The sequence below is a fragment of the Bradyrhizobium sp. Arg816 genome, from assembly GCF_029989365.1.
Lineage (GTDB): Bacteria > Pseudomonadota > Alphaproteobacteria > Rhizobiales > Xanthobacteraceae > Bradyrhizobium.
The window spans coordinates 223,857-334,610 of sequence record NZ_JAPRAQ010000002.1 but is presented as its reverse complement, the minus strand read 5'-3'; the positions used below and the strand labels follow the sequence as shown (position 1 = coordinate 334,610).

115 protein-coding genes, 1 tRNA gene and 1 pseudogene (2 of these 117 running past the window's edge) are annotated in these 110,754 nt (G+C 62.7%); 62 read left to right on the top strand and 55 right to left on the bottom strand.

All coding sequences use genetic code 11. The annotated features are described in order from the left end of the window. From OWC48_RS06675 to OWC48_RS06645, 7 genes are all read left to right on the top strand, one after another. Positions 1-1,768, top strand: the 3' portion of a protein-coding gene (locus OWC48_RS06675) for an adenylate/guanylate cyclase domain-containing protein (RefSeq protein ID WP_282519250.1). 338 nt of this gene lie to the left of the window's left edge; 1,768 of the gene's 2,106 nt are visible here — the last part of the coding sequence; the start codon falls outside the window, past its left edge; the stop codon is at positions 1,766-1,768. Then, positions 1,765-2,769 (top strand): ABC transporter substrate-binding protein, encoded by a 1,005-nt coding sequence (locus OWC48_RS06670; RefSeq protein WP_282519249.1) that lies wholly within the window; start codon positions 1,765-1,767, stop codon positions 2,767-2,769. Before OWC48_RS06675 ends, OWC48_RS06670 begins: the two co-directional genes overlap by 4 nt. A gap of 293 nt (positions 2,770-3,062) precedes the next feature. Next, on the top strand, positions 3,063-3,242 hold the full coding sequence (locus OWC48_RS06665) for a hypothetical protein (RefSeq protein WP_282519248.1): 180 nt from the start codon (positions 3,063-3,065) through the stop codon (positions 3,240-3,242). A gap of 138 nt (positions 3,243-3,380) precedes the next feature. Further along, entirely contained in the window at positions 3,381-4,037 is a 657-nt protein-coding gene (locus tag OWC48_RS06660; RefSeq protein ID WP_282519247.1) for a protein-L-isoaspartate O-methyltransferase, read from the top strand. A gap of 217 nt (positions 4,038-4,254) precedes the next feature. Beyond that, on the top strand, positions 4,255-5,646 hold the full coding sequence (locus OWC48_RS06655; RefSeq protein WP_282519246.1) for a TolC family outer membrane protein: 1,392 nt from the start codon (positions 4,255-4,257) through the stop codon (positions 5,644-5,646). A 306-nt stretch (positions 5,647-5,952) separates the two neighbouring features. After that, positions 5,953-6,720: a PopZ family protein gene (locus tag OWC48_RS06650; protein ID WP_282519245.1), complete on the top strand. Its 768-nt coding sequence runs from the start codon at positions 5,953-5,955 to the stop codon at positions 6,718-6,720. A 150-nt stretch (positions 6,721-6,870) separates the two neighbouring features. Next, positions 6,871-9,747: a valine--tRNA ligase gene (locus OWC48_RS06645; RefSeq protein ID WP_282519244.1), complete on the top strand. Its 2,877-nt coding sequence runs from the start codon at positions 6,871-6,873 to the stop codon at positions 9,745-9,747. 2 nt (positions 9,748-9,749) lie between these two features. Here the strand turns inward: OWC48_RS06645 and OWC48_RS06640 are convergent, their stop codons facing one another. After that, entirely contained in the window at positions 9,750-10,352 is a 603-nt protein-coding gene (locus OWC48_RS06640) for a DNA-3-methyladenine glycosylase (RefSeq protein ID WP_282519243.1), read from the bottom strand. A 130-nt stretch (positions 10,353-10,482) separates the two neighbouring features. On the opposite strand from OWC48_RS06640, the gene lipA reads away from it, so the two are divergent. Together lipA and OWC48_RS06630 are read left to right on the top strand one after the other, a co-directional pair. Then, on the top strand, positions 10,483-11,439 hold the full coding sequence (lipA, locus tag OWC48_RS06635; protein ID WP_282519242.1) for a lipoyl synthase: 957 nt from the start codon (positions 10,483-10,485) through the stop codon (positions 11,437-11,439). A gap of 6 nt (positions 11,440-11,445) precedes the next feature. Next, positions 11,446-11,916, top strand: coding sequence for a type II toxin-antitoxin system RatA family toxin (locus tag OWC48_RS06630; protein ID WP_282519241.1), 471 nt, complete (start codon positions 11,446-11,448; stop codon positions 11,914-11,916). A 123-nt stretch (positions 11,917-12,039) separates the two neighbouring features. Here OWC48_RS06630 and OWC48_RS06625 read toward each other — a convergent pair whose 3' ends face one another. From OWC48_RS06625 to OWC48_RS06600, 6 genes are read right to left on the bottom strand one after another with little or no spacing between them, the layout of a single operon-like run. Next, on the bottom strand, positions 12,040-12,855 hold the full coding sequence (locus OWC48_RS06625) for a cytochrome c (RefSeq protein WP_282519240.1): 816 nt from the start codon (positions 12,853-12,855) through the stop codon (positions 12,040-12,042). After that, complete coding sequence (locus OWC48_RS06620; RefSeq protein WP_282519239.1) at positions 12,855-14,477, bottom strand: b(o/a)3-type cytochrome-c oxidase subunit 1; 1,623 nt, start codon at positions 14,475-14,477, stop codon at positions 12,855-12,857. Before OWC48_RS06620 ends, OWC48_RS06625 begins: the two co-directional genes overlap by 1 nt. After that, positions 14,464-15,027 (bottom strand): cytochrome C oxidase subunit II, encoded by a 564-nt coding sequence (locus tag OWC48_RS06615; protein ID WP_282519238.1) that lies wholly within the window; start codon positions 15,025-15,027, stop codon positions 14,464-14,466. Before OWC48_RS06615 ends, OWC48_RS06620 begins: the two co-directional genes overlap by 14 nt. Beyond that, the gene (locus tag OWC48_RS06610) at positions 15,024-15,200 is read right to left on the bottom strand and encodes a hypothetical protein (RefSeq protein WP_282519237.1); all 177 of its coding nucleotides are present in this window, start codon (positions 15,198-15,200) and stop codon (positions 15,024-15,026) included. Before OWC48_RS06610 ends, OWC48_RS06615 begins: the two co-directional genes overlap by 4 nt. A gap of 19 nt (positions 15,201-15,219) precedes the next feature. Beyond that, complete coding sequence (locus tag OWC48_RS06605; RefSeq protein WP_282519236.1) at positions 15,220-16,476, bottom strand: cytochrome c; 1,257 nt, start codon at positions 16,474-16,476, stop codon at positions 15,220-15,222. A gap of 11 nt (positions 16,477-16,487) precedes the next feature. Next, a complete protein-coding gene (locus OWC48_RS06600) occupies positions 16,488-17,195 on the bottom strand; it encodes a c-type cytochrome (protein WP_282519235.1) in 708 nt (235 codons plus the stop codon). 466 nt (positions 17,196-17,661) lie between these two features. On the opposite strand from OWC48_RS06600, the gene OWC48_RS06595 reads away from it, so the two are divergent. Next, positions 17,662-17,841, top strand: coding sequence for a hypothetical protein (locus tag OWC48_RS06595; protein ID WP_282519234.1), 180 nt, complete (start codon positions 17,662-17,664; stop codon positions 17,839-17,841). A gap of 101 nt (positions 17,842-17,942) precedes the next feature. Here OWC48_RS06595 and OWC48_RS06590 read toward each other — a convergent pair whose 3' ends face one another. Both OWC48_RS06590 and OWC48_RS06585 read right to left on the bottom strand, forming a co-directional pair. After that, a complete protein-coding gene (locus tag OWC48_RS06590; protein WP_282519233.1) occupies positions 17,943-18,554 on the bottom strand; it encodes a CinA family protein in 612 nt (203 codons plus the stop codon). 3 nt (positions 18,555-18,557) lie between these two features. Then, on the bottom strand, positions 18,558-19,739 hold the full coding sequence (locus OWC48_RS06585; RefSeq protein WP_282519232.1) for a bifunctional 2-C-methyl-D-erythritol 4-phosphate cytidylyltransferase/2-C-methyl-D-erythritol 2,4-cyclodiphosphate synthase: 1,182 nt from the start codon (positions 19,737-19,739) through the stop codon (positions 18,558-18,560). Between the two features lie 282 nt (positions 19,740-20,021). On the opposite strand from OWC48_RS06585, the gene dusB reads away from it, so the two are divergent. From dusB to ntrC, 3 genes are read left to right on the top strand one after another with little or no spacing between them, the layout of a single operon-like run. Then, positions 20,022-21,023, top strand: coding sequence for a tRNA dihydrouridine synthase DusB (gene dusB / locus OWC48_RS06580; RefSeq protein WP_282519584.1), 1,002 nt, complete (start codon positions 20,022-20,024; stop codon positions 21,021-21,023). Continuing rightward, the gene (locus tag OWC48_RS06575) at positions 21,020-22,195 is read left to right on the top strand and encodes a nitrogen regulation protein NR(II) (protein WP_282519231.1); all 1,176 of its coding nucleotides are present in this window, start codon (positions 21,020-21,022) and stop codon (positions 22,193-22,195) included. Before dusB ends, OWC48_RS06575 begins: the two co-directional genes overlap by 4 nt. 9 nt (positions 22,196-22,204) lie before the next feature. Beyond that, positions 22,205-23,647: a nitrogen regulation protein NR(I) gene (gene ntrC / locus OWC48_RS06570; RefSeq protein ID WP_028147560.1), complete on the top strand. Its 1,443-nt coding sequence runs from the start codon at positions 22,205-22,207 to the stop codon at positions 23,645-23,647. Positions 23,648-23,814: 167 nt separating this feature from the next. Here the strand turns inward: ntrC and OWC48_RS06565 are convergent, their stop codons facing one another. Then, positions 23,815-24,099: a histidine kinase gene (locus OWC48_RS06565; RefSeq protein WP_282519230.1), complete on the bottom strand. Its 285-nt coding sequence runs from the start codon at positions 24,097-24,099 to the stop codon at positions 23,815-23,817. A 45-nt stretch (positions 24,100-24,144) separates the two neighbouring features. Here OWC48_RS06565 and OWC48_RS06560 point away from each other — a divergent pair, with 45 nt between their 5' ends. The 4 genes from OWC48_RS06560 (at position 24,145) to hflX (ending at position 29,808) form a co-directional block, all read left to right on the top strand. Continuing rightward, the gene (locus OWC48_RS06560; RefSeq protein ID WP_282519229.1) at positions 24,145-26,532 is read left to right on the top strand and encodes a PAS domain-containing sensor histidine kinase; all 2,388 of its coding nucleotides are present in this window, start codon (positions 24,145-24,147) and stop codon (positions 26,530-26,532) included. A 17-nt stretch (positions 26,533-26,549) separates the two neighbouring features. Next, complete coding sequence (locus OWC48_RS06555; RefSeq protein WP_282519228.1) at positions 26,550-27,920, top strand: sigma-54 dependent transcriptional regulator; 1,371 nt, start codon at positions 26,550-26,552, stop codon at positions 27,918-27,920. A gap of 248 nt (positions 27,921-28,168) precedes the next feature. Then, positions 28,169-28,417, top strand: a complete 249-nt coding sequence (hfq, locus tag OWC48_RS06550) for an RNA chaperone Hfq (protein WP_007591126.1) — start codon at positions 28,169-28,171, stop codon at positions 28,415-28,417. Between the two features lie 11 nt (positions 28,418-28,428). After that, positions 28,429-29,808, top strand: coding sequence for a GTPase HflX (gene hflX, locus OWC48_RS06545; RefSeq protein ID WP_282519227.1), 1,380 nt, complete (start codon positions 28,429-28,431; stop codon positions 29,806-29,808). Positions 29,809-29,886: 78 nt separating this feature from the next. Here hflX and OWC48_RS06540 read toward each other — a convergent pair whose 3' ends face one another. Beyond that, a complete protein-coding gene (locus tag OWC48_RS06540) occupies positions 29,887-30,909 on the bottom strand; it encodes a DUF2278 family protein (protein ID WP_282519226.1) in 1,023 nt (340 codons plus the stop codon). Between the two features lie 193 nt (positions 30,910-31,102). Continuing rightward, entirely contained in the window at positions 31,103-31,957 is an 855-nt protein-coding gene (gene mazG, locus OWC48_RS06535; RefSeq protein WP_282519225.1) for a nucleoside triphosphate pyrophosphohydrolase, read from the bottom strand. A 126-nt stretch (positions 31,958-32,083) separates the two neighbouring features. Here mazG and queC point away from each other — a divergent pair, with 126 nt between their 5' ends. Continuing rightward, a complete protein-coding gene (gene queC / locus OWC48_RS06530) occupies positions 32,084-32,797 on the top strand; it encodes a 7-cyano-7-deazaguanine synthase QueC (protein ID WP_282519224.1) in 714 nt (237 codons plus the stop codon). Between the two features lie 149 nt (positions 32,798-32,946). Here queC and OWC48_RS06525 read toward each other — a convergent pair whose 3' ends face one another. Genes OWC48_RS06525 through nthA form a run of 3 tightly spaced genes read right to left on the bottom strand, consistent with a single transcriptional unit; the run spans position 32,947 to position 34,603 of the window. Further along, positions 32,947-33,324: a nitrile hydratase accessory protein gene (locus tag OWC48_RS06525; protein ID WP_282519223.1), complete on the bottom strand. Its 378-nt coding sequence runs from the start codon at positions 33,322-33,324 to the stop codon at positions 32,947-32,949. Continuing rightward, the gene (gene nthB, locus OWC48_RS06520) at positions 33,324-33,983 is read right to left on the bottom strand and encodes a nitrile hydratase subunit beta (protein ID WP_282519222.1); all 660 of its coding nucleotides are present in this window, start codon (positions 33,981-33,983) and stop codon (positions 33,324-33,326) included. Before nthB ends, OWC48_RS06525 begins: the two co-directional genes overlap by 1 nt. Continuing rightward, positions 33,980-34,603, bottom strand: a complete 624-nt coding sequence (nthA, locus tag OWC48_RS06515; RefSeq protein ID WP_282519221.1) for a nitrile hydratase subunit alpha — start codon at positions 34,601-34,603, stop codon at positions 33,980-33,982. Before nthA ends, nthB begins: the two co-directional genes overlap by 4 nt. 120 nt (positions 34,604-34,723) lie before the next feature. Between nthA and OWC48_RS06510 the strand changes: the two genes are divergently transcribed. From OWC48_RS06510 to OWC48_RS06495, 4 genes are all read left to right on the top strand, one after another. Beyond that, entirely contained in the window at positions 34,724-35,530 is an 807-nt protein-coding gene (locus OWC48_RS06510; RefSeq protein ID WP_282519220.1) for an enoyl-CoA hydratase/isomerase family protein, read from the top strand. Positions 35,531-35,645: 115 nt separating this feature from the next. Beyond that, positions 35,646-37,118, top strand: a complete 1,473-nt coding sequence (locus OWC48_RS06505) for a DASS family sodium-coupled anion symporter (RefSeq protein WP_282519219.1) — start codon at positions 35,646-35,648, stop codon at positions 37,116-37,118. Between the two features lie 232 nt (positions 37,119-37,350). Further along, the gene (locus OWC48_RS06500) at positions 37,351-38,490 is read left to right on the top strand and encodes a methionine ABC transporter ATP-binding protein (protein WP_282519218.1); all 1,140 of its coding nucleotides are present in this window, start codon (positions 37,351-37,353) and stop codon (positions 38,488-38,490) included. Then, positions 38,480-39,145 (top strand): methionine ABC transporter permease, encoded by a 666-nt coding sequence (locus tag OWC48_RS06495; protein WP_282519217.1) that lies wholly within the window; start codon positions 38,480-38,482, stop codon positions 39,143-39,145. Before OWC48_RS06500 ends, OWC48_RS06495 begins: the two co-directional genes overlap by 11 nt. A 6-nt stretch (positions 39,146-39,151) precedes the next feature. On the opposite strand, the gene OWC48_RS06490 is transcribed toward OWC48_RS06495, so the two are convergent. Further along, positions 39,152-40,141 (bottom strand): helix-turn-helix domain-containing protein, encoded by a 990-nt coding sequence (locus OWC48_RS06490; RefSeq protein WP_282519216.1) that lies wholly within the window; start codon positions 40,139-40,141, stop codon positions 39,152-39,154. A 177-nt stretch (positions 40,142-40,318) separates the two neighbouring features. Here OWC48_RS06490 and OWC48_RS06485 point away from each other — a divergent pair, with 177 nt between their 5' ends. The 9 genes from OWC48_RS06485 (at position 40,319) to OWC48_RS06445 (ending at position 52,516) form a co-directional block, all read left to right on the top strand. After that, positions 40,319-41,515 (top strand): serine hydrolase, encoded by a 1,197-nt coding sequence (locus OWC48_RS06485; RefSeq protein ID WP_282519215.1) that lies wholly within the window; start codon positions 40,319-40,321, stop codon positions 41,513-41,515. A 15-nt stretch (positions 41,516-41,530) separates the two neighbouring features. Next, a complete protein-coding gene (locus tag OWC48_RS06480; RefSeq protein WP_282519214.1) occupies positions 41,531-43,531 on the top strand; it encodes a primary-amine oxidase in 2,001 nt (666 codons plus the stop codon). A 205-nt stretch (positions 43,532-43,736) separates the two neighbouring features. Further along, positions 43,737-44,195: a hypothetical protein gene (locus OWC48_RS06475; protein ID WP_282519213.1), complete on the top strand. Its 459-nt coding sequence runs from the start codon at positions 43,737-43,739 to the stop codon at positions 44,193-44,195. Between the two features lie 80 nt (positions 44,196-44,275). Then, positions 44,276-45,682: a hypothetical protein gene (locus tag OWC48_RS06470; protein ID WP_282519212.1), complete on the top strand. Its 1,407-nt coding sequence runs from the start codon at positions 44,276-44,278 to the stop codon at positions 45,680-45,682. A gap of 533 nt (positions 45,683-46,215) precedes the next feature. Continuing rightward, a complete protein-coding gene (locus OWC48_RS06465; RefSeq protein ID WP_282519583.1) occupies positions 46,216-48,210 on the top strand; it encodes a TonB-dependent siderophore receptor in 1,995 nt (664 codons plus the stop codon). Between the two features lie 59 nt (positions 48,211-48,269). Next, on the top strand, positions 48,270-49,562 hold the full coding sequence (gene fsrB, locus OWC48_RS06460; RefSeq protein ID WP_282519211.1) for a siderophore utilization protein FsrB: 1,293 nt from the start codon (positions 48,270-48,272) through the stop codon (positions 49,560-49,562). Between the two features lie 131 nt (positions 49,563-49,693). Further along, a complete protein-coding gene (locus tag OWC48_RS06455) occupies positions 49,694-50,779 on the top strand; it encodes a hypothetical protein (protein WP_282519210.1) in 1,086 nt (361 codons plus the stop codon). A 37-nt stretch (positions 50,780-50,816) separates the two neighbouring features. Beyond that, complete coding sequence (locus OWC48_RS06450; protein ID WP_282519209.1) at positions 50,817-51,557, top strand: N-acetylmuramoyl-L-alanine amidase; 741 nt, start codon at positions 50,817-50,819, stop codon at positions 51,555-51,557. 143 nt (positions 51,558-51,700) lie between these two features. After that, complete coding sequence (locus tag OWC48_RS06445; protein WP_282519208.1) at positions 51,701-52,516, top strand: hypothetical protein; 816 nt, start codon at positions 51,701-51,703, stop codon at positions 52,514-52,516. A gap of 173 nt (positions 52,517-52,689) precedes the next feature. Here OWC48_RS06445 and OWC48_RS06440 read toward each other — a convergent pair whose 3' ends face one another. Together OWC48_RS06440 and OWC48_RS06435 are read right to left on the bottom strand one after the other, a co-directional pair. After that, positions 52,690-53,886 (bottom strand): Xaa-Pro peptidase family protein, encoded by a 1,197-nt coding sequence (locus tag OWC48_RS06440; RefSeq protein ID WP_282519207.1) that lies wholly within the window; start codon positions 53,884-53,886, stop codon positions 52,690-52,692. A 146-nt stretch (positions 53,887-54,032) separates the two neighbouring features. Further along, positions 54,033-55,010, bottom strand: a complete 978-nt coding sequence (locus tag OWC48_RS06435; protein WP_282519206.1) for a LysR family transcriptional regulator — start codon at positions 55,008-55,010, stop codon at positions 54,033-54,035. A 228-nt stretch (positions 55,011-55,238) separates the two neighbouring features. On the opposite strand from OWC48_RS06435, the gene OWC48_RS06430 reads away from it, so the two are divergent. The 6 genes from OWC48_RS06430 (at position 55,239) to OWC48_RS06405 (ending at position 62,830) form a co-directional block, all read left to right on the top strand. Further along, positions 55,239-56,447 carry an ABC transporter substrate-binding protein gene (locus tag OWC48_RS06430; protein WP_282519205.1) on the top strand — a complete coding sequence of 403 codons (1,209 nt, stop codon included), beginning with the start codon at positions 55,239-55,241 and terminating at the stop codon, positions 56,445-56,447. After that, positions 56,423-57,193 carry a nitroreductase gene (locus OWC48_RS06425; RefSeq protein WP_282519204.1) on the top strand — a complete coding sequence of 257 codons (771 nt, stop codon included), beginning with the start codon at positions 56,423-56,425 and terminating at the stop codon, positions 57,191-57,193. Before OWC48_RS06430 ends, OWC48_RS06425 begins: the two co-directional genes overlap by 25 nt. Then, entirely contained in the window at positions 57,172-57,711 is a 540-nt protein-coding gene (locus OWC48_RS06420) for a DUF4863 family protein (protein ID WP_282519203.1), read from the top strand. Before OWC48_RS06425 ends, OWC48_RS06420 begins: the two co-directional genes overlap by 22 nt. A gap of 506 nt (positions 57,712-58,217) precedes the next feature. Continuing rightward, a complete protein-coding gene (locus OWC48_RS06415; RefSeq protein WP_282519202.1) occupies positions 58,218-59,237 on the top strand; it encodes a TRAP transporter substrate-binding protein in 1,020 nt (339 codons plus the stop codon). 30 nt (positions 59,238-59,267) lie between these two features. Further along, positions 59,268-61,157 carry a TRAP transporter large permease subunit gene (locus OWC48_RS06410; protein WP_282519201.1) on the top strand — a complete coding sequence of 630 codons (1,890 nt, stop codon included), beginning with the start codon at positions 59,268-59,270 and terminating at the stop codon, positions 61,155-61,157. Positions 61,158-61,180: 23 nt separating this feature from the next. Further along, positions 61,181-62,830, top strand: coding sequence for an acyl-CoA synthetase (locus OWC48_RS06405; RefSeq protein WP_282519200.1), 1,650 nt, complete (start codon positions 61,181-61,183; stop codon positions 62,828-62,830). A 15-nt stretch (positions 62,831-62,845) separates the two neighbouring features. On the opposite strand, the gene OWC48_RS06400 is transcribed toward OWC48_RS06405, so the two are convergent. The 6 genes from OWC48_RS06400 to OWC48_RS06375 all read right to left on the bottom strand — a co-directional run bounded on the left by OWC48_RS06400 (position 62,846) and on the right by OWC48_RS06375 (position 69,578). Continuing rightward, complete coding sequence (locus OWC48_RS06400) at positions 62,846-63,643, bottom strand: MBL fold metallo-hydrolase (RefSeq protein ID WP_282519199.1); 798 nt, start codon at positions 63,641-63,643, stop codon at positions 62,846-62,848. A gap of 13 nt (positions 63,644-63,656) precedes the next feature. After that, positions 63,657-64,433: a TatD family hydrolase gene (locus OWC48_RS06395; protein WP_282519198.1), complete on the bottom strand. Its 777-nt coding sequence runs from the start codon at positions 64,431-64,433 to the stop codon at positions 63,657-63,659. Positions 64,434-64,445: 12 nt separating this feature from the next. Beyond that, positions 64,446-66,473, bottom strand: a complete 2,028-nt coding sequence (gene metG / locus OWC48_RS06390) for a methionine--tRNA ligase (protein WP_282519197.1) — start codon at positions 66,471-66,473, stop codon at positions 64,446-64,448. Positions 66,474-66,583: 110 nt separating this feature from the next. Continuing rightward, positions 66,584-67,630: a DNA polymerase III subunit delta' gene (locus OWC48_RS06385; RefSeq protein ID WP_282519196.1), complete on the bottom strand. Its 1,047-nt coding sequence runs from the start codon at positions 67,628-67,630 to the stop codon at positions 66,584-66,586. After that, positions 67,627-68,313 carry a dTMP kinase gene (gene tmk / locus OWC48_RS06380; RefSeq protein WP_282519195.1) on the bottom strand — a complete coding sequence of 229 codons (687 nt, stop codon included), beginning with the start codon at positions 68,311-68,313 and terminating at the stop codon, positions 67,627-67,629. The genes OWC48_RS06385 and tmk overlap by 4 nt, the downstream gene beginning before the upstream one ends. 2 nt (positions 68,314-68,315) lie before the next feature. Next, a complete protein-coding gene (locus OWC48_RS06375) occupies positions 68,316-69,578 on the bottom strand; it encodes a D-alanyl-D-alanine carboxypeptidase family protein (RefSeq protein ID WP_282519194.1) in 1,263 nt (420 codons plus the stop codon). A gap of 152 nt (positions 69,579-69,730) precedes the next feature. On the opposite strand from OWC48_RS06375, the gene OWC48_RS06370 reads away from it, so the two are divergent. Then, on the top strand, positions 69,731-70,687 hold the full coding sequence (locus OWC48_RS06370) for an alpha/beta fold hydrolase (RefSeq protein ID WP_282519193.1): 957 nt from the start codon (positions 69,731-69,733) through the stop codon (positions 70,685-70,687). A 180-nt stretch (positions 70,688-70,867) separates the two neighbouring features. On the opposite strand, the gene OWC48_RS06365 is transcribed toward OWC48_RS06370, so the two are convergent. Beyond that, positions 70,868-71,800 (bottom strand): septal ring lytic transglycosylase RlpA family protein, encoded by a 933-nt coding sequence (locus OWC48_RS06365; protein ID WP_282519192.1) that lies wholly within the window; start codon positions 71,798-71,800, stop codon positions 70,868-70,870. Positions 71,801-72,605: 805 nt separating this feature from the next. Between OWC48_RS06365 and OWC48_RS06360 the strand changes: the two genes are divergently transcribed. After that, positions 72,606-72,734, top strand: coding sequence for a hypothetical protein (locus tag OWC48_RS06360; protein WP_282519191.1), 129 nt, complete (start codon positions 72,606-72,608; stop codon positions 72,732-72,734). 30 nt (positions 72,735-72,764) lie between these two features. Here the strand turns inward: OWC48_RS06360 and OWC48_RS06355 are convergent, their stop codons facing one another. Beyond that, positions 72,765-73,055, bottom strand: coding sequence for a hypothetical protein (locus tag OWC48_RS06355; protein WP_282519190.1), 291 nt, complete (start codon positions 73,053-73,055; stop codon positions 72,765-72,767). Between the two features lie 162 nt (positions 73,056-73,217). On the opposite strand from OWC48_RS06355, the gene OWC48_RS06350 reads away from it, so the two are divergent. Continuing rightward, positions 73,218-73,808: a TIGR00645 family protein gene (locus OWC48_RS06350; protein ID WP_282519189.1), complete on the top strand. Its 591-nt coding sequence runs from the start codon at positions 73,218-73,220 to the stop codon at positions 73,806-73,808. 18 nt (positions 73,809-73,826) lie between these two features. On the opposite strand, the gene OWC48_RS06345 is transcribed toward OWC48_RS06350, so the two are convergent. Next, the gene (locus OWC48_RS06345; RefSeq protein WP_282519188.1) at positions 73,827-74,141 is read right to left on the bottom strand and encodes a DUF1476 domain-containing protein; all 315 of its coding nucleotides are present in this window, start codon (positions 74,139-74,141) and stop codon (positions 73,827-73,829) included. Between the two features lie 261 nt (positions 74,142-74,402). On the opposite strand from OWC48_RS06345, the gene OWC48_RS06340 reads away from it, so the two are divergent. Continuing rightward, a complete protein-coding gene (locus tag OWC48_RS06340) occupies positions 74,403-74,627 on the top strand; it encodes a hypothetical protein (protein ID WP_028153369.1) in 225 nt (74 codons plus the stop codon). A gap of 55 nt (positions 74,628-74,682) precedes the next feature. Here OWC48_RS06340 and OWC48_RS06335 read toward each other — a convergent pair whose 3' ends face one another. Then, positions 74,683-74,874 (bottom strand): hypothetical protein, encoded by a 192-nt coding sequence (locus OWC48_RS06335; protein ID WP_028153368.1) that lies wholly within the window; start codon positions 74,872-74,874, stop codon positions 74,683-74,685. A gap of 203 nt (positions 74,875-75,077) precedes the next feature. Then, positions 75,078-75,500 (bottom strand): hypothetical protein, encoded by a 423-nt coding sequence (locus tag OWC48_RS06330; protein ID WP_282519187.1) that lies wholly within the window; start codon positions 75,498-75,500, stop codon positions 75,078-75,080. 388 nt (positions 75,501-75,888) lie between these two features. On the opposite strand from OWC48_RS06330, the gene OWC48_RS06325 reads away from it, so the two are divergent. Continuing rightward, positions 75,889-75,978, top strand: a tRNA-Ser gene (locus OWC48_RS06325). A gap of 161 nt (positions 75,979-76,139) precedes the next feature. Continuing rightward, positions 76,140-77,390, top strand: a complete 1,251-nt coding sequence (locus OWC48_RS06320) for a phage integrase central domain-containing protein (protein ID WP_282519186.1) — start codon at positions 76,140-76,142, stop codon at positions 77,388-77,390. A 78-nt stretch (positions 77,391-77,468) separates the two neighbouring features. Here the strand turns inward: OWC48_RS06320 and OWC48_RS06315 are convergent, their stop codons facing one another. Next, the gene (locus OWC48_RS06315; protein WP_282519185.1) at positions 77,469-77,600 is read right to left on the bottom strand and encodes a hypothetical protein; all 132 of its coding nucleotides are present in this window, start codon (positions 77,598-77,600) and stop codon (positions 77,469-77,471) included. A 255-nt stretch (positions 77,601-77,855) separates the two neighbouring features. Here OWC48_RS06315 and OWC48_RS06310 point away from each other — a divergent pair, with 255 nt between their 5' ends. Further along, the gene (locus OWC48_RS06310; protein WP_282519184.1) at positions 77,856-78,161 is read left to right on the top strand and encodes a hypothetical protein; all 306 of its coding nucleotides are present in this window, start codon (positions 77,856-77,858) and stop codon (positions 78,159-78,161) included. 30 nt (positions 78,162-78,191) lie between these two features. Here the strand turns inward: OWC48_RS06310 and OWC48_RS06305 are convergent, their stop codons facing one another. Continuing rightward, the gene (locus tag OWC48_RS06305) at positions 78,192-78,398 is read right to left on the bottom strand and encodes a cold-shock protein (protein ID WP_282519183.1); all 207 of its coding nucleotides are present in this window, start codon (positions 78,396-78,398) and stop codon (positions 78,192-78,194) included. Between the two features lie 310 nt (positions 78,399-78,708). Here OWC48_RS06305 and OWC48_RS06300 point away from each other — a divergent pair, with 310 nt between their 5' ends. Beyond that, on the top strand, positions 78,709-78,915 hold the full coding sequence (locus tag OWC48_RS06300; RefSeq protein WP_282519182.1) for a hypothetical protein: 207 nt from the start codon (positions 78,709-78,711) through the stop codon (positions 78,913-78,915). A 233-nt stretch (positions 78,916-79,148) separates the two neighbouring features. On the opposite strand, the gene OWC48_RS06295 is transcribed toward OWC48_RS06300, so the two are convergent. Further along, the gene (locus OWC48_RS06295) at positions 79,149-79,358 is read right to left on the bottom strand and encodes a hypothetical protein (RefSeq protein WP_282519181.1); all 210 of its coding nucleotides are present in this window, start codon (positions 79,356-79,358) and stop codon (positions 79,149-79,151) included. Positions 79,359-79,604: 246 nt separating this feature from the next. Here OWC48_RS06295 and OWC48_RS06290 point away from each other — a divergent pair, with 246 nt between their 5' ends. From OWC48_RS06290 to OWC48_RS06275, 3 genes are all read left to right on the top strand, one after another. Next, positions 79,605-79,859, top strand: a complete 255-nt coding sequence (locus tag OWC48_RS06290) for a hypothetical protein (RefSeq protein WP_282519180.1) — start codon at positions 79,605-79,607, stop codon at positions 79,857-79,859. 601 nt (positions 79,860-80,460) lie between these two features. Further along, positions 80,461-80,721, top strand: coding sequence for a DUF3551 domain-containing protein (locus OWC48_RS06280; protein WP_282519179.1), 261 nt, complete (start codon positions 80,461-80,463; stop codon positions 80,719-80,721). Between the two features lie 170 nt (positions 80,722-80,891). Beyond that, positions 80,892-81,053, top strand: coding sequence for a hypothetical protein (locus OWC48_RS06275; RefSeq protein WP_282519178.1), 162 nt, complete (start codon positions 80,892-80,894; stop codon positions 81,051-81,053). Between the two features lie 777 nt (positions 81,054-81,830). Here the strand turns inward: OWC48_RS06275 and OWC48_RS06270 are convergent. Next, on the bottom strand, positions 81,831-82,067 hold the full coding sequence (locus OWC48_RS06270) for a hypothetical protein (protein ID WP_282519177.1): 237 nt from the start codon (positions 82,065-82,067) through the stop codon (positions 81,831-81,833). Positions 82,068-82,287: 220 nt separating this feature from the next. Here OWC48_RS06270 and OWC48_RS06265 point away from each other — a divergent pair, with 220 nt between their 5' ends. From OWC48_RS06265 to OWC48_RS06245, 5 genes and pseudogenes are all read left to right on the top strand, one after another. Beyond that, a complete protein-coding gene (locus tag OWC48_RS06265; RefSeq protein ID WP_282519176.1) occupies positions 82,288-82,650 on the top strand; it encodes a hypothetical protein in 363 nt (120 codons plus the stop codon). Between the two features lie 1,021 nt (positions 82,651-83,671). Then, a pseudogene (locus OWC48_RS06260) lies at positions 83,672-83,864 on the top strand (DNA ligase); the annotation flags it as partial. Positions 83,865-85,203: 1,339 nt separating this feature from the next. Then, entirely contained in the window at positions 85,204-85,635 is a 432-nt protein-coding gene (locus OWC48_RS06255; protein WP_282519581.1) for a hypothetical protein, read from the top strand. 246 nt (positions 85,636-85,881) lie between these two features. Continuing rightward, positions 85,882-86,076, top strand: coding sequence for a hypothetical protein (locus OWC48_RS06250; protein ID WP_282519175.1), 195 nt, complete (start codon positions 85,882-85,884; stop codon positions 86,074-86,076). A 270-nt stretch (positions 86,077-86,346) separates the two neighbouring features. Next, a complete protein-coding gene (locus OWC48_RS06245; RefSeq protein ID WP_282519174.1) occupies positions 86,347-87,108 on the top strand; it encodes a substrate-binding domain-containing protein in 762 nt (253 codons plus the stop codon). A gap of 161 nt (positions 87,109-87,269) precedes the next feature. Here OWC48_RS06245 and OWC48_RS06240 read toward each other — a convergent pair whose 3' ends face one another. From OWC48_RS06240 to OWC48_RS06230, 3 genes are all read right to left on the bottom strand, one after another. Further along, entirely contained in the window at positions 87,270-87,644 is a 375-nt protein-coding gene (locus OWC48_RS06240) for a hypothetical protein (RefSeq protein ID WP_282519173.1), read from the bottom strand. A 428-nt stretch (positions 87,645-88,072) separates the two neighbouring features. Continuing rightward, positions 88,073-88,366, bottom strand: a complete 294-nt coding sequence (locus OWC48_RS06235; RefSeq protein WP_085402474.1) for an HdeA/HdeB family chaperone — start codon at positions 88,364-88,366, stop codon at positions 88,073-88,075. Between the two features lie 25 nt (positions 88,367-88,391). Beyond that, on the bottom strand, positions 88,392-88,676 hold the full coding sequence (locus OWC48_RS06230; RefSeq protein WP_224580654.1) for an HdeA/HdeB family chaperone: 285 nt from the start codon (positions 88,674-88,676) through the stop codon (positions 88,392-88,394). A gap of 323 nt (positions 88,677-88,999) precedes the next feature. On the opposite strand from OWC48_RS06230, the gene OWC48_RS06225 reads away from it, so the two are divergent. Together OWC48_RS06225 and OWC48_RS06220 are read left to right on the top strand one after the other, a co-directional pair. Next, positions 89,000-89,746 carry a C13 family peptidase gene (locus tag OWC48_RS06225; RefSeq protein ID WP_282519172.1) on the top strand — a complete coding sequence of 249 codons (747 nt, stop codon included), beginning with the start codon at positions 89,000-89,002 and terminating at the stop codon, positions 89,744-89,746. Positions 89,747-90,105: 359 nt separating this feature from the next. Then, entirely contained in the window at positions 90,106-90,366 is a 261-nt protein-coding gene (locus OWC48_RS06220) for a hypothetical protein (protein ID WP_282519171.1), read from the top strand. Between the two features lie 7 nt (positions 90,367-90,373). Here the strand turns inward: OWC48_RS06220 and OWC48_RS06215 are convergent, their stop codons facing one another. The 4 genes from OWC48_RS06215 to OWC48_RS06200 all read right to left on the bottom strand — a co-directional run bounded on the left by OWC48_RS06215 (position 90,374) and on the right by OWC48_RS06200 (position 92,911). After that, positions 90,374-90,943: a DUF4145 domain-containing protein gene (locus OWC48_RS06215; protein WP_282519170.1), complete on the bottom strand. Its 570-nt coding sequence runs from the start codon at positions 90,941-90,943 to the stop codon at positions 90,374-90,376. A 23-nt stretch (positions 90,944-90,966) separates the two neighbouring features. Next, positions 90,967-91,419, bottom strand: coding sequence for a hypothetical protein (locus tag OWC48_RS06210; protein WP_282519169.1), 453 nt, complete (start codon positions 91,417-91,419; stop codon positions 90,967-90,969). 175 nt (positions 91,420-91,594) lie between these two features. Next, the gene (locus OWC48_RS06205; protein ID WP_282519168.1) at positions 91,595-92,254 is read right to left on the bottom strand and encodes a DNA ligase; all 660 of its coding nucleotides are present in this window, start codon (positions 92,252-92,254) and stop codon (positions 91,595-91,597) included. A gap of 96 nt (positions 92,255-92,350) precedes the next feature. Next, on the bottom strand, positions 92,351-92,911 hold the full coding sequence (locus OWC48_RS06200; protein ID WP_282519167.1) for a hypothetical protein: 561 nt from the start codon (positions 92,909-92,911) through the stop codon (positions 92,351-92,353). Between the two features lie 202 nt (positions 92,912-93,113). On the opposite strand from OWC48_RS06200, the gene OWC48_RS06195 reads away from it, so the two are divergent. From OWC48_RS06195 to OWC48_RS06185, 3 genes are all read left to right on the top strand, one after another. Next, a complete protein-coding gene (locus OWC48_RS06195) occupies positions 93,114-94,979 on the top strand; it encodes a hypothetical protein (RefSeq protein ID WP_282519166.1) in 1,866 nt (621 codons plus the stop codon). Between the two features lie 30 nt (positions 94,980-95,009). After that, positions 95,010-96,398, top strand: a complete 1,389-nt coding sequence (mauJ, locus tag OWC48_RS06190) for a methylamine utilization protein MauJ (RefSeq protein ID WP_282519165.1) — start codon at positions 95,010-95,012, stop codon at positions 96,396-96,398. Between the two features lie 392 nt (positions 96,399-96,790). Beyond that, the gene (locus OWC48_RS06185) at positions 96,791-96,973 is read left to right on the top strand and encodes a hypothetical protein (protein ID WP_028154091.1); all 183 of its coding nucleotides are present in this window, start codon (positions 96,791-96,793) and stop codon (positions 96,971-96,973) included. Between the two features lie 362 nt (positions 96,974-97,335). Here OWC48_RS06185 and OWC48_RS06180 read toward each other — a convergent pair whose 3' ends face one another. Continuing rightward, positions 97,336-97,539, bottom strand: coding sequence for a cold-shock protein (locus tag OWC48_RS06180; RefSeq protein ID WP_028141284.1), 204 nt, complete (start codon positions 97,537-97,539; stop codon positions 97,336-97,338). Positions 97,540-97,742: 203 nt separating this feature from the next. Between OWC48_RS06180 and OWC48_RS06175 the strand changes: the two genes are divergently transcribed. After that, positions 97,743-98,168, top strand: coding sequence for a hypothetical protein (locus OWC48_RS06175; protein WP_028154089.1), 426 nt, complete (start codon positions 97,743-97,745; stop codon positions 98,166-98,168). A gap of 160 nt (positions 98,169-98,328) precedes the next feature. On the opposite strand, the gene OWC48_RS06170 is transcribed toward OWC48_RS06175, so the two are convergent. The 3 genes from OWC48_RS06170 to OWC48_RS06160 form a co-directional block, all read right to left on the bottom strand. Further along, the gene (locus tag OWC48_RS06170) at positions 98,329-98,604 is read right to left on the bottom strand and encodes a hypothetical protein (RefSeq protein WP_282519164.1); all 276 of its coding nucleotides are present in this window, start codon (positions 98,602-98,604) and stop codon (positions 98,329-98,331) included. Between the two features lie 138 nt (positions 98,605-98,742). Beyond that, positions 98,743-99,306 (bottom strand): hemerythrin domain-containing protein, encoded by a 564-nt coding sequence (locus tag OWC48_RS06165; protein ID WP_282519163.1) that lies wholly within the window; start codon positions 99,304-99,306, stop codon positions 98,743-98,745. A gap of 405 nt (positions 99,307-99,711) precedes the next feature. Next, positions 99,712-100,038 (bottom strand): hypothetical protein, encoded by a 327-nt coding sequence (locus tag OWC48_RS06160; protein WP_282519162.1) that lies wholly within the window; start codon positions 100,036-100,038, stop codon positions 99,712-99,714. Between the two features lie 469 nt (positions 100,039-100,507). On the opposite strand from OWC48_RS06160, the gene OWC48_RS06155 reads away from it, so the two are divergent. After that, the gene (locus OWC48_RS06155; RefSeq protein WP_282519161.1) at positions 100,508-100,744 is read left to right on the top strand and encodes a helix-turn-helix domain-containing protein; all 237 of its coding nucleotides are present in this window, start codon (positions 100,508-100,510) and stop codon (positions 100,742-100,744) included. A 527-nt stretch (positions 100,745-101,271) separates the two neighbouring features. Here OWC48_RS06155 and OWC48_RS06150 read toward each other — a convergent pair. Together OWC48_RS06150 and OWC48_RS06145 are read right to left on the bottom strand one after the other, a co-directional pair. Continuing rightward, positions 101,272-101,583 carry a hypothetical protein gene (locus OWC48_RS06150; protein WP_282519160.1) on the bottom strand — a complete coding sequence of 104 codons (312 nt, stop codon included), beginning with the start codon at positions 101,581-101,583 and terminating at the stop codon, positions 101,272-101,274. Between the two features lie 679 nt (positions 101,584-102,262). Next, positions 102,263-103,522 (bottom strand): AAA family ATPase, encoded by a 1,260-nt coding sequence (locus OWC48_RS06145; RefSeq protein WP_282519159.1) that lies wholly within the window; start codon positions 103,520-103,522, stop codon positions 102,263-102,265. A gap of 36 nt (positions 103,523-103,558) precedes the next feature. On the opposite strand from OWC48_RS06145, the gene OWC48_RS06140 reads away from it, so the two are divergent. Together OWC48_RS06140 and OWC48_RS06135 are read left to right on the top strand one after the other, a co-directional pair. Next, positions 103,559-103,768: a hypothetical protein gene (locus OWC48_RS06140; protein WP_282519158.1), complete on the top strand. Its 210-nt coding sequence runs from the start codon at positions 103,559-103,561 to the stop codon at positions 103,766-103,768. A gap of 650 nt (positions 103,769-104,418) precedes the next feature. After that, positions 104,419-105,153, top strand: coding sequence for a hypothetical protein (locus OWC48_RS06135; protein ID WP_282519157.1), 735 nt, complete (start codon positions 104,419-104,421; stop codon positions 105,151-105,153). 474 nt (positions 105,154-105,627) lie between these two features. Here the strand turns inward: OWC48_RS06135 and OWC48_RS06130 are convergent, their stop codons facing one another. The 9 genes from OWC48_RS06130 to OWC48_RS06090 all read right to left on the bottom strand — a co-directional run. Continuing rightward, the gene (locus tag OWC48_RS06130) at positions 105,628-106,152 is read right to left on the bottom strand and encodes a class I SAM-dependent methyltransferase (protein WP_368860655.1); all 525 of its coding nucleotides are present in this window, start codon (positions 106,150-106,152) and stop codon (positions 105,628-105,630) included. A gap of 90 nt (positions 106,153-106,242) precedes the next feature. After that, positions 106,243-106,911: a hypothetical protein gene (locus OWC48_RS06125; RefSeq protein WP_212102533.1), complete on the bottom strand. Its 669-nt coding sequence runs from the start codon at positions 106,909-106,911 to the stop codon at positions 106,243-106,245. A gap of 8 nt (positions 106,912-106,919) precedes the next feature. Next, positions 106,920-107,423 carry a hypothetical protein gene (locus OWC48_RS06120; protein ID WP_282519155.1) on the bottom strand — a complete coding sequence of 168 codons (504 nt, stop codon included), beginning with the start codon at positions 107,421-107,423 and terminating at the stop codon, positions 106,920-106,922. Between the two features lie 872 nt (positions 107,424-108,295). After that, complete coding sequence (locus OWC48_RS06115) at positions 108,296-108,985, bottom strand: MarC family protein (RefSeq protein ID WP_282519154.1); 690 nt, start codon at positions 108,983-108,985, stop codon at positions 108,296-108,298. Between the two features lie 21 nt (positions 108,986-109,006). Then, positions 109,007-109,141, bottom strand: coding sequence for a hypothetical protein (locus tag OWC48_RS06110; RefSeq protein WP_282519153.1), 135 nt, complete (start codon positions 109,139-109,141; stop codon positions 109,007-109,009). 16 nt (positions 109,142-109,157) lie between these two features. Beyond that, complete coding sequence (locus OWC48_RS06105) at positions 109,158-109,334, bottom strand: hypothetical protein (RefSeq protein ID WP_282519152.1); 177 nt, start codon at positions 109,332-109,334, stop codon at positions 109,158-109,160. 49 nt (positions 109,335-109,383) lie between these two features. Continuing rightward, positions 109,384-109,734 carry a phasin gene (locus tag OWC48_RS06100; RefSeq protein ID WP_282519151.1) on the bottom strand — a complete coding sequence of 117 codons (351 nt, stop codon included), beginning with the start codon at positions 109,732-109,734 and terminating at the stop codon, positions 109,384-109,386. 27 nt (positions 109,735-109,761) lie between these two features. Beyond that, positions 109,762-110,625, bottom strand: coding sequence for an alpha/beta fold hydrolase (locus OWC48_RS06095; protein WP_282519150.1), 864 nt, complete (start codon positions 110,623-110,625; stop codon positions 109,762-109,764). A 9-nt stretch (positions 110,626-110,634) separates the two neighbouring features. After that, positions 110,635-110,754, bottom strand: the end of a protein-coding gene (locus tag OWC48_RS06090; protein ID WP_282519149.1) for an alpha/beta hydrolase. 2,388 nt of this gene lie beyond the right edge of the window; only the last 120 of its 2,508 coding nucleotides appear in the window; its start codon lies beyond the right edge, outside the window; it ends in the stop codon at positions 110,635-110,637.

Below are 110,754 nucleotides of genomic sequence, written 5' to 3'. Positions count from 1 at the left end.
CTATATCGGCTACGAGGACGGCTCGTTCATCGAGATGGACGTGATCGATCGGGCCAAGCCGTCGTTCCGGAAGGGTTTGAACGTCGATGAGGACGTTGCCTTCCGTCTGGTCGTGATCTCGCGCACGGCGGGGGCCGCGCCTGTCACGCAATATCTCTCCGAAAACCTCATTCAGGTTGCCGAGGTCGCCGGACCCGCGAGCTACGACCCGCGGCAGCGGCCCTGGTATGTCGAGGCGTTCAAGAACGACAAGACGCTGTTGACCGGTCCTTACGTCTTCTACGCCACGGGCGAGCCGGGCTACACGCTGCGGACACCGTTGAGGGAAGGGCGCCGCGGCGTCGTTGCGGGTGATTTGCTGCTGAACCGGTTCGAGGACATGCTGGCGGAGCAGAAGCTCGGCCAATCAGGGCTGGCGTTCCTGTTCAACGATGCCGAGCGCATCGTCGGCCATCCCGAGATGAACCGCCTGATGGCGGAGATCCCGGAGCGGCAGGACGACCTGCCACAGATCGGCGCGCTCAGGCTGCCTGCGCTCGTGCCGGTCATCCGCTCCTGGCGGGGCGGCGGGGCGGCCCAGCAGTTCTTTGCCGACGCGTCGGGCCGAACCTATGTCGCGGCGGTTCACAGGCTCGAGACAGCCGGGTCGGCCAATATCCGGATGGCGATGGTCGCGCCGCTCGACGAGTTCTATGCGCAGATCATCAGCGAGCGCCGCACGCTCTTTGCGCTGGCGCTGGCCTTCGTCGGTGCCACGCTTCCGTTCGCGTTCTGGCTGGGATCGCTGATGGCGCGGCCGATGCGCAACCTCGTGGACGAGACCGACGCGATCCAGCGGTTCGAGATCGCGGAGCGGCCGCGCATCCATTCGGCGATTGCCGAGATCGAGGAGCTCGGCCGCTCGGTGTTCACGATGCGCAGCGTGGTCCGCAGCTTTGCGAGCTTCATCCCGCGCCAGATCGTGCGGCAGCTGATCGAGACCGGCTCTTCGCTCAGCCTCGGCGGCTCCAGGCGCGAGGTCACCGTGCTGTTCACCGACGTCGCCGACTTCACCGCCAAGACAGAGCGCGCCGACCCGTCGCAAGTGATGATCCACACCTCGCGCTATTTCGCGGCGCTGTCGGACGAGATCATGCGGCACCAGGGCACGGTCGACAAATATATCGGCGACGCCGTGATGGCTTTCTGGAACGCGCCGGCCGACGATCCCGACCACACCGGCAATGCCTGCCATGCCATCCTGGCGTGCCTTGCGGCCAACGAAGCGCTCAACAAGGAGTTTCGGCGCGAGGGCTGGCCGCCCTACGACACCCGCTTTGGCTTGCATGTCGGCGATGCCGTGGTCGGCAACATCGGCTCGAGCGACCGGATGAACTACACGGCGCTCGGCGCCACCATCAACCTGGCGTCGCGGTTGGAGGGACTGAACAAGAATTACGGCACGCGAGTGCTGGTCAGCGCGGCGGTCCGCGCCAGCGTCGGCGATCGGTTCCTGTTCCGCAGCGTCGACAGTATCACGCCGAAGGGATTTGCCGACGCGATCGAAGTCAGTGAGCTCCGCGGCGAGCTGGCGCTCGCCGATGAAGCCGACATTGCGATGTGCCGGCGCTGGGACGAAGTCTTTGCGGCGATCGTGCAGGACGGCGCGGTCGAGACGACGCTGGTCCGGCTGTCGGTCTTCCTGCACGACTATCCCAAGGATGGCATCGCGCTATTTCATTCCCAGCGATTTCGGTCCGCGGCCCGGAATGCGGGAGCGGCGGCATGAACATCCGCGCTGTCAATCGCCGGCAGTTGCTGCGGCACGGCGCGGCGCTGGCGGCTGCGTCAATGCACGCGGCACCAGCCATCGCGCAGGCGCGCAGCAGAGTTCGGCTCGGTTATCTCCACGTGGTCGCCGTGGACGGACACATCTGGACCGGGCTCGATCGCGGCTCGTTCGACCGCGAGGGGATCGATTTCGAATTGCACGAGTTCAACACCGGACCTGAAGTCTTCGAGGCGATGGCGCGGGGTGAGCTCGACGTCCTCTCGGCCGGCGGCGTCATCTCCAACTATCTGGCGCTCGGCCGCGGCCGGGGCTTTCTCATCAACGACATTGAGGTCGCCACCACACAGCTCTGGGTCCGGCCGACGCTCGGCGTCAAGGGGATGGCGGATCTCAAGGGCAAGCGGATCGCGACGACGATGAAGACCACGGCGCACATTTTTCTCGATCGCGCGCTGCGGGCCAACAACGTCAATCCGTCCGAGGTCGAGATCGTCAATGGCAGCATGGCCGCCGCCGTCAAGGCCTTCATTGCCGGCGAGGTGCCGGCCGTTGCGCTCTGGGTGCCGTTCAACATTGCCGTTCGCGAGGCGTTGCCGGATGCAGTCAAGCTGGTGGATGCCTCCGCCTTCTATCCGCAATCCGCCGTGCTCGGCGGCTGGGCCGCGCGGATCGATTTTTCGGCGGGGAACAGGGACGTGCTGGCCCGGATCATCCGCGCCTGGGCGGATGCGAACGACCACATGGTACGCAACCCGGCAGCCGCGGCGGAGGCGCTCCAGAAACACTACGGGCAGTCGCGTTCCGCCGACATCGCGGAAGCCTTCAAGGCCCAGAAGCTGTATTCCTCGCGCGAATGGAAGCGGCTGTATTCCGACGGGACCGTCGTGAAATGGCTCCAGCAGGTCAGTGACTTCTTCATGACGGATGCCGGCGTCGCCGCACCCGTGCGGGCCGCAGACTATTTCGACACGCAGCTCTACCTTGCAACCGTCGTCTGAATTTGCGGGGGGGGGGGGAACACGCGCTCGCACGAACACTCTCTTCCGGTCTTCCATCGGCTTGCAGAGGTTCAGAGTATATTTCAGTGTATTTTCAATGCGCTGCGTTCACATTCTAATGTCGCTGCCGCACCACTTCAGGCGACATTTCAACAATGACCCACCCAAATCCAGCGCAGAATCGCACTCAAGCAGTTGTGTGTGTCGGGCGCGGTCGCGTCATGCGGGCGACGCCAATTCGACCCAATTTAAATCGAGCTTGCGAGTGTCGGATTTCTACGGAGCTGATTCCCATGCAAGACGTCCAGGTCGACCGTTCCGAAATGGCCCCCTCGATTCTGCCGGCGGACGTTCCCGAGCTCAGCGATGATGAATGCCTGGCCTGCCTTGCGCGCGCCGTCGAGGCGCACGATTCGGCGCGGCTCGACGAAGTCGCCGCGTTGATCGGCCGCCTCGCGGTCACGATCGAATAGCTCACCGACCACCTTGACGCCGTGGGTTGCGTAGCGTGGTCCGCCGGGGCCAACGGACGTGTTGCGTTTTCGCGGAGCCTGTTCCAAAGATGCCGCCAAATTTCGTCCGCGGCATCGTCCGCATTGCAGGGTCCGCAAATGTCCGGTTTCTCGACCGCGCGCCTAAAAATGGTCGATGGCCAGGTGCGCACCAATGACGTCACCGATCGCCGTATTCTCGACGCGATGCTCACAGTTCCGCGCGAGGCGTTCGTGCCGGTTGCCAGGCAGGCTTTGGCCTATCTCGACCTCGATCTCGACGTGAGCGAAGGCGGAGCCAAGCGGTTCCTGATCAAGCCGCAGCTCACCGGCAAGCTGCTCCAGGCCGCCGAAATCGGCGAGGGTGACAACGTGCTGGTGGTTGGCTGCGCCACGGGCTACCTCGCCGCACTGACGGCCGGGCTCGCCCGTCAGGTCACCGCGACGGAATGTGATTCGGCCCTGGCCGCGAAGGCCAAGGAGGCTTGCGCCAGCCTCGCCAACGTCACGTGCAAGGCCGCAGCCTGCCCCGAAGGGGATCCTTCTGCCGCTCCCTATGACGTCATTATCCTCAACGGCGCCTTCGAGGTGACGCCTGAGGTGCTGCTCGGGCAGCTGAAGGAGGGCGGGCGCCTCGTGGGGGTGTCGGCCCAATCCACGCCCCCCCGGGCCGTGATCGTGACCCATACCCACGGTGAATTCGGCCATCGGGCGCTGTTCGATGCCGCAGCCCCGGTCCTTCCCGGGTTGGAACGGGCCGCCGCTTTCGTCTTCTGAAGGCCCGATTGGGGGCTTTGGCCCGTTAAAATCCCGTTCTGAATCAGAAGTGTGGCCCGGATGCTGCACGTGAAGAGTTTCCACCGGGAACTAGCTTCAGGTGGTTCCGTTGCGCCAATTGGCGGCCTATGTTGCTGAGGGGCAACGACTCCACTCGGTAGACGGTATCCTAGCTCGCGGGCACGAGCGGGGCGTTAGAATGAACGGAATTTAAGGGATGCATGGGGTGAAGCTCTTCACCGGAGCTGCGGTTTCGGTCCTGCTGCTGGCGCTTGCCGGGCCGACGCCTGCCTTGGCGGACACGATCGAGGCCGCCTTGGTGCGGGCCTATCAGAACAATCCGCAGCTCAACGCGCAGCGCGCCCAGGTGCGCTCGACCGACGAGAACGTGCCTCAGGCGTTGTCGGGCTATCGCCCCAGGGTCGCACTGTCGGCGAACGGCGGCTATCAATATCAGGATACGCTGAGTTCGCCGGGGCCGGGCAACACACCAATCAACGGGCCCTCCGTGCCGCGCAGCGTGGGCGTGACCGTCACGCAGACGGTCTATAACGGCAACATCACCGGCAACAGGACGCGCGCCGCCGAGAGCCAGGTTTCCGGCTCCCGCGAAGCGCTGCGCAGCCTGGATCAGAGCGTGCTGCTTCAGGGCGCCACGATCTACATGGACTATCTGCGCGATGCGGCTACGCTCGAAGTCCAGCGCAGCAACGTGCGCGTGCTCGAGCAGACCCTGAAGCAGACGCGTGATCGCTTCAACGTCGGCGAAGTGACGCGCACCGACGTTGCGCAGTCGGAAGCGCAACTGGCGGCCGGCAAGACGCAGGCCCTCACGGCCGAAGCGAATCTCACCACGACGCGCGCGAACTTCCGCCGCATCATCGGCAACGAGCCGACGAACCTCGCGCCCGGCTCGCCGGTCGATCGTTTCCTGCCCGCAAGCCTCGCTGGGGCAGTCGAGCTCGGCCTGATCGAGCATCCCAACGTCACGGCCGCCATGTTCGGCATCGACGTCAATTATCTGCAGGTCAAGGTCGCCGAAGGCGCGCTGCTGCCGACGATCGCGTTGCAGGTTGCGGCCACGCAGGGGAACGAACAATTCTTGATTCAATACAGGTCGTTCAATGCGTCCGCCATCGCGCAGGCCAATTGGCAGCTCTACGACGGCGGCAATTCATATTCGCTGATCCGTCAGTCCAAGGAAAATCTGGCGCAGCAGCGTCTCAACCTCGAGACGACCCGCGACCAGACTCGTGCGAACGTGGTGCAGTTCTGGGGGACGTTGCAGGCCGGCAAGGCGCAGGTGCAGTCTGCGCAGGCGCAGGTGACGGCGTCCGAGATCGCACTCAACGGTGTGCGCGAGGAAGCCAAGGCGGGTCAGCGCACCACGCTCGACGTGCTCAACGCGCAGCAGGCGCTGGTCAATGCGCGCGTCGCGCTGGTGACCGCACAGCACGACCGCGTCGTGGCATCGTACAACGTCCTTGCCGCGATCGGCCGTCTGTCGCCGCAGGTTCTCGGCCTCGCGACCACGGTTTACGATCCGAGCGTTCACTACCATCAGGTCCGCGACAGCTGGGCCGGCGTGCGCACGCCTGACGGACGCTAAAGTCCCGTAGTCATCCGGTCGGCCTCGCAAACAGACGGGGCCGACTGGTGCTTTGCTTGCAATCGTCAAAATCCCTGACATAGCCTTGCCAAGAAGATGCGGGTCGATTCGCCCCGCGCCTGATGTTGTGTGCGTACAGCTTGAGTGCCGAGGGCAGGGGCGCACCGCCGCACGTTGAGCCGTGAACTGGGGACAAGTCGGGCTGCCGCGACGAAAATGTCGGGGCGTCCGTTACGGAACCGGCCAATCCTGTCGTGCTTGGTGTAAAACAACGCATGCGAGGGCGTTGATGATGTGGAGTCGGAGATGACGCAGCCTGCAAAGGTCACAGAACCCTCGATGGAGGAGATTCTGGCCTCGATCCGGCGCATCATTGCCGACGATGAGGCCAAGCCGCCGCCGGCAGAAGCTGCCAAGCCCGCTCCCGCGGCGCCCGCACCAAAGCCTCAGGCGATGAACGACATTCCGCCGTCCAAGGTCGCACCCACAAAACCTGTTGCCGAGAAGCCCGCGCCGCCGCCGGCTGCGAAGCCGGCTCCTGCGCCGCCGCCACCCGCACCTGCGGCGGATGCATCCAACAACCAGGACGATATTGATGCTCTGCTGGCGGGGCTGGATGCGGCTACGCCTGCGCCCGAGGTCCGTGCGCCTGAGCCAGAGCCCGAACCTGAACCCGACGTACTCGAATTGACCGACGAGATGGCGATGGATCCGGAGCCGACGCCGCCTCCGCCGCCGCCGAGCTTCCGCAAGGTCGAGCCGCGCGACGATCTGGAATTCGCCGAATCGCCGCTGCGCCCGATGCCGTCATCGTCCTATGCGTCGGTGGACTACGATGCGCCGCCGCTGCCGCCCCAACAGCCGATCCTGGCGCAATCGACGGTCTCAGCTGTCGAATCCGCCTTCAACTCCCTGGCCCACACGGTACTCAGCAGCAATGCGCGGACGCTGGAAGATCTGGTCAAGGAGATGCTGCGTCCGATGCTGAAATCCTGGCTCGACGACAACCTGCCGGGCCTCGTTGAACGCATCGTGAAGGCCGAAATCGAGCGGGTCTCACGCGGCGGCAGGTGAGGGCGGCTCCCGAGCCCTCATAAAGCCCCTCTTATGCGCCTGTTTGGTCTGCCGACCGGCCGGAAAGCCGTTTTGCCGCGGGGCTTTCCGTTGATCCTCTCCCGGACCTTTTCGTTGACTTGCCCCCCGCGCGCGGCTTTCTAGCAGCCCATGATCGAGAAAAATTACCAGCCCGCCGATATCGAAGCCCGCATGTCCGTCGTGTGGGAGGACAGCCTTGCCTTCAGGGCAGGCCGCCCCGACCGCCGCGACGCAGTGCCCTTTACCATCGTGATCCCGCCGCCGAACGTGACGGGCTCGCTGCATATGGGCCACGCCCTCAACAACACCCTCCAGGACATCCTGTGCCGGTTCGAGCGCATGCGCGGCCGCGACGTGCTGTGGCAGCCCGGCACCGACCATGCCGGTATCGCCACCCAGATGGTGGTCGAGCGGCAGCTGATGGAGCGCCAGCAGCCGGGCCGCCGCGAGATGGGCCGCGAGAAGTTTCTGGAGCGGGTCTGGCAGTGGAAAGCCGAGAGTGGCGACACCATCATCAACCAGCTCAAGCGCCTCGGCGCCTCCTGCGACTGGTCGCGCGAACGCTTCACTATGGACGAGGGTCTGTCGAAGGCCGTCATCAAGGTGTTCGTCGAGCTGCATCGCGACGGCCTGATCTACAAGGACAAGCGGCTGGTGAACTGGGACACCAAGCTGCTGACCGCGATCTCCGACCTCGAAGTGCAGCAGACCGAGGTCAAGGGCAGCCTGTGGTATCTGCGCTATCCGATCGAGGGCAAGACGTTCAGCCCCGAGGATCCCTCGAGCTTCATCGTCGTCGCCACCACGCGGCCCGAGACCATGCTCGGCGATACCGGGGTGGCCGTGCATCCCGACGACGAGCGTTATCAGAAGCTGGTCGGCAGGAACGTGATCCTGCCGCTGGTCGGTCGCAAGATTAAGATCGTCGCCGACGAATATTCCGATCCGGAGAAGGGCTCGGGCGCGGTGAAGGTGACGCCGGCGCACGACTTCAACGATTTCGAGGTCGGCAATCGCCACGGCCTGGGCCGGATCAGCGTCATCGACAAGGAAGGTTGCCTCGACCTCGTCGACAACGAGGATTACCTGCGTAACCTGCCCGAAGGCGCCGCGCAATTCGCCGAGGAGTTCCACAGGGTCGACCGCTTCGCGGCGCGCAAGCGCATCGTCGAGCGGCTGGAATCCTTCGGCTTCGTCGAGCGGATCGAGCCGCACACCCACATGGTGCCGCACGGCGACCGCTCGAACAGCGTGATCGAGCCCTATCTGACGGACCAGTGGTACGTCGACGCCAAGACGCTGGCAAAGCCCGCGATCGCGGCGGTGCGTTCGGGCGAAACGACGTTCGTGCCGAAGAACTGGGAAAAGACCTATTTCGAGTGGATGGAGAACATCCAACCCTGGTGCATCTCGCGCCAGCTGTGGTGGGGTCATCAGATCCCGGCCTGGTACGGCCCCGATGGCAAGGTGTTCGTCGCCGAGACCGAGGAGGAGGCCGTCAGCCACGCGCTCGGCTATTACGTCGAGCAGGAGGTTATCACGGCCGAGCAGGGCCGCGAGATGGCGCTCGACCGCAACAAGCGCGAAGGCTTCATCACGCGTGACGAGGACGTGCTCGACACCTGGTTCTCCTCGGCGCTCTGGCCGTTCTCGACGCTCGGCTGGCCCGAGGATGCGCCGGAAGTGCAGCGCTATTACCCGACCAACGCGCTGGTGACCGGCTTCGACATCATCTTCTTCTGGGTCGCCCGGATGATGATGATGGGCCTGCACTTCATGAAGGAAGTGCCGTTCTCGACGATCTACATCCACGCCCTCGTCCGCGACGAGAAGGGCGCCAAGATGTCGAAGTCGAAGGGCAACGTCATCGACCCCCTCAACCTGATCGACGAATACGGCGCCGACGCGTTGCGCTTCACGCTGGCCGCCATGGCGGCGCAGGGACGCGACATCAAGCTCGCCACCAGCCGCGTCGAGGGCTACCGGAATTTCGCGACGAAGCTCTGGAATGCGTCGCGCTTCGCGGAGATGAACCACTGCGCCGTGCCCGAAGGTTTCGAGCCGGCGAAGGCCAAGGAGACGCTGAACCGCTGGATCGCGCACGAGAGCGCGCACACCGCGCGCGAGGTGACCGAGTCAATCGAAGCCTATCGTTTCAACGACGCGGCCGGTGCGATCTACCGCTTCGTCTGGAACGTCTATTGCGACTGGTACGTCGAGCTTGCAAAGCCCGTGCTGCTCGGTCCTGACAGCCCGGCCAAGGACGAAACCCGCGCCATGGTCGCCTGGGCGCGCGACGAGATCCTGAAGCTGCTGCACCCCTTCATGCCCTTCATCACCGAAGAGCTGTGGGAGGTGACGGCCGAGCGCGACGGCCTGCTGGCGCTGGCGCAATGGCCGCTGAAGCCGTCCGAGCCGACGCCGGAGCAACTCGCGATGCTCGCCGCGGCTGCCGGGCCGACCGATCCGCTGATCTCGCCGGTCCTGATCATGCCGATCTTCGACCATGCCGACTTCACCGATCCCAAGGCGGAAGCCGAGATCGGCTGGGTGATCGATCTGGTCACGCAGATCCGCTCGGTGCGCGCCGAGATGAACATCCCGCCGGCAACGCTCACGGCGCTGGTGCTCGCGGGCGCCTCGACCGAGACGAAGGAACGCGCGCCGCGCTGGACCGAAATCATCAAGCGCATGGCACGGCTGTCCGACATCTCCTTCGCCGACCGCGCACCTGATGGTGCGGTCCAGCTCCTCGTGCGCGGCGAGGTGGCCGCGCTGCCGCTGAAGGGCGTGATCGACGTCGCCGCCGAGCGCACGCGCCTCGACAAGGAGATCGGCAAGGCCGACGCCGACATCAAGCGCGCCGAGTCCAAGCTGGCGAACGAGAAGTTCGTCGCCAACGCGGCCGAAGAGGTCGTCGAAGAGGAGCGCGAAAAGCGCGAGGCCGCGCTGGCCCGCAGGGCCAAGCTGCTGGAGGCGCTGGAGCGGCTGAAGCAGGCGACGTAGGTCTACTTCGGAAACGGCTTGCTGAGGAATTTCGAGCCCTTGACGCCATAGCGCCAGGGCAGCTCGACGGCCTTGGTGATGCCGATCCGGATGCCGGCCACCACCTCGACCTCCTCTGTTCGCGCATGCAGCGCGATCGGCGGCCGGTCCAACGGCAGGGCGTTGTGCGCGATGGTGATGCCGAGCGCCTCGGTCAGCTTGCCGGGGCCCGAGCACAGCGTGTGCACCTCTTGGAGATGGCGGCGGCGGCGCATCGCCGCCAAGCCATGCGTCGGCTCCAGCGCGCGGATCAGCACGGCGCTGGCGGAGCCTTCCTCCTCGCAGACGAAGTTCACGCACCAGTGGATGCCGTAGGAACGGTAGACATAGGCAAAGCCGGGCGGGCCAAACATGATTTGGTTCCGCGGCGTCGGGCCATTGTAGGAGTGCGCCGCCGGCTCGGTATGATGATAGGCCTCGACCTCGACAATGAGGCCGCCGACGCCGTCGACGAGCATGGTGGCCCCGATCAAATCGGGCGCGACCTCGTGGACGCTGCGGCCGAAAAAGGCACGCTTCAGGGCTTTGCCAAGCCGCGGTGGTGAGGCTTTCGAGGTTGGAGCCATTCGAGGTGAGAATCGCCTGAGAACAGAGCAGGATATTGCCCATATCTGCCATGTTCCCTGAAGCGGCGCGAGCCGGGTTGCGGCAGGCAGCCAGACCGACTAGGTAGGACCTGAACAGACCGGACAGCCCATGGTCGTTATTGTCGACACCATCTCGAACCCGTTGCGCCCGCGTCACCCTGAAAAGGTGAATCGCCCCGATTCCGCTTCGCCGCCGAAGCCGGACTGGATCCGCGTGCGCGCCCCCAATACCCGCGGCTATGCCGACACCCGCAACATCGTGCGCGCCAACGGCCTGCACACGGTGTGCGAGGAGGCGGGCTGCCCGAACATCGGCGAGTGCTGGGACAAGAAGCACGCGACCTTCATGATCATGGGGGACACCTGCACCCGGGCCTGCGCGTTCTGCAACGTCAAGACCGGCATGCCCAATGCGCTGGATGCAGCCGAGCCGCAGAACGTCGCCGAGGCCGTGGCCAAGCTGGGGCTGGCCCACGTCGTCATCACTTCCGTCGACCGCGACGATCTGACCGATGGCGGCGCGGAGCATTTTGCAGAGACCATCCGTGCGATCCGGGCCGCGTGCCCCTCGACCACGATCGAGATCCTGACGCCCGACTTCCTGCGCAAGGAGGGGGCGCTCGAAATCGTCGTCGCGGCGAGGCCCGACGTGTTCAACCACAATCTCGAGACCGTGCCGTCGCGCTACCTCACGGTGCGGCCCGGCGCGCGCTACTTCCACTCGATCCGGCTGCTGCAGCGGGTCAAGGAGCTCGATCCCACCATCTTCACCAAGTCCGGCATCATGGTCGGTCTCGGCGAGGAGCGCCACGAGGTGCAGCAGGTGATGGACGATCTGCGCTCCGCCGACGTCGACTTCCTGACCATCGGGCAATATCTCCAGCCGACCCGGAAGCACCACGCCGTGATGCGCTATGTGCCGCCCGACGAGTTTTCGTCCTACGAGAAGGTCGCCTACACCAAGGGTTTCCTGATGGTGTCGGCGAGCCCGCTCACCCGTTCGTCGCATCATGCCGGCGAGGACTTTGCGAGACTGAAGGCCGCACGGGCCGCGACTGCCCGCTGAACCGCCATGCCCAAATTTTCAAGCAAGCGCCGTGTCCATCACAGCGCGTCCGAGATGTTTGATCTGGTCGCCGACGTCGAGCGCTACCCGGAATTCGTGCCGCTGTGCAGCGCGCTCAAGGTCCGCCAGCGGATGGCCAAACCCGACGGCACCGAGGTGCTGGTCGCCGACATGACGGTGTCATTCAAGCTGGTCAAGGAGTCCTTCACCAGCCGCGTGACGCTCGACCGCGCCAATCTGCAGATCCTGGTCGAATATCTGCAAGGTCCGTTCAGTAACCTCGAAAACCGCTGGACGTTCGAACCGAAAGGTGAGGGCGTCTGCGACGTCGGATTCTTCCTCACCTACGAGTTCAAGAGCCGCATGCTGGCGATGCTGATGGGCTCGATGTTCGACGCCGCGTTCGCGCGCTTCTCCATCGCATTCGAGAAGCGGGCTGATGCGATCTACGGTCGGCCGAAGCTGGCGTCGTCGTAAGGGAGCGCAGCGGGGAACGCTCTCTCCGCCGTCATTGCGAGGAGCCCTTGCGACGAAGCAATCCAGGATCTTTCCGCGGAGGGATTCTGGATTGCTTCGCTGCGCTCGCAATGACAGTGAGGCTCAATCCACCGCCTTCACCACATCCGGCGGCTGCGAGGCGTAGTACGCCGCGGCCGCCTCGATCTCCTGCGGCGTCATCGCGCGCGCGATGTTGCGCATCTGCTGGCTGATGTCGTTGCGCCGCTCGCCGGACGCGAAGGCATGGAGCTGCACCTTCATGTAAGCTTCGGACTGGCCTTCGAGCCACGGACTGCCGGTCTTGTTGTCGAGGCTGCCATGGCACGAGCCGCAGGGCGCGATCCCGCGCATCGGCGCGCCGTAGATGACGATGCTCGGTTTCGGCAGCTGCGGCGTCGGGTGATAGGCTGCCGGCCGCGGCAGATAGGCGTAGTAGTTCGAGAGATCGGCGATCTCCTGGTCCGTCAGATTGACGGCGAACGGCGACATCACGGCATTGGTGCGCGCTCCGGAACGGAAATCGTGCAGCTCCTTGTAGATGACGGCCGCGTACTGGCCGGCGAGATTGGGCGAATCCGCGCGGCTGATGCCGGTCGGGCCGTGGCAGATCGCGCAGCGCTGCGCCAGCGTGGCGCCGCGGCCGATCGCTTCCTGGCTCGGACGCGATAGCGTATGCGAAGTCAGCACGACCTCCGACAGGCGTTTTGTCTGTTCCGGAGCAGTAACGTTCGCCGCACGCTGCGGGACGCCGGCGGCGCTGCAGATCGCATCCCAGACATTGGCGAACTGAACCCAGTGCTGCGCGAAAGGCAGCACGATGAAGCCGGTGATCGCCGTCACGATCAGGATCGCGGCAGTGATGCCGACGCCAATCCTGAAATGGCTGTTGCGGAAGGTGAAGAGGTCGCGCGCGCTCATCACTGCGCTCCCACATAGACGGCCGGCACCGACGTGCCCTCGGTCAGCGCCAGCGTCACGATCGGGTAGCCGTAATTGGTGAGGGTGAGCACGATCATCAGCGCCACCCACAGCGCATGCGTGTTGAGCGCGACCGGCACGGTCGCGGGCTGATGCACGGCCAGCGCAAAGCGGTAGGGGCCGGCGTCAACCTGAGGCGCCCGCATGCCACGTGCCAGGATGACGATGAACATGATGCCCGAGGCCAGCAGAATGAAGCCGCCGATCGCCGAGAAGGTGACGGAGAGCGCCTGAGGCGCGATCGCGGGATCGCCGAAGTCGAAATAGGCCATGCGGCGCGGCATGCCCAAAATGCCGACCCAATGCCACGGGAAGGTCGTGATGATCATGCCGACGAACCACAGCCAGAGCTGGGTACGGATCAGGCGGAGGTCGATCAGTTCGCGCCCGGTCAGATGCGGCCACAGATCATAGGCGATCGCAAAATACATGATCACGATGGCGCCGCCGAAGATCAGGTGGAAATGGCCGGTGATCCACTGCGTGTTGTGGATCGACGCATCGAGCTGGTAGCTCATGTTGATGAGGCCGCCGGCGCCGCCGAAGCCGAGCATGACGAACGAGAACGCCAGCGCCAGCATCATCGGATTGTCCCAGGGCAGCGCCCTGATCCAGCCGAACATGCCGCGGCCGCCGCGCAGGCGCGCGGCGATCTCGACGGACGCGCAGATCGTGAACACGGTCAGCAGCGTCGGCAGCGCGACCAGCGCGGTGAAGGCCGAATGGATGAACTTGAAGCCGGCGCCGACCTGCGGATCGGCGAAGGTGTGGTGCATGCCGATCGGCATCGCCACCACCAGGAACAGGATGAAGGAGATCCGCGCCATGCTGTCGGAATAGACCCGGCCACCGATCGCGCGCGGCACGATGGTGTAGTAGGCGATGTAGGTCGGCATCAGCCAGAAATAGACGATGGCGTGCAGCGTCCAGGAGAAGAACACGCGGGCAAGACCCGCGTCGATGGTCGCCTTCAGGCCGGCCGCGACGGGAATGATCTGGAGCAGCAGTTCGAGGGCGGCGCCAACCGCGGTCCAGGCCCACAGATAGGAGCCCGCGACATTGGCGAACATCGCCAGCGGCACCGGTGCGCCGGGATGGGCCCTCCGCCAGACGCGCAGATTGATCGCCATCAGCGCGACCCAGATCCAGGAGCCGACCACGACCAGCACGACGCCGAGGTAGTAGAACACGTTGCCGATCAGCGGCGGATAGAACGTATAGAGCACCGAGGCGCGGCCAAGCACGACCGGGACCATCGCCATGATCGCGCCCGCCACGATCAGCCAGAAGCCGGTCCAGGCCCAGCGCACGCCGACGAGGCGCTGCTCCAGCGCGGACTCGCTGATGGCATAGCCAAAGCCCATCGCGACCAGCGTGGGAAAGACGTAGCCCATCACGGTGCCGTGCGCGGTCAGCGAGCGGTAATAGAGCTCGGGATTGGACAGCCAGGTGCCGATCGGGCTGCGGATGAACATCTGCCAGGCGCCGAGCGTGAGCGCAATGCCGAACACGCCGAAGGCCAGCCAGAAATGGGCGAGGATGAGCTTCCTATTGGCCAACACAGTTCAGCCTCCCGCCACCCTTCGCGCGATCGGCGAATTCGGTCTTGTCGATCACCTTGACCTTGCCCCACATGCCCTCGTGGCCGAAGGAGCAAAACTCCTGGCAGGGCATCAGATAGTCGCCGGTCCTCGTAAAGCGCATGAGCTGTTCGGAGACGTAGCCGGGCACCAGCATGGTGTTGACGTTGGTGCCCTGGATCAGGATGCCGTGGACGACGTCTGCGCTGGTGGCGCGCATCGTGATCGGCGTATCCACGGGCACCACGATGCAGGCCGGCGTGAAGGAATATTGCTGGCCGATCGCGCGCACGGTCACATTGCCATTCGCCTCCAGCACGCTGCCGAGATTGCTCTCGACGAACTCGCCGGAGAGATGAATCCGCGATGGATCGGTGGTTTCGACGCGCGGCTGCGGCATGGTCGCGCGATGGATGCCGGCGAACGCCGCCAGCAGCGCCATCATCACGATGATGATCACGGCGACGGTGGCCCAGCGTCGCTCGACACGGGCGGCGACCTCGGCGCTGCCATGGGTGTCCTCTGCGCTCATTGCAGTGACCCGCGCGGCAGGAAGACGAACAGATAGAACGCGAGCCACATCGCGACCACGCAGGCCGTGGCGATGCCGGCAAGCATGATCGCGCCCGACGGTCCCGCGGCGACGACTTCCTCGACGGCCTGGTCGGCGGCGGCTGGGCTGGTCGGCGGATCGGAGTTGATCATGATGGTTCTCTGGCGTCTCTCAGTTCAGTGGTGCCGAGCGCAGCTCGTTGGCCTCGCGCGCCGACACCGGCGTGCCGCGATTGCCCCAGGCGGTGCGGATGTAGGAGACGACGGCCGCGATCTCGTTGTCGGAGAGCAGGCCTGCGAAAGGCGGCATGCCGTAGGGCATCGGATTGCCCTTGGTGCCCGGCGGATAGCCTCCATTGAGCACCATGCGGATCGGATTGACCGCCGACTGCATCTCGATCGACTGGTTGTTAGCGAGCGGCGGCCAGTGCGGCGGCTTGCCTTCGCCCTGCGTGCCATGACAGCTGGCGCAATTCTTGTCGTAGACGGTCTTGCCGAGGCTGATCAGCAGGCTGCTCTCGGTGGTCGGCAGCGCCGAGCTTGCAGGCGGCGGAGGCGAGGGCTCCGAGATACCCTTGAGGTACACCGCCATCGCCTTGGTGTCCTCGTCGCTCAGATATTGCAGGCTGTTGTGCACGACCTCGGCCATCGGGCCGTAGACGACGCCGCGCGCCGAAACGCCGGTCTGGAGCAGATCGGTAATGTCCTTGATGCTCCAGTCGCCGAGGCCCGCCTCACGGTTGGAGGTGAGGGACGGCGCGTACCAGTTCTGCATCGGGATCAGGCCGCCCTTGAAGGCGTCCGATTGCGAGGTGCCGCCGAGCGCGTTGATCGGCGAATGGCACATGCCGCAATGACCGAGCCCCTCGACCAGATAGGCGCCGCGATTCCATTCCGCCGACTTGGTGGGGTCGGGCTTGAATTCACCCTCGCGGAAGAACAGCGTGCGCCAGCCGAGGATGAGCTGGCGGTTGTCATAGGGAAAGCGCAGCTCGTGCGGCTTGTTCTTCTGGTTCACCGGCTGAATCGAGCGCAGATAGGCGAAGATCGCGTCGCTGTCGGCACGCGTGACCTTGGTATAGGACGCGAACGGCATCGCTGGATAGATCAGCCCGCCATCCGGGAAACGGCCGTTGTGCATGGTTCTGTAGAAATCGTCCGCGCTCCACTTGCCGATGCCGGTCTCCGGATCGGGCGTGATGTTGGAGGTGTAGATCGTTCCGAACGGGGTCGGCATCGGGCGCCCGCCGGCAAACAGCCGGCCCTCAGCTGCAGTATGGCAGGCCGTGCAATCGCCGGCGCGGGCGAGATATTCGCCGCGCGCGATGACATCGCCGGTCTTGTCCTGCGCCTGCGCGGCCGTGGTGAGCGCGGCGGCGAGGGCCAGGAGCTTGATCGAAAGCAGCGTGATCGACAGTCTTGAGCCCATCATCCGCCTCGTCAGTTGGGCTGGCTGCCGCAGCCGAACGGCAGCGCATAGGTGCCCTTCGGTACGGGGGCCGGGTTGGTGGGCGCGGCGCGCGTCGCGAGCCAGGCCGCAACGGCGGTAACATCTGCTTCCGTCAGATGGCCGGCGACGAGCTGCATGCAGTCCGGCGATTTTGCCGTCCGCGTGCCGTAGCGCCAGGCGCCTAGCTGCGCGCTGACGTAAGCGGCGCGCAAGCCCAGCAGACCGGGGATGCCGGGCTGCATGCCGGTGAGGCCCGGGCCGTGACAGCTCACGCACGCCGGTATGTTACGACCGGCATCGCCGCTGGTCGCGAGCAGCTCGCCCTGCGCCAGGACCTCCTTGCTGACTTCGCTCGGCGCGGGCTGCGGCAGCGGCGGATGCTCGCTGGCGAAATATTCTGCCATCGCTTCCAGATATGGATCAGGCAGAAACTCCAGCAGATAGTTCATCGGCGGGTATTTGCGCCGGCCGCTGCGGAAGGCGAGGAGCTGGTTGTAGAGATAGCCGGCCGGCTTGCCGGCAAGCCGCGGGAAATAGACGTCGCTGGTGCCTTCGCCCTTGTTGCCGTGACAGGGCGTGCACGCCTCCACCCGCGCCGCCATCGTATCCGGCGGCTGGTTGGCCGTTTGTGCGGCAGTACCATCAATGGTGGCCAAGGTAGCAATGGCTACTGCCAGTGCAGCGTCGCGAGCGAACACGCCGTCGCCCTCCAGAAAGCAGGACCGGGTTGATTCCTGGCCACAGCGTAGAGCCGCATTATTGCGCCAATACAGTCGCGCGCAAGATCGGACATGAGCGATGACGTTTGGTCGCGGTTGCACGTTTGCGATCCTGATCGGATTCGACAAGAATTGCGTGCTTTTTGAAAACTGGACATAACGCTGCGATCTCGCGGCGTAGTCCGCCCGAGCTTTGCTTCACAAGCGGAAAGCGCGGCAATGTGGAATCCGTTCGCGCGCGCGGATGTTCTGCCGCTTGGGCCGGGCAGACGACCTTCCATCAGAGTGCATCTTCACATCGCGCGACAAGTGCAGTTTGTGCCAAAACGCGGCGCGCTGACGCAACACCCCTTGCCGCAAACGGCGCACCACGAGCTCTGCCCTTCGCCAAGGGTTCGACTAAAATCCGATTCGGGCGCGGGCGCTTTGTCGCGGGATCGGGGAGATGGCACGCTGGAAGCAGGCATGGAGCGAAGAAGACCTTGGCAGGCTGAAGGTCTTGGCAGGCACCAAGCCGATTGCAGTGATCGCGAAAGAGCTCGGCCGGACCAGCGGCACGGTGCTGGCGAAGGCGATTGAGCAGAAGCTCCCTGTCATTTGTCGGACGAAGCGCCAGGAACAATAATTGGATGTAGCGGAACCCATCAGGCTCCCTTGCGCCGAACGCTCGTGCCGCCGCTGTGCTCGACCACGCGAGCGCGCTGCTGGCGGCGGCATGACGTGTCTCTAGCCGCGCGGTGAGCGCGGCGTCCTGCGCTTCACCGCATGCCGGCGCGGCGAGCGGGTCACGCGAGGCCGCAGGCGGGTTGCCGCGGCGGCGCGCCGGGGCTTGGGCTGGGCCTTCGGGCCGCGGGCGAGATCCATCAGCATGCGCAATGCCTCGACCACCGAGCGCTGGCGCACGGCGATCCGACCGATCGCGCCAAAGCGATGCTCGCGATGGACGATGCGGCCGTCGCGCGCGGCAACCGCAAAATGCACGAGGCCGACCGGCTTGCCGGGCGTGGCGCCGCCGGGGCCGGCGATACCGGTGATGGCAACGGCGAGATCGACGTCGGCCCGCTCCAGCGCGCCGACCGCCATTGCAGTTGCGGTCTCCTTGCTGACGGCGCCGAAATTCGCAAGCGTGCTCGCCTCGACCCCCAGCATCGCGCGCTTGGCGTCATTGGAATAAGTGACGAAACCGCGGTCGATCACGTCGGAGGAGCCGGGAATGTCGGTCAGCGCGCCGGCAACCAGGCCGCCGGTGCAGGACTCGGCAGTGGCGATCGTCAGCTTGCGCATCCGGCACAGATCGAGCAGCGAGCGGGAGAGGGCGCGTGCGTCGCTGCCGCCCATGACCTAGACGCTCCAGGGCAGACGGATGGTGGCGCTCGCGGTGGCCGCGATGCCTTCCTCGCGTCCGGTGAATCCGAGCCGCTCGCTGGTGGTCGCCTTCACCGCGACGCGGGAGATGTCGACCCGGGAGATCTCGGCGATGCGGGCGCGCATGGTGTCGCGCAAGGGGCCGATCTTCGGCCGCTCGCAGATCATGGTCACCTCGAGGTTGGCGACGCGGCCGCCGCGCTCCGCAACGCGCTCGATGGCGTATTTCAGGAACTGGTCGGAGGAAGCCCCCTTCCATTTCGCATCGCTCGGCGGAAAGTGCGAGCCGATATCACCGTCGGCGAGTGCGCCGAGGATGGCGTCGACCAGCGCATGCAGGCCGACATCGCCGTCGGAATGAGCGAGGAAGCCTTTGGTGTGCGGCACCCGCACGCCACAGATCATCACGTGGTCGCCTTCGCCGAAGGCGTGCACGTCATAGCCGGTGCCGGTCCTGATGTCGCCGAGCAGGCTGGCCAGGCGCGCTTCCTCGCGCACGAAATCCTCGGGAGTGGTGAGCTTCATATTGGCAACATCGCCTTCAAAGGTTGCGACCGTCAATCCCGCCCATTCGGCAATCGCGGCATCGTCGGTGAAATCGCTGCGCCCGTCCTTCGCCGCGCGACGATGCGCCTCGAGGATGACGTCGAAACGAAAGGATTGCGGCGTCTGCGCGATTCGCAAGGCTGAGCGGTCCGGCGTGTCCTCGACATTGCCGCTCTCGCCGGTGACCTTGATGGTGTCGGTGACGGGAACGACGGGGAGCGCGGCGCCGGTGCGGCTGGCCGCCTCGATTGCGCGCGAGATCACGCCTGCCGAGACGAAGGGGCGCGCGGCGTCGTGGATAAGAACGATATCGGGCTTATGCTTGGCGAGTGCTTCGAGCCCTGCGAGCACGGAGGCCTGCCGCGTCGCGCCGCCATTGGTCGGCGGCTCATGGCTCAGTCCTGCGACCGCCGCCGCGAACATGGCGCTGTCGTCGGGGTTCACCACCGGCTGCACGGCAAACACGTCGGGGTGGCGGCTGAAGGCTTCCATGGCGCGGTAGATCACGGGGACGCCGCCGATCTCGCGATATTGCTTGGGACCACCGGCGCCAGCCCGCAGGCCGCGTCCGGCCGCGACGAGAACGACTGCGGTGCGCTGTGATTTCGCCATAGGACTCAAATACTCAGTTGGTGATGAAGAGAGTCGGGGAGTGGGGTGATTGCCGCATGCCTCTAGCACGGCAGGCCCGCAAAAAAAGGGGGTTTCCCCGGATTGTGGGAAACAGCATTTTGCTGCACTGCACTTGAAAGATTTGCAGAACTGTCTAAACTGTAGGCATGACGCTTGACTGCACAAGAATTGTGCGCAAGATAGGTCATGGCAGGCGCGATGAGGCCCTGCCTACGCAACGAGACCCCTGTGACCGGCTCGGCAGTATCAGGCTCTAAGCCGTTGAAAATTGGCGATATCGAGGTCGCCACCCCGGTCTTCCTGGCGCCGATGTCGGGGGTCACCGACTCGCCCGTCCGCCGGCTCGCCGCCGAGCTCGGGGCCGGTCTGGTCGTGTCCGAAATGACCGCCAGCGATGAGCTCGCGAACGGCCACAAGATGTCTCGGTTGCGCTGCGAACCGACCGGGATCGGGCCTCATGTGGTCCAGCTCGCCGGCTGCGAGGCGCATTGGATGGCCGAAGGGGCCCGGATCGCGGAAGCCGGAGGCGCCGACATCATCGACATCAACATGGGCTGTCCGGCCCGGCACGTCACCGGCGGCCAGTCCGGCTCCGCCCTGATGCGCGATCTCGACCATGCCGTCAGCCTGATCGATGCGACGATCGCGGCGGTGAAGGTGCCGGTGACGCTGAAGATGCGGCTCGGCTGGGACGATCACACCCGCAATGCGCCGGAATTGGCGCGGCGTGCGGAAGCCGCCGGCATCAAGCTCGTCACCGTGCACGGCCGCACCCGCTGCCAGTTCTACAAGGGCGAGGCCGATTGGGATGCGATCCGCGCGGTGCGCGAAGCGATCTCCATTCCGCTCGTCGTCAACGGCGACATCACCACTTACGAGAAGGCGCTCGCGGCTTTGGAGGCCTCCGGCGCCGATGCCGTGATGATCGGCCGCGGCGCGCAGGGGCAGCCCTGGTTGCCCGGCGAGATCGGCCGCCGCCTGAAGGGCGGGGCGATCGAAGCCGCGCCGTCGCTCGAGACGCAGCTGCATTATGTCCGCACGCTCTATGAGGGCGTCTGCGCGCTCTACGGCCTGCGCATCGGCCTCCGGCACGCGCGAAAACATCTCGGCTGGGCGCTCGACGTTGCGGCCGATGTGAGCCGTGCGCCGGCCGAGAAGCTCAAAGCCTGGCGTCAGAAGATCCTCACCTCCGAGGATCCGCGCCTCGTCCACCAGTCCCTGCAAGATGCCTTCGACGACTTCGCATGGAGCGCTGCTGCATGAGCTTAGCCGCTGACCATCGCCGGCCGCTTCCGTCCGAGAGCGATGCGATCCTGGATGCGCTGCCCAATCCCGTGCTCATGATCGGGCCGGACGGCAAGATCGTCGCCGCCAACATCGCGACCGAAGCCTTCTTCGACATCTCGACGCAGTTCCTGAAACGGCAGTCGCTGAAAGAGCTGGTGCCGTTCGGCAGCCCGTTGCTGGCGCTGATCGACCAGGTTCGCTCGTCCAACTCGCCGGTCAACGAATACAAGGTCGATCTGGGCACGCCACGCATGGGGGGCGACCGCCAGGTCGATCTGCATGTCGCTCCGCTGACGGAGCGGCCCGGCCATATCGTGGTGATGCTCCAGGAGCGCTCCATCGCCGACAAGATGGACCGCCAGCTCACCCATCGCAGCGCCGCGCGCTCGGTGATCGCGCTGGCCGCCATGCTGGCGCATGAGATCAAGAATCCGCTCTCCGGCATCCGCGGCGCGGCGCAGCTGCTGGAGCAGCAGGCCTCGTCCGAGGACCGCATGCTGACGCGGCTGATCTGCGACGAGGCCGACCGCATCGTGACGCTGGTCGACCGCATGGAGGTGTTCGGCGACGAGCGCCCCGTGGTGCGCGGTCCCGTCAACATCCATTCCGTGCTCGATCACGTGAAGCGACTGGCGCAGTCGGGCTTTGCCCGCAACATCCGCTTCATCGAGGATTATGATCCCTCGCTGCCGCCGGTCCTGGCGAACCAGGATCAGCTCATCCAGGTGTTCCTCAACCTCGTGAAGAACGCCGCCGAAGCGCTGATCGACGTCCCCGACGCCGAGATCCAGCTCACCACTGCGTTCCGTCCCGGCGTGCGCCTGTCAGTCCCCGGTCAAAAATCCCGTGTATCCCTGCCGCTCGAGTTCTGCGTGAAGGACAACGGACCAGGCGTGCCGGACGATCTTCTGCCCAACCTGTTCGATCCCTTCGTGACCACCAAGCAGACCGGCTCGGGTCTTGGCCTGGCGCTCGTCGCAAAGATCATCGGAGATCACGGGGGCATCATCGAATGCGAGTCTCAGCCGCGCAAGACCACCTTCCGCGTGCTGATGCCGATGTATTCCACATCGGTCAAACATGCCGATCAAAGCAGCCGCGACGGCTCTGCCGGGAAGTCGTCGTCTGCGTCACAGGGGGCGAAATGAGGATTAACGATGCCCGCAGGTAGCATTCTCGTTGCGGATGACGACACCGCCATTCGCACAGTTCTCAATCAGGCACTGTCCCGCGCCGGCTATGAGGTCAGGCTCACCGGCAATGCCGCAACGCTGTGGCGCTGGGTCAGCCAGGGGGAGGGCGATCTCGTCATCACCGACGTGGTGATGCCCGACGAGAACGCCTTCGACCTGCTGCCGCGGATCAAGAAGATGCGGCCCAATCTGCCCGTCATCGTCATGAGCGCGCAGAACACGTTCATGACCGCGATCCGCGCGTCCGAGCGCGGGGCGTACGAATATCTGCCAAAGCCCTTCGACCTGAAGGAGCTGATCGCCATCGTCGGCCGCGCGCTGGCCGAGCCGAAGGAACGGGTCTCGACGCCGGACGAAGACGCCGAGATGGAGGCGATCCCGCTGGTCGGCCGCTCGCCGGCGATGCAAGAAATCTACCGCGTGCTGGCGCGCCTGATGCAGACCGACCTCACCGTGATGATCACGGGCGAGTCCGGCACAGGCAAGGAGCTGGTGGCGCGCGCGCTGCACGATTACGGCAAGCGCCGCAACGGCCCGTTCGTCGCGGTCAACATGGCGGCGATCCCGCGTGACCTCATCGAGTCCGAACTGTTCGGCCACGAGCGCGGCGCCTTCACCGGCGCCAACACCCGCGCCTCGGGCCGGTTCGAGCAGGCCGAGGGCGGCACGCTGTTCCTGGACGAGATCGGCGACATGCCGATGGAGGCGCAGACCCGCCTGCTGCGCGTGCTCCAGCAGGGCGAATACACCACCGTCGGCGGCCGCACCCCGATCAAGACCGACGTGCGGATCGTCGCGGCGTCCAACAAGGACCTGCGCGTCCTGATCCAGCAGGGCTTGTTCCGCGAGGATTTGTTCTTCCGCCTCAACGTCGTGCCGCTGCGGCTGCCCCCCTTGCGCGAGCGCATCGAAGACCTGCCGGACCTCGTGCGGCACTTCTTCACGCTGGCCGAGAAGGACGGCCTGCCGCCCAAGAAGCTCGATGCGCTGGCGCTGGAGCGGATGAAGCAGCACCGCTGGCCCGGCAACGTGCGCGAGCTCGAGAACCTCGCCCGGCGCCTCGCCGCGCTCTACCCGCAGGACGTGATCACCGGATCCGTCATCGACGGCGAGCTGGCGCCCCCCACGGTCAGCCCCGGTGCCGCGGTCCAGCAGGGCGTCGACAATCTCGGCGGCGCCGTGGAGGCCTATCTGTCCTCGCACTTCCAGGGCTTCCCGAACGGCGTGCCGCCGCCGGGCCTCTATCACCGCATCCTCAAGGAGATCGAGGTGCCGCTGCTCACGGCCGCGCTCGCCGCCACCCGCGGCAACCAGATCCGCGCAGCCGATTTGCTCGGTCTCAACCGCAACACGCTGCGGAAGAAGATCCGGGACCTCGATATCCAGGTGTATCGGAGCGGGGGCTAGTCTTCCCGAACGGACGGTGGCTCAGCTCCCCCTACCAAAGCGGAGCTGAGCCTGTCCGGATCGCGCTGGCCGTTGTGGCTGGCGCGGTGAGCAAAAGTCCGAATCAGGCCGAAACGTTCCGTTGGAACGTATGAATTGTTATTCGACCGCAGGGCGCTGCGTCGTGCTCATCTGATCAGCCGCCCCGAGACCGGCTGGGCGCTGGCGACATTCGCCAGCGGCTGCTGCACCCCGAGACCGTTGACCAAGAGGTCGGCGGCTACGATCAGCAGCAGCACGGCCGATACCATCATCGCGAGAAAGAACCTGTCCATGGCGGTCAAGCCGCAGGGGCGGGAAGCCGTTCCCGCAAGGGAGGTTTGCCAGAACAGCGGCCTGTGGATGCGCCGGTCCGTCGCGGCCAGGGCGCCGCGGAATTGTCGCAATTCGGCAACAATGTGGTACGAATACATCAGTATCCGCCCGCCGCGGACCCCGTTTTCAGCACCATTGCCGGAATGATCAGCGCAGATACCTCGGCCGCACACTTCGACACGGCCCCAGCGGAAGAGCCCCGGCGTTGGTCGGTGCGGCGCTGGCTGGCGCCCCTTGCCGTGGCGATGGCGCTGCTCTCGGCCCTCCTGACCTTCCTGGTCCTGACCGGTCTCACGAGGATCGAGCCGACGCCGGAGGTGGTCCGCTCGTTCTATCTGATCAATGCGGCCACGATCCTGCTGCTGGTCGGCATCATCGTCCGCGAGCTCTGGCAGCTGATCCTGGCACGTCGGCGGGGCCGGGCGGCGGCGCGCCTCCATGTCCAGATCGTCAGCCTGTTCTCGATCGTGGCGGTGCTGCCGGCGGTGCTGGTCGCCGTCGTCGCCAACGTCACCATCGAGCGCGGCCTCGACCGGCTGTTCTCCGGCCCGACCAAGGAGGTGATCCAGAATTCGCTGACGATCGCGCGGGCCTACATGCAGGACCACGCGCAGCTGATCCGCGGCGACATTCTCGGCATGGCCAACGACATCGCCCACGCCCGGCCGCTCTACGACCAGGACCGCCGCTCGTTCCGCGAGCTGCTGACCGCCAGCGCCGGCTCCCGCAACCTGCCGGGCGCGATGATCATCGACAAGAACACCAATATCCTGGAGTCGGCCGACACCGGCATGCGGCTCGCCTATTCGCCCCCGGCGCCGGACTTCCTCAGCAACGTCAACGAATCCGAGCCCGAGATCGCGGTGCTGCCGGATGCGAGCTTCGTCGCCGCGGTGATCCGCCTGCGCGCCTTCAGCGACACCTTCCTCTATGTCGCGCGGCCTCTTGATCCGAATGTTGTTCAACAGCTCAAGCAGACCGAGGTCAGCGTCGCCGAATACGCCCAGATCGAGTCGCGCCGGCTCGGGATCCAGGTCGCCTTCGCGCTGATGTTCGCAGTGATCGCGCTGACCATCCTGATGGCCTCGGTGCTGATCGGCCTCAACTTCGCCAACTCGCTGGTGGCCCCGATCCGGCGGCTGATGAACGCCGCCCACACGGTCTCGACCGGCGACCTCCATGTGAAGGTGCCCGTGCATCAGTCGGAAGGCGACCTCGCCCAGCTGGGTGAGACCTTCAACAAGATGACGCAGGAATTGCGCAGCCAGCGCGACGAGCTCGTCAACGCCAGCGATCTCATCGACAGCCGCCGCCGCTTCATCGAGGCCGTGCTCTCGTCCGCAAGCGCCGGCATCATCGGCGTCGACAATTCGGGCAGCGTCGGCATCCTCAACCGCTCCGCCGAGAAGCTGATCGGGCACTCCGAAGCCGAGACGCTCGGCCATCCGCTCTCCGACGTGCTGCCCGAGCTCGAGGAGATGATGAAGACGGCGCGGGAAGGGACCCAGCGCCTGGTGCAGGGCCAGATCACGATCACGCGCGACGGCACCGAGCGCAACCTGTCGGTCCGCGTCAGCGCCGAGAAGACCAGCCAGCCGCACGACAGCTACATCATCACGCTCGACGACATCACCGAGCTGGTCTCGGCGCAGCGCACCTCGGCCTGGGGCGACGTCGCGCGCCGCATCGCGCATGAAATCAAGAATCCGCTGACGCCGATCCAGCTCTCGGCCGAGCGCATCCGCCGCAAGTTCGGCAAGGACATCACCGAGACCAAGGACAAGCAGATCTTCGAGCAGTGCACCGACACCATCGTGCGCCAGGTCGACGATATCCGCCGCATGGTCGACGAGTTCTCGCGTTTCGCGCGGATGCCCAAGCCGGTGATGGAGGGCGAGGACGTCGCCGACACCGTTCGGCAGGCGGTGTTCCTGATGAAGGTCGCCCATCCCGAGATCGATATCGAGGCCGAATTCAAGGAAGATCCGCTGCGCGCCCAGTTCGACCGGCGGCTGATCTCGCAGGCGGTCACCAACATCGTCAAGAACGCGACCGAGGCGATCGAGCAGGTCCCGCCGGAGGAGCTCGGCAAGGATTACGGCAAGGGCCGCATCGACGTCGTGGTCTCGCGCGAGGGCGAGGACGTCCTGGTCGACGTCATCGACAACGGCATCGGCCTGCCCAAGGTCGCGCGCTCGCGGCTCCTCGAGCCTTATGTGACGACACGGGCCAAGGGCACCGGCCTTGGCCTGGCGATCGTCGGCCGCGTGCTCGAAGACCATGGCGGGCGTATCGAGCTGAAGGACGCTTCCGATTTCCGCGAGGGCCAGCGCGGCGCGTGGATGCGGATGCGTTTTGCGATCTCCGGTGCCCCCGCGAAGAGCGAGGGGACCATGCAGGCATCGTCGGCCGCAAACGCGGTCACGGGCATCGCAACGCCGCCCGAAACAAAGCAGCCGGCCGCCGAAACCAAAGAGCCGGCTGAAAAGACCAATGATTCAACGAAGATCGAAGCCTCAACAGGCATCTGACAAGACAGGCGCGAACCATGGCAAGTGAAATTCTGATTGTCGATGATGAGGCCGATATTCGCGATCTCGTTGCGGGCATTCTCGAAGACGAGGGCTTCGTGACCCGGACCGCCCGCGACAGCGATACGGCGCTCGCCGAGATCGCCAATCGCAGGCCGCATCTGGTGTTTCTCGACATCTGGCTCCAGGGCTCCAAGCTCGACGGCTTGCAGCTGCTGGAGCAGGTCAAGAAGGACAATGCCGATCTGCCGGTCGTGATGATCTCCGGCCACGGCAACATCGAGACCGCGGTCGCCGCGATCAAGCGCGGCGCCTACGACTTCATCGAGAAGCCGTTCAAGGCCGACCGGCTGATCCTGGTCGCGAACAGAGCGCTCGAGAACTCGCGGCTCAAGCGCGAGGTCAAGGAGCTGAAGCAGCTCGCGCCGAGCGCAAGCTCGCTCGTCGGCCGCTCGCCGAGCATGAACCAGCTGCGCCAGACCATCGACCGCGCGGCCAAGGCCAACAGCCGCATCCTGATCGTCGGCCCGGCCGGCGCCGGCAAGGAGCTGACCGCGCGCACGCTGCATACGGCCTCGGGCCGTGCCGACGGTCCGTTCGTCGTGATCAACGCCGCCGCGATCACGCCGGAGCGCATGGAGCACGAGATGTTCGGTGTCGAGCAATCCAACGGCGAGCAGGCGCGCAAGCCCGGCGCGCTCGAGGAAGCCCATGGCGGCACGCTGTTCATCGACGAGATCGCGGACATGCCGCGCGAGACCCAGAACAAGATTTTGCGCGTGCTGGTCGAGCAGTCATTCCAGCGCGTCGGCGGCACCGCCAAGGTGCAGGTCGACGTCCGCATCATCTCCTCCACCGCGCGAAATCTCGAGGAGGAGATCGCGGCCGGCCATTTCCGCGAAGACCTCTATCATCGGCTCTCGGTGGTGCCGATCCGCGTGCCCGCGCTCTCGGAGCGGCGCGAGGACATTCCGGAATTGATCGACTATTTCATGGATCAGATCTCGGCCGGTAGCGGCCTGCCCAAGCGGCAGATCGGGCAGGACGCGATGGCGGTGCTGCAATCGCATGTCTGGCCCGGCAATGTGCGCCAGCTCCGCAATAACGTTGAGAGAGTCATGATTCTGGCCGCGGGTGGACCGGAGGTGATCATCACCGCCGACATGCTGCCGCAGGACGTCGGCTCGATGGTGCCGGCGATGCCGACCAGCAACAATGGCGAGCACATCATGGGGCTGCCGCTGCGCGAAGCGCGCGAAGTGTTCGAGCGCGACTATTTGATTGCACAGATCAGCCGTTTTTCAGGAAATATTTCTCGCACGGCTGAGTTTGTTGGCATGGAACGTTCGGCGTTGCACCGGAAGCTGAAGGCGCTCGGTGTCGGCTGACACCGCGACGTCGCGGCCGCACCTCAGGGATTCGCGAGGAAAATCATCGATTTCCGTAGTTTTTCGGGGCAATTGGGCGTGGCCTGCCGCGTGAAGCGGCTTGCCTAATAACCCGTCCTGTCCTCTAATTGAACCGCTGTTCCTCCGAGGGGGATCTCATGAGGAATAGCAACCGGAAGAGGCCCCGAATGTCACAAAGAGGGCCGCAACCGGCGCAATAAAAAGAAACTCAAAGCGAGAAAAAAACAATGGCGGCAGACCGCGCACAAAACCTACAGGACACCTTCCTCAATCACGTTCGCAAAACCAAGACGCCACTGACGATCTTTCTGGTCAACGGAGTGAAGCTCCAGGGCATCGTGACCTGGTTCGACAATTTCTGTTTGCTGCTTCGGCGCGACGGTCACTCGCAGCTTGTCTACAAGCATGCGATCTCGACCATCATGCCGGGCGCTCCGATCCAGTTGTTCGAAGGCGGCGAGGATCAGCCGGCTTGAGAGTGACCTGATTGGAACCCCGGAATTTCGACGGGGAGGCCGACCGTCCGCGGTCGGCAGGGGCGAAGCAGACGGGGCGGGTGCTTGTCATCGGCCCCTACTTGCGTGTGCGCGCGGGCGGTGCCGATGCGCAATCGGAAAGCCATGTTCAGCGTGACGCGGAGGCCCGGCTCGATGAGGCCGCCGGCCTCGCGCGCGCGATCGACCTCGTCATTGCCGATGCCATCATCGCGCCGATCAGCCAGATCCGCCCCGCGACCTATATCGGCAAGGGCAAGGTCGAGGAGATCGCCGCGCTGGCCAAGAGCCTCGACGTCGAGCTCGTGGTGATGGATTGCGCGCTGGCGCCGATCCAGCAGCGCAATCTCGAGAAGGAGTTGCACGCCAAGGTGCTCGACCGCACCGGGCTCATCCTGGAAATCTTCGGCCGCCGCGCCAAGACCAAGGAAGGCTCGCTCCAGGTCGAGCTTGCGCATCTCAACTACCAGCGCTCGCGCCTCGTTCGCTCCTGGACCCATCTGGAACGCCAGCGCGGCGGTTTCGGTTTCATGGGCGGTCCCGGCGAGACCCAGATCGAGGCCGACCGCCGCCTGATCCAGGAGCGCATCTCGAAACTCGAGGGCGAGCTGAAGAAGGTGCAGGCGACGCGGCGGCTGCATCGTGCCGGCCGCCAGCGCGTGCCGTATCGCGTGGTTGCGCTGGTCGGCTACACCAATGCCGGCAAGTCGACACTGTTCAACCGCCTGACCCGCGCCGACGTTCAGGCCGCCGACATGCTGTTCGCCACACTCGATCCGACGCTACGCGCGCTCACTTTGCCGCATGGCGGCAAGGCGATGCTGTCCGACACCGTCGGCTTCATCTCCAACCTGCCGACCCAGCTCGTCGCCGCTTTCCGTGCCACGCTGGAAGAGGTGCTGGAGGCCGACGTCATCCTGCATGTGCGCGACATCTCGCACGAGGATGCCGAGGCCCAGCAGAGCGACGTCGACGCCGTGCTGCGCCAGCTCGGCATCAATCCTGACGATAGCGGCCGCATCATCGAGGTCTGGAACAAGATCGACCGTTACGACACCGAGCAACGCGAAGAGCTTCTGAATATCGCAGCGCGCAGACCGGAAGATCATCCGGCGATGCTGGTCTCAGCCGTGTCAGGCGAGGGCGTCGACGCGCTGCTCGCCGCGATCGAGGAACGGCTCGCCGCAAAGCGCACCACGCTCGATCTCTCCATCGACGCCGCCGACGGCGCCGGCATCAGCTGGCTGCACAGGAATTCCGAGGTGCTGGTGAAGGAGCTGCACGACGGCCGCTTCGACATGACCGTACGGGTGGACGAGACCAAGCGGGATATCGTGGTGAACCGGTTCGATGCCGTGCCGCGCGTGGCGTGATCCGAAGGGCGCGGTGCGCCCGACAGGCTTGCGTGCGATATCGGCCATATCCGCGTTTCTGGGTTCAGACGCGTAACGCTAGAATGGAATGGTCAGGCCCGGAGTTTTCGCCTGCGCCTTGGTATAGGCGACGCCGTGGACCTTGATCCCACGCTCATCCAGCAACGAAATGATGCCGCCCTGGTTCGACAATTCCATCGGCTTCTGCACGACGACGGCGAGCGTGCCCCCGGCTGCGATCTTCCCTGACAGGGCCATCTTGTTCTTCTGCTTGTCGGCCAGCATCCAGCCGGTGAGATCGATGTCGCGATCGGCCGTATTAAGCAGCGTGACGACTTCCCGCTCGGGCGTCTTCACGGCGTTGACGAGTGCAGCAATGATGCGCACGAGTCCGTCAGGCATTTGCCCGGTCGGAGGAGCGGTCGGATCTGGCGGCTGTGTCGGCGTGCCGAGATCGATGGGGTCACCGGTCTTGTCGTCGGTGTGCCAGGCCTGCGTCTGGAATTTGAGGAAGACCGCCGTCCATAGCTTCTGATCCGGGAATTCGAACACCAGCCCGCCGTCTTGCCACGGCCCGTTGTCGCCCGAGAACCTTCCGATCGGATTTCCCTGATTCATATGGATGTCGTGGATGCCGCGACCCGGCCGGAAGCCGAAATAATTGTCCGCCTTGGTTTCCGGCCCCCATGTCTCACCGAATGCGTACACCATCGCGCTTTCGTTCGAGAGCGCGCGCTGGACGAACTGGTCGAGCTTCTCGTTGAGGTCATTGTCCGGTCCGGGCACGGACAGCGGCAGAGGGATCATCTCCTGCGGCTGCATCAGATTGCCGCGAATGAAGTCCAGCGCGATGCTGGCCGGCTTCGGCGGCTGCGGGTGCAGGCCCTCCGGCAGCACCGCGAGATGGTCGGTGATCGGATGGACGAAGTGCGATCGCACCAGGAACTCGACTTCGCTTCCGTCGCCTGACTGCACATTCACGGCGATGCGGAAATCCGCGTTGTCGGCCACGACATGGACTTGATAGTGTGGCGACTGGCCGGTGCCGAAACGCATCGCGATCGGGCGTCCCTTGAGGACCGAATAGTGCTTTAGCGGCATCGCACTCACCTGACGTGGGGTTTCGGCTGCGCGGGCTCCGTTGCTCAACTTTAGACTGCTTGTCGTGACGGTTTCATGGCTTGACTGCGATCCGCCATGACCGCCTCGCTGCATTCGGGAAAAGATGCTGACCTATATCTCCTTCGCGACCGCGTCGATCCTTGCGGGTACGCCTATGGAGAATGCCGCAACGCTAGCGACGGGCCTGCGAGCGAGTCTCTGATAGCGGTTTCGCCTCACTCTTCGCCGCGTTCCACAGCGCGTCCATCTCCGCCAGCGACGCCTGCTCCAGCGTCCGCCCCTGCGCCTCGAGCGCGCGCTCGATGAAGGCGAAGCGCCGCTCGAACTTTGCATTCGTCGCGCGTAGCGCGGCCTCCGGATCGGCATCGACGTGGCGGGCGAGGTTGACGAGCGCGAACATCAAGTCGCCAGTCTCTTCCGCCAGCCCCTCGCTGTCGTTGCGGTCGAGCGCCGCCTCGATCTCGTCGGCTTCTTCGCGGATTTTCGCCAGCACCGCGCGCGGGTCGTTCCAGTCGAAGCCGACGGTGGAGGCCTTGCGCTGGAGCTCCATCGCGCGCGTCAGCGCGGGCTGGCCGGCCTTGACGCCCGAGAGCAACGACTTGTGCGTCGGCGTTTCCTCCGGCGGTCTGCGCGCCGCACGTTCGGCTTTCTCCTCGGCCTTGATGCGGTCCCAGACCTCCTTGACGTGGGAGGCGGCGAGGTTGCCGTCCTTGTCGGCGAAGACGTGGGGGTGACGCCGGATCATCTTGCGGGTGATGGCCTCGACGACGTCGCCAAAGCCAAAGGCATTCTGTTCTGAAGCCATCTGGGCGTGGAACACGACCTGGAGCAGGAGGTCGCCGAGCTCCTCTCTGAGATCGTCGAGATCGCCGCGGCTGATCGCCTCGACCACCTCATAGGCTTCCTCGATCGTGTAGGGCGCGATCGTCGCAAAATCCTGCTCGAGGTCCCAGGGGCAGCCGGTCACCGGCGTGCGCAGCGCCGCCATGATCTCGATCAGGCGGGAAATGTCACGGGAAGGGGTCATTGCGCGGCAGTCTCCTGGCTCCAAAGCCTTATGCCAAAACCAGCCCGCCGTTCCCAGCGCGGCGCGGCGGAACAGGCCGATTTCCACCGATTGGCGGCAGATTGGCGAGGTGCTAAAGCGCGGGCCATGAGTGACGCATTTTCATCACAAACCGCGCTGGTGCTGTTTTCCGGCGGGCAGGACTCCACCACCTGCCTCGCCTGGGCGCTGAGCCGCTTTGCGCGCGTGGAGACGCTGGGTTTCGAGTATGGCCAGCGCCATGCCATCGAGCTTGCCTGCCGCGACCGGCTGTTCGACGGCATCAAGGGCCTGCGCGCAGACTGGGCCGCAAGGCTCGGCGAGAGCCACACGCTGTCGATCCCGACGTTGGCGGCCGTGTCCGAGACAGCGCTGACGCGCGACGTCGCCATCGCGATGGGCGCCGACGGCCTGCCGAACACGTTCGTGCCCGGCCGCAATCTGGTGTTCCTGACCTTCGCCGCGGCGCTGGCCTACCGGCGCGGCATCACCCACATCGTCGGCGGCATGTGCGAGACCGATTATTCCGGCTATCCCGATTGCCGCGACGACACCATCCGCGCCATGCAGGCCGCGCTCTCGCTCGGCATGGCCAGGCAATTCGAGCTGCATACGCCGCTGATGTGGATCGACAAGGCGGCGACGTGGCAGCTCGCCCACGACCTCGGCGGCGCAGGACTGGTCGATCTCATCCGCGAGCATTCGCACACCTGCTATCTCGGCGAACGCGGCGCGCAGCATGAGTGGGGATACGGATGCGGCGAGTGCCCGGCGTGCAGTTTGCGGGCGAAGGGATGGCGGGAGTTTGCGGCGGGACGCTGAGGCCAGATATTCGGTGTCATCACCCGCGAAAGCGGGTGATCCAGTATCCCAGAGACCGTGCTTGAGTCGAGAGGCCGCGGCGTACTGGATTCCCCGCTTTCGCGGGGAATGACAGCGGAGGGCTTGGCACGAGCGTGCCTCCTACCGAACTACCGAAAATCTTCTTCCCGCAGCTCGATCGGCTTGCCGTGCGGCGTGCGGTCGGCGGCGTGATCCCAGGCGTCGCGGTAGCGGTGCAGCGTCTCCATCGATGCGACGCCTTTGCGCGCGACGAGTCCCTCCAGCGTGGCGAGCCAATGCATGTAGTAAGTCTCGCCCGTGTCGGGGTCACCGGCGGCCTGCGCGCGCTTGATCTCGGAGGCCAAGGCTGCGGCCCATTCCGGCCAGGTGAACACGCCGCGCTCGTGCAGCGTCAGCGCCATCGCAAACGCATGCGCTTCCCAGGGCGCGCGGAACACCGGGCCGTCGTCATCGCGCGGAATGCTCGGAATGGCCGCCGTCGCGGCGGCCGCAGCCGGGCTGCTCATCACGCCGGGTCCAGATAGGGTTCGAAGGCGTCGATCGACACCTTCAAGGTCGGATCACCGTCCGCGCCCCAGAGGTCGCGGCCCTCGAAGACGACCGTGTAAAGCCATTGCGGATTTTCGCCGAGCTCCATCGCCGCCGAATCCGGAAACACGTGGCAGCCATGGTTCAGCTCGACGACGCCGACATGGCCGCGCACATAACGCGGCAGCCGTGTGTGCGTGGCCGGATGAATGTTCCTGGCGCGGACGCGATCGCCGATGTTGAATTTTGCCGGGGTTGGAGCAGGGCGGCCGAACTTGCCGCGCACCATGACGCGCTCGACATTGGCGAGGTCGAACTTGCCGTGCTTGAGCGCCTTTGCAGGCTGCATCGCGTGCCCGGCGGCGACCTCATCGCGGGTGAGATAGCCCTTCTCGACCAGCATCTCCTCGAGCCCGAGAAACCATTTCTTGTAGTAGGAGCTCGAAAGATAGACGTGCGGCGGCAGCGTCTCGCGATAGAAGCGCGAGGTGTCGATGTTGAAGGCGCCCGCCGCGCCCATCGCGCGCACCATGGCGAGAACACGCGATTCCCACTCCTCGTGAAACATCGGCTCGTTCGGCTCGGCCTCGACCTTGCCAAAACCGTCCATGCCGCCCATGTCGTGGACGCCATTCATGACGGCGCTCCAGGCGTTTTGGGAAAGCCGGTGCCGATCATGGAATCGCGCGTGACGAGCTCGGCGAGCTGTTCCTCGCTCCAGCCTTCGGTGCCCGCGGGGCGCATCGGCAGCACCAGGAAGCGGGTCTCGGCGGTGGAATCCCAAACTCGGATTTCCATGTCCTTCGGCAGCGCGACGTCGAAATCGGCGAGCACGCCGCGCGGGTCCTTCACCGCGCGCGAACGATAGGGCGCTGCCTTGTACCAGACCGGCGGCAGCCCCAGCATTTCCCAGGGGTAGCAGGAGCACAGCGTGCACACGACCATGTTGTGCCGCTGCGACGTGTTCTCGACCACGACGAGATGGTCGCCGACGCGGCTGACATGGCCGAGCGTGCCGATGGCCTTCGAGCCGTCCTCCAGCAGCGCCTTTTTGAACGCCGGATCGGTCCAGGCCTTGGCGACGACGCGCGCGCCGTTGTGGGGTCCGATCCTGGTCTCATAGGCCTGGATGATGGCGTCGAGCGCGGCCGGCTCGACATAGCCTTTTTCGGTCAGGATCGTCTCGAGTGCGCGCACGCGCAGCTCGGTCTCCGACAACTCGGAATGGTCGTGATGATGGTCGTGATCGTGGCTCATGGCGCAAAGATAGGCGCAATGGTCCCTGCCTGTCGAGTATGCGCTGGGGCGCAACCGGGTCCCATATTCGTGAGGCCAGATGTAGGCTAGCCTCGCAGCGAAGCGGATAGGGAGACATTGGTGACGGACTTCGTGAAGATCGAGAAGGGGCTCGGACCGGAGGGGCGGATTGCGGTGGTGCGGTTCGACCGCGGCGACGGCATCAACGCGCTCTCGCCGGAGGCGCTGCGCCAGCTCACCGCGGCCGCGCGCAGCTTCGAGGATGATGCCGCAACGTCCGTTGTGGTTCTGACGGGCAGCACCAGCGCCTTCAGCGCCGGCTTCGACTTGAAAGACGCCGAAGGGCGCTCGCGCAAGGACATGGATCTCGGCACGCTGCGGCGGCATCTCAAGCTCGGGCCGCGTCTGACCCATGCCTGGCAGGAGATGGAGCAGATCACGATCGCGGCCATTGAGGGTTTTTGCGTCGGCGGCGGCGTCGCGCTGGCCGTGGCGCTCGACTTCCGCGTGATGGGGCGCAATGCGCATCTGCGCGTGCCCGAGATCGGGCTCGGCATGAACATGAGCTGGCAGAGCATCCCGCGCATGCTGCATCTGATCGGGCCGGCCCGCACCAAGCAGGCGGTGATCCTGGCCGACCAGCGCATCAGCGCTGATGAGGCCTATGAATGGGGCCTGGTGGAACAGGTGACCGATCCCGGCCATGCGTTCGATGCCGCCATGGAGCTTGCCCGGAAGGTCGCCGTGCAGCCGCCGCTCTCGGTCGCCATGACCAAGCTGACCGTCAACCGGCTCGCGCATGCGCTGGACGATCTCGCTAGCCATATGGACGTCGACCAGTTCGCGCTGGCGAGTCTCACCGAAGACCACAAGGAGGGCGTCGAGGCGTTCCTGACCCGTCGCAAGCCGCGCTTCAAGGGGCGGTAGAACGTGAAGCCAGGCCATTGATCGCGCCGCGGACAGTCCGTATACGCCGCGCTAGGACAAAAACGGCTCGGCCAACGGGCGGTACAATGCGACGACAATCGAGGGGGGAGGGCCGATGGCCGCTAGCTCGCAGACGCCTCAGGCAAAAGGGTTTAGCTGGAAGCTGATCGCGCCGCTCGTGGTGTGGCTGGCCATCTATCTGTGGCCGGTGCCGACCGGCCTCAATGCCAATCAGTGGCACTATTTTGCCGTGTTCGCGGCCGTCATCACCGGACTCATCCTGGAATCGATGCCGGTCGGCGCGGTCGGGTTCATCGGACTGACGGTCGCGGGCGTCGCCGGCTATATCGATCCCGATCCCGGCAAATCGCTGCGCTGGATGCTGGCAGGATTTGCCGAGAGCACGGTGTGGCTGATCGTCGGCGCCTTCGTATTCTCGATCGGTTATCGCAAGAGCCAGCTCGGCCGCCGCATCGCACTGGTGCTGGTGCAGAAGCTCGGCCGCAACACACTCGGGCTCGGCTACGCCGTGGCGATGTCGGACTTCCTGCTCGCGCCGGCGACGCCATCCAACACCGCGCGCAGTGGCGGCATCGTCTATCCCATCATCAGCAACATCCCGCGCATCTACGGCTCCGAGCCCGGACCGACCGCCGGCAAGATCGGCACTTATGTGATGTGGACGGCGTTTGCGGCAACCGCGATTACCAGCTCGCTGTTCTTCACCGCGCTCGCGCCCAATGCGGCCGCGCTTGCGATCGCCAAGAAGACCGCCGGCGTCGAGGTGAGCTGGGCGCAGTGGTTCATCGGCTTTGCGCCGCTGGGCATCCTCCTGATGATCCTCGTGCCGCTGCTCAGCTATGTGGTCTGCCGTCCCGAGGTGAAGCGCAGCCCGGAAATCGCCGAATGGGCGGCCAACGAGCTCAGCACGATGGGCCCGATGTCGCGCAACGAGTGGATCATGCTGGCTCTGATCATCCTCGCGATGTTCCTTTGGATCGCGGGCTCGAGCCCGGACATCCACGTTCCCGGGATCGGCTCGAACTTCGTCAACGCCACCACCGTCGTGTTCATCGTGATCTCGCTGATGCTGGTGACCGGCGTGATCGAGTTCGCCGACATCGTCAGCGAGAAGAGCGCCTGGGAGGTCTTCTTCTATTTCACCTCGCTCTTGACGCTCGCCTCAGGGCTCAACGAAATCGGCTTCATCAAATGGTTCGCGACCGAATACGCAAAACCGCTCGCGGGGCTGTCGCCGTCGACCGCGATGATCCTTCTGGTCGCGCTGTTCTTCTGGATCCACTATTTCTTTTCGAGCATCACCTCGCATGCCGCCGCCGTGCTCCCGGTCGTGCTCGCGGTTGGCTCCGGCATCCCCGGCCTGCCGGTCACGACGCTCGCCATGCTCTGCATGTATTCGCTCGGCCTGATGGGCGTGATCTCGCCTTACGCGACGGGACCCGCGCCGATGTATTTCGGCAGCGGCTATATCGGGAAGGGCCAGTTCTGGGGCTTTGGGCTGCTGTTCGGGCTGCTCTATTTCGCCGGACTGCTGCTGATCGTGCTGCCCTGGTTGCAGATCAGCTGAGCGGGGCCGGAAGCTCATACCCCCGGCAGACGAATTTTCTTCGCCGGGGTGGGATTAGGGAAACTTCGTCCAACTCCCCGCAAATATCTGACATTGCAAGAAAGACCTGAAAAGGTGATGGTGCGTGCTGCAGTGCAGCGCGTTCCACCCGAGCCCTCACCGCGATTTCACTCTCCGTCGCTCGACGCGACCCGGTTCCCGAATGCCCCAGGGGCAACAGGAACCGTTGTGCATGAAGGCCGCCTCCATGAACGCCCACCAATCGCTCGCGATCGGACAGAAGATCGACAGGCTTGAAGCGATTTCACCGGCCGCCCGGAACGCTGACGCGATGGTCCGTTTCGAGGGCGTCTCGAAGATCTATCCGGCCTATCGCGGCAAGCCCGGCGTCAACGCGCTGCAAGACATCGACTTCGCGATTGCGCGCGGCTCGATCACCGGCGTCATCGGCCGCTCCGGCGCCGGCAAGTCGAGCCTGGTCCGGCTGATCAACGGGCTTGAGAAGCCGACCACGGGCCGCGTGATCGTCGATGACAGCGATATCTCGGTGCTGGCAGGGCGCGAATTGCGGCTGGCGCAACGCTCGATCGGGATGATCTTCCAGCATTTCAACCTGCTGTCGTCGCGCACGGCGGCCGACAACATCGCGCTGCCGCTCGAGATCGCCGGCTGGGCCAAGGCCGACATCAAGGCCCGCGTCGCCGACTTGCTGGCGCTGGTCGGCATCGCCGACAAGCACGACCGCTATCCTTCCGAACTCTCGGGTGGCCAGAAGCAGCGCGTCGGCATTGCCCGTGCGCTGGCGACGCGGCCGAGCGTGCTGCTGTCGGACGAGGCGACCTCGGCGCTCGACCCGCAGACCACGCGCGCGATCCTCGATCTGCTCGCCAACATCAACCGCGAGCTCGGGGTGACCATCGTACTGATCACCCACGAAATGTCCGTGGTGCGGCAGCTCGCCAAGGAAGTCGTGGTGCTCGACGCCGGCCATGTCGTCGAGAGCGGCCATGTCGCCGACATCTTCACTCATCCCAAGCATCCGATCACGCAGTCCTTCCTCGCGGAAGTCATCGGCGACAGCCTGCCGGTCTCGCTGGCAAGCCGGATCGTCTCGGAGCCGACTGCCGGCGGACAGGCCGTGATCCGCGTCCAGGTGCGCGGGGCAGGGGCCGGCGACACGGTGGTAGCGCGGCTCGCCCGCGAGCTCGGCCTCGACATGGCGCTGCTGTCGGCCCGCATCGACGAGATCGGCGGCCAGCATGTGGGCTCACTGACACTCGGTATTCCGGGTGGCGAGGACGCGGTGACGCGCACGCTCGCCTGGCTCTCTCAATATCAACTCTCGGCGGAGCGTCTCGGCTATGTCGCCTGAACTCATCAACTTGATCATCCAGGCGACCGGCGAAAGCCTGTATATGGTCGGAATCGCGGCGCTGCTCGGCACCGCCTTCGGCCTGCCGCTCGGCGTCTTCCTTGCGACCAGCCGAAAAAGGGAGCTGTTCGCGGCTCCCGCAATCAATCGCGTGCTCGGCATCGTCGTCAATGCGACGCGCTCCACGCCCTTCATCATCCTGGTTGTCGCGATCATCCCGTTCACCCGGCTGATTGCCGGCACCTCGATCGGCTCGACCGCCGCAATCGTGCCGCTGGTCATCGCGTCGACGCCGTTCATCGCGCGCCTCGTTGAAGCTGCAATTCGTGAGGTCGATGGCGGCCTGATCGAGACTGCGTCGTCGTTCGGGGCCTCGCCGATCCAGATCGTGCTCAAGGTGCTGATCCCCGAAGCGCTGCCGGGACTGCTGCTGGCACTGACGCTCGCCGTGGTCAGCCTGCTCGGCTACTCCGCCATGGTCGGCGCCGTCGGCGGCGGCGGGCTCGGCGATCTCGGCATCCGCTACGGCTATCAGCGTTTCATGCCGGAGATGATGCTCGCCGTCGTCGTCGTGCTGATCGCGCTGGTGCAGCTGGTCCAGAGCGCGGGCGATTATCTCGCACGCCGGGTCAACCGCCGGCTACGGCAGCGCTGATACAGGTCAGGCCGCTAGCCTCGCGCGCCGCAGCGTCTCCGAGGGCAGTTCGGAGAAGTGGCGCTTGTAGTCGAGTGAGAACTGGCTGAAGTGCCAGAAGCCGTATTGCACGGCGACGTCGTAAACCGAGGTTTCGGCGCCGCCGGCGCGCTTCAGATCCCGGCGCACCCGGTTTAGCCGCATCGCGCGCCAATAGTGCATCGGGCTCGTACCCACGACTTCCTGGAAGCAATAGCCGAGCTTGCGCGGGCTCGCACCGACCGCCTTGCAGACCTCCAGCAGCGACAGCGAGCGATCGCCGCTGCCATGCATCAGCTCGCGGGCGCGATCCACGGTGCGCTTGCGCGCCGCTGCGCTGCGGCCGGGATCGCTGGGCTGGCCCGTCGGCAGCATGTCCATGATCTCGACGAGGAGGGCGTCCTCCAGCGCCTGCCGCGCGGCCGGATCGTCGAACCGTTCGGGTGCGGCCGTGATGGTCTCGTGAATGGCGGCGAGATGGGCGCGCAGCCGCGCGACCGGCGCCTCCGCCATCTCAATCACCCGCAACTGGTGCCAGACCGCGCGCGGCAATTCGATATCGAGCCGGGCCGCAAGCTCCGCGATCAGCGCCACGCTGGCGACGACACCGCGCAGCTCGAAGGCCTTCGGCGTACACATGTCAATCTCGGCGTCGATGCTGGCGATGACCTGGGAGCCCGCAACACTGGCGCCATTGCAATTGACCTCGCCGCCGCCGTGCCAGGGCAGGCCGATGCCAAAGCTGTCGGCACCGAGCTGGCCGTATTGGCGCACCTGCTGGCTGGTGATCTCACGGAAGACTTCGAGGCGGGGCAAAGAGAGTTGCGTGAAGCTGCCGCGGAAGGCGCCGGCGCTGATCTGGTCGTAGCTCAGCCGCCAGCGACCGAGCGCGGAGCAATGCTCGTCGACGTCGGTACTGCTCGCCTGAAACAGGTTTGCAGCCGAGTCTTGAATCGGAAGAGTTGCGCTTAAGCCCATGACAGCATGTCGAAATTTTGTAGCCCAGAGCTAGCAAAAACCACGCCAGACTGACACGGCCATGGCCGCTGTCCAGCAAAATATTGCCGGATCTCGATAACGCCCGATGCGGCCCGTGTGCAGTCTCTCCCTTGCCGATCCGACATCGCAGTCGGGATGGCCTTGCGGAGGATCGAGATGCGACCGACGGACATCATGCGCGGCAGCCCGCCTGCACCCGAGGCCCAGGTGACGCGCGGCAACTGGCGCAGCTTTCCCGCCATCCGCTGGGGCTTCACCCACACCCGCGAAGTGCTGCCGACCGCGGAAGTCCGCCGCTCGGCCCGTCCGTCGCCGATGCCGAGCTCGCCGCGCGAACTCACAAAACTCGCGTTCAGGGCGCCGGACGGCAAGCCGACCACGATCGAGGCAACGCTGCGCGAGACCTTTTCCGATGTGCTGCTCGTGATGCACCGGGGCACGCTGATTCACGAATGGTACGGCGACGGCATGAGCGCGACCACGCCGCATCTGATCTGCTCCATCAGCAAGTCGATCGCCGGCACGCTCGGCGGCGTGCTGGCCGAGCGCGGCCTGCTCGATCCCGAGGCGAGGGTGGTGCGCTACGTGCCGGAGCTGGAGAATTCGGTCTATGGCAGCTGTACCGTCCGCAACGTCCTCGACATGGCGGTCGCGATCAAGTTCGAGGAGGACTACGAGGATCCGGCCGGCGACGTCGCACGCTATCGTTTCTCCTCGGGCTGGGACGTGCCGCCGCCGGGCGTCGAGGCCGGGCATCAGCGCGCCTATCTCACCACGCTGCGCGGAACGGGAAAGCCGCATGGCAAGGTGTTCCACTACGTCTCGACCAACACGGAAGTGCTCGGCTGGGTCTATGAGCGCGCCTGCGGCATGCCTTACCATCGCATCCTCTCCGATTATCTCTGGCAGCCGATGGGCGCCGAGGAGGATGGCTCCCTCACTCTCGACAGCCACGGCATGGGCCGCATCGCCGGCGGGCTTTCCGTCACCGCGCGCGATCTGCTGCGCTTCGGCGAAATGATCCGCTGCCGCGGCGTGGTCGAGGGACGGCAGGTGGTGCCGGGCTGGTGGATCGACGACATCCACGAGAACGGCGATCCGCAGGCGTGGACCGACGGCGATCTCGCCGACATCTTCCCGGGCGCCCGCTACCGCAGCAAATGGTACACGATCGATCCCTCGCGGAACGATCTCGCGGGGATCGGCATCCACGGCCAGTGGCTATATATCGACGCAGCCACCGACACCGTCATCGTCAAGCTCGCGACGCAGCCGAAGGCGATGGACGTTCCGCTCGACCACCGCTGGCTCGCCGCCTTCCGCGCCATCACCGCGCATCTCGCCCCGCGCTGATTTCTGGTCATCATCATGCTCGATACCGTCAAAGCCAAATCACCGATTCAAGCGGCAGCACCTCATCCGCTCGATCCTCTGACAGCCGAAGAGATCACGGCCACCTGCACGCTGGTTCGTGCCGCCGCGACCTCGCCGGAGAACTGCCGCTTCCCGACCGTGCGGCTGGAGGAGCCGACCAAGCAGGAATTGGCCGCGGGCGGAGCAGGGCGCCGCGCCTTCGCATTGACGCTCGACGTGACGACGGGCGAGGCGATCGAGCACATCGTCGATCTCGCGCGCAATGAGATCCTCGCGCGCAAGGTCATTCCGAACCGCGAGGCGCCCTATGGGCAGCCGCCGGTGATGCTGGAAGAATTCTTCAAGTGCGAGGCCGTGGTGAAGGCCGATCCAGGCTGGCGCGCTGCGATGCACCGGCGCGGGTTGACCGACAAGGATATAGAGCTGGTCCAGGTTGATCCGTTCTCCTCGGGCTTCTTCGATTTCGAGTACGAGCGCGGCGCCCGCATCGTCCGTGCCGTCAGTTTTTTCCGCGAGCACATTCAGGATAACGGCTACGCCCATCCGATCGAGGGCGTGGTGGCCGTGGTCGACCTGATCGGTGGCAAGGTCATCGACCTCACAGACGCTGATCCGATCGTGCCGATCCCGCGCAAGAAGCGGAACTACGGCGCGCATGAAGTCAAAAACCCGCGCACCGACATCAAGCCGCTGCATATCGAGCAGCCGGAGGGCGCGAGTTTCAAGGTCGATGGCTGGAAGGTCGATTGGCAGAAATGGAGTTTTCGCGTCGGCTTCACGCCGCGCGAGGGCTTGGTGCTGCACCAGCTCGCCTACCAGGACGGCGTACGCAAGCGCTCGCTGATCCATCGCGCCAGCGTCACCGAGATGGTGGTGCCCTATGCCGATCCGACCGCCAACCATTTCTGGAAGTCGGCGTTCGATGCCGGCGAATACGGGCTCGGCATGCTCGCCAACGCGCTCGAGCTCGGCTGCGACTGCCTCGGCAACATCCATTATTTCGACGTGCCGGCCGCCGACAACAAGGGCGCGCCTTTCGTGATGCAGAACGCTATCTGCATGCATGAAGAGGACTACGGAATTGCCTGGAAACACTACGAATTCCGCAACGGGCTGTTCGAAGTCCGCCGCTCGCGGCGCCTCGTCATCTCGTTCTTCGCCACCGTCGGCAATTACGATTATGGCTTCTACTGGTACCTGTACCAGGACGGCACGATCCAGCTCGAGACCAAGCTCACCGGCATCATCCAGACCGCCGCCGTGCCATCCGGCGAGACGTACAAATGGGGCGGCATGGTCGACGACAATCTCGGCGGGCCGACGCACCAGCATTTCTTCAACGTGCGCCTGCACATGGACCTCGATGGCGGCGGCAATACCGTCACGCAGCACGATTTCGTGCCGAGGCCCTGGGGCGCGGATAATCCGCACGGCAACGCATTTGATACGACCACGCGCGTGCTATCGCGCGAGCGCGACGCGGCGGCGATCGCCAACGGTGAGACCGGACGGTTCTGGAAGATCAGCAATCCGAACGAGACCAACTCCGTCGGCAACGCGCCGGCCTACAAGCTGGTCGTCAATCCGAGCCCGCTGATGCTGGCGCAGGAGGGCAGCTACGTACGCAAGCGCGGCGGCTTTGCGACGAAGCACGTCTGGGTCACCGCTTTCGACAAGGACGAGAAATACGCCAGCGGCGATTATCCCAATGTCCATGCCGGCGGCGACGGCCTGCCGCGCTACGCCGCGCAGAACCGCAACATCGAGAATACTGATCTCGTGGTGTGGCACTCCTTCGGCCACACTCATGTCTGCAAGCCCGAGGATTTTCCGATCATGCCGGTCGAATATGCCGGCTTCATGCTGAAGCCGACCGGATTCTTTCCGGCCAATGCCGCCGGCGACATTCCGCCGGAGCGCAACAGCCGCAGCGTGCTGGCGGGCGACCCGACGGATGCTGCCGCCGGCGCGTGCTGCCACGCGGGTAAAGCTTAGACTCGTCGCGCGGCACAACGTTCGCAGCAGGCCGACCAGCGCTGGTTCGCTGGTCGCATGCGCTCGCGGTCGAATTGTCAGGGGAGTATTGCTGCCCCTTTCGAAGGGCCCGCGGCGCGACGGCTGGCCGCAGGTCGAAAGATCGCTTCCAATTCCTTTCGGGAGTGATACCATCCTAAAGTTGTATTTCTTTAGGAGATTTCCCATGACCCATGCACTCAATCTCACGCTGCCGATCAAGCAGGATGCCGAGACCCTGGCAAAGCTGCGGAACCTCGAGGCGATCTTCACTGATAAGGTTCAGCCCGCCATCGCGGCGGCGTTGAAGCAGTCCAGGATCGTTCATTTCGCACGGGTCGTCGTCATCGACGACAAGTACATCCAAGTCATCACCGAGTATGAGGGAACGCACCAGGAATACACGGAGTTTTTCCGACGAGCGCTCACTCCGATATTTGCCGAGATATTTTCCCTGGCAGATACGACTGGCCTGGACATCAACGATCCCAATGCGTTCTTCGAATTCTCGAAGAAACACAACGCACGTTCGCTGGGCACGGCCACCGACGGCTCAACCGACATCAGTGGTAACACATCCGGCTGGCTGTTCTCGGCTTACGACGGCATGACGGTCGCAAACATTCTGGCAAAGCTCGGGAAATAGCTTCCAGAGCGGATTTGCGCTTTCGGGATAGGCCGGCTTTGAGGTGCCTATCGGCTGACTGTTATTGCAGGACAGGCGCCATGGTGGATCTCGGCAATTTGCAGGCGATCGTCGCTCGAAGCTCGGCCAAGCCGCTACTTGCGGTTCTGTTGTTTAGGTTTGGCGACGCCGGCGGTGCCAGGTCCTTCTTGCAGCAATGGATACCGCGGGCGGCGGTGGGGGCGGGCCCGGACGCCGATGGTCCCGCGTTCCACTTCATGTTCAGTTGGAACGGCATCGCGACGTTGATGTCGGGTCGCCCCGACCTCGACGTCGCGCAGGGGCGGCAGCAGTTCGAGGTATCGTTCGTGGACCCGGCGCAGGCGCCGGATGGCGGCATTGCGACACAGCTTGGTTTCCTCGACGCCAGCGCTCCGGCCGGATGGTGGGACGGCAAGTTCAAGTCGAGCGATATCGATCTCGCCATCCACATCGGGTTCGATACGCCCGAGCAGAAAGCCGATTGCCTCGCGCAAGTGCGGCAGTCGGCGACCGGCCTCGGTGTCCGGGAATTGTCGCTCGACAGTTGGGACGACGGCGCGCTGTCCGGCTGTCGGCCGGCCGACGGCCGCCTGCATTTTGGCTATCGCGATGGAATCACCGCGCCGAATGTTGACTGGCAGGATGCGCCGGCTGCCAGGGCTTCCGACGCCGTCGATTGTCGCGAGATCGTCGTCGGCTATCCGAACAGCGATTTTCCCACTGCACCGTTCAAGCCCGGTCCATGGCAGGACTTCGCGCGCGATGGATCGTTCGTCGGCCTGTCGTGGCTTTATCAGGACGTCGCGGCCTTCAACAAATTCCTGAAGGCTAATGCACCGCAGGCGGCGCCGCATGTCGGCCCGGAACTGGCCGAAGAATGGATCGCGGCCAAGATGATGGGGCGCTGGCGACACGGGTCGCCGCTGTCACGTTTTCCGGATGCACCACCGTCGACCCCGCAATTGAACGATGCGTTCGGCTATGGCGACGATCCAGACGGCGTCAAATGCCCGCTCGGGGCTCACATTCGCATTGTCAATTGCCGCGATCATCCGCTGAAATTCGCCAACCAGATTCGTTTCCCCAAGGGGCCGCCGCGCGTCATACGCCGCGGATTTTCCTATGGTCCTCATCTGGAGGGCGCGGAGGACGACGGCAAGGACCGCGGCATCGTGGGGCTTTTCTACTTCGCCAGGATCAACGAGCAATTCTATACCATCCTGCGGTGGATGCATCAGACGGACTTTGCCGACGCCTACATGAGCCTTCCGAACGGAGCCAATGCGCAGGATGCCTTGACCGGAAACCGGGCAGATCCAAAGGCCGAGACCCGGTTCCAGGTTCCGCTCGCGGGGGACGCCTCCGTGACATTCCAGATGAAGCAATTTATCCGCTACAAGGGCGTCGCAGTGCTGTTTGCGCCGAGCGTTAAAGCGCTCAACACGATGATCGCCGCGCAAGGTTGAACAGACAAGCGGCGAATGTTCTCACTCTAGAAGCATTCCATATCCGACCGCTCGCAGAAATCAGCGACGCACATCGACGCGCATATGGGCGCATTGGTCGCACGATCTATTCCCCGGTCTCGATAGATTCTAACTCTGCGTCTCTCGCACTGAAGATGCCCCCGCGTTAGGGCGAGAGTCCAAAAATCATTCCGGCAAAGCCGGCTGTGCGTGGGGCCTCGATAGACGTGTCAGACTTCAAACTTCGTTCGCGCTCCAATGCGCGTGTTCGACAGCTTCAGGTGCTTTTCTTCGGCGCCGTCAGCATATTCGCTCTCTGCGTTCCCTTCGCGTCCTTGCAGGCGCAGACTCAAATTCCCACGGTCTCGGTGGAAGCGCCGGCGCAACGCGCCCGACCCGCGGCGGCGGCCTCGTCGCGGCGGTCCGCGACGACACGCGCTGCGCGCGCCAACCGGCGTTCTCCAGCGCAGCAAGCCATACCGACGCAATCGGCATCAGCGAATCGCGACACGGGTGAACGCGCCAATGGCCCGGTGCGCGGCTTCGTCGCGACGCGGAGCGGCACCGCCACCAAGACCGACACGCCGCTGATCGAAACGCCGCAGTCGGTGTCCGTCGTCACCACCGACCAGGTCAGGAACCAGGGCGCGGTCTCGATCGGCGAGGCCTTGCGCTACACCGCAGGCGTCAGCGGCGACGTCAATGGCGGCTCGGACACCGGCTTCGGCGCCCTCCAGATCCGCGGCTTCGACACGACGATGTCGGGCCTCTACGTCGACGGCCTCAGGATTCCATCCAGCAATTACGTGCATTTCAACGGCCTCGATCCCTACGGTGCCGAACGCCTGGAGGTTCTCAAGGGACCATCCTCGGCGATGTATGGCGGCAGCGGCACCGGCGGCATCCTCAACTACGTCACCAAGCTGCCGACCGCGCAGCAATTCGGCGAAGTCTCGATCTCCGGCGGCAGCTTCAACCGCTATCAGGGCCAGTTCGACATGGGCGGCCCCGCCAACAAGGAAGGCACCGTGCTGTGGCGCCTGACCGGCGTCGTCCGCGACGGCGAGACCCAGGTCGACTTCACCAAGGACAACCGCGTCTTCATCGCGCCCGCCGTCACGTTCAAGCCGAACGAGGACACCACCATCACGATCCTCGCCAACTACCAGAAGGACCGGGCAGGGTGGGGCCTCCAGTTCCTGCCGGCCTCGGGCACGGTATGGCCGAACAACGGCCGCACCATCCCGGTCTCGTTCTTCGCGGGCGTGCCGAGCTTCAACGCGTTCAACACCGAGATCGCGACCGCCGGCTACCAGCTCTCGCACAATTTCACCGACAACATCACGTTCCGGCAGAACCTGCGCTACGCCTATCAGCACAACGAGGAAAAGGTGTTTTACGGCGGAGGCTACACCAACGAGGCCGCGGGGCAGCTCGCGCGTTTCGGCAGCTACAGCAACTCCTACATCAATTCCTTCGCGGTGGATAATCAGCTCCAGGGCAAGTTCACCACCGGCATCCTCGGCCACACCACGCTGGTCGGGATCGACTATCGCAACACGTCGTTCCGCGACACCGCCTTTGGCGTCACGACGTCGGCCCCCGAGATCAACGTCTTCAACCCGGTCTACAGCAACGACTGGACCATCGGTGCCATGAGCGACAACACCGGTGTCAGGCAGTCGCAGGTCGGCCTCTATGCGCAGGATCAGATCAAGCTCGGCCGGCTGTCGTTCCAGCTCGGCGGCCGCCAGGATTTCGTGACGACGCAGGTCGACAGCAATCTCCCCACCTCCAATAAGTCGGTCGCGAAAGACGCCTCGGCCTTCACCGGCCGCGCCGCCGTGATGTACAATTTCGACAACGGGGTTGCACCCTATTTCAGCTATTCCGAGTCGTTCCTGCCGGTGCTCGCGACCGGTCGGTCCGGACAGATGCTCAATCCCGAAACCGGCGTCCAGTACGAGGTCGGCGTCAAGTACCAACCGATCGGCTGGAATGCACTGTTCACCTTCGCCGCCTTCGACCTGACGCGCGACAACGTCGTCACGTTCGCACCTCCGCTCAACTTTGCCGAACAGACAGGTCAGGTGAAATCCCGCGGCATCGAGCTCGAAGGCACGATGTCGCTCGCCGACGGCTGGAACCTGCGCGCCGCCTATGCCTATGTCGATGCCATGCTCACGCAGGATCCGGTGAACGTCGGCAAGGCGCCGGTCACCGTGCCGCTCAACCGCGCCTCGCTGTGGAGCGACTACACGCTCCAGAACGGGCCGCTGGCGGGCCTGCAGCTCGGCGGCGGCATCCGTTATGTCGGCGCGACCTGGGGCGACGACGCCAACACGTTCAAGGTGGGATCGTCCACCGTGCTGGACGCGCTGCTCGCCTATAGCAGGGACAATTGGCGCCTGTCGCTGAACGTCACCAACCTCGCCGACACACGCTATGTCGCCGCCTGCTACAGCCTGTCCGGCTGCTTCTATGCGGAGGGACGGAAGGCTATCGGCAAGCTGACCTACCGTTGGTGAGTTCGATGTGAGGACGGTCCGGCGATGGCAGCCGGACCCGCTTGATGAGAGTCGAGACGATGAGAGCGATATTCGGCAGGCTGCATCGCTGGGCGGGACTGCTCACGGCCGGATTCCTGTTCTTCTCCGGCATCACCGGCGCGATCATCTCCTGGGATCATGAGATCGACGAGGTGCTGAATCACCACCTGTTCGATGTCACCAGCAAAGGCCCGGCGATTCCCTCGATCGAGCTCGCGAAGATGATCGAGCAGCGCGATCCGCGCGCCCGCGTCGTCTACCTCTTCATGACGCCGGAGGAGGGGCACTCGCTGTGGTTCTTCGTGATGCCGCGGATCGATCCGGCGACGGGAAAACGCTTCGCGATCGACTACAACCAGATCTTCCTCGATCCCAACACCGGCGTCGAGCTCGGCCGGCGCTATTGGGGTGCGGTGTGGCCGGTGACGCGCGAGAACCTCGTCTCGTTCCTCTACAAGCTCCACTACACCATGCACATTCCGGAATTCTGGGGCAGCGATCGCTGGGGCATGCGCCTGCTCGGCGTGATCGCCATCATCTGGACCATCGATTGCTTCGTCGGCTTCTATCTGACGCTGCCCTCGCGACGGCGCGCCAAGGCCGCGCGGGCGCCCCAGGTCGCGCGCCAGCTCGAACGCGGCTTCTGGGCGCGCTGGGCGCCGGCCTGGACCATCAAGGCATCGGGCAGCGCCTACCGGATCAATTTCGACATCCATCGCGCCTTCAGCCTGTGGACCTGGGGCGTGCTGTTCATCATCGCCTTCACGGCGTTCTCGCTGAACCTCTATTTCGAGGTGTTCTCGCCGATGATGAAGATGGTGTCGAACTACACGCCGACGCCCTATGAGCAGCGGCCCTATCGCAATCTCGACGATCCCATCGAGCCAAAGGTCACCTTCGCCGACATCGCTGCGCGCGCGGCGGCTGACGGCAAGGGGCGAGGGTGGACCGTCCCGGTCGGCTCGATCAATTACGGCCCGGCCCATGGGGTCTACGCGGCCGCCTACTTCCATCCCGGCGACGATCACGGCGCCGGCGGCGTCGGGCCGGCGCAGCTCTATTACGACAGCGAAGACGGCCGCCCGATCGGCGAGCGGCTGCCCTGGGTCGGCACCGCCGCCGACATCTTCGTGCAGGCGCAATTCCCGCTGCATTCGGGCCGCATCGTTGGCCTCTTTGGGCGAATCCTGATTTCGATCATGGGCCTCGTGGTGGCGGCACTGTCGGTCACCGGCGTCGTGATCTGGTGGCGCAAGCGCCGCGCCCGCGTCCGGGTGCGCGAGACCGCGGCAATGCGCCTGAGCCGGCAGCAGCTCACGCCGGCAGAGTAGAGGCACGCAGCGGCGCCGCTTCGAGCCTATTGCCAATTCAAATAAAAGTTGTAGCGCGCCAGGGCTTTCCGTAAGGTTGCGGGGGTGAGCGCTGCCGGGCAGCGCAGGTGATCATTCGCCGGGAGCGCATAATGACCACACCTTGCCCCTTTGACTCCACTCAATTGACGTTCGAGGGATCGCCGATCGATCAGGCGCGCTGCCTGCTTCGCACCGTCAAGCGCGCCGGCAATGTCGACGAAGCCAAAGCCAATCTGCCGCCGGTCCTGTCCGGCCTGCTCGCCAATCCTGCCACTCTGGGGGTGACCAAGGCGCAGGTGAGATCGTTCCTCCAGACACGCGGGATTGCCGAGAGCACCGTCGGCGGCTCGGTGATGGATCGCGTCTGCCACGCGAACGACGACAATCCGGCCGCACCGCTCGCGCGCTATTTCGTCATTCATGACACCAGCTTCAAACTGGACCCCGGAGAGGATTTCGATCCGGCCTTCATCAACACGGCCGCCTGGTCCGGCAACAAGCTTTCAGGTCTTGCTGACGGCAAGACGCACATCTACATCACGCGTCTTGGCGAGACACTGACGGACCGGGACTACGGTACGCCATGGCGCGCGACCCGGTTCGAAAAGCCCAGTGTCCGTTTCAAAGGCTTGTTCCTGCATCACGAGCTGGTGCAGCCGCGCATGGGCCCCGGCCCGAGCGACGTGGACTCGCCCCAACCCGGCTTTACGCCCGTCCAATATGCAAGGCTCGCGCTGCAATATGTCATCGCCGGTGTCCGGCGCGGCGCATGGATGGTCCCGGTCTTCCATTGCGTGCTGGACCTGGGTGTTGGCGACCACGACGACCCCCAACATTTCGACCTCGCGGCCTGGGACGCGGCGCTGCAGACGGCCCTCGCCAACGTCCGCACCGAACAGCCCGAGCCCGCGGTTTCCGCCGTAGCAACGAGCATGGCGCCGCCGCCGCCGGCCGCGAGTGCCACGCGGGCGCGACGGGCCAAGCCGCGCAAAGCCGGGCGAGCCAAGATGGCGAAGAAGGCGAAGAAGGCGACGCCTCGCAAGACGGCTGCAGGCTCGGCCAAGCGGGCGTCAGCCAGGAAGACTTCAGCGAAAAAGAAGTCCGCGAAAAAGGCGCCTTCAAAACGGCGGAGCAAGGCATCGGCGCGGAAGGGAGCCAAGAAGAGCAAAAGCAAGAAAAGCAAAAAGCGCGCGTGATCGCCCAAGACAATCAAGCAAAGCTCGGGGGTAGCATATGGCCAGATGTCCTTTCGCGCGATGGATGCCGTTGCCGTGGAGCGCGGGTCAATACACCGCCGGACCGTTCAGGATTATCCATCACACCACCGAAGGATCGACTGCGGCGGGCGCGTTCGCGACCTATCAGGACAACGGGCACGACATCCCGCACTTCACTGTCGATGACCAGTTCATCTACCAGCATCTCGACACCGAGGTCGCGGCAAGAGCATTGGCTCACCCGCCTGGGACGGTCGAGACCAACCGGTTCTCCGCGATCCAGTTCGAGCTGGTCGGCTTCGCCGGCAGACCCAAGAGCCAGGCCAGCCTGACGAATGTCGGCCGGCTGTGCCGATGGATCGAAAGCACACACAATGTGCCGGGTGACTGGCCGAACGGTTATCCCAATCCGCCCGATCGCGGCCACGATCCCGGCCATCACAACCGCAACGAACAGAACTGGCGGACGCGCGGCGGCCATTACGGGCACTGCCACGTTCCCGCGAACTCACATTGGGATCCCGCATATACCGCGGCCGAGCTCCAGATCGTGATGTCGGTGCCTGCGGCCGACGCCGCGCACCAGATCGTCGCGGAGACAGCGGAGCTGCCCGAGATGGCCGCGCGCGCCGATCTTGCAAAGCCGAAACGGGGAGGGCGCGCCAAAAAGGCAAAGGCAGCCAGGAAGGCCAAAGCCGTCAAGAAGCGCAAGGCAGCTCCGAAGCGAGCCAGGAAGCGCAGTCAAAGGGCTCGGTGACCCCGAGCCAAAGTCAAACCGCTCGGGTCGTGTCTCGATTTATGCCGCGCCCGCGGCGGCAGGCGGCGCCGTGCGGCCCATGAACCTTCCCGCCCGGCACCGGCACAAAGACTGGAGATTGCTCTTAAGTCCGTGGATACTGAATGAGATCGCTTGCGTTGCTCTGCCTGCTCGTCTTCGCAACGCCCGCACACGCGGCCGCCCCCGAGCAGCACTATCTCGATTTGCGCGATCGCTACATCGCAAAATTCTCCAAAGCCAAGGAGAATGACGAGACCTATAAGCAGCATGACGCGGCGCTCAAGGAGCTGACAGGCGCGCTGCGCGGTCTGGTGGGCGCGGTCTCGATCAAGGGATTGCCGGCGGAAGGCAAGTCGAACGCCGACACGCTGTTCAAGGGCGACTCGGGCTTCGGCCATCTCGACGGTCTGGGCTTTGCCTCCGAAGGCGACAAGATGCAGGCCGTGGTGACCACCACAGGTCTGCTCAAGCACTGGCTGCACGAGCATCGCGAGGACGGCATGCCGCAGGAGATCGCCGCGGCCTTCAAGTCGGACCGCTTCTACTATCAAGCGATCCAGGACTCAGCCTTCGCCAAATATGCCGAGCTGCCGATCACCAAGCCCGCATCCGCGAGTGCCGCGGTCGCTGTGCTCGGCGTCCGCGGCAACGGCGACCTGAAGGGCGCGCCGCACGAAATCGACCTCGTCGCGATTCAGGGCGACAAGGTCTACTTCCTCGCCGCAACCGACGCCGTGAAGACGGCTGAGATCCCGGCCTGCGAAAAAGTCTGGAAGCAGATGATGGCCAGGAAGATTCCAGAGGACGCCATGGCCAAGGAAGACCATGCCATGGACGCCTACACCAAATGTTTCGCCAAGGAAGCGCCCAGCCAGAGCTGGTACGCGACGGCGGTGAAGAGGGCGCAGAGCCAGTTGGAGATGCTACTGGCGCATTAATTGCGCAGCTTGCTCCAGACTCCGCACCTCATCCTGAGGAGCCCGCAAAGCGCGTCTCGAAGGATAGCCACACAGCGAGAGGCGGGCCTTCATGGTTCGCCCGGCGATGCAAAGGATCGTCCGGAGAGCGCGTGCCGCGCTCCTCACCATGAGGGTCCTGCAACGCCATCAGGCTAGCTCTTGCTGCCCCCCAAATTCCACCCGCGGCCGCCCTCGCCAAAAATCTCATATCCCGTCGCCGTCACCGCGACCGTGTCCTCGAGCTTGATGAAGCCGCGCTTCGGATGCTTCATCGTGGTCTCGATCGAGACCACCATGCCGGGTTGAAGCGGCAGGCGGGCGTCGGTGTCGTCGTAGGGGACCGGGCCCTTGGCGGTCAGGCGAGGGGCCTCGTGGCTGACGAGACCCATGCCGTGGGCCAGAAAATCCGTGCAGTCGCGCTGCGTGATCCGGGCAAGCTGCCGCTCGGCCGCGACGTAGATGTCGCCGCCCATGGCGCCCGGCCGGACCGCGGCGAAGGCGGCACGCTGCACGGCCTCGATCTCGGCCAGACAGTCTTTCAGTTCCGCATCGGGCTCGCCCAGCACGGCCATGCGGGCGAGGTCGCCGATATAGCCGTGATAATTGCCACCGGAATCGAGCGACAGCACGTCGCCTTGCTCCCAGCGCTGCGATGACGGCGCCCTGTTGTGGCTGCTGCCGCAGGCGAGCAGGCAGTATTCGAAGGTCAGGCCGCGATTGGCCTCGGCGACGCGCAGTGCATCGCTCAATTGCTGCTTGGTCGTGCCCGGGCCGTGCGCGGCGATCACCTCCAGCATCGACGCAATCACCAGTTCGGATGCAGTCTTGAGCTTGGCCAGTTCATCTGGCGATTTGACCGCGCGAAGCCGCTCCAGCACCAGCAGCGCGTCCTTGAGCTCGGCGCCGGGCAGGGCGTCACTGAGCGCCCGGCCCGCATCCATCGGCAGGAACGCCATCTCGACCCCGACCCGCTTCAAAGGCACGCCGGCATCCCGGATCAGGCCCACGGCCCGCGTCACCGCATCCACCGAGCCGTTGGACTCGGTCCGGACCTGCGGTACCCACGGCGGAGCCACGGCGCGTTGATGGGTCTCCAGACGATGACCGATATAGACCGCCTTATCAGGTACGCCCTTGGGATAGACCAGCACCGGCAAATAGCGGCTGACGCCCATCGCGTCCATGTAGTCGAAGAAGATCGCGCGCTCCGCGCCCAGCAGGTACTGCACATTGTGCTTGGAGGTCACGACCAGCACATCGAGGCCGGCGGCCTCCATAAGACGGTCGAGCTTGGCGGCGTCGAACGGAATGGCGCGCGAGGTGGTCGCGCGGGCGACGTTCTCCTGCATGACGGGCTCCCTTGACGGGCGGTTGGGACCGCCTTGTATCGTTGACCTCTTCAGGACTGCGACGCCTAGTCTAGCACAACCTCCATTCGCGCGCCCCAACCGAACCACTCAATGAAAAATGGAACCAGGACTGCGAGCGTCTCCAGCTAGGGTCCACGCCTGAGGTCCTCGGTCGCGCGCCGAAGAATATCGTGAAGCCAGTCATGCGCCGGCTCGCCCTCGATACGTTCGTGCCACAACAGCCGGACCTCTACCGAGGTTGTGGCGTAAGGCAGTTCATACGTCGTGACGGCATGCGCGCGTTCGAACGCCCGCGCCAATGGACGCGGAACGATGGCCGCCAATTCGGAGTCCGCGAGCAGGGCGGGCAGGGCAAGGAAATGCGGGAGCGAAACAGCTATGCGCGGCGGCCGGTCGCTTTCGGACAGCGCCCGTTCGAGCGCCGCGCGGTCATACATTTCCGATCGCCTGGCGAGGCCGCGCTCGGAGATGAAGCCTCCGATCGCTCCCTCCTGCTCGCCGCCGAAGGAGACAACGACCAGCGGCATGCGCGCCAGAGCCGCGTTATCGATCCGCCCGAGCTTGCGCTTTCCGCCCACGATCAGCACATCGTCATATTCGAACAGCAGCGAGGTCCGGAAGCGGCTCGGCGGATCCGAGAAGACACCGATCGCAACGTCGATGCGACCAAGGTCGATCTGCTCGGCAAGGTCGATCCGTGTCACCGGCTTGATGATCAGGTCGATCGCCGGCGCCTCAAGCCCAAGTATCTTCAGGAGCGGTGACGCCAGCACCATCGTGGTGAAGTCGTTGGCGGCCAAGGTGAACTGTCTGGTCGAGGCCGCCGGAACGAAGCGCGGCTGCTCGACCGCCGCCTCGAGAGATCGCAGGGCTTCGCGAACCTGCGGCGCCATCGTCAACGCACGCGCGGTCGGCTGCATTCCGGTCGCCGTGCGCACGAACAAATCGTCTTCCAGCATCTCGCGGAGCCGGGCGAGCGAATGGCTCACGGCGGATTGACTGAGGGCAACCCTCTGGCTGGCCCGCAGCACGCTGCGCTCCTCCATGACGGCGTCGAAGACCTTGAGCAGGTTCAGGTCCAGGGTCTTGAAGGAAACAGCCACGTGCAGGACACCGTCACAGGCGGATCGCGCGCCCGTTGCGTACCTGCGATCTTTCCCAGTTAAGGCCATGCGCGCAGCCGACGCAACCGAGCAGGGCGCCCGGACCGCGACGCCCGGCCGTTCGCGCCACCAATCTGAAGGCGGTTCAGGATCACTCTGCAAGAGTTTCACTTCCGCATTCGCGCGATCCCGTCATGATCCCGGCGCCGAATTTGGAGGAGACAGGCAATGAAACCCTGCGGGATGTCGATCGGAGCTTTCGGACTAGCACTGGCGCTGTTCACGGCGCCGGCCATTGCGCAGCATGGTCCGGTCAAGCTCGGCGTTCTCACCGACATGTCCTCGCTCTACGCCGACAATGGCGGCCAGGGCTCGGTGGTTGCGGCGCAAATGGCGGTCGACGATTTTGGTGGTCAGGTGCTGGGGCGCGGTATCCAGATCGTCGCGGGAGACCACCAGAACAAGGCCGATGTGGGAGCGACCATCGCCCGGCGATGGCTCGAAAATGAAAACGTCGAGGTGATCCTCGACGTGCCCAATTCTGCGGTCGCGCTGGCGGTGCAGGGCATCACACGGGACAAGAAGAAACTGTTCCTCGCCACCGGCGCCGCCACGTCGCGCCTCACTGGCGACGAATGCTCGCCGACCGGCATTCACTGGACCTACGATACCTATGCGCTGTCGCAGGGAACGACGCGGGCGATATCGCGTCTCGGCGCAAGCTCCTGGTACTTTATCTCGGTCGATTATTCCCTCGGTGCGCAGCTCGAGGCCGATAGCCGCAAGGTCATCGACGCCTCGGGCGGCAAGGTGATCGGCGCGGTGAAGCATCCACTCAATACGCCCGATTTTTCGTCCTTCCTGCTCCAGGCACAGTCCTCGAAGGCGGACGTGATCGCGCTCGCCGACACCGGCGGCGACTTCATCAACGCCGTCAAGCAGGCCGGTGAATTCGGCATCACGCAGCGGCAGAAGCTTGTCGGGCTGCTCGTCTTCATTGCCGACATTCACAGCCTCGGGCTCCAGAGCGCCCAGGGCTTGATGCTGAGCTCGGCATTCTATTGGGACCAGAACGAGGACACGCGGGCGTGGTCGAAGCGCTTCATCGCCAAGACCCAGAAGGTCCCGACCATGATCCACGCCGGCACCTATGGCGCGGTGATGCACTATCTTAGGGCGGTTCAGGCGGCCGGCACACTGGATGGGCCGACCATAGCCGCCAAGATGCGCGACATGCCCGTGAACGATTTCATGACGAAAAATGGCCGGATCCGCGAGGACGGCCGGCTGGTCCGCGACATGTATCTTTTTCGCGTCAAGTCGCCCGAGCAGTCCAAATACAAATTCGACTATTACGAGCTGCTGGCGACGATTCCGGGAGAGGAAGCTTTCCGGCCGATGGAGCAAGGCGGATGTCCGCTCCTGAAGCAGCCATGATCGGCGAGGGCACGGCCGTGCAGAACGGGATCGACGAGATCATCGCAGGCCGCTTTGCATGCCGCGACTTCTCGGGCGCGCCGCTCGGGCGAGGGACCATCGAGCAGATTCTGCGCGTGGCACGGTTTGCGCCAAGCGGTGCCAATATCCAGCCCTGGCACGTCTACGTGCTGGCCGGCGATGCCAAAGACAGGGTGTCGGCGGCGCTGCGCGAGGCGCACGAAACGGCCCGCGACGCGCATAGGTCGGAATACAGCTACTACGCCAACGACCTGCCCGAACCCTATTTGCAGAGACGACAGGAGTTCGGCCGATTGTTCTACGGCTCGCTCGGCATCGCCCAAACCGATATCGAAGCCAGGAGCGGACAAACCGCCAAGAACTATGCGTTCTTCGGCGCACCCGTCGGGCTGATCGTCACGATCGACCGGCGCCTTGAAGTCGGCAGCTGGCTCGACCTCGGCATGTTCGTCCAGAACGTGCTGCTGGCTGCGGCGGGCCATGGGCTTCAGTCCTGTCCGCAGGAAACGTTCTCCAGATATCACCGGATCCTGCGCCCGCTGCTGTCGATCCCGGCGGAGCAAATGGTGGTGTGCGGCATCTCGATCGGCCGCGCCAGGGACCTCGCCAAGGGCAGGCTGATGCCGCGCGCCGACGTCGCGGAATTCGCGTCTTTCGCAGGCTTCGAAGAACAAAGTGCAACCCAAATGGAAAGGACAAGGCCATGGGAAGCCGAGACGAACTGATTCAGTGCAGCATTCCGTTTCTGCGCGAGGTCAAGGACATGACGCCCGGCGCGGAGATGGAGCGGTGGCTCAATCAAAAATACGGCGAGGGCAGCCAGCTCTACCAGGACCTGGCACGCCTGATTAAGCTCGGGGTCGCGGAAGGCTGGGCGGCGAACCAGGAGGTCGAAGGTCCGAACTACCGGCGCAGCCGCATCCTTGAGCCGATGCCCGAAACGTTCCAGTTCAGCATCACGGCCGTCTACATGAACAGCACCGATCCACGCCGCTTCAAGGACGAGGACGACGATGACGTGCTCCGCGGCCAATATCACGGTCACCCATATGGGGAACTGAACCTGGTCGTGCCGCTGGACAAGGGCGCCGAGCTCAAGGGGCTGCAGGGCTGGCAAGGGCCCGGCTGGACCGCGCCCGATCCCGGCAGCCGGCACTATCCCGAGGTCCGCGGCGGCGCCGTCATCGCTCTGTTCTATCTGCCCGCCGGACGCATCTCCTACGACTTCGCCGCGCCGTCCTGACTGCCGGCCGGACCATCCCGGGTGACGTCGTGCGCGAGCGTCACCCGTTCAGCAGAATGCACAGCTGAAGTCCGCACGACGGCGATGCGTCGCGACGCCACGGCCTGCAAGGCGGCTCACCATGAACGGTGGGGAGGGATTTCGGCGACCGTGCGCCAAGCGGGCCCCAGCCCGGACCGCCATATCCATAATTCGCATAAGGTATATTATGGAATATATTTATGTACAATTAGATCAGATATTTAGATCGAATTCCTGACACCGCGCCTTCGCTTGCCGTCCGTTTTCGATCTGGGCCGCGACCGACCTCTCGGCTCTTGACGGCTACTGTGCATGGGGTTGTTTTTCAGATTTTGAATCCGGCCCATCTGCCGAACGCCGATATTGCCGCGACGGTGTCCGGCTGCAATAAGCGAGACCTCGCGAGATCGCAGATGACCTTCAGGCCTTCCGTCCGTATAGGTTTGCATCTCAGAACAACAACAAACTTCCGAGGAAGCAGACCCATGAGTTTTTCCCGACGCACGCTTCTCAAGGCCTCCGCCGCGACCGCGGTCCTGGGCGGCCTCGGTGCGCCCCATGTGGCCCGCGCCCAGAGCGCCGAGTTCACCTACAAATACGCCAACAACCTGCCTGACACCCATCCGCTGAACGTGCGCGCCAAGGAGATGGCGGCGGCGATCAAGGCCGAGACCAACGGCAAGTTCGACCTCCAGATCTTCCCGAACAACCAGCTCGGCTCCGACACCGACATGCTGAGCCAGATCCGGTCCGGCGGCGTCGAGTTCTTCACGCTGTCAGGCCTGATCCTGTCGACCCTGGTGCCGGCCGCGTCCATCAACGGCATCGGCTTCGCGTTCCCGGACTACGGCACGGTCTGGAAGGCCATGGACGGCGACCTCGGCGCCCATGTCCGCGGCGAGATCAAGAAGGCCGGCCTCGAGGTCATGGACAAGATCTGGGACAACGGCTTCCGCCAGACCACGTCGTCGAGCAAGCCGATCAACGGGCCCGACGACCTCAAGGGCTTCAAGATCCGCGTGCCGGTGTCGCCGCTGTGGACCTCGATGTTCAAGGCGTTCGATGCGGCGCCCGCCTCGATCAATTTCGCCGAGGTCTATTCCGCGCTCCAGACCAAGATCGTCGAGGGCCAGGAGAACCCGCTGGCGATCATTTCGACCGCCAAGCTGTACGAGGTGCAGAAGTACTGTTCGCTGACCAACCACATGTGGGACGGCTTCTGGTTCCTGGCCAACCGCCGCGCCTGGAGCGCGCTGCCTGAGGATGTGCGCACCATCGTCGCCAAGAACATCAATGCCGCCGCCATGAAGGAACGTGAGGATACCGCCAAGCTCAATGCGAACCTCCAGCAGGAGCTCGCGGGCAAGGGCCTGACCTTCAACCAGCCTGCGGTGGCGCCATTCCGTGACAAGCTGCGCTCCGCCGGCTTCTATGCCGAGTGGAAGGGCAAGTATGGCGACCAGGCTTGGGATCTCCTGGAAAAGGCCGTCGGCAAGCTGTCGTAACGCGTCGGGGCCGCCGAGGTTCTTATCGAGATGGCTCATGTCGAGGTTGAGGCGACCGGAGTGGTGGGCGAGGTGGCTGTTCAGCCCCCTCGCCGATCCCCTGTGCTGGCCTCGCTGGAGCGCCTCCTCGGCCTCGCCGTCGAGATCCCCGCGGCGATCCTGGTCGTCGCCGAGATCGTGATCCTGTTTGCCGGCGTGGTCGCACGCTACGGCGTGCACCGGCCGTTGATCTGGTCGGATGAACTCGCCTCGATCCTGTTCCTGTGGCTCGCCATGCTGGGCGCTGCGGTCGCATTCCGCCGCTCCGAGCACATGCGCATGACGGCGCTCGTCGCGAGCGCGAGGCCGGCCATGCGCGCCTATCTGGACGTGGTCGCGACCTGCGCGGCGCTGGCGTTCCTGGCGCTGATCATCTGGCCGTCCGCCGAATACGCCTACGAGGAAAGCTTCATCACCACGCCGGCGCTCCAGATCTCGAACATGTGGCGCGCCGCGGCGCTGCCGGCGGGCATCTGCCTGATGGCGGTGTTCGCGCTGCTGCGGCTGCTGCGCGCCGCCGATTACCGCATGGTGCTGACGGCGGTGATATCGGTTGCCGTCATCGTCGGTCTGTTCTGGCTGGCGCAGCCTTATCTGCGGCCGCTCGGCAATCTCAACCTCGTCATCTTCTTCGTCGGCGTCGCCGGCTTCTGCGTCTTTGCCGGCGTTCCCATTGCGTTCGGGTTTGGCCTCGCCATCTTCGGCTATCTGGCGCTGACCACGCGGACGCCGGTCATGGTGCTGGTCGGCCGGATGGACGAGGGCATGAGCCACCTCATCCTGCTCTCGGTGCCGCTGTTCGTGTTCCTGGGGCTCCTGATCGAGATGACCGGCATGGCGCGGGCCATGGTCGCGTTCCTGGCGAGCCTGCTCGGCCATGTCCGCGGCGGCCTGCATTACGTGCTGGTCGGCGCGATGTATCTGGTCTCAGGCATCTCCGGCGCCAAGGCCGCCGACATGGCGGCGGTGGCGCCCGTGCTGTTCCCGGAAATGAAGCAGCGCGGCGCCAAGCCCGGCGACCTCGTGGCGCTTCTTGCGGCTACAGGCGCCCAAACCGAGACCATTCCGCCGAGCCTCGTGCTGATCACGATCGGCTCGGTCACGGGCGTCTCGATCGCCGCCCTCTTCACCGGCGGCCTGCTGCCCGGCGTCGTGCTCGCCATCACGCTCTGCATGCTGGTGTGGTGGCGCTACCGCCACGAGGACATGAGCCATGTCCGCCGCGCCACGGGTGGCGAGATCGGCAAGACCTTCATCATCGCCCTGCCCGCGCTCGCGCTGCCCTTCGTGATCCGCTACGCCGTGGTCGAGGGCATTGCGACCGCGACCGAGGTCTCCACCATCGGCATCGTCTACGGCGCCCTGGTCGGCCTCCTCGTCTACCGCCGCTTCGACTGGCGGCGGCTGTTTCCCATGCTGGTCGAGACCGCGGCGCTGTCAGGCGCGATCCTGCTGATCATCGGCACCGCGACCGGCATGGCCTGGGGGCTCACCCAATCCGGCTTCTCGCGCTCGCTGGCCTCAGCCATGACCGGATTGCCCGGGGGGCCTGCGACCTTCATCGCCGTGTCCATCCTGGCCTTCACCATCCTCGGCAGCGTGCTCGAGGGCATTCCGGCAATCGTGCTGTTCGGGCCGCTGCTGTTTCCGATCGCCCGTGCCGTCGGCGTGCACGAGGTGCACTATGCCATGGTGATCATTCTCGCCATGGGTATCGGACTATTCGCCCCGCCCTTCGGCGTCGGCTATTATGCCGCCTGCGCCATCGGACGCGTCGATCCGGCGGAAGGCATCAGGCCGATCTGGGGCTATCTGCTGGCGCTGCTGGTGGGATTGATCATCGTCGCGATCTTCCCCTGGATCTCGATCGGATTCCTGTAAAGCGCGGCGTCAAGGAGGGTTCGATGAGCGAGCGGCAGAACCAGTACAATATCGGCCTAGACAAGACCCCCGCCAACTACGTCCCCCTGAGCCCACTGAGCTTCCTCGCGCGCAGCGCCGCCGTCTATCCCAACCACGTCAGCACGGTCTATGAGGGCCGCAGCTTCACGTGGCGCGAGACGCATGAGCGCTGCAAGCGCTTTGCGTCCTGGCTCGGCGGCAAGGGCATCGGCGTCGGCGACACCGTCGCGGCGATGCTGCCGAACATTCCGGCGATGAACGAGGTGCACTTCGCCGTCCCCATGACCGGCGCCGTCCTCAATGCGCTCAACATCCGTCTCGATGCGCCCTCGATCGCATTTCAGCTCGATCACGGCGGCGCCAAGATCATCCTGGTCGATCCGGAGTTTTCGACTGTCATCACCGACGCGCTGGCGCAGATGCAGGGGCCGAAGCCGTTCGTCGTCGACGTCGACGACGCCTCTTTCAAGGGCGGCAAGCGCATCGGCGAGATCGAGTATGAGGCGGCGCTCGCGCAAGGCGATCCTGATTTCACCGCGATCCCGCCTAGCGACGAATGGGACGCCATCGCGCTGAGCTATACCTCGGGCACCACGGGCAATCCCAAGGGCGTCGTCACCCATCATCGCGGTGCCTATCTCAACGCCGTCAGCAACATCCTCGCCGGCCAACTCGGCCAGCATCCGGTCTATCTCTGGACGCTGCCGATGTTCCACTGCAACGGCTGGTGCTTCCCCTGGACCATCGCGGCGGCCGCCGGCATCAACGTCTGCCTGCGCAAGGTCGAGCCGACCAAAATCTTCGAGCTGGTCAAGCAGCACGGCGTCACCCACATGTGCGGTGCGCCGATCGTCTACAACACGCTGATCAACGCACCCGATGCGCCGAAGGGCAGTGCCGCGCGCCGCGTCGTCGGCCTGATCGCCGGCGCCGCGCCGCCGGTCGCGGTGCTCGAAGGCGCAGAAAGCATCGGCATCAGGCTCACGCACGTCTACGGCCTGACCGAGGTCTACGGCCCCGCCTCCGTCTGCGCCGAGCAACCCGGCTGGGACGATCTGCCCGCCGCCGAGCGCGCCAGCATGAAGCGGCGGCAGGGCGTGCCCTATCCGCTCGAGGAAGGTGTCACCGTCATCAATCCGCAGACGATGCAGGAGGTGCCCCGCGACGGCGAGACCATCGGCGAGGTCATGTTCCGCGGCAACATCGTGATGAAGGGCTACCTCAAGAACGAGAAGGCGACGAAGGAAGCCTTCGAGGGCGGCTGGTTTCACACCGGCGACCTCGGCGTGCTAGACGAATACGGTTACGTCATCATCAAGGATCGCTCCAAGGACATCATCATTTCCGGCGGCGAGAACATTTCCTCCGTCGAGGTCGAGGACATCCTCTACAAGCATCCGGCCGTGCTGTTCGCAGCCGTCGTCGCAAAGCCCGATCCGAAATGGGGCGAGGTGCCCTGCGCCTTCGTCGAACTGAAGGACGGCGCCAGCGCGACCGAAGCCGAGATCATCGCCTTCTGCCGCACGCATATGAGCGGCTTCAAGACGCCGAAGGCCGTCGTGTTCGGACCGATCCCGAAGACATCCACGGGCAAGATCCAGAAATTCCTGCTGCGTAACGAGGTCGGCTCGTCGAAGGCGATCTCGGCCTGAACCGAGCCGGCGCGATCAGTGCGTCTCGAGCCGCATGCCGTCATAGGCCGGAACCACGCCCGCGGGCAGCTTCTGCCTGATCACCTCGTAATCGACGTCGGCCGTCATGTTGGTGATGACGGCCCGCTTCGGCTTGAAGCGCTCGATCCAGGACAGCGCATCGTTGATGCTGAAATGGCTGGAATGCTGGGTGTAGCGCAAGCCGTCGACAATCCAGAGATCGAGATTTTCCAGCGCGCCCCAGCTCTCGCGCGGGATGTCGTTGAGGTCGGGCGTGTAGGCGGCATTGCCGATGCGATAGCCGAGCGCGGGGATCTGGCCGTGCTGGACCAGGAAGGCGGTCATCTTCACCGCGCCGCCCTTCCCCAAAATGGTCTGACTTTCGCCCGCCTCGATTGAATGCCGCGTCAGGATCGGTGGATAATCGCTGCCCTCCGGCGAGATGAAGCAATAGGAGAATCGCGCCATGATGTCCTTGGCAGTCGACTGATTGAAATAGGTCGGAATGCGCTTGCGCATATGCAGCACGACCGAGCGCAGATCGTCCATGCCGTGGGTCTGGTCGGCATGCTCGTGGGTCAAGAAGACCGCGTCGATGTGATCGACATTGGCGTCGATGAGCTGTTCACGCAGGTCAGGCGAGGTGTCGATGACGATCCGCGTAGTGCCATGCTCGCCGGCATGCTCGACCAGCATCGAGCAGCGGCGGCGGCGATTTTTTGGATTGTTAGGATCGCAGGCGCCCCAGCCGAGCGCCGGGCGCGGCACGCCGGCGGAGGAGCCGCAGCCCAGGATCGTCAGCGTCAGCGTCATGCGGCTCCCAACCTTAAGATTTCACCTTGGAGAACAGGCGGAAGAAGTTTTCGGTGGTCTGGCGTGAGATCTCATCGAGCGACACGCCGCGCGTTTCGGCGAGCACCTTGGCGACCTCGACCACATAGGCCGGCTCGTTGCGTTTGCCCCGGAACTTGCCGGGCGCAAGATAGGGCGAGTCTGTTTCAACCAGAATACGGTCAGACGGCAGTTCAGCCGCAAGCGCGCGCAGGGTCTCCGATTTCTTGAAGGTCAGGATGCCCGTAAAGCCGATATAGAGCCCGAGCGACACCGCCTTCAGCGCCAGCTCGCGCCCGCCCGTGTAGCAATGCAGCACGGCGCGAAACGATCCCTTGGCCGCTTCCTCCTCCAGGATGCGGCCGCAATCATCGTCCGCCTCGCGGGTGTGGATCACCAGCGGCAGGCCGGTCGCACGGGCCGCGGCGATGTGCGCGCGAAAGCCCCTCGCCTGCGCCTCCGGCGCGCCGTTGTCGTAGAAATAGTCGAGCCCGGCCTCGCCGAGCGCGACCACCTTGGGATGCCCGGTCAACCCGATCAGCTCGTCCGGCGAGATGCCGTCTTCCTCGTCCGCGTTGTGCGGATGGGTGCCGACCGAGCAGTAGACGTCGTCGTAGCGCTCGGTGATGGCCAGAAGCTGATTGAGCTTTCGTACCCGCGTGGAGATCGTAACCATACGGCCGATGCCGGCCGCACGTGCACGCGAGACGATCCCGTCGAGATTTTCCGCAAAGTCCGGAAAATCCAGATGGCAGTGGCTATCGACCAACATCGCCCGAACGCCCTAGGCCGCCGGCTCGATGTAGCGCGGGAACGCCGGTGTCGGCGCCGGCAGCGTCGAGCCTGGCGCGATCCGTTTGGCGCCACCGAGCATCGCGAAGTTCCGCTCGCCCGCGGGAATGCCGAGGCTGTCGAGCAGCAAGCCCGAGGCCGTCGGCATCGCCGGCTGGGCCAGGATCGCTATCTGGCGCACGACTTCGGCGGTGACATAGAGCACCGTCTTCTGCCTGACAGGATCGGTCTTCGCGAGCGCCCACGGCGCCTCGCCCGCGAAATAGCGGTTGGCCTCCGCGACCACGGCCCACACGGCATTGAGCCAGTGATGGATCTGCTGCGTCGCCATCGCTTCGCGAGATGCGGCGATCATGCCGTCGGCCATCGCAAGAATCGCCTTATCGTTGTCGCTGAACTCGCCCGGCTCCGGCAGCACGCCGCCGAGCTGCTTGGCGATCATCGACAGCGAGCGCTGCGCGAGGTTGCCGAGATCGTTGGCGAGATCGGCATTGATGCGCGCAACGATGGCTTCGTGGTTGTAGTTGCCGTCCTGGCCGAACGGCACCTCGCGCAGGAAGAAATAGCGCACCTGGTCGACGCCATACTGGTCGGCGAGATTGAAGGGGTCGACGACGTTGCCGACCGACTTCGACATCTTCTCGCCCCTGCTGAACAGGAAGCCGTGGGCATAGACCCGCTTCTGCACGGGAATGCCGGCCGACATCAGGAATGCGGGCCAGTACACGGCGTGGAAGCGAATGATGTCCTTGCCGATGATGTGCACGTCCGCCGGCCAATAGCGCCAGCTCTTGTCGCTTTCATCGGGGAAGCCGACGCCGGTGATGTAGTTGGTGAGCGCGTCGACCCAGACATACATCACGTGCTCTTCGTCGCCGGGCACCTTGACGCCCCAGTCGAAGGTGGTGCGCGAGATCGAGAGATCACGCAGGCCGCCTTTGACGAAGCTCACCACCTCGTTCTTGCGCGAATCGGGCCCGATGAAATCAGGGCGATCCGCGTAGAGCTTCAGAAGCTTGTCCTGATAGGCGGACAGACGGAAGAAATAGCTCTTCTCCTCGACCCACTCGACCGGCGTACCTTGCGGCCCGAGCCTCACGCCGTCGTCGTTCAGACGCGTCTCATCCTCGGCGTAGTAGGCTTCGTCGCGCACGGAGTACCAGCCGGCATAGGTGTCGACATAGATGTCCCCGTTCGCGTCCATGCGGCGCCAGATCTCCTGGCTGGAGCGATGATGCTGCTCTTCGGTGGTGCGGATGAAACGGTCGAACGACACGTTGAGGCGTTCATCCATCTCCTTGAAGCGGCCGGCATTGCGGGCCGCCAGCGACGACACCGTCAGGCCTTCGTTCTGCGCGGTCTGGATCATCTTCAGGCCGTGCTCGTCGGTGCCGGTCAGGAAGAACACGTCCTTGCCGTCGAGCCGCGCGAAGCGCGCCAGCACGTCGGTCGCAATCGCCTCGTAGGCGTGGCCAATATGCGGGCTGCCATTGGGATAAGCGATCGCAGTCGTGATGTAGAAGACGTTGTCGCGCGCAGGAGCGGCAACGGGAGCTGCGGCTTGCGGAGCCGCGACGGGCTTCGGCGCGGGCGGCGCCTCAGGCTTCGACACTTTGGGCTTCGACACCTTGGGCTTCACAACCTTCGGCGGCGTGGCGACAGGAGCCGGTACGGCGGTCACGGCAAGCGCAGTCGCTTTCGCTTTCTTGGCGACCTTCTTCGCCGGAGCCTGGTTCCTCGCGGGAGCCTTGCTCTTCGCCGGAGACTTGGCTGCCTTCTTGGCCGCTTTCTTCACCGCCTTCTTGGCAACGACCTGCTTCTTCGCAGCCTTCTTGCCGGCCTTGTTTGCCGTCTTCGCAGCGCTTTTCTTCGCGCCCTTCTTGGCGGCAGCCTTCTTGGTCTTCTTGACCTTCTTGGCGGCCTTGGACGCGCGCGTCTTCACAGCCTTTTTCGCGGCGTTCCTCACGGCCTTCTTCTTGCTGCTTTTGGCTTTGACGGTTTTCTTAGCTCGCGTTGCCACGACGAATTCCTTTACCGGCTTCTCAAAAATTTGGAAACGAACCTGCGTTCGATTATTGTTTTGAGCATGATCCTCTCGGAAAACCGCTGCACACTTTTCCGGATCATGCTCTAGCGCGTTGCGTCCGCCAGCCAGCCGAACACCGAGAAAACCAAGGGCTTTCGCTCCAGATTGTAGGTTTCGGTGTCGCGCGCGGCGCGGACGATCTTTTCCCATACCTCAGCTAGGCGCGCAAGGCGCGGCAGGTTCTGGTTGGCATTGGCCTCGTCGGAGTGCAGGCGTTGCGCGATCCAGCGATCGATGCCGTCGATGAAGGCCGCCAGCGCGACTCGATCGCTGGTGCCGAGCGAATCGCCGAGCGTGTGCAATTCGCGTGGATCGACCTGCGGCAGGCGCGCGAGCAGCGCCGCCGTGCGCTGCTGCAGCTTCAAGGCATCGCCGCCGAGCAGCGTCAGCGCCCGCGCGACGCTGCCCTCGGAGGCCTCCGCGGCCTCGCGCAGCGCCGGATCGTTCGGATCGAGGTCAGCCGCCGAAGCTGCGGCGCCGATCACATCTTCCGTGCCGAGCGGGCGCAGGCGCAGCTTGCGGCAGCGCGACTGGATCGTGGCGAGCACGCGCGCCGGCGCGTGGCTGACCAGGAGGAACAGCGACTGCTGCGGCGGCTCCTCGAGGATCTTCAGCAGCGCGTTGGCGGCATTCGGATTGAGCTCGTCGACGGTGTCGACGATGCAGACGCGCCACCCCTCTGCCGCGGCAGTCGAGCCGAAAAAACCGATCGTCTCCCGCGTCTCGTCCACGGTGATCACGGTGCGCATCACGCCGCGGTCGTTGGCGGTGCGTTCCAGCGTCAACAGCCCGCCATGCGAGCTGGCCGCAACCTGCCGCGCCACGGCGTTATCAGGATCGATCGCGAGGGTCTCGGCGCGCTGCACGGACGGCGCCAGCGGCTGGCCGTTGGAAAGCACGAAGCGCGCCATGCGATAGGCCAGCGTCGCCTTGCCGATCCCCTGCGGCCCGCCGATCAGCCAGGCATGCGGGATGCGCCCGCTGCGATAGGCCGCGAGCAGCGCCGTCTCGGCCTCGCGATGGCCGAACAGAAGGCTCGTCTCGCGCGGATGCGGAATGGCGGTTTCGCGTTCGGCCTGGCGCGGGCTCATAGGGAAACCACCGATGCAGGGGTTGGGAGAAGACGATCGCGCAGCGCCGTCCAGACTCGTCCAGCAACCGTGTCAGGATCGGAATTGGCATCGATCAGGACGCAACGGCCGGGATCGTCCTCGGCGATCTTGCGATAGGCCTCGCGTAGGCCCTGATGGAAGCTGAGCTTCTCGCCCTCGAACCTATCAGGTGTGCCGCTACCACGACGCACGGCAGCGCGCTGCAATCCAATCTCGACCGGCAAATCGAGGATGAGGGTGAGGTCCGGCTTGAGATCGCCGATCGTGACCCGCTGCATCGCGTTGATCAGGCCCATCGGCACGCGGCCGAGGCTGCCCTGATAGGCCCGCGTCGAGTCGGCGAAGCGATCGCACAGCACCCAGGCGCCCCGATTGAGCGCAGGCTGGATCACGGTGCGGACATGATCGTCGCGAGCAGCCGCGAACAGCAGCGTCTCGGCGTCGGGCCCAAGCAGCTTGCCCATCCCCGACAGCACCAGGTGGCGCATGATCTCGGCCCCCGGTGAGCCGCCGGGCTCGCGCGTGACGAGGGTCCGCATCCTGGCCGCATTGAGGCGGTCGGCGAGCTTCTTGATCTGGGTCGACTTGCCCGTCCCCTCGCCGCCTTCAAAGGTGATGAAGCGCCCGCGTCCGGACGGCCGCTGTGCTGCGCTCTCACTCATGATCAGAGCTTCTCGGCGCCCGCGCGGAACATGCCGATCACGAGCTCGCTGGCACCATCGATCGCGCGGCGCATGGTCGAGCCGGTGCCGATCGCTTCGGCGGCATAGACGGGCGTCTCCACCGCGATATTACCGCTGCGCCAGACCTTGACCACACCGACCTTCTGCCCGGCTTCGATCGGCGCGCGCACCGGACCGCTATAGACGACGCGCGCAATCAGCTTGTCGTTGCCGTTCTTGTGCACCATCACCTTGACGGGCGTCTTGGCGACCAGCTTGACCGAGCGGCTCTCGCCGCCAAACACTTTTGCGTAGCCAACCAACTGGTCGGCCGCGATCAAGGTGCGGGTCTCGAAATTGCGAAAGCCCCATTCCAGCATCTTCTTCGCCTCGGTGGCGCGATCCTCAGGATCTTCCAGGCCATTGACGACCACGATCAGCCGCGTGCCGTTCTGCACAGCCGAGCCGACCATGCCGTAGCCGCCTTCCTTGGTATAGCCGGTCTTCAGACCGTCAGCTCCTTCCATCGAATTGAGCAGAGGATTGCGGTTGGGCTGGCGGATCTTGTTCCAGGTGTACTCCTTCTCGCCGAACAGTTTGTAGAATTCGGCGAAGTCGAGAATGATGTGGCGGGCGAGGATGCCGAGCTCGCGCACCGTCATCTTGTTGCCGGGATCGGGCAGGCCGTTGGAATTGCCGAAGGTCGACTTCGTCATGCCGAGCTCGCGGGCACGCTTGGTCATGAAGTCGGCGGCAAAGATTTTCTCGTTGCCGGCAATGCCCTCGGCCAGCGCGATACAGGCGTCATTGCCGCTCTGGATGATCGCGCCATGCAGGAGGTCGTCGACCGAAACCTTGCTGTTGATGGCGGCGAACATGGTCGAGCCGCCCGAGGGCGCACCACCTTTGCGCCAGGCATTCTCGCTGATGCGGTATTCGTCGGTCGGCTTGATGTCGCCCTTCTTGATGGCATTGAAGACGACTTCCGCCGTCATCAGTTTCATCATGCTGGAGGGCGCGCGCAGCTCGTCGGCGCTCTTCTCGAACAGCACGCTGCCGCTGGAGGCCTCGATCAGGATCGCGGTGGGGGCGTCGCCATCGAAGCCGGAATCCTCGGTTTTCTTGGCGCCCTGGATGCTCTGGTTGGCGGCGTAGAGTGCCCCGCCCCAGCCAATGCCCGCCACCAGAACCGCCGCGATCAGCCCGCGCGCCAGCGCACCGGCGGAGAACCGGGTGCGATGGAGCGGAAAAAGACGAAATGCCATGGCGAAGCCCTGAGAGCGGCGTTCTAACAGCAGGAACCGGTGCGAACAACACGGGGCCGGCCGCCGAACCCGAGATTGCACGATTCTCGGCGCGCCCCTATCGTGGCACCTCATATTTCCCGACCAAACCCCTGAAACAAGGCGGAAAAGCGATGTTGTCAACCCGCGTGATCAAGGCCAACGGGATCGACCTGTTCATCCGCGAAGCCGGCCAGGGCCCGCTGGTGGTGCTGTGCCACGGCTGGCCCGAGCTATCCTACTCCTGGCGTCACCAGATCGCGGCGCTGGCGGACGCCGGTTTCCACGTCGTCGCCCCCGACATGCGCGGCTACGGCCAGAGCGCGGCACCGGCGGATGTCGCCGCCTACTCGATCTTCGACACGGTCGGCGACATCGTTGGCCTCGTGCAGGCGCTCGGCGAGAGCAAGGCGATGGTGGTCGGCCACGACTGGGGCGCGCCGGTGGCCTGGCATGCGGCGTTGTTCCGGCCCGACATCTTCACGGCGGTGGCGGGCCTGAGCGTGCCGCCACCCTTCCGCGGCCGCGGCAAGCCGCTCGATCTGCTGCGCCAGGGCGGCGTCACCAATTTCTACTGGCAGTACTTCCAGACGCCCGGCGTCGCCGAGGCCGAGCTCGAGCGTGACGTCGCCCGCACCATGCGGATCGTGCTCGGCGGCCGCGGCCTTGCCGATCCCAGCGCTGCGATGTTCGTCCAGGAGGGCAAGGGCTTTCTCGGCCACGCGCTCGCCGATGAGCCGCTGCCCAACTGGCTCAGCGAGGCTGACCTCGCCTATTTCACCGAAAGCTTCCGCAAGTCCGGCTTCCGCGGCGGGCTGAACTGGTACCGCAACCTCGACCGCAATTGGGAGCTGACGGCGCCCTGGCAGGACGCGCAGATCCATCAGCCATCGCTCTTCATTGCCGGCTCCAAAGACGCCGTCATCACCGGCCTGATCGGCGCCAAGCGCGTCAACGAGCTCGAGCGCGTGTTGCCCAATCTGACGCGGAAGCTGATCATCGAGGGCGCCGGCCATTGGGTCCAGCAGGAGCGGCCCGACGAGGTCAACGCTGCGCTGCTGAAGTTCCTGCGCGAGTCGTCCGCGCGCTAAGCGATATCCTTTCGCCTCGCGATGTGCGCGGCACCCGCCGTTCCCGTCTTCGCAAATCCCTACCGCGCGTAAAACCGGCGCGCGGCCACGTTGCTTGCGAACACGCGTGCGCATCCCGTTCTGATGCTCAAGGCAATGGCGGTGCGCCGCCAGCCGGATTTGCCTGCTTGGAGGACCTGCTCAGTAGAGGCCGCGGCCACTCAGGATGCTGCGGGCCTCGGCGGCGCCGTCGGCCGATGACGGTGCGTTCTCGGTCGCGTAGCGGCCATCCTCGTCGTAGGACACGGCTCGGGCGTTCTGGAGCGCCCGCCCCCTGCTGCGACTGCGACTCGAGGCCGACATCTCCGAGGTCGCATTGAGCGACGCCATGTCGGCGGAGGTGCTGCCGAGATTGTAGGGCCGTCCCTCCGGCGTCGGAACCTCGCCGCGAATGGCGCCGCGGTTCGACGATGGCAGCTCCGGCACGAACGGCCTTGCCGAGGCAACCCGCACCATCGAGGGCGACGGCGCCGGGATCCCGGTCCGCAGGGTCGCCATCAGCTGGCGGTCGTCGGAGCCTTCCAGCGGCGCCCGGCCGACATACTCGACACGGACCTTGGCGACGCCATTGCCTTTGAATTCAAGGAGTTCAGCGGCTTTGTTCGAGACGTCGATGAGCCGGTTGCCGTGATAGGGCCCGCGGTCGTTGACGCGCACGATCAGCGATTTGCCGTTCGAGACATTGGTCACCCGCGCGTAGGACGGCATCGGCAGGGTCGGATGCGCCGCTGTCAGCGAGGTCATGTCGAACACTTCGCCATTGGCGGTCAGGCGGCCGTGGAAATCGTCGCCGTACCAGGACGCCATACCCTCGGCGCGGTAGTTGACGTCCTCCTCCGGCACGTAGGTCCGGCCGCCCACGATATAGGGCTTGCCGACGCGGTAGGTGCCGCCGCCTTTGGGGACCGGATCCCCAAACGCCACGACCCGCGGGCTCGAGGACACGCCGTATTTCGGATCGACCCGGCTGGCGAACTTGTTCGAGGAGGCGCAATTGGCAAGCGCGAGGCAGGTCGCGACCGCGGCAACACCGCGTGCGGCCCGCAAAACCGAATCTGACCGTCGGATCCCCATGCGCCCCAAATACCACTTCGCCGGAGGCGTACCCAACCCGCTTTGGCTACGGAGGAGCGCTGTCCGGTCCCTTAATCCGAGGCGGCCCACCACCGCGTCGGAAGCAGTAAGGATAACGCAACCCGAACACGGCGGAAATGGGGAGCCCACGGCGTTCACGCTGGGATGGTAAACGGGACGTTCGCCTCTCCCCCGTTCATCTACTGAGCGCAGGCACCCTGCTCTGTGCCACACCTGGACATTCTGTTGCGCCAAATCCTCACTCCACCCCCATTGTCTTGTGGCTCACTGGAATTCTTTTGACTGTGCAAGGCCGCACGCGTTTTCTCGGTTGCAGGGGCGAACTGGAATTTGACGATGATCGAGACGGTTTCGGCACTGATGGGTCTGGTAAGCGCGGGGATCTTCCTGGCCCATGCGTTTGAAGGTTACCGCACGAGGGCCTGAGGGCACTCGCGCGGACGGCAAGGATCACCTCTTTCAAGACGGCACGTTCGGACAATCTTAAGCGATCCGACCGAGCATCGAACACGAGAGCGGCAGGTGTCCCATGCGCAACCACGACTTCGTATCAGATGGCTTCCTGGCGCTGACCGCGGGCGGCTTGGTTCTTCTCTGCTCGAGCCTCGTGGCATTGGCCTTCGGCTGAACACCACCACCACGCTCCTGCTTTCTAACCACAACTACACCGCGATGCAGCATACAGCTCTGTCCGGTATTGTTCTGCTCCCGTATTGTTGATTGAATTTCTGCGTTCGGCGCCTCGACTCATTTCAAGAGGCCATCACCAACGAGGGTGACGCAAATGCTTGCTGAGAAATTTTTTCTGGTTCTGGAATCGCTGATCCGCGGCGACCGCACCTATCCCGACGGAAGTCCCCGGGTGATCAGCACCTCCCCGCACGTGCCGGTGAAGCTGCCGGGCCGGAAATAGCCGTCCCCAAACCTCCGAATCACGCGCTGCTCAGCGCAGGCCCAATAGCGAGCGGCGATAAAGGCTGTCGCGAGCCTCGCTCAGGCAGACGAAGCTGCCGTCGAAACCCTGGCCGTACCGCTTCTGGCTCTTGCCGTAATAGACGCCCTTCCTGAAATCGAGCCAGACCACCTGGTCGTGCGGGCAATGACGTTGCGCCTGCGCCTCGTAGCGAAACGGCGTCAGCGGTGTCGCCGAGACCTCCGCGCTACCGGTGCCAACCACGATTGCAACGATGACCGCGATCCCGCCGAGCCCTTTGCCGAAGCCGCTCCAAGACACCCCCGCCTCCCCATTCAAGCCCTGGCTCTTTGGCCGTTCGGCACGGTAGCACGAGAATGCACGATCTGCCGGCCGCAGCCGGCGGCTTGGCCGTCTTCCACCGGCCATCTTGTCGGGTTACATGAAAGCGAGATCATCTCAGCTCGCGAGGATGCTGCCTGAATGTCGGTTGAGCCTGCACCCGAGTCCGAACTGCGCACCGAACCCCGTCCGCCGGCGCCGCGTTTGGGCCTGCTGCCGATGATCATCTTCGGCTCCCGCTGGCTGCAACTGCCGCTCTATCTCGGACTGATCGTGGCGCAATGCGTCTACATCGTGCTGTTCCTCAAGGAGCTCTGGCATCTTTCCTGGCACGCGATCGACCTCACCGAACAGCAGATCATGATGAGCGTGCTGGCGCTGATCGACGTCGTGATGATCTCCAACCTGCTCGTGATGGTCATCGTCGGCGGCTACGAAACCTTCGTTTCGCGGCTCGACCTCCAGGGTCATCCCGACGAGCCGGAATGGCTCGGCCACGTCAATGCGAGCGTCCTGAAGATCAAGCTCGCCATGGCCATCATCGGCATCTCCTCGATCGCGCTGCTGCGCACCTTCATCGAGGCCGGCAATCTCGGCTCGAACCGCGCCGGCTTCACCGAGACCGGCGTGATGTGGCAGGTCCTGATCCACATCACCTTCATTGCCTCGGCGATCGGCATTGCCTACGTCGACAGGCTCAGCGATTCAGGCATGCGCAGGCACGCCGAGTGAGCTGCGAGGCGGCCTCGTCTATCTGTCTGCTTCGAGCTGCGCGAGCGCCTGGTGCAGGCACTCCTGAAGCTTCTGCGCGACCTGCTCGCGCGCGACGCCCTTGGTGGCGAGATCGCCGGACACCTTCGCCACGACATCGTCGGTCTGGCTCTCCAGATTGTCCGTCACCAGCGCCGTTGCGTAGCTTGCCGCTGCATCGCCACTGAGCCCGAGCTGGCCCGCGGCCCAGAGCCCGAGCAACTTGTTGGACCGGGCCGTGGCCTTGAACATGAATTCCTCGTCGTGGGCGAATTTGGCCTCAAAGCCCTGCTCGCGCTTGTCGAACGTGGTCATGGTCAGCTCCAATGCGTTTTCGCTGAGGAGAATCGGACTGGCTGGGAGCGAACGTCTCCGTGGTTCTCGTCAGTTTAGGATCATTTGAATCTTCCTCCCGGAAGGCAGAGGCCGTCAAGCCTGCGCGGTGGTGCGCTGCAGCCCGGGCGTTGGCGCGGCACGCACCAGCGCCGCGCCAGCCAAATCGGCTAGGCAGAGATGTTTACCGTCCGTTAAGCGGACTCGGCGCCGGATGGGCCGGGGGACATCGAGAGCTGGCGCATGAACAAAGAGCTGCGGGAGTTTCGACGGCTTGAACGGGTCTGCCTGGAGCAGGCCGCTCTCTCCACCATGGACCTGGCGCGAAGCGGGTTGCTCAAGGTCGCCGACGATTGTCGCATCGCGGCCGAAGCGATCGAGGCGCAAGCGCCCCGCGGCGCGTTCGCCGGCGCCGTCCAGGCGCTCAAGCTGGCTTTGAGCGCAACGGGGATGTCCAACCGGCATTAGCTGCCGGTCGGTCGGGAGATCGCTTCAGAAGATTGCGGGCGGCGACCGCGTACGGTCAGCCCTTCGCCTCGGCCGCTTCGCGCGCGAGCCGCTCGGCCCTCAGCCGTTCCTTGTTGGCGTAAAACGCCTTCTGCGCCTCTTCGTGATCGCGCATGGCCTTTTCGGCCTCGATCCGGCGAGCGGCATCGCGAGCCTGGCGCTGCTCAGGGGTCAAGGGTTTGCGTCGGAAGGAAAGGTCTTCGGTCATGCGGAGACAACGCGCAAGCAGCGAAACGGTTCCACGAGTTGAACCGGGCAGGCTTGCGCGGTCGATTGAAGGCTCAACATATCAGATAGTTAGATGATGCACTCGTCGGTCCGCCGGACCTGTTGCGTCGCCCCCGGCGGCTTGACGCCTGGGAGAGAGCACTGCGGCGCCGCGGAAATCGCGCTGCGGACGGGCGGGTCCGGCTAGTATTGGGTGTTTTGCTGAACTTGGCGCGCCAGCTCCGTGCCTCCGAGCAGCGTGATCAACATCAGCGCCTCGTCGAGACCCGCGGATATTCCGCCTCCGGTCAGGCGATTGCGATCCAGCACGAAACGCGGATGTCCGTCGGCAACCTTCACCTTCGGGAACAGCGTCGGGAAGCATTCCAGGAAATCCCAGTGCGTCGCCGCCCAGTGGCCATCGAGAAGACCCGATGCCGCGAACAGCATCGCCCCCTCGCAGACCGAGCACATGTACTTCGCACCGGCGGCCTGCCTGGTCAGAAACTCGAAGTAGGTGCTGGGCGGATCGTTGATGATCTCGGTGAGCGCGTCTGGATCGCCGCCTTCACGCGCGCCTAAGCAACGGTCAATGCTTCGGTGTCCATTCCAGCCCCCGGACAGCAAGACGAAGAAGGCGGTCGGAGACTAAGCACAACTTTGGGGTGATTTCACGTAAACACGCATCTTCAGCGTCAAAGCAAGCCTGAATATTTTGTCAGGTTGCGTGATCTATTTCATACAACCTTTATCAAAACGACAGATCTGGTTCAGCACTGGCCATCGGACGTGTCCGGTCATCAGGCGCTACGCGATCGAACGCAGCGTGCATTCAATCGTCGTGGGACGAAGCCGAGCCGCACCGTGAGCGAATCCGCGCCGAACGACTGCTTGACGAAGCCGGGCTTCGCCCTTCCCGGCCTGTTCCTCCATCGGACTTGGTTTTCCCCCGCAAGCGCCAACTTCGCGTTGCCTTGCGCGGTCGACTGCGTTAAGCGACAACCATTCTCTGTCCGGAAGGGTGGCCGAGTGGTTTAAGGCACCGGTCTTGAAAACCGGCGTGCCCGCAAGGGTACCGTGGGTTCGAATCCCACCCCTTCCGCCAGTATATTGTTCACCACTGTTCGTGGTCGTTCGAACTCCACAGCAAATTCAGTGATTTATGCCGAACGACTGTACTTCACAGTTCGTCGGTGTTCTTCCTAATCGGGTCACTGACCGTAGCTGAAGACCGTGGGTTCGGAGGACGATTCTTTCGGAGGAACAATGGCTGGACGGCTCAAACCACTCGACGTAGAGCGCCTCACAAAGCCCGGCAAATACGCCGACGGCGGCGGCCTCTACTTGATCGTCACAGGACCAACGTCGAAAAGCTGGTCATACAGATATTGGAAAGACGGGAAAGAGCGGTGGCACGGTCTTGGCTCGTTGAAGGAGGTATCGCTAAAGGACGCGCGGCTTGCCCGGGATGCGGCCCGGCTGCGCGTCAAAGGCGATCGCAGTACGGCCGGCGTCGACATCGTCCAGGAACGTCGAAAGGCGCGCGAAGAGGCGAAAGCCGTTGTGGCCAAGATGGCGTTGCCGACCTTCGAAGAATGCGCGGAAGCCTACATTCGGGCGAACTGGTCGACCTGGAGTGAGAAGCATCGCGATCAGTGGCCGTCCTCCCTCAAGCGCTACGCCTACGCCACCATCGGCACATTGACGATCCCGGAGATCAAGCCAAGCCACATCTACGATCTGCTGGAGCCAATTTGGGTGGAGAAGCGGGAGACTGCGAACCGCGTCCGCGGCCGAATTGAAACGATTATCGCAAAGAACGTCGATATCGATGATCCGGAGTTCCGCAATCCAGCCGAACTTACGCGGCAGATGCGCGAGAAACTACCAAAGCGCACCAAGCGAGTCGTTCGGCATCATCCCGCTTTGCCCTATGCGGAGGCTCCGCCATTTTTGACGCTTCTGGCTAGCGCTCCGGGCAGAGCTGCCGCCATGTTGCGCTTCCTAATCTTGACGGCCTGCCGCACCAATGAGGCAGTCGAGGCGCGCTGGTCCGAGATCGATCGGCCAAACTCGACTTGGAAAATTCCGGGTGAACGAATGAAGATGGACCAGGATCATTACGTTCCCTTGTCCGGACCCGCATTGACGGTGCTTGACGAGTTGCGCGATGGACGCCAAGGCGAACTGATCTTCACCGGTCCTGATGGCGGAGCATTCTCCGAAAACGCAATGCTCGCAGTGCTTGATCGTCTCGGCTACGGACACGTGACGGTGCATGGCTTCCGGTCAACCTTTGCAACTTGGGCGGAGGAATGCACCGATTATCCGGACGGCGTACGCGAAGCCGCGCTGGCCCACAAATACAAGAGCGAGACCACCGCAGCCTATCAGCGGGGCCAAAAGTTGGAAAAGCGACGGGCTCTAATGAAGGATTGGGCTGCATTCCTCACGGGCGCCAATGTAATCCAATTGAGCGACCGCACGGCGAGTCGAGCGTTAGAGACACTGGCGTGAAAGATGTCGCTAGCGAAGGATCGGTCTGTCCGCCGGGTCTTTGCCGCGGACTTCTTCAGCAGCTTATCGCCCTGCTCCCTACTCGTACAGCACCACCGAGCGCCGCGCGTCCTGGTCGGAGATTTTCGGGAATTTAATTAGGCGCAGTTTCTGGGTAGAAGTTGCATCTTTTTCCCAGAGATTTGTCAGATCCTCGGCAGGGTAAGCCACCTCGCCGTCCTCCCGGCACCAGGGGCTGGTACCTTTTTTTTATCGCAACTTCTCACTGGCGCCTGGTGGTGCAAACGCTGCGGCCACCGATCTAACGGGACTTTGATCAGCGCAATGAACGATTGAGGACGCCCGAAAGGCGGCCTCTACTCTTTACATAGGGTACAGTGCGAGATTGAATTTTTTGCTAGCTTTTCCCGCACGAGGGCTTCAGACTTTCTTCCATTGAGAACTTAATTTTTCAGGGACATTACGATGGGAAAACCTGCCGTTTCCCGTGATGCCTTTCGCGGGTTGTTCGCTTTCTATGCGGCGAAGGCTCATCATGACCATAAACCCGAGGGCGAACATTGCCTTTTGAAGCTATTCGGATCTGCGGAAGACATTCCCGATAGTTTGCTGCTGCAGTGGTCGGACAGAGTTGAGCTGCTCGGCTCCGAAACCGTTGGCCGCTTAATGGAGCCACTCGCCCGTCAAATCACGGATGGCAACGCGCGATACGACCATGCCAGTGATTTTCTCCACGCGCTCCTGAGAGACCTTGGACAAAAGGTGCAGTGATCAACCGCAGCGCTATGGTCGCGGCAGCCGTCAGACGCGAAGATTTTCAGCGCTGCTCTTGCCGCGCTTGCGATCAACTTGGATTTCGTAAGAGACCTTCTGCCCCTCCGCCAAGCCCGATAAGCCGGCACGCTCTACTGCGCTAATGTGCACAAAAACATCCTGGCCGCCGTCATCGGGCTGGATGAAACCGAATCCCTTGGTTGCGTTAAACCACTTCACAGTACCTGTCGCCACGTCCGCCTCCGGTTGAACAATGAACATAGCCTAGGTCGACCGTCTTGGGGCTGACAAGCAAAAAAACCGAAGCGCGCGAACGTCGAGCAGTGTTTTCGAAGCAATCAGTGGTTTGATAACGGGCAAGCGAGTTGCAGCCCAACAACCCGGCGCTGGGATTGTGAACTAGTTCACAGATCGGGGAAGAAAAGCTCACTACCATATCGGGGAGCGGGCGAAGGTACTTCGCGATGTCTTGCAGTGCTGCTCGGGGTCGCGTGCGTCAAGCAAGCGATGGAATGGGTTAGTGTATCCGTCACAGGAAGAGACGATGATCGACGACCATTTGGCGCGTGCACATCGCAAAAATATTCAACGCTATCGCCTTTTATTGCAAACCAATCTGACGGAGTCCGAGCGCCAGTTTGTCGAGCGGCGCCTGAGCGAGGAGCAATCCAAGCTGGAGATGCTGGTCAGCTCATGCTCAAGCGAAGCACAGTGCGATCAATCAAGTGCCCCAGGTAACCACGCGGGCTAGGTCGGCCCCTTCCGCGCCCAAGGAGGAGTCACGCCACCTCCGGTAAGCGGCGCGCGGGCTTCAGTTCGTGACTGCTAAGTAATTCTCCATTTCCATGTCCGCGTCACAGCGCGCCGAAGGCGGCGCCTGAGCCATCGCCCGCGGCTGCGTTCCGCGTCAACGATAAAAACCCGCCAGCCGGAGCTGGCGGGCCATTCAACTGCGGTGTGAGCGCGGGACCGAAGCCTCGCGCCTCAGCCGCCCTCGCGCAGTCCCTGCTCGATCACTTTCAAACGTTTTCGGAGAGCGCGATCTAGGGCGCTGGCTTCTCTTGGCGCAATTCTACCGGTGGTAATATCGGACAGCATCCTGCCCTGAAACGTCGCGATCTGGTCTAACGTCATCTGCTCGATTTGAGCAATCCGCGCCTCAACGTCGGCATTTGCTTCCGCCCTGTTGCGCATGCGCTTGCTCCCCTGATGAGTCGCGATTTTGATTTTGGATCACGGCGGCGCCGAAGCAAATGCTCGCAGCGCCGGAATTGTGGATAAGCTACCGCTTCAACCGGTGGGGGTGGCCGCCGGCCGCGGCCGTGTCTTTTCCTGTGCGGTTCGCCTTTCCACACCCACGACCGGCAGTAGCTCGCGAGCATTCCGCGCCGCTAGGAATCGATAATTTGACTCTCGCCTGCGCCGCGGTTCGATGGCGTCATGACCAAGGCAGAGAACAGAGCGGCGGCGAGAGCTTGGCACCAAGAGCGCATGCGTCAGCGCGCGGAAGAAGTGCGGGCCGAGGCGGTAGCAGCCGACCTGGCCGAACTCGGCCGGCTTCGCCACTACCTCATCTTCGGCAGGAAGGATCGCCGCGCCGACCGCGAGAAGCTGATGAGCGCCATTGACGACTACGTCGGTGAGATGACCGGCGATCGAACCGCGCTGCACGCCGAAAACCACAAGTGCGGGTGAAGCAGTTCGGCCTGGGGGACGAAGAATCGGGTAGTCGATCTGCATAACTCGCCGCCGAACGTGCCTTTGCCGCTCCTGAAGCCGCCGCCCGCAAACTGGTCGAGCTCGCGAAGACCATTGAAGCTGTCCAGGACGGTCGCATTCACATCGAAAAGCTCAATGCTCCGTTTCTCTACACGCTCAAGGCCACCGGGTTGGAGTTCGGCGCCGGCATCAAGCATGCAGTTGAGAAGGGCTGGCTCGAGCTGCACGAGAGCGGGACCTATGTCCGGCTGATCGACACCAACGCAAAAGCGGCCCCAGCAAAAGACTAAGTTGCCGGGGCCGTTTGGAGGCTACCTTGGCGGTAATGGGGTCGCCAGGTCGTCATGAGCATAGGAAAAACCGGCAATCAGTTCTGTCCACTTGTGCCCAAAGCGGTATAGTTCCAGATCGGGAACGGAACCGATCGCAATGAAGTTTAGAAGGGACGGCCCGCCAGCGTGACCAGCGGGCTGGTAGCGATCGTCAGGCGCAGTCGCGACCTCCGCGGGGTACGATCGAAGTACTGGCTGGCTCGTGGAGCTTCGCGCGCGTTCTCAATGTCCGAAAGGAGGTTCCAATGCGTACTCCGGCCTTGGCGATTTTGGCAATCGGGATGGCATCAACAGAGCCGGCGGCAGCTCAGACGTATAATCCGGCCTATCCGGTTTGCCTGCACGTTTACCGCGCGGGGGCCAACTATTACGATTGCAGCTACACATCGCTGCCTCAGTGCAACGCTTCGGCATCGGGCCGCGCCGCAGAGTGCGCCACAAATCCATACTTCGCGGGCGTGGAAAACCCCGCAGCTTATCGGCGGCACGGCCGCCGCGCCTACTAGGGCAGTTGCGAGAGACGCCCAGCCCGCCAGCGTGAACCGGCGGGCCATTCAACTGCGGTGTGAGCGCGGGGCCTTGCGCGGACACTGACGGAGGACCTCACATTTGTAAGGCGTCAGTCAGCTCGCGGGTCCATAATCCGAGATATGGACGTCGCGCTTACTCACACCCCATGGTGCTGGATGGCAAACAGTTGCGTAAAGAGGCCGCAGAAGCGCGGCAGATGGCCGATGCGGCCAGCAACCAGCAAGACAAGGATTTCTGGCTCGGAATAGCCAAAGGTTGGTTAAAGCTCGCTCTCGAGACCGACGAGCTAATGGGCAAGCGGCCATGAACGCGCGCCCTCATTTTTGGCAAATTAGGCCACCCCCGAAATCGAACTAGGCCACTGAGGCCCGCCAGTGCGAACCGGGGGGCTGCTGCTTGGGCCGCCTGCGTTTCGGTACCGCAATCCCTAGCGGCTTGTGCCGACGCTAACACCGCGCTTCTATCGGACGATCCGATCAAGACGGCAGCCCGTTATACAACCAAATATCTGATCTTTCATTTGGGTGCCTACCCGGCAACCCCTAATGCAAGCGCGCACATCGTCGCCCCACACACGGCCCTTGGTTTGAGAACTCGAGATACATCGATTGTTGCATGCCTTGTCGTTATCGGGGCATTTGGACAAACACGCCGCAAGGCCAAGTCGCTCGCCTTCTGAAAATGTCGCTTCTTGGGCGGTTGCGAGCGTCGTTGTTGTCGCCGCAATATAAAGGGCTAGTGCGAGCGCGCTCTTTAGGATTTCTGTAGCCGACATTATCTCCTGCCTCTGTTTTGAGACCTCGGAAAGCAGCGTACGCCGGATACACCACCAAGGCGCAAGGCGGCCAGGAAATATCGGATCGCGAAGTAGCCCGCCAGCGCGAACAGGCGGGCTCATTATGCTCATGCGGACCGGGTTAATCGCGTCTCCGCCGATCAATCTTACTGTGGCCAAGGAAGAACAAACCGACCAGCACGCCAATAGCGGCGGGTATGACAAGGCTGAGACAGTCTATGACGCACCGCCTCTCAGCAAAGGAATCGCCCGACCGATAACTGACGTGGTCCGCCAGCTGAGGCTGCCTTACCTCTCCTCGCTCCTCGCGAGCGTCGCCAGTCTATCCAGCTGGCCGGCCAACCCCACAAAAGTTCTGGCGATGTTTTTCAGGACGGCGGCGCGATCCTTGGAAATGCCGCTTGCGCCAGAAAGTCTCTTGTAGTGGTCAGCATATTCTAGGCACTCAGCAATATTGATCAGTTGCTCAGTCCTGCCCGCGCGGAACGTAGGATCGTCTTTCCCCGCTAGCTTGCCCTCTAGCATGTTAGGCCCCTTAAGCATGTTAGGCCCCTTAAATCAGGTTCGGACACCGGGTTAGATACGGACAGCGCCGGCCTGAGTTTTGAAAAGGAACTACAACGGCGGACGAATATTTGAGTCGTCGCCGGCTCGCTGCCACAGCTGGCCGAGCGGCCCCGGCCTAGCCCCTTGATCCCCCCGCAGCCGGGGCCGTTCTCTTCGCCTTGTAGTATCGGAGTAGCGTATGCGTTCCTCGCCCTCGATCGTGCCGGCCGACCGCCTCGACCGCGACGTCTATCTGGTGCCCGAAGACTTCGGCGCGCGCGCGGGTTGCGCCTGGCGCGAAACGGACGAGGCCGACACCGACCTCGAGACCGTCCTCCAAAATCTCCTGTCCGGTCAGTACGCCTATCCGGTCCGAATTGCATCCTTCAATCCCGTCGAGGGGTGGTCGCGGGATGCGACTTCCGACATCGCCGACGCACTGGCCCAGCGCGCAGCCGACACCGACGCGGAGGTCTCGTCTGCACTGCAAGACTTCATCGCCGCCAACGCCACAAGGCGCTTCGACTGGCAGCTAGCGCTGCCATTGCGCGGGGTCGTCTGATGCCCAGCGCGGAAAAGCCCGTGGCTGCAGGCGCAATAACCACGACGTGCGTCAACTGCGACGATCTCGGCTGGGTTTGCGAGAACCACCCCGACCGCCCTTGGGACGGCCCGCGCGCCTGCAGCTGTGGCGGCGCTGGCGCCCCCTGCCCGGCCTGCAACGTTCCTGCCGAAGGTGAAGTGCCGCGGTTGCCGAAAGGATTTCAGGTGGAGGTCGACAAGGACGGCTGGCGACATTGAATGAACGTCTGCACTCGAGCCCGATCTACATCTGCCAGACGGTCGCTTCCTCGTGAGTCCACGCTGCATAGAGTGCGCGGATCGCCTTCAGGCGGTCATGGTAGCCGGGCGGTTGACCAGCCTTGACGTACCGGGTCTGAACACGAAGAGACCAGCGGGCCATGGAGGCGCCGAGCCGCTGCGCCACCACCCACGCAACCCCGGCCACAGCGCGGAAAAGCCCGTGGCTGCAGGCGCAATAACCACGACGTGCGTCAACTGCGACGATCTCGGCTGGGTTTGCGAGAACCACCCCGACCGCCCTTGGGACGGCCCGCGCGCCTGCAGCTGTGGCGGCGCTGGCGCCCCCTGCCCGGCCTGCAACGTTCCTGCCGAAGGTGAAGTGCCGCGGTTGCCGAAAGGATTTCAGGTGGAGGTCGACAAGGACGGCTGGCGACATTGAATGAACGTCTGCACTCGAGCCCGATCTACATCTGCCAGACGGTCGCTTCCTCGTGAGTCCACGCTGCATAGAGTGCGCGGATCGCCTTCAGGCGGTCATGGTAGCCGGGCGGTTGACCAGCCTTGACGTACCGGGTCTGAACACGAAGAGACCAGCGGGCCATGGAGGCGCCGAGCCGCTGCGCCACCACCCACGCAACCCCGGCCACGACAGCAATGAGAGTGTGTATCGCTGTCTATCGGTATTTGTACGGACCGTTGACCGGCGTCGATAGACTTCGGACGGGGCTTGCCCCCACAAAAGCTTGCCCTTTCTTCTGCTCTTCTGCTGGCTTCACACCCTACTCGTCGCCTTCGACCTGCTCTACCTCAACGGCCGCGACCTGCGGAAAGTCCCCCTGCTCGAGCGCAAGGCTGCGCTGAAAAAGATCATCACCAGCAGTAACCTCCAGTTCATCGAAAGTTTTGCGATTCGACGGCCACGGGATGTTTACACACGCCTGCAACGGGCGTCGAAGACGCGGTGTCGAAGGGCGCGATGGAATCTGTCCGCGTCGGCCAGGCCGGAGCGTCTACGCTCAGTACAGCGGAGATCGCTGAAGTCGGACAAGGTCAATGAGCGACTAGGTGCGTCTGGAACTCTGTCACATCCCTAACCTCTTGCGCCGTCGGCCTATCGCGACCATGGTAACGAAGAGGAGCGCTCTCAAACAAACAGAAAGTCATTCGCCGTCATCAAGTCGGTGAAGTTTGCAAGGGTAACCTGATCAGCTCCCGCCAGAATAATGATGCTAGTTCCGCTCTGGGTGATGACAAGGTCACCAAACGACTGCACGCCCGCAACGTCAACGAAAGCGATCCTATCACAGAGAACTCCGACGTAAGCTGGTTGGTACGACGAGGCAGGTCGGGTACCGCTGGTATCGGGGCCGTCGTGCTCGTTCTAAGTTCGGAAGCAGCATCAGCTACCTTGAATTCAGGCACAGGGGGCTGAGACCGCTCGGCCGGTCTGGGCCGCAGCAACTCTGCGCGCGCGTCAACGACCGGGCTCCGCTTACCACGCGCAATCTCGTCCTCGTCCAAATTAGCCACGGGATCTTTTGCTACGCGAGAACGAGCGGGTTTCTTCACCGTCGCAATGCCCTCGGCCAGGAACCAGCATTCGCGGCGACCATCGACTCGATAGACCCAATGCCGGCCGTCGGGGGTCGAGTTGCCGGGGCGTGCCAAGCATTCCGGTTGCGCCGGATAGGTCGGAGCGCGTGCGCGCGGAGCGATACTGAACAAGTCGTCAAGAGGATTGGAAGACGCGGGCGTCGTTGAAAGAATTCCAGCGAGAGCAAAGCCAGCGAAGCAAATCCTCAACCGCCCCTTCGCGCCGACATGGGCGGCCATGCGGCTCAAAATTGGCGGCGCGATAGATTCATCATGTGTGACCAGTCTGGGTTCGAGTAGCAGCGGCTGCCAAGTGCAGCAGGCGGCACTCGGACCGTGGCTTACGACCGTGGATGAGCTGAGGATTTGGCCGATCAGTTGCCATATCCCTTTGCAAGTGCGGAAGAATCCTGCCGGGGTGTGAAGGAGTGGATATCCGCAAACGTTAATGGATCGGCCTGCAGGCGCTGTTTTCCGCGCTTACTGTTCGTATGTGCGTCGCAGAGCTACTGCCGTTGGGGCATCAGCGGAGGTGAGCCCTACCCTAGCTAGCCTGCTCAGTCCGCTTCAACCTGGGTCAGGAGCCGACTAGTTGGTAAGATTCGCGTTTGAACTCTCCCGCGCCGTCATTACTGTGACTGGATTGCCAATTGCCTTTCCCGCCGCGGATGGTGTCAATGAACAGCTTCGCGGCCGGGTTCAAACCAATCGGACCACCATGTCCTCTAGCTCCAAAGCTAGTATCGCCAAGAAAGCGCGCACGAGGGCTGAGACGGATTTTGCCACCTGGCTCATGATGGCCAAGCTCGGTGGTTTCGATGACCTGCCGTCCAGCGCCCAAAGCTTTCTGACTAACTATCGAACTCGGCTCGAGACAATGAGCGAGGCCGAGTCCACGGCCCTAGCCGTTCGCGAGGTCTACAGCGCTTATTACAGCGAGATGGGAGGCGTGGGCGCGCCCCCGGAACCAAAGGCTCGCACACCAATGACAGAGGGCAAAGTCGTGCGGCTCAAGAAACGGCCTAATCAGCCCGGTCTATCGGCTGCACTGCATTCGTCGAAGCCAATGATCCGAGAACCCCTTCCAGCACTGCTCATTTTGGCGAGCATGGTGGCTCTGATTGTCGCATATAGATTTCTGGCGCAGTAACACTGCCCGCGGATTGTGGGGACGAAGTGCCGCTCACAGTAACCGCGGACATCGCTGCACTTCGCATTTGTGCCAAAGGTGGAAGTGATCCCGACTCGCGGCGTCGCGAAACGGCGATTGTGCGACACATCGAGAATGGCTCTGTTTAGCAACTTCCCTGCTTAAAGGGAGCGGCCGCCGCGCCGGCCCCTCCCCATTTTGGCTGCGGGGGCGAGCCACGTCCTCGTGCGCCGTCGGAGACGGGCAATGACCATAAGAACCTTTTGCACGCTGACCGCCGCCATCTTTGCCCTGAGCGCGCCTTTGCAGTTGATCCGGATTGTGATGGACTGGTCCGTCACCTTAAATGGCGTCGATGTGCCGTTTTGGGTGAGCTGGATTGCCGTCACCGTGGCGGGCGCGTTGAGCTTCGTCGGTTGCCGCGCCGCCATGCGCAGCTAATTGCTGGCAGAGCCCACCCGGGCCGATCTGTCGCCGGGCAGCGGAGCCACTTCCCTACTCGCGGATATCGAGCCGTCGTGCTCTACCGCGACAGCGGCTTAGTGCAATTCGCGTCGGTTTGGCATACCTGCATCCATGTCCGGTCTTCCCCGAACAGCCGACGCCGAAGAGATGGTACGCTTCGACGCTAAGGGCCACAAGCCGACTTTGGGCACTTCCCGACGAGGCATCTTGCAGGTTAGCCTGCATAGGTTGCTTGGGAGGTACATCATGGCAAGGTGGGGTTTTTCGATCGTTGCATTGCTCGCGTTTGCGTTTATCAAGCATTTGGTGCCGAGCGCTCACGCAGCCGAGATCAGAGTTCTGGCGGGTGGCGCGATGAACGCGATCTGGACGGAGCTCAGGCCGAAATTCGAACAGGCTTCGGGCCACAAGCTCAATATCTTCTTTGGTACGACGCCAAACTTGATCAAGGAAGCAACGTCGGGGAAGCCATTCGACGTCGGCATTGTGCCAGTTGAGGTGATGCAGGATGCGGCCGCACGGGCGCGGTTTGTGAGTGACCCGACCATCGACATCGCCCGCGTCGGCCTCGGAGTCGCAGTTCGAGCTGGCGGGACGACGCCGGACATCTCGACACCCGACGCATTGAAAGCGGCGCTGTTAAAGGCAGACTCGGTTGCTTCAATTCCGCAGAGCGCGACTGGCTATTCGATCGCGAAAGTGTTCGATCGGCTCGGCATCACCGAGCCGATGAATGCAAAGATGAAGCCGCAGCCGACGCCAGTGCAAGTTGTCGCCGCGGTCGCGACGGGAGAGGCCGAGCTTGCCCTGTTCCTGATGAACGTGTTGATGGCTCCGGGGCTCGACCTAGTAGGCCCGTTTCCAGCTGAAGTGCAGCAGGACGTTGTGTTCACGGCCGCACTCGGCACGGAAACTAAGGAAGCCGCCGCTGCAAAGGCCCTCCTCGACTATTTGAAGACGGAGGACGCCGAGGCGGTCATCAAGGGCGAAGGCATGCGTCCCGGTTGAAGTTTGCGTCAGACGATGCGCGTCACGTCTGCTCTGGGTCAATCGCGTCGTTTTACCAGTCGGCCAGCTACTTCCGGTCTAACCTCAACTTCGGACATGTCGCAGCACTGCGCCAACTGACGCGATGGGCCACGGGCGGAACTGATGTTGCTGATTTTGAATTACATCATGGGACCCGGAATGAAGCAGCGAATATCGGTCACGCGTGCTGGCATGCCATCGATATATTCATACACGGGCCACGCAATGGTCCGTCCGGTGAGGTTGGGTCCGACAATCACCGCTTCCGGTGGCACATCCCACCATTGTCCGTACAAACGGACGCGGTATCCGTCGCCCTTGCTCTCCCAATCGGGGCCGGCGACTGCTATTCCGTCCGTGTTTGAGCAGCATGGCCCCTTGCCACTTTTGAGGCTCTCGAACCAGTGATTGAGTTCGGGGCGGTTAGGATCGTGCGCGTGCGCTGCCAAGTGCGAGACCAGTAGCACGATAAATGTCGTCGCCGAGTTTGCGGCCATCAAGGGCATGTTCGTCATCGCAATTTCTCTAAAAAAACAAGAAATTAGCGCCGCGATTTCCTCAAAATGCGTTAGTTCAAACTGCGCGGTCTTTCCGATACGAGCCGCGTCATGTTGCACCAATTGCAGACAATTGGGCGACTTCCAAAAATCCCGCTCGTTGCTACGTCTGCGATGCAGACACTAAGGTTCAAGCGGCTGCCGATGTCCGGTAAGGGTCAAAAGCGCCGCCTTGACAACCCTGCCGTCACTTCCGGTCTACCCCAAGCAGCAGACGTTGGGACCGGCCGTTGGCAACAAAAAGAGACGTACTGAAGCGACGCGCGGTTATGCGCGCAACAATGAGGCGGTTGCGCAGTTCCAGTGGCCCGTTCAACTCTCGGTCGAGGAGTGGCAATGTGGTCGGCCAAGGCTCCGGCCGCGACGCCGCCGTCGGGGCCCACAACCTAGCTGGCGCTTTTTTGAATGGCGGTTGGCAGCGTGTCGGATTTGTGCTTTTTGCAATAGGCGACAACTTTTTCGGAATTCTTTTGCAGGCGGTCGTAGTCCAAAACATTATTATTTGCGGCCGCGTTATAGTAGCCGCTCATGAAATACCTTACGAAATCTCGGTCTGCTGAACCGTATCCTAGCCAATTTCCGCAAGTGATCTTGTTCATGTCCAGTTTGATCTGAGCCGCGGCTGGCGCTGATGCCGCGCCTATCAAAATCACAGAAACGACAAGAGCCCTGCATTTCATAGCGATCCTCCAAAGTCCCGAGCCGTCAATTTTTGCCTACCGATTGTTGCAAGCCATACATAACGCTTTCCGCCGGATGGTATTGGCACCATGCCTTTACGTTGGCGATATTTTGTTGATGCAAAGCAAGGTCCACAAAGGTCCTGTTGTTCTGATAACTGAACCAACCGCTCATCCAGGCAGAAAACTTATCTGACTGTGACTGCGGCATAGCAAGATATTGGCTACATATGATCTTGCCCATATCAATGGTTACCTGCGCATTCGCAACGATTGGAATTATCGAGACAGCAAACGTCAGACTGATCAATCTACATCTCATCGAGGTTGTCCTTGATGCTGATCTACAGGGATCTGGAGAGGGCTGCCGCCACAAGGACGCAAGAACACAAAGTCTCGCGCCGCTCATGTTGATCTAGATCAACAGACGTCCGCTTGGGGTCAAATGCGAAGAACCTAGCGTTAGCAAATCTGGTCCGCTCCGACCCACTAAGCGGACATCAATCGGAGGTGCTGCCACTTCGCATTTCCGGGCTCATGCGTGTGCCGTTCCGAAGGATGGAACTACACTGGCTTTTCACTATTTGTGTTGAGCGGTAGTTCTCTCGCGGCAATCTCGAAACGAGGTTCGCTATGACCTCCAGGTCCTCGATCAGACGGCTCGGTCCGCCGCTCGTCGCTTTTTTTCTGACCATCTGGCCGTTAGTTTCGTCGGTACATGCTGTTGAGGACGCTGGAAAGGTTGGCGTCGTGTCCTTTGGCCTGTTCGGGGATCAAAGCGTGTTTAGATCCGAGGCTACCGGTGCAGCTCAGGTCGTAGCTGGCCGTTTTCGGACTGGCCCGATCAATGTGGAGTACAATTCCAAGAAGGGCGGAAATGCAACGATCGAAGCGCTGACCAGGTCGTTGCAGGCGGCAGCCAACCGCTTGGATGCTGAGAAAGACGTTCTCTTTTTGATTCTCACCTCGCATGGCTCTCCAGACGGCCTCGCAATCAAGGCGGGGCGGCACACAGAGACGCTCACGCCATCTCGTCTCAGCAACATGCTCGCGAAGACAGGTGTGCGACACAAGGTGGTTGTCATCTCGGCTTGTTATTCCGGGGTCTTTATCCCGCGTCTGGCGAATCCCGATGTGCTGGTCATCACCGCGGCCGATGCCAACCATCCGTCGTTCGGCTGTCAGGACAAGGCCAAGTGGACCTATTTCGGCGACGCTTTTTTCAACGTCGCGCTCCGGAAAGCCGTTAGTCTGAAGGATGCGTTTCTGGCTGCGCGCTCACTCGTCCGGAAGCGAGAATTGCGGGAACACTTCGAGCCGTCGAATCCCCTCACGGCAGGCGGCGCAGACGTGCTGCCGTTGCTCGTCGGACGCCCTTAAACAACCGGCTGCGAGCCTTGAGGCGATTCCTCGCAGGCGTGCACCCGCAATGCACATCCCATCACTGTTTCGTGGAACAAGTCGCTTTATCAAATTCGCGAGTGCGCCGGGCAAATGAACTCCCCGCCGCACGGCGCGTGCCGCCGATCTTAGAGTGTTACCTTCTGTCGGCGGTTGCTCACGTTTGGTCAATTGTTTGTAGCTCGTCACCGTAGCTACTCGCGCATGCCTCATAAGGATCGACTAAAATCGCTGGGGTTTCAGTGCCTTGGCTGCTCCAGTTTGGAGGAGCGGTGAATCCGCCGCGAGTGTTCACGGCACGTATACCAGCGCGTTGGCTTGTCAGGACCACCAAATCCATGCCCCCCTACCCCGTCAAAATCACCTTCGGCGAGATGCGCGAGATGGGCGTGCGCGAGGTCCTGATCTACTGCCGCGACTACCGCTGCGGTCGCCACACCGAGGCCAATGCCGACAGCTGGGCCGACGCCGTCAGGCTGTCCGATATCGAGCCGAAGTTCGTCTGCACCAAGTGCGGCCAGCGCGGCGCCGACGTGCGGCCGAACTTCGAACCGGCCAAGATGGGCACCGCCCCCGGCATTACTGCCCGCATTTGCTGAGCGAGACCTAGTTGATCATCAAAGCAAGGTGTAGTCGCGGAATTATCTGCTCCGCCAGTTTGCGAAATCGGTGCGCATCTTCAGCAGAGAATGATGTTGTTGTGCTCGGGTGCGCAGCGGCATTGCCGATGATACGCAAGTCGTCGAGTAGCCCGAAAGTATTGGAATCGATTGCTTCCACATTCTTAAGTTCGCGGATCATCGTCCACATTCCGCGATATGGCTTTCCTGGCCATCGCGCGTCCGCGAGTGAACGGATGGATTCTTCGATGGAACTGCGGAGGTCTAGAATTGCTGCTCGCGGAGAGATGGCCACGAGCTTCTCGAATTTGCTGAGTTCTTCTGGGGACGCCTTCGCTGGCTCCGCCCCAGGCGGAGGCGGCGGTAGTTGAGCCGCCTCTTTCTCCGCTTGATCAAGCCTGAAGGATACTTCCACATCCTTATATCTCGCACGAAGCTGCGGCAGCAGCTCCGTCAACTTCTCTCGGAAAAGCCAAACCGCCGCGACGAACGCTGCAGGCCACGCTAGCGAAACAACTGACTGCACAATCGATGAAGTAAACTGAAGCCAATCCATTCTATTCCCCCAGGGCGGGCACATCAGTCCCGGAACGTGATCGACTTGGATCCGATGGTCCATTCGAGCGTTCGCACATCGTCGACCTTCTCAGAAAGCTCGGGCGCTGCCCAGCATATGCCGTAGCCTTTTTGCGGTGGAATGATGTGATCATCACTGTAGGAGTGATAGCGCGCGAGATCAGTGCTCCGCTCCGGGCGTCGGGCGACAAACGCGAAGGAAACCTTTTCGATGGTGCGCTCCGAACCGTTGCCAATGATAAGATGTATCGGCCATTTATCGTCGACGCATTCCTTGCGGTCTGTCGAAACGATAAACTGCACGTTCGGAACGTGCCGATCATGCGTGTACCAACCGAATCCGCAAATGCCGGCCCAGATAACAAGCGCGAGCCCGATGAGCGAGCCGCTCGCGATGAGAATCCATTTGAAAATCAGCCAAGAAATCTGGCGAAATGCTTCGACAGCTTGAGACATGTACCCCACCCCAGGGCGAGTATATCTGTTGTCTCAACTCAATCAAATTCGTTTGGGCTCAGCCGAACGCTTCCATCACCCGGTTGAACGCCGGATGGCTTCGATTCTTGACCTTGATCCATTGCTCGCTGCGGCCGGCGCGGTACCAGCTGTCGCGGTGCTTGGAGACCAACCCCTACAGGCCGAGCTTGCAGGCATGCCGGAACAGCTCCGGGCCGACCTCGCCCTGCTCGAACGGAGCAAGGTGGATGCCGTCGACCCGGCGGGCCAGTAGCCTCGCAAGGTTGGTCTTACGCAGGCTGAGCGGCGGCTTGCGCAGATCCCGCATGGGTCCGGTGGCCCAGCGCGAGGCTTCGGTTTCGCCGAATTGTGCGTTAACGTTCAATTTGCCAACCTTCATGAGCCTACCGGCTGTTTGCGGGGTGCTGATTCCCTGATCGGGCAAAAGATTCGCGCGCGCCGACTGGAGCTGCACATCAGTCAGCAGGAGCTGCTCGCCGTCAGCGACCAGGACGTCAAAGGCATAGAGCTGCACGCTGGCGTCATGCTTCCTGGAGTGCAGCCCTTCGAAGTCGGAGACGCCGTCGGCACCGAGCAACACCGCCTCGCCATCGATCACATAGGACGTAGCGCGCAGCCGCAGCGCAGCCTCGACGATGCGCGGATAGCGCGCCGACCAGTCATGGCCATTGCGGGTGAACAGCCGCACGCAGTCGCCGTCGCGCTGAACGATGAGGCGATAACCGTCGTGCTTGATTTCGTGAATCCAGTCCGGACCGGTAGGCACCTTGGCGTGGCGGGTCGGAATACAGGGCTCGAATGGGGATCTCAGCATTCCAGGAAAGATAGGCACTCCCGAACGCGAATCCAGCGGCTGTCGGCCGCTTAGAAATGGTCGTACCAGTCCGGCATTCCGTCAGCCGAAAAGCGTTCATTCGACGTGGGCAGCGCCCACCTTGGCAAATGCACGGATTCGAATTGCTCCCACACATACATGCCGTTCAATTTGGATAGCGACTGTCGGTAGACCAGCCGGCTGCGGCTTCCTCCGCTGTGAAAATCCCGTCACCTTCCGCTTCCAGAACCTGACCAGCGAGCGCTTGTGCCCACTGACGAGTGCAGCCTGATGAGCGTTCGCGATGGCTTCGCGGACGCTGTAATCACGGTCGCTGAGCCAGATTTCAAGAAACGGCTGCCGGGCTTCATTGTGACGGCCGTAGCTGTGATAGAACCAGACCCCGAACTCGCCATCGCTCTCGTCGAAGTTCAGCTCGGCCTGCCATTGGGGGTAGACCACCAACCCGGAGATTTCGTATCCGCGGGTGCCAGCGATGTCGTGGGTCGTGCATTTTCCAAAGCCGGTCCGCTTTGTCACGCTGGTGATGTAGACGTCGAAGCGGTCCCTTTCCGCAAAGGAAGCTTGCGTCTTTTCATCCCAACAGGGCCGTTGTTTCTCCACGGTGTTAGCGGTCGTCTTTTTCCGTCCAAACATTTGCCCCCTATCCGTCAATCGGCCGACATGGGTACGCAGTCAGCTAAGCCGCGTCGTGAGCCTTCCGAGCAAAAGGCATGGCATGACAGGGCACGTCCCGGTTATTGCCTGTGAATAACCGGGACAAGCTACCCAATCCTCGCGTTGCTACCCTGCATTGTGTCACGTTACGGCCAACCGATTCCTGCCGCAAGTTAGTGACATGAAAAGATTTTCAGACGAGAGAATTGCTGTTGTTGGCTTGCTCGCACTCGCGGTGTGGCTGTTTGTAGGGCTGCCCTTCATTCATCGCCCACCGCCCCCCGCGGCTTTGCAGACGACGGAAGAGTGTTATGCGACGTTTCTCGGAGCCTGCTTCGTCGTCCCGCCAGAGGGCAAAGGCGGCATATTCGGCTTCGCGGAATTCGTACAAGCATTCGCGCTACTCGTGCTTATTTTTACGGTCAGCGGAATGCGCTACCAGTTTCGTGTTGAGACTGCGCCAATCCCGCTATGGCAATTAACGTATTGGACTTCAGGGTTGATTGGCGCTGCAGCACTTCTTTCAGATTTGTGGTTCGCTCAGCGCTATCCAATACCGTGGTTTCTATCGAGTCAGGCCTATTGGCAATCAATACTAGGCTTATTGTTTCTCTCGCTAGTAATGACGTGGCTTTGGTATGCTTTCGTTCGTCCGCCGAAATTCGGAAGAAGGAACGCCTACAGATTCACCGGCGCGGTCTATCAATACGTCATGCAAGGGGTCGATAGCGATCTTTCAATCGTTGCTGACGAACTTCGACGCTCCGCGGAGCCGATCATTAGGTTTGCTTCGGACGCCTCAGAGCCAAACCGTCGTCCACACCGCGACGGCGACCGAGACGAACCGGAAGCGGAAGACTGCGCCTATCACCTGCTTCTCATCCTTGGAAATAGACGGTTCTGCCGGCATGTCGCAGGAAACGCGCCGAACACGGCGATTGCTCTATTTCGCGCGGTCGCCAACAGGAAGCAATACAACGTTCCAATGTCGCAATTTGCCTCATCGCTTGCGACTGAAGCGATCCTAAACAAGGATTCCATCATCTATCACGAAGACGCCGGATACCTCTCGGGATATTTTGGTTATGCGCGGCCGTTTACAAACACAATTTTTGGCGATTTTGAATTTGTTGAGGCTCTCGCAGCCAATGGAAACTCGCCGCTTGATATTGATCTGGACGTCAGATGGAAGTTCGACGGCCAGCAATTAGAAGCTTATAGGCGAGCAACGCTGACAACGTTCAAAGCATCGCTCGGCAGCGGAAATTTTTCCCGACATTCCTACGCACTCGCTCGCGCGTTTAGCATAATCGAACATGGCTGCTCGGACCTCTACAAACTAAATGATCCGCTCAGCCCCCAAGAAAAGAGTGACATTCACGACCGGCTTAGTGCCGTTGTCGGATTCATCGACGATGCAATTGAAGCAATGGAAGAATGCGGGCTCCAAAAGACGGAATTACGAAGGCGCGGCGAGTCGTACAAGTGGCAGTACGAGCATCTCTACGACAGAATCGCCCAATTGATTGCCGATGTCATCGGTTACGCGACTTGGGTTAAGACTAAGGAGTTGGAAGGATGGTCGATCCACTACAGCTCGGTGTGGAGCAAAATATTCAATTCCGATTCTAGCAAAACGCGAAAGATCGTGCTCTTTAAGGTCCGACGGTTGCTGTACGAAGAAATCAAGGGCGTTAAAGAGCGCCCCAATTTTGCAAACGCGGCATATCTCGGCTACTGCCTGAATGTGCTTGGCTTGAGCGCCGGCCGCAGGCGAGATCACCGGCGTGACGAATATCCGCTGCGAAAAGCCGTCATCTCTTTTGCGCAAAAGAACTATCTCGCGTTAGTTGAACGGCAGCACAAAATCGCGGACGCGGTTTTGATCGGCACGTTGTCGTTCGACAAGGATCAGAAGCAGCTCGTGAAGACGTTTCAAGCTGGGCTCGACTTGGTGCCACCAACGGTCACGCTGAACTTGTTCGAGCCGCAGCCAGCATTCACTGGCACCGCTGCGGCGGGCCACTCCGCCAGCTTGCCGACATAAGTCGACAACCGGCCTTCTGAGCGAATTGCAATGTTGAATTTGAAAATTCCTGAAGTCAAGGAAGTCATCGTCGGCGAACTTGCCGTCCGTGGCTATTGGCTCGTAGCTAATATCCAAACTGGTGCGACGTGGCCAGTGCACTCCCAAAAAATTCAGTACCGGGGTGAGACGATCTGGATCATGCCGGTTACGACGGATCACTTCCCAGCGGTCGCGATGATGGTGCCACCTGGACGAACTCAACAGGAATGCGAACGTCTGATAATGCAATTTATCAGCACGCTATCGTGGGTGCTGGAGGGAGGCTTTCTAGTCGATGAAATGAGCGGCGGCGGCTTGCCGCGGCCCATGGGCCGTAACAAGTCAGGCGGCTTCTCCATTTGCGACGAATTCGACCTATCATATTTCCCAGAACCAAACGACGACCGAGCGATGCTTGCGTTGGCGTTGATGCGCGAGGGGCGCGGCCTAAACCATCCGGGATATTCTTTCCTATCGTTGTATAGAATTCTCGAAGTCGCGCTGGGGCGCGGCTGGCAGCGCCAGGTAGCGTGGATCAACACTAAGATTGCTCGCGGCCTCCACCATCGTGCGAAGGACGCGCTTGAGCAGCTTCGGAAGCAAGGCATCGTTGATATCGGTGCGCATCTCTATTCGTCGGGTCGATGCGCCATGGCACACGCGAGCGGCGACCCCGTTATTGATCCCGACGATCCGGCTGATGCTCGGCGGCTGTGGTCGGAACGTCCTATTATGCTGACGCTTGCCGAGATAGCCATCGAGGAATTTTTTGGCGTCGAGCGCATGACGACGCAATATTCCAAACACCTATACGAACTTGAGGGTTTCAAGCGCATTTTCGGCCACGAACTGGTCAACCATCTCGTTCGCGGCGAAGAGCCCAGTTGCGCACCAATGGTGGATATCCCCATCGTTAGCGTTCAACTCCGGCGGCACCCACCGTTCGGGCCCCTGTCGAATCTAACAATAAAGGAAATGCACCGCGACACCCTGCATTCCGTTCTCTTGATATTCGAGTCGCCCGACAAGCGAACGCAAATCCGATTTCGATTGGACTTTCCGAACGAAAGACTCGTCTTTAATTGGGAGCGAGATCTTGGCCATAAGGACATGGGCGATGCCGATAGTGCCGAAGCAATGGCGGAACTTTCCCGATTTAACAAAGAGTATTTCGGCAACGGCCAACTTCGCATTGTGGATGCAGAGACCGGCGAACTGATAGCGCGGAAAGACGCCTTCCTCCCGATGAACATGTATTTGGACCACGAAGCCGCCGATGCTGAGATAGCGCGCTGGAAAGCTTTAGCTACAGAGCGTCGCGAGCGCGATGCGCGATATGCGGATGAAATCGCACGCCACTCGATGGGCTACGACGTAAGGCCCGTTAGGCTCGCGTGAGTCGAGCGAATAGGCTGTTGCAGCCAGTGAACAGGCGCCAATAATCTCCGGGAGCACACCATGATCGAGATTGTTGGCGGCACGCTGATCGCGTTGGGGATATTCGCGCGCGCAAACTTCGCTCCTTCGAAGTGCTGAGAGTGAATCGCGTTATCAAAGCTAGAGCGAAACGCTACGTCTCGCTAGCGTTCCGATGGCTTTCCTAATTTCCCGACAGGATTGACCAACTTTGCGCGCCGCCCTCCTCGCCCTCACCGCTCGTCGCGGCCTCACCGGCCTTCCCGCTCTATCCTCAGGCCAGGTGTGCACCGCGCGTTGCGTCACACCATCCCGCGTGACGGTCGTACCTTCCATGTGCTAGACCGCGCCATCAACATTGATGGAGCGCCGCCTTGGCCAAGAAGACAAAGAAGACTGTTCGTCGCGAGTGGACTGCTGCCGATATCAGAGACTTGAAGGCGCACTCCAAGGCGCGGACGCCTGTCGTCAAAATAGCCAAGATGACCAAGCGAACCGAGGGCGCGCTCCGTCAGAAGGCGCTCGTATTGGGAGTTGGTTTAGGTCATCAGCGGTGATTGGACCGCTGGCTTGATCGTACCAAGCTCGTTGAGCGAGTCCGCCAAATTCCGATGACGTTAACGCTCGCATCTGCGCGGATGAGGTGCAGACTGCTGCGTCCGTCAAGGCCGCCGGAGAGCTTTCGCGGCCTTTGGGTTGAGGGCTCGCCTTCGCCAGCCCCGGCGGACCCTCCTCAGTCAGCAAAGCTGAGGCATTTAATTGTCCCGAAGTGTGACTTCGACGACATTGCGCCCCGGCACTCGCGCTGTAGGCTTCATCTCGCCGGGGCTGGACCACATATTTCACCTATTTTTATTGATCCCGGTGGCCGCAGTGGTCCGCCGCTGCGGCCTTTCTGTTGAACAACACAATGGGCGCATCACCCTATTCGTAGATTTTCCGCCGAGTCTTTTCCGCGATTGTTCACGACGTCGAAGCTAACCTTGGCTCCCTCTGCGAGTGAGGTGAAACCAGCCTTCTCGACTGCCGAGATATGGACAAACACATCTTTGCCGCCGTTGTCAGGTTGAATGAACCCGTAGCCCTTCGTCGGGTTGAACCACTTTACCGTCCCCATTGCCACTTAACTTCTCCATTTTCCAAAAAGCAAAACTAGTGCCCGAATTTCGACGAAAGAAAGGCTGGTCGCAACCGCGCTCATGCGCCGGAGGTACGCGAGCCGAGGATGTCGTTTTACGTCGTGTGAACCTCTTCACATGGGTATGACATCAGGACGGTTAATCTCCAGTCGCTGGCGAGAGATTTCAGGTACAGCGGGAGGCGGCCGTGGCAGCAGACACAAAGGCGGACGACTGGTTTATTGCTGCGCACGTGCTGAGGGTACGCACGTCGTCGGGCACCGCATCGATATCGTTTAAGATCGGCAGCAGAGTAGCTAATATCGCGGCACTTTTAGGTTGCTCCGGACCAATCTCTGGAAGCGGTGTTTCGGACACGGACTTCCAACTAGATTCGCAACTTATGCGCAACATCAGCGGTCCATGGTCATTGAAGGACGTCAAGGGCCACCGAGGTGACGTCACGCAAAACGTGTCATTTTTTCCTGATGCGTTGTCGGGCGCGGCGTTTAATAAGAGCGGAAGCGTCTTTTTTAATTTCGAGATACCAAACCCGAGCTCCATGACCTTTACGATCAAGGGCCAGTGGATGGTAAAGATGGTCCTCAATCTTGGCACGACGTTTGTAATTTAGTCCGATCCTCGCGTCTTGACATGAAAGTTAGTCGAACAGGTCATCGGCTTCTTCCTCTGGGCACACGCCTTCGCTTGTCGGGCAGTTCCTCCCTCATTTAGTCAACACTAAGGTTTCTTGCCTCGGTTTTCCTTTTCCGGTGTCCTGACGGCGCGGCCCGTCAGTTATGGGAAGCAACCAGCTGCGCACACCGAGGACACACGCCGTCGGCCGCATCCGTGAGTTGGCGCACAATCTCCTCCATGAGATCTTCACGCTCCCAACACGTGCCGTCACTCCGGGTGATGCTTCTGGCGCGGTAATAAGCATGGGTTTCGGCGTCGCTGTCTCCGACGCGGATCATGACTTCTGGATGGAAAGGACAGAGGGCTATTGCACGCGTTGTCAGCAATGCATAGCGCATGGTCGATTCGAGATTGTCGGTGTGAAGCGGCATCGTAGCCTCCTGCTTCGGGCCACAAGCGTATGTGGGCGCGGAAGCAAAGGCGCAGCCCAATTCTGACTCTCCCTTGCGCGCTTGACCTCAGCGTCCTCAGCGTCGCGCGGCACAATGCATTGCGCGACGCCATAGCGATTACTTACGCTCCGCGTCAGCCTCCTGCTCAAGCCGCAAAATATGTGCGCGCAGCGTGTCAAACCGCTCCTCGGCAACGTCGCTGAATAGCGGGTCATTGTGACTCGTTGCGGTTGAAGCGATCTCAGTCCAATCTTGAGGCTTGAGAACCTTAAGTGCCGCGGGAAAAAAATCGCGATCTTCCATCCTCATGTGACGGCGCTCGTGCGCGATAAAATCCCGAACGATAAGATCCACATCTTCGCGCAGAATCTCACGTTCCGCGAGAACGCTGTCGACCGCCTGGGCGACGCGGCGTAACAGTTGGGCCCCTTTCTGGTGCTCGCGAGCTAGATCGCCGACCTTCGCAGCAGCAGTCGGATCTCGTGCCCTCAGCTTGGCAAATACCAAGTCTTCCTGAGGATGATGATAAATTTCTGGGTAGACTTCGAAGTAACTGATAACCGCGTGAATGACCTCGTAGTCGGCACGGTCGCCGCGGTCGAACACCTCGAGTTCCCGCTCGAGGATGGCCAGCAGCTTCTCAATGTTGAGATGCTCTTGGGATAAGCGCTCTATGATCATGGCAGAGCTCCATAAACCGGTCTCAATATAGTCTTTGGTCCGATGTCAGCTTTTGCGACAGATCAATCCGAGACAACTTAATCGGCCGTCGGCTCTCCCGACAGCAGGTTCAGCCGCGCCCGCAACTCCAACACAACCTCGACAGGTTCGCGGGTGCATCCAATCAGCGATCTCGGTTCAGGGTCCAACGGGCACGCGGCGAACTTTGACCGGCCCAGCGCGGTGGCCAATGCGATTTTCAGGTCGTGCAACTCATGCCGATCGTGCTGGCCTCGCAAAAGGTTGCCCCCCCGCCGCGAACTAAAGACTAGCCGCGGCGCTTCGGCCTGCAGCCGACAGCCCGGCTTTCTCAAGAAACCCGGACGAGAATGAGGGATGCCTAAACGCCCCGACGCCTCGTTCTAATCAAAGCAGCCCCAACTTTTTTCTCACGATAATCTCTTCCGCTTGCTCCAGTAGCAGCCTCATTGTCTTCGAGGGGGGCATTCCGTCGAGGTCCGCTGCGTACCTCTGCCATTCAAGCAACGAGTCCCATGGCGTAGGCGAATCGATGAGACCAGCGAGCATACCCTCGACGTTGTATTTGCTCCAATCTCGCCGCTTCATGTCAGCGTCGGTGGCCATGTAAGCCTTCACTGCGAGTCTGCGGAAGATCCGCGCCAATGCCTCGAGTTGGGCAACACGGCCTATGTCCGTCTGGCCAAGTGCCTTTTCAAGCAACGTGTCTGCCATTCGGAAATGCTGTTCAGCCGTGAATTTCATATCCGAAGCTCATGTTGCGCGGATCATTCGTCTTCAGGGGCGTCCCCGAAATCGTAGGACGTGCAATCTGAAAGTGCGATATCAACGGAGTTTACCGCGTTTACCGTCTTTTCGTCTTTTTCGATATTGAGATTCGAATGAGCTGCGTGAGCCATCCATCTTAGGGTCTGGCAACGATTCGCTCCTTCCCAAACGTCTCGACTCCGAACGCTGTGAAACAAGATCAGCACCAGAGACGGAACAATTCCGATGGCTACAATCCAAAAAGAGCGATGGTCCCGAACCTTGCGTTCGAGCGTCTCATTCCGCTGAGCTAGTCGAGCGTTCGCGTTGCTACAGCAGGGATTGGGATCATTAATTGTTGTTGGCAGGCTCATAAGCTTTGTGCCGAGCATTATAATGCGTCGCATTTTATTACACGCTCTGTCGCATTGTGTCTATGGCAGGGGATGTGCGAAAGCTGGTGGGAGGCAATGTTAGGCGGCTCCGCATTTCGGCGGGATTGTCGCAGGCCGAATTGGCCGAGCGTCTAGGTGTTGATCGCGCGTACGTGAGTGGCCTCGAACTTGGAGCCCGCAACGCCACCATCTTGACGCTCTGGCACGTCTCGCAAGCTTTGGAAGTAAAATTTCAACAGATATTTGCGGACAGACCTGAAAAGCGGTCAAAACGCTGAGAGGCGTTGGGGCCCTTAGCCAAAACTCCAGATCATTTTACTTCCACGGCCGGTATAGGTCCTGGCGGCTCCACCAGCTCGGTCGCAAGCCACTATCCCAGCCTGCATGACTGCACTTGAAGTCTCATCAGCCGTCCAGCGGGGGTGTCTCAGGCTAAGTCTTTGTGACAATTTGGTTTCCACCCGGGCGATACTTGAGACATCTGTATCATCTGTGCGTGCGCAGTGACTCACGGTGTCTCGTCAGCCGAATCGGTGCAAAACACCTCTCGGTGCGTGGCTAGGTCCATCATTGCGTTGTCGGGGCGGCAAGCGCGAATGTTTTTCCATGCTTCCACGAGCCCCGGGGTGAGACACCAGGTAATTCGCAAGTGTCTCACCGACTGTCTCACCGGGCTGACGCGGCCTGACCATGACGACCTCGGCTGCTGAGCGTCTGGATGCTCCCTACGCGAAGCCGCTCGTTGAAGTGCTCAGCGCCATCATGTGAAGTTGCCAGTGGGAACCCGATACGATCGCCGGTCCCTTCAGGCAGGCGAGGCACCGCGTCCGGGACCAGCGTTTGATGGCACCGATGTCAGCCCCCCGGTGCAGATTGAAACTGAACTGGTAATCGTGGCCTCATCGGGCGGGGCGTGGGCCATCTCGGAAATGGCCGGGGCCCAGCCGCTATTCAGCCTCGGCGTGCCGAACAGATGCGGCGCTCTCGGCATGGACTTGGCCACCCGCTCCAGGCGCCTGAGCAGGTCGCGATTGAGCGCGCCGTCGTCCTCCCGGAAGCTGGTTTTGCCAGCCAGCTGGTCGAGCTCGTCCTCGGGAATGTAGCCGTAGCCGGCCAATGGGTAAGCCAGTGGCTTCCCGCTGGCTTCATGTTGGGTTCAGATGACGCCACACCTCGGCGCGGGTACGGACGTAGCTGCAGGCGCTTCACTAGCGGTCGTTGTGGCTCGTGACAGCGCTGAGCTGCTTTGAAGTCCGGACATAGCTCCTCTTCCGTCGTCCTCCTCTCCCCGCCCCCAAGAAAGAGCACGGTCGGACCACGATTTCCACTCGCTTTATCCGGGCATCGCGTGACGTGCGATCAGTCGGTCCTCCGAAAGGAGCGGACCCATTCGGCAGGGGGATATGAGTTGCCTCGGTATATCGCGCGTAGATCGTGATACTGCGCGCAGGCCGGAGAACTGCCCGCCCGTTCGTGATGTTTTCGGCGTCAGCAGTCTGAGGGGCCGACATGCCACCGGCGCGAGACCGGTGGTTCGGCATGGTCCTGGGCGGCGCTTGTCCGCTTGCCCAGATGGATGCCCGTGAGCGAAGCGACGGCGAAACACTTGAGCGCAGCGTCAGCGGAGCGGTGTTTCGACGGGAGCGCGGCACTGAGGAGAATGCCCCAAGGGGGCGAAACCAAATCGCCCTCTCCCTTAGGGAGTGGTTTCGGGCGGTTTCAGTCGGGTTTTCAAAGGGCGAGCCGCGAAACCAAATTGATTAGGTTTCGGCAGGTTTCGCTCGCTTTCGGCGCCGTCATGTCAGCCAAACCCATTCCTTGTCGAAGCCGATCAGGCCGGCGGCGCGGAGCGTGCTGAGCGTTTTGTTCAGCATCGCGCGGAAGGAATCGGGTTTGCCCTTGGCGTCCTGCCAACCCATGACGGTGCAATACCTTTTTAGGTTATCGCGGCTGAGGGCGCCGACGTTGTTCGGCACCGCAAGGCTGTCGACGTTGCGCTCGCCGGCCTCTTCGATTGCGTGGCGGATGACCTTCAGCAGGTCGCCGGTCACGCCCTCAGGCGGCTTTTTCGATTTGGTTTCGCTCGGTTTCGAAATGGTCGGTTCGGAGACGATTTCGACCACGCAAGTCGAAAACTCCGGCATTGTTTCGGCTGGGTCAGGCAAGTTTCGCTCCAGGAGGTGAGAGAGCAGTCGAAACTGCCACGTCTGCCCCTCGCGACCGTCCTTCATTTCCTCGATGGCGACGGTGCTGTGGGTCTGGCCCTTCTTGACCAGCATTGTCACGTCGGCGGCGCCGTTGAGCGCATTGGAGCCGCGGCCGCCCCGGGACGGATCCTTGCCGACGTGGTGCACGACTACGACCACACAGCCGAAATTCCTCTCGATGACGCCGCAACGGTTCACGAAGCGCCCCATGTCGCGAGCGCTGTTTTCGTCCCCGTCACCCATGCACCGCGCCAGGGTATCCAGGACGATCGCCCGCGGGCCTTCCGGACATCGCTGGGCGATGAAAGCGTCGAGCTCCGCGAGCAGCTGCGGCAGGTCGGTGGTCTGGCTGCCGAGGTCCGGCACATCCTCGATCATGTAGAACGGCACGCCCTGCCCCTCGATGCCGCGGTGCTGGCGCATCGCGACCAGGCGCCGCTTGAAGCCGCTGACGCCCTCGCCCGTGAGATAGATCACCGGCCCCTGAAGCGTTGCCCGGCCGGCATACGGCACGCCCTGCGCCACCGTGCAGAGCATGTCCGAGGTCATGAAGCTTTTGCCGCACTTCGGTTCGCCAATGACACAGGCCAGCCCGCGGGCCGGCAGGAGTCCTTCGATCAGCCACGGCGGCTCCGCCGTGAGCGCGACATCGTCCAACGCTATCGGCGTGAAGCGCGGCGTGACCCGCGAGCTTGGTTGCCTTCCGGGCGCGTCGTCGGGAATGCCACCCGCGCTCTCCGGATAGCTCTCATGCGGCGGGCCGAAGTGGCTTTCCCGCGTCAAGTCGTCCGACCAGCTCCCCTCCCTGGCCTCCGCGGAGTTGCCGGCGTGCACTAGATCGTGCGGCATCCGGAAGGCTCGCGCCATGGCTTCTTGGACGCGCCCTTGCGCTATATCGTCGTCAGCTATCCCCAAATGCTCAGCAAGACCCTGGAGGTGATCCACGGCCAGCTGCTTCTCTTTCCAGCCCGCCCGGACGAACCCAGCTTCGATCATACAAATGCCGGCGAAATCATCGAGGTCGCCCCCGGAGGCGCGCTCTGCAAACTGAGCTGGTGCGTTCACGACAGAGCGCCAGCATTGGGGGCGTTTTGAGAAGACACCCCTTTGAGAGCGGAAGGCAAAGCCGAGTCGGTCGCCTCGCCAGCGGTCCCCAGCTGCTTAGGAGATTGCACCACTCTCCCTCCGGGTACGTCGCTCTACTTCCTCGTCAAGCCTACGTTTCACGTACGCATCGATGCTGCGCCAAGTCACCTTGCGCGAAGACCCTTCTAGATACGACTCGAGCTCCCCCGCGTTGAGGAGCTCGTACGTCTTCGCGCGGGCGATTTTGAGAGCAAGCATCGTTTCCTTGACACTTGCGACCAGAGCAAGCGGGTCTCGACTGCGAAATTCAAGCTCCTTGTCCTGCCCTTTCATTCTTCCCGCGCCTCCCGTTGCTCTTGACTTGCTTCTTTTGAACGCGCGGGCTGCCCTTCGTTCAGCAGCCGATCCCACCTTGCAGCGGGTACTCGCATCTTCGACCCGAGGCGAATGATGGGAATCTCGCCGCGACGCGCGGCGGCGTACGCAGCGTTTCTACCCAGCCCCGCGCGCTTACCTGCTTCGGGAATGCTGTACGTCAAAGGCTGGATCGTCAGATTGTCATCGCACATGTCGGGCCATACCGATTTAGCCCGACTTAGCCCTTTCGCAGCCGTTTAGTAACGGGTAAACTTCGTATCCATTACATAGCCGATGCAGCCATGGCCGCTCTCAAAATTGAACTTGAATGGTGCCGAGATTCAGCGGGCTACGAGCTCGTTGACGTTCCCAAGCGAGGTAAATGGATCATTGGTAGGGGTGGGCCTCCGATTCGCTATAATCCATTCGAAATCGAACACGTGGCCCTGCTCGACTTCGCCAATGCTCATTCAGGAGAGAGGCTCCGTGACTTTGCTGGGCGGTATGGGTATCTGTCCCACCGCGGCTATTCCCGTCAGGGGCAAGTGAAGCGCCCAATAAGGAGTATCCGTCGCATCCTCTTGGATCGTGACCCCACAAAAACTCGGCTTGATCCGGAATATACCGTCCAGTACCTGGAGGGTGAGAGCGTCGATGAATTGGTCGCGTTGGCCAAACTGTTCAAAAAAGTCCTGGCCTCGACCTCCGAAAAACTGTCGCGCTCCCTATCTGACGACGTCGAAGATCTTCTCTCCCAGTACGGTAGCGATGTGTCATTCAACTTTAGCTTAGACTCCAAGCGCCGTATCCACCCGATAATTTCACCCGCAAGTCTGATTTCAGGACTGTTGGTCCAGCTGGCTCAATTGGCTGGTGGAAGCTCTTTCAGAACTTGTAGGCTAGCTCGTTGCGGAAGTTTGTTTGCTGCGGGAGGCCGTGGCGGACTGCGAGCAGACGCAAGATTCTGCTCGGCAGAACATCGGATCGAGCACAACAGCAGAAATCGGGCAAAAACCTTCGCGAAGCGACCGAGCTAGATCGTGGCAACCGAGTGCAGACAAACCCGGGCCGCGATCTAAGGCCATGGCGGATACTCCCTCCTCCATATTGCTCTGATAGCGCTTGCCTTTTTGATCCTGACCTTGAAATCTACGGTCAAAAGCTACGAAAGTAGAAACGATCAGTGAGATGCGTGATCAAGTTTGCGGTCTCCGTGGACACGGTTTTGCAGTTCTCTGGCGGGCATATCTCCTAGTCCCACCGCGTCCAGCTAAGTGCTGGAAAAAATGCACAAACCGGCGATGACTATACTCGTCGTCGCCTCTTGTCACGGGCAGTTCCGAGTAGTTGGGTAGCAAAAGCGGTAGCAAACCGTTCCGCTATCGTTCTGGCGTCCGCCAAAATGAAAACCCCGCCGGCGAACCGGACGGGTTTCGTTGCTTCGGGCTTGTTCGGGCTAGGACCCCGGGATTCTTCGGCAATGAACAGAGAGAACGTTCTGCAACTTGCTATCACGCTTGTGTTGGCGCCGGGCAAGATGGCTTCCGCAGGATGAAACGAAATACGTGCCAATGCTTTGGTCTATCGTGTGCATCGATGCCATCGTATTCGGCCTCTGAGAACACGATCGGCAGCAAATGAGTGAAGTAAGAGGCAGCCTCAGACTTGGAGACGAATGTCATGAGCGCTCTATTGCCGGCCCAACCGTCGCGCACTCCAAAGAGCGTGCCGCACAAGATACCGTCATCGGCAAGGCCATTGATGATGGCCGAAATAATCGCGGAACACTCGACGCGGGGCAAGAACGGAAGCACATGAATTGCGACGATGAGAGCGTAGGCAGCGGGCGGTATTGCTATACGCCGCACATCCTCGTGCATGGCGTTGAGGCATGGATGACCAAGTCTTGCAGCGAGTTTCGCCGTCAGCGGATCCGTGTCAACGGCGTCGACAGTCATTCCAGCCTGCAACAGGTGGCGCGTGTCGCTAAGGGCGCCGGCGCCGATATCGAGCGCACGGCCACACCGGAAGGGCATCGACTTAAGAGCGTCGACTACAAGTGGGTTCGGCTTCCGGTTCAAACGGAGCGAAGCATACGATTGCAATTGATCGCGGATCGACACGCTTCACCATGCTACGCGCAGGACGTTGCACCGCATTAATGCCGCTACAAGGGCCACCTTCTCGTCATCATCAAGGTTTCCGGGTAGTTCTCGTACGTAAAACGCGGAGGTCTGAGCCGCGAAGTTTAGAGCGGGTCGAGCAATTTCGTTAACGCTGATAAGCACGTCGCCTGCCTGACTCAGCAAATTTATCATCCCATCGGCGTCGCGTGTGACCAGCTCCCCAGCATCGTCGTTCATCACACGTTGGGTCGGTCTGATGCCGTTTGCGTCGTTCCAAAGATCAGGTGGAGGCGATCCGAAAAGTTGGATATAGCGTTCGCGAAACATGGACCACGACGCGGTTTCGATAGTTTTCTCCTCTGCAGACTTTGGTGCGTTGCTTGGGCAATGGTGGACATAGCTGCCGAAATAGCGTTGGCAAAAGTCTCCGTACTCCGTTGTGAAGAGGATGAATTGATGCCACGCTTCGTCGATGCGAAGCGAGTGCATCGACCATATTTTCGTGCGATCCGACCGAGTCAGAACAATATATCTTTTGACTTCGCGAAACAGCGCGTCTGCCTCTTCGGTCGTTTCTGCAACGTGATCCTTTAGAAGCTTTTCGATCAAGAATGGCGCCTCGTAGGAGAAGACGGGAAGCGAACCTTGATCGATCGGCGCGTTCGACATGTCTCGTTCTACACCTTTACCTTGCATATCGATTTGCAGACGCCGCATGGGGTGTAGCAGGTGGAGGAGCACGGGCTTTTACAGTCCTCCGCAGCCTGTCGCCAGTCAGCCACCCGCATCTGCAAGCGCCCCTTGGTTACGTCCACCATCCCAGCCCTTGCGTCGGCGCCGCTGAACGCACCGGCGCTTCCCTCAACCCTGTGGCTTCTTACCGACTCGGCGGTCTCCTGTAGACGGTGCGAGATTGATGCCTCGCTCCTGATCCACACAGCCTTGGCATCGAATGGAAAAATCGATTCCGGTATGTCGGCGACATAGATGATATCGCCCTCCGCAATCTCAATGGTCACCGAAAGGTCGCGAAGGCTTGGGTGGACTGTAACAAAACCTTCTCGCGACGATGGGCCGATGTAGCCCCAAAGCACTGTCGCCGTAGCGCCGCCGTTGGCGAGGAGCTTGCTTATCAGTGCGTTTTCTTTGATTGGCGCGGCGCTTGGAGTGTCACTAACCATGGGCGAACCCCCTGTTAGCCTAAGCTATTTTTAATTCTACGCCGGCTAGAATGTGGACGCAAGACAATCCCAGATAAGAACGCTTGCAACACCCGTTCGATGATCGATTGCGAAATACCGCAAGGAACTCCGCCCGCTACCTGACGGCTCAGAAAGCTCCTGATTGATCGCCGGTCCACGTCGCCCCTCCCCGCAGCGAAGTGAGCCGCCGTGGTCCGAAGATCCGGTCGTAGCCCCCGAGACGCCTAGGCGAAGCCTCATCATTAGCAATCGGATCAAGCGCGTTGACCGCCTCCTCGTGTCAGTGGGTCGTTTAGCGCCATCGTCCGCTAGCATGTCGGGAGACAATCCGCTCTTCGAATCTGTTTTGCAATGCGGCCGACGCACGAGGAATGCCCGGGGCGTTGCCGCGTCCCTCGTTATCGCCGCCGAAGCACTGACAGCGGATAAGCAAGAAAATCGGATTGGCGACGGTGACTGTATTGGCGCGAACTCCGTGAGTGCTTCCGCTATCCGCAGCGCACTCGAGCCGATCGAGCTATTCGCGAGCCGGTCGCGTCTTCGAGTGGAGCGTCCGCCGCGCCCTGATGGGCGAAAGCAGCCTGCCCCTCGAGCGCGGCGAGCTACGTGGAGCTGGCCGAAAACTACGGTCGAGAGGCCGCTAAACTAGCCGTGGTTAGGACCGTAGATTGCTCGCGACGCAGACAGAATATGCAAGTAATCGCAGCAAGGTTGACCGGACACCCCTTCCGCCAATATGTTATATCGCTGTCCTCTGTTCGCAGTTCTTCGAAGTCCCCCGCAAAATCAATGACTTGCGCCAGAGAACTGGACTTCGCAATTCGCCGGTATTCTTGCCATCTCGAGAGCACCTATTGAATGGCGCGCGGAGCGCTGTCCAATATGGACCGCGCGACCTCGGATGCGCCGGTGAGGATGATCTGCACGCCGATGCAGAGCAGCAGGAATGCTGACAGCTTCGTCACCACGCTGGTGCCCTCCTCGCCGAACAGGCGCGCCATTGCGCTCGATTTCCGGTAGGCGTGGTAGATTGCTGCAGTCACGGCGAACGCCACCAGGAGCGAAACGATCGATGACTGGAACATCGCATCGAGGCTGCTGGTCCGGCTGATCCCGATCGCGATGGCTGTCGCGATCGTTCCCGGCCCGGTCGTCAGCGGAATTGTAAGAGGAAAGAAGGCCATGCGCTTCATGGTCGTATGATCGGGGGCCGAGACCTCGTGAGGTCCGGCCGAGCCCGAGGGCGCGTGGAGCATGGACCAGCCTGTCGCTGCGACCACGAGGCCACCGGCAATCCGGAGCGCCGGGATTGTCACGCCGAAGAAGTTGAGGATCTGGCTGCCCAGAAACAGCGACACCAAGAGGACCACGAAGGCATATCCGGCAACCCGCAGCGCAAGGCTCGCGCGCTCGTCTTCAGAAAGACCTCTCGTCTTGTCGAGGAAGATGAAGGCCAGTCCGTAGGGATTGATGATCGCGAACAGCGCGCCGAAGCCGAACAGGAAATCGGCAACGAGCCCCGATGTGGCGATATCACGCATGCTGCGCGCGCTCTCTTCGGCTTACGGCCATGTGAAGCCGGGCGCTTTGAAATCGGCCAGATGGTCGAACGCGTTGCGCAGAACCTCGAACAGCTCGGCCACCGACCAGCTGTTGACGACACGAACCGGCATGCCGACGAAGAACCGAGGCATCATCCGATGAAACCGGATCTCACTTGCCCTTGCCGGGTGATCGCTCAAGACGCGATCGCTGCGCGCGCATGCGCTTGATCTCGTCCCTGAGCGCCTCGGCTTTTTCGTCTCGTTGCTCGCTCGCCGTTTCCAAGGGTTCGTCGCGAAGCAACTTCTGGAGTGCCTTTTCGACAGAAAGCTTGTTGGTCTCGGCCATACCAGACCTTTCTGACGCTACCGCGCCCGTCAGTACCGTGGTTGCTGTCTCAGCTCTTCGGACCGAACATGCCGCCAGCCGCCTTCATCGCCGCCTCACCCATGGTCTTGGTCTGGTCGGTCAGGGCCCGCATCTGGTCCTGGAAGAAATCGGCTTGAAGCTTGAGCGCGTCCTGTGCGTCCTTGGCGTGGATCAGCTTGTCGCTGAGGTCCAGGGTCGCTGTGACATTGCGCTGCATGAAACTGCAAAACTCCTTCGCATGGTTCGCGATCGGCAGTGGCGACGAACTGATCCCCTTCTCCAGCATCTCGAAATAGTCGGCGTTGGCCTTGCGCAGGCGGCCAAGTGCCTCGGTCAGCGCCGCACGGACGTTCTCTGCGGATAGATTGATCTCTGGCATGACGTTTCTCCCTTCAGGCGTTAGCGGTTACACGGTAATTCCGCCGAACCAGGCGCCGAAATAGCCGGCGTAGAGCGCCGGTACTTCGAGATTCATCGAGTGTCCGATGCGAGGCACGATCACGAGACGGCAATCCGGCATCGCATCGGCCATGGCGCGAAGATCGGCTGGCTGAATCCAGCCGTCCCATTCGCCCCATAGCACCAGATGCGGATGCTTCAGCTCCGGCATGCGGCGCTCGAGCTCTCTGCTCTCTCTTTCCTTCGTCAGGTTGACCGGCGTTCCGATCCAGATGCCCTCGGAGACGCCAAAGGTCTGCTCGATGATGCGGTCGAACAACGCCTGGATGTCCTTCAATCCCTCTCGAAATCGAGGCACGGCGTTCGGCGCCATGCTCTCGGGCACGAATAGCGAGGACGCCGCGGTCGCCATGATCGTTCGTGTCAGGTCCTTGCTCGCCATCATCGCCCGAAACAGGCCGATCTGGTCGGCATTGAAAGCCATGCCGAGCGGCGTCACCGGATCGAGTGCGAACACGCGCCCGAAACGCTGCGGCTGCATCAAGAGCATGCGGGCGGCGATGATGCCGCCAGTCGAATGCGTCGCGAGATGGCAATAGCCGATGTCGAGCATATCGAGTGCTGCCAGCATGTCCTCGGCATGCTGCTGCATCGAGTAGTTCGAATAATCGGCGGCAGCTTTCGGCCGGTCGCTGTCCCCGCAGCCGCGCCAGTCAATGGCGATGACGCGCAGGCCCGTTGGAAACAAGGGCGCAGCCAGCTCGATCCAGTCCTTGCTGGCGAGATTGCCATGGATGAAGACGACGGTGACGTCGCCCTGCCCCCACTCCCGCCAGCCGAGCTGTATCTCACCGGCCTGCACCCGCGGCATCAGACCATCCTATTTGTTCAATCCTGCCGTGGGGGCTGCGCCGGGCGGCGTCGGAGCCACCGGAATCGCCGATGCCACTGCGCCCTTGATCATGCGATCGGTGCCGAGCGGCGACGAGGTGTCGACCCG

Excerpts from the sequence above, each read along its gene's own strand:
- OWC48_RS06425 (WP_282519204.1), top strand. The coding sequence starts at position 56,423 with ATGTCCGCTCCTGAAGCAGCCATGATCGGCGAGGGCACGGCCGTGCAG.
- OWC48_RS06615 (WP_282519238.1), bottom strand. The coding sequence starts at position 15,027 with ATGAGCGCAGAGGACACCCATGGCAGCGCCGAGGTCGCCGCCCGTGTC.
- OWC48_RS06360 (WP_282519191.1), top strand. The coding sequence starts at position 72,606 with ATGCTTGCTGAGAAATTTTTTCTGGTTCTGGAATCGCTGATCCGCGGC.
- OWC48_RS06595 (WP_282519234.1), top strand. The coding sequence starts at position 17,662 with ATGGCACGCTGGAAGCAGGCATGGAGCGAAGAAGACCTTGGCAGGCTG.
- OWC48_RS06095 (WP_282519150.1), bottom strand. The coding sequence starts at position 110,625 with ATGCCGCGGGTGCAGGCCGGTGAGATACAGCTCGGCTGGCGGGAGTGG.
- OWC48_RS06320 (WP_282519186.1), top strand. The coding sequence starts at position 76,140 with ATGGCTGGACGGCTCAAACCACTCGACGTAGAGCGCCTCACAAAGCCC.
- OWC48_RS06340 (WP_028153369.1), top strand. The coding sequence starts at position 74,403 with ATGAACAAAGAGCTGCGGGAGTTTCGACGGCTTGAACGGGTCTGCCTG.
- OWC48_RS06265 (WP_282519176.1), top strand. The coding sequence starts at position 82,288 with ATGCGTTCCTCGCCCTCGATCGTGCCGGCCGACCGCCTCGACCGCGAC.
- OWC48_RS06120 (WP_282519155.1), bottom strand. The coding sequence starts at position 107,423 with ATGGTTAGTGACACTCCAAGCGCCGCGCCAATCAAAGAAAACGCACTG.
- OWC48_RS06650 (WP_282519245.1), top strand. The coding sequence starts at position 5,953 with ATGACGCAGCCTGCAAAGGTCACAGAACCCTCGATGGAGGAGATTCTG.
- OWC48_RS06210 (WP_282519169.1), bottom strand. The coding sequence starts at position 91,419 with ATGTCTCAAGCTGTCGAAGCATTTCGCCAGATTTCTTGGCTGATTTTC.
- queC (WP_282519224.1), top strand. The coding sequence starts at position 32,084 with ATGAGTGACGCATTTTCATCACAAACCGCGCTGGTGCTGTTTTCCGGC.
- OWC48_RS06365 (WP_282519192.1), bottom strand. The coding sequence starts at position 71,800 with ATGGGGATCCGACGGTCAGATTCGGTTTTGCGGGCCGCACGCGGTGTT.
- fsrB (WP_282519211.1), top strand. The coding sequence starts at position 48,270 with ATGAGAGCGATATTCGGCAGGCTGCATCGCTGGGCGGGACTGCTCACG.
- tmk (WP_282519195.1), bottom strand. The coding sequence starts at position 68,313 with ATGAGTGAGAGCGCAGCACAGCGGCCGTCCGGACGCGGGCGCTTCATC.
- OWC48_RS06475 (WP_282519213.1), top strand. The coding sequence starts at position 43,737 with ATGACCCATGCACTCAATCTCACGCTGCCGATCAAGCAGGATGCCGAG.
- OWC48_RS06560 (WP_282519229.1), top strand. The coding sequence starts at position 24,145 with ATGATCAGCGCAGATACCTCGGCCGCACACTTCGACACGGCCCCAGCG.
- OWC48_RS06160 (WP_282519162.1), bottom strand. The coding sequence starts at position 100,038 with ATGGCAGACACGTTGCTTGAAAAGGCACTTGGCCAGACGGACATAGGC.
- OWC48_RS06450 (WP_282519209.1), top strand. The coding sequence starts at position 50,817 with ATGGCCAGATGTCCTTTCGCGCGATGGATGCCGTTGCCGTGGAGCGCG.
- OWC48_RS06660 (WP_282519247.1), top strand. The coding sequence starts at position 3,381 with ATGTCCGGTTTCTCGACCGCGCGCCTAAAAATGGTCGATGGCCAGGTG.
- OWC48_RS06430 (WP_282519205.1), top strand. The coding sequence starts at position 55,239 with ATGAAACCCTGCGGGATGTCGATCGGAGCTTTCGGACTAGCACTGGCG.
- OWC48_RS06645 (WP_282519244.1), top strand. The coding sequence starts at position 6,871 with ATGATCGAGAAAAATTACCAGCCCGCCGATATCGAAGCCCGCATGTCC.
- OWC48_RS06525 (WP_282519223.1), bottom strand. The coding sequence starts at position 33,324 with ATGAGCAGCCCGGCTGCGGCCGCCGCGACGGCGGCCATTCCGAGCATT.
- OWC48_RS06195 (WP_282519166.1), top strand. The coding sequence starts at position 93,114 with ATGAAAAGATTTTCAGACGAGAGAATTGCTGTTGTTGGCTTGCTCGCA.
- OWC48_RS06155 (WP_282519161.1), top strand. The coding sequence starts at position 100,508 with ATGGCAGGGGATGTGCGAAAGCTGGTGGGAGGCAATGTTAGGCGGCTC.
- OWC48_RS06415 (WP_282519202.1), top strand. The coding sequence starts at position 58,218 with ATGAGTTTTTCCCGACGCACGCTTCTCAAGGCCTCCGCCGCGACCGCG.
- OWC48_RS06540 (WP_282519226.1), bottom strand. The coding sequence starts at position 30,909 with ATGCCGCTAAAGCACTATTCGGTCCTCAAGGGACGCCCGATCGCGATG.
- OWC48_RS06490 (WP_282519216.1), bottom strand. The coding sequence starts at position 40,141 with ATGGGCTTAAGCGCAACTCTTCCGATTCAAGACTCGGCTGCAAACCTG.
- nthA (WP_282519221.1), bottom strand. The coding sequence starts at position 34,603 with ATGAGCCACGATCACGACCATCATCACGACCATTCCGAGTTGTCGGAG.
- OWC48_RS06395 (WP_282519198.1), bottom strand. The coding sequence starts at position 64,433 with ATGTTGGTCGATAGCCACTGCCATCTGGATTTTCCGGACTTTGCGGAA.
- OWC48_RS06455 (WP_282519210.1), top strand. The coding sequence starts at position 49,694 with ATGACCACACCTTGCCCCTTTGACTCCACTCAATTGACGTTCGAGGGA.
- OWC48_RS06410 (WP_282519201.1), top strand. The coding sequence starts at position 59,268 with ATGGCTCATGTCGAGGTTGAGGCGACCGGAGTGGTGGGCGAGGTGGCT.
- OWC48_RS06385 (WP_282519196.1), bottom strand. The coding sequence starts at position 67,630 with ATGAGCCCGCGCCAGGCCGAACGCGAAACCGCCATTCCGCATCCGCGC.
- OWC48_RS06575 (WP_282519231.1), top strand. The coding sequence starts at position 21,020 with ATGAGCTTAGCCGCTGACCATCGCCGGCCGCTTCCGTCCGAGAGCGAT.
- OWC48_RS06625 (WP_282519240.1), bottom strand. The coding sequence starts at position 12,855 with ATGAGCGCGCGCGACCTCTTCACCTTCCGCAACAGCCATTTCAGGATT.
- OWC48_RS06275 (WP_282519178.1), top strand. The coding sequence starts at position 80,892 with ATGGTGCTGGATGGCAAACAGTTGCGTAAAGAGGCCGCAGAAGCGCGG.
- hfq (WP_007591126.1), top strand. The coding sequence starts at position 28,169 with ATGGCGGCAGACCGCGCACAAAACCTACAGGACACCTTCCTCAATCAC.
- OWC48_RS06670 (WP_282519249.1), top strand. The coding sequence starts at position 1,765 with ATGAACATCCGCGCTGTCAATCGCCGGCAGTTGCTGCGGCACGGCGCG.
- OWC48_RS06500 (WP_282519218.1), top strand. The coding sequence starts at position 37,351 with ATGAAGGCCGCCTCCATGAACGCCCACCAATCGCTCGCGATCGGACAG.
- OWC48_RS06270 (WP_282519177.1), bottom strand. The coding sequence starts at position 82,067 with ATGCTAGAGGGCAAGCTAGCGGGGAAAGACGATCCTACGTTCCGCGCG.
- OWC48_RS06300 (WP_282519182.1), top strand. The coding sequence starts at position 78,709 with ATGATCGACGACCATTTGGCGCGTGCACATCGCAAAAATATTCAACGC.
- OWC48_RS06555 (WP_282519228.1), top strand. The coding sequence starts at position 26,550 with ATGGCAAGTGAAATTCTGATTGTCGATGATGAGGCCGATATTCGCGAT.
- OWC48_RS06440 (WP_282519207.1), bottom strand. The coding sequence starts at position 53,886 with ATGCAGGAGAACGTCGCCCGCGCGACCACCTCGCGCGCCATTCCGTTC.
- OWC48_RS06400 (WP_282519199.1), bottom strand. The coding sequence starts at position 63,643 with ATGACGCTGACGCTGACGATCCTGGGCTGCGGCTCCTCCGCCGGCGTG.
- OWC48_RS06240 (WP_282519173.1), bottom strand. The coding sequence starts at position 87,644 with ATGACGAACATGCCCTTGATGGCCGCAAACTCGGCGACGACATTTATC.
- OWC48_RS06105 (WP_282519152.1), bottom strand. The coding sequence starts at position 109,334 with ATGGCCGAGACCAACAAGCTTTCTGTCGAAAAGGCACTCCAGAAGTTG.
- OWC48_RS06420 (WP_282519203.1), top strand. The coding sequence starts at position 57,172 with ATGGGAAGCCGAGACGAACTGATTCAGTGCAGCATTCCGTTTCTGCGC.
- OWC48_RS06345 (WP_282519188.1), bottom strand. The coding sequence starts at position 74,141 with ATGACCACGTTCGACAAGCGCGAGCAGGGCTTTGAGGCCAAATTCGCC.
- OWC48_RS06130 (WP_368860655.1), bottom strand. The coding sequence starts at position 106,152 with ATGCCCTTCCGGTGTGGCCGTGCGCTCGATATCGGCGCCGGCGCCCTT.
- OWC48_RS06165 (WP_282519163.1), bottom strand. The coding sequence starts at position 99,306 with ATGATCATAGAGCGCTTATCCCAAGAGCATCTCAACATTGAGAAGCTG.
- OWC48_RS06255 (WP_282519581.1), top strand. The coding sequence starts at position 85,204 with ATGTCCTCTAGCTCCAAAGCTAGTATCGCCAAGAAAGCGCGCACGAGG.
- lipA (WP_282519242.1), top strand. The coding sequence starts at position 10,483 with ATGGTCGTTATTGTCGACACCATCTCGAACCCGTTGCGCCCGCGTCAC.
- OWC48_RS06405 (WP_282519200.1), top strand. The coding sequence starts at position 61,181 with ATGAGCGAGCGGCAGAACCAGTACAATATCGGCCTAGACAAGACCCCC.
- OWC48_RS06205 (WP_282519168.1), bottom strand. The coding sequence starts at position 92,254 with ATGCTGAGATCCCCATTCGAGCCCTGTATTCCGACCCGCCACGCCAAG.
- OWC48_RS06565 (WP_282519230.1), bottom strand. The coding sequence starts at position 24,099 with ATGTATTCGTACCACATTGTTGCCGAATTGCGACAATTCCGCGGCGCC.
- OWC48_RS06235 (WP_085402474.1), bottom strand. The coding sequence starts at position 88,366 with ATGAAATGCAGGGCTCTTGTCGTTTCTGTGATTTTGATAGGCGCGGCA.
- OWC48_RS06630 (WP_282519241.1), top strand. The coding sequence starts at position 11,446 with ATGCCCAAATTTTCAAGCAAGCGCCGTGTCCATCACAGCGCGTCCGAG.
- OWC48_RS06290 (WP_282519180.1), top strand. The coding sequence starts at position 79,605 with ATGACCAAGGCAGAGAACAGAGCGGCGGCGAGAGCTTGGCACCAAGAG.
- mauJ (WP_282519165.1), top strand. The coding sequence starts at position 95,010 with ATGTTGAATTTGAAAATTCCTGAAGTCAAGGAAGTCATCGTCGGCGAA.
- OWC48_RS06335 (WP_028153368.1), bottom strand. The coding sequence starts at position 74,874 with ATGACCGAAGACCTTTCCTTCCGACGCAAACCCTTGACCCCTGAGCAG.
- OWC48_RS06640 (WP_282519243.1), bottom strand. The coding sequence starts at position 10,352 with ATGGCTCCAACCTCGAAAGCCTCACCACCGCGGCTTGGCAAAGCCCTG.
- OWC48_RS06610 (WP_282519237.1), bottom strand. The coding sequence starts at position 15,200 with ATGATCAACTCCGATCCGCCGACCAGCCCAGCCGCCGCCGACCAGGCC.
- OWC48_RS06125 (WP_212102533.1), bottom strand. The coding sequence starts at position 106,911 with ATGTCGAACGCGCCGATCGATCAAGGTTCGCTTCCCGTCTTCTCCTAC.
- OWC48_RS06590 (WP_282519233.1), bottom strand. The coding sequence starts at position 18,554 with ATGGGCGGCAGCGACGCACGCGCCCTCTCCCGCTCGCTGCTCGATCTG.
- OWC48_RS06100 (WP_282519151.1), bottom strand. The coding sequence starts at position 109,734 with ATGCCAGAGATCAATCTATCCGCAGAGAACGTCCGTGCGGCGCTGACC.
- OWC48_RS06250 (WP_282519175.1), top strand. The coding sequence starts at position 85,882 with ATGACCATAAGAACCTTTTGCACGCTGACCGCCGCCATCTTTGCCCTG.
- OWC48_RS06135 (WP_282519157.1), top strand. The coding sequence starts at position 104,419 with ATGGCCGCTCTCAAAATTGAACTTGAATGGTGCCGAGATTCAGCGGGC.
- OWC48_RS06225 (WP_282519172.1), top strand. The coding sequence starts at position 89,000 with ATGACCTCCAGGTCCTCGATCAGACGGCTCGGTCCGCCGCTCGTCGCT.
- OWC48_RS06145 (WP_282519159.1), bottom strand. The coding sequence starts at position 103,522 with ATGCCGCACGATCTAGTGCACGCCGGCAACTCCGCGGAGGCCAGGGAG.
- OWC48_RS06370 (WP_282519193.1), top strand. The coding sequence starts at position 69,731 with ATGTTGTCAACCCGCGTGATCAAGGCCAACGGGATCGACCTGTTCATC.
- OWC48_RS06170 (WP_282519164.1), bottom strand. The coding sequence starts at position 98,604 with ATGCCGCTTCACACCGACAATCTCGAATCGACCATGCGCTATGCATTG.
- OWC48_RS06245 (WP_282519174.1), top strand. The coding sequence starts at position 86,347 with ATGGCAAGGTGGGGTTTTTCGATCGTTGCATTGCTCGCGTTTGCGTTT.
- OWC48_RS06200 (WP_282519167.1), bottom strand. The coding sequence starts at position 92,911 with ATGTTTGGACGGAAAAAGACGACCGCTAACACCGTGGAGAAACAACGG.
- OWC48_RS06215 (WP_282519170.1), bottom strand. The coding sequence starts at position 90,943 with ATGGATTGGCTTCAGTTTACTTCATCGATTGTGCAGTCAGTTGTTTCG.
- OWC48_RS06110 (WP_282519153.1), bottom strand. The coding sequence starts at position 109,141 with ATGATGCCTCGGTTCTTCGTCGGCATGCCGGTTCGTGTCGTCAACAGC.
- OWC48_RS06605 (WP_282519236.1), bottom strand. The coding sequence starts at position 16,476 with ATGGGCTCAAGACTGTCGATCACGCTGCTTTCGATCAAGCTCCTGGCC.
- ntrC (WP_028147560.1), top strand. The coding sequence starts at position 22,205 with ATGCCCGCAGGTAGCATTCTCGTTGCGGATGACGACACCGCCATTCGC.
- OWC48_RS06115 (WP_282519154.1), bottom strand. The coding sequence starts at position 108,985 with ATGCGTGATATCGCCACATCGGGGCTCGTTGCCGATTTCCTGTTCGGC.
- OWC48_RS06485 (WP_282519215.1), top strand. The coding sequence starts at position 40,319 with ATGCGACCGACGGACATCATGCGCGGCAGCCCGCCTGCACCCGAGGCC.
- OWC48_RS06220 (WP_282519171.1), top strand. The coding sequence starts at position 90,106 with ATGCCCCCCTACCCCGTCAAAATCACCTTCGGCGAGATGCGCGAGATG.
- OWC48_RS06655 (WP_282519246.1), top strand. The coding sequence starts at position 4,255 with ATGCATGGGGTGAAGCTCTTCACCGGAGCTGCGGTTTCGGTCCTGCTG.
- OWC48_RS06470 (WP_282519212.1), top strand. The coding sequence starts at position 44,276 with ATGGTGGATCTCGGCAATTTGCAGGCGATCGTCGCTCGAAGCTCGGCC.
- OWC48_RS06505 (WP_282519219.1), top strand. The coding sequence starts at position 35,646 with ATGGCCGCTAGCTCGCAGACGCCTCAGGCAAAAGGGTTTAGCTGGAAG.
- OWC48_RS06445 (WP_282519208.1), top strand. The coding sequence starts at position 51,701 with ATGAGATCGCTTGCGTTGCTCTGCCTGCTCGTCTTCGCAACGCCCGCA.
- OWC48_RS06280 (WP_282519179.1), top strand. The coding sequence starts at position 80,461 with ATGCGTACTCCGGCCTTGGCGATTTTGGCAATCGGGATGGCATCAACA.
- OWC48_RS06295 (WP_282519181.1), bottom strand. The coding sequence starts at position 79,358 with ATGCGCAACAGGGCGGAAGCAAATGCCGACGTTGAGGCGCGGATTGCT.
- OWC48_RS06480 (WP_282519214.1), top strand. The coding sequence starts at position 41,531 with ATGCTCGATACCGTCAAAGCCAAATCACCGATTCAAGCGGCAGCACCT.
- OWC48_RS06375 (WP_282519194.1), bottom strand. The coding sequence starts at position 69,578 with ATGGCATTTCGTCTTTTTCCGCTCCATCGCACCCGGTTCTCCGCCGGT.
- OWC48_RS06350 (WP_282519189.1), top strand. The coding sequence starts at position 73,218 with ATGTCGGTTGAGCCTGCACCCGAGTCCGAACTGCGCACCGAACCCCGT.
- OWC48_RS06310 (WP_282519184.1), top strand. The coding sequence starts at position 77,856 with ATGGGAAAACCTGCCGTTTCCCGTGATGCCTTTCGCGGGTTGTTCGCT.
- mazG (WP_282519225.1), bottom strand. The coding sequence starts at position 31,957 with ATGACCCCTTCCCGTGACATTTCCCGCCTGATCGAGATCATGGCGGCG.
- OWC48_RS06495 (WP_282519217.1), top strand. The coding sequence starts at position 38,480 with ATGTCGCCTGAACTCATCAACTTGATCATCCAGGCGACCGGCGAAAGC.
- nthB (WP_282519222.1), bottom strand. The coding sequence starts at position 33,983 with ATGAATGGCGTCCACGACATGGGCGGCATGGACGGTTTTGGCAAGGTC.
- OWC48_RS06665 (WP_282519248.1), top strand. The coding sequence starts at position 3,063 with ATGCAAGACGTCCAGGTCGACCGTTCCGAAATGGCCCCCTCGATTCTG.
- OWC48_RS06585 (WP_282519232.1), bottom strand. The coding sequence starts at position 19,739 with ATGGCGAAATCACAGCGCACCGCAGTCGTTCTCGTCGCGGCCGGACGC.